This window comes from Streptomyces sp. NPDC127097 (assembly GCF_042724075.1).
Classification (GTDB): Bacteria; Actinomycetota; Actinomycetes; order Streptomycetales; family Streptomycetaceae; genus Streptomyces.
On sequence record NZ_JBHXFI010000021.1, the window covers coordinates 1 to 112747 of the forward strand.

Annotated in this window: 104 protein-coding genes, 3 tRNA genes and 1 riboswitch (1 of these 108 cut by a window edge); of the genes, 35 read left to right on the forward strand and 72 right to left on the reverse strand. The window is 71.5% G+C overall.

Annotated features, from left to right (window positions below):
* Positions 1–185: 185 nt before the first annotated feature.
* Positions 186–2141, forward strand: coding sequence for a transglycosylase domain-containing protein (locus tag ACFWJW_RS17890; RefSeq protein ID WP_387241648.1), 1956 nt, complete (start codon positions 186–188; stop codon positions 2139–2141).
* Between the two features lie 41 nt (positions 2142–2182).
* On the opposite strand, the gene def is transcribed toward ACFWJW_RS17890, so the two are convergent.
* The 6 genes from def to ACFWJW_RS17920 all read right to left on the reverse strand — a co-directional run bounded on the left by def (position 2183) and on the right by ACFWJW_RS17920 (position 8375).
* Positions 2183–2827, reverse strand: coding sequence for a peptide deformylase (gene def, locus ACFWJW_RS17895; RefSeq protein WP_387241651.1), 645 nt, complete (start codon positions 2825–2827; stop codon positions 2183–2185).
* 68 nt (positions 2828–2895) lie between these two features.
* The gene (locus ACFWJW_RS17900) at positions 2896–3882 is read right to left on the reverse strand and encodes a hypothetical protein (protein ID WP_018089486.1); all 987 of its coding nucleotides are present in this window, start codon (positions 3880–3882) and stop codon (positions 2896–2898) included.
* Positions 3883–4294: 412 nt separating this feature from the next.
* Positions 4295–5659: an HD-GYP domain-containing protein gene (locus tag ACFWJW_RS17905; RefSeq protein WP_387241654.1), complete on the reverse strand. Its 1365-nt coding sequence runs from the start codon at positions 5657–5659 to the stop codon at positions 4295–4297.
* Positions 5656–7089 carry an HD-GYP domain-containing protein gene (locus ACFWJW_RS17910; protein ID WP_387241658.1) on the reverse strand — a complete coding sequence of 478 codons (1434 nt, stop codon included), beginning with the start codon at positions 7087–7089 and terminating at the stop codon, positions 5656–5658. The genes ACFWJW_RS17905 and ACFWJW_RS17910 overlap by 4 nt, the downstream gene beginning before the upstream one ends.
* A gap of 180 nt (positions 7090–7269) precedes the next feature.
* The gene (gene rsrA / locus ACFWJW_RS17915; protein ID WP_387241661.1) at positions 7270–7683 is read right to left on the reverse strand and encodes a mycothiol system anti-sigma-R factor; all 414 of its coding nucleotides are present in this window, start codon (positions 7681–7683) and stop codon (positions 7270–7272) included.
* Entirely contained in the window at positions 7680–8375 is a 696-nt protein-coding gene (locus ACFWJW_RS17920; RefSeq protein WP_387241938.1) for a sigma-70 family RNA polymerase sigma factor, read from the reverse strand. Before ACFWJW_RS17920 ends, rsrA begins: the two co-directional genes overlap by 4 nt.
* A gap of 312 nt (positions 8376–8687) precedes the next feature.
* On the opposite strand from ACFWJW_RS17920, the gene ACFWJW_RS17925 reads away from it, so the two are divergent.
* A complete protein-coding gene (locus ACFWJW_RS17925) occupies positions 8688–9275 on the forward strand; it encodes a helix-turn-helix domain-containing protein (protein WP_387241664.1) in 588 nt (195 codons plus the stop codon).
* Positions 9276–9388: 113 nt separating this feature from the next.
* Here ACFWJW_RS17925 and ACFWJW_RS17930 read toward each other — a convergent pair whose 3' ends face one another.
* Positions 9389–10036, reverse strand: a complete 648-nt coding sequence (locus ACFWJW_RS17930; protein ID WP_387241667.1) for an alpha/beta family hydrolase — start codon at positions 10034–10036, stop codon at positions 9389–9391.
* Between the two features lie 72 nt (positions 10037–10108).
* On the reverse strand, positions 10109–10942 hold the full coding sequence (locus ACFWJW_RS17935; protein WP_387241670.1) for an SOS response-associated peptidase: 834 nt from the start codon (positions 10940–10942) through the stop codon (positions 10109–10111).
* 35 nt (positions 10943–10977) lie between these two features.
* Here ACFWJW_RS17935 and ACFWJW_RS17940 point away from each other — a divergent pair, with 35 nt between their 5' ends.
* From ACFWJW_RS17940 to ACFWJW_RS17955, 4 genes are all read left to right on the forward strand, one after another.
* Entirely contained in the window at positions 10978–11691 is a 714-nt protein-coding gene (locus tag ACFWJW_RS17940; RefSeq protein WP_387241673.1) for a M50 family metallopeptidase, read from the forward strand.
* Positions 11692–11856: 165 nt separating this feature from the next.
* A complete protein-coding gene (aroA, locus tag ACFWJW_RS17945; protein WP_387241676.1) occupies positions 11857–13218 on the forward strand; it encodes a 3-phosphoshikimate 1-carboxyvinyltransferase in 1362 nt (453 codons plus the stop codon).
* Between the two features lie 13 nt (positions 13219–13231).
* Entirely contained in the window at positions 13232–14239 is a 1008-nt protein-coding gene (rsgA, locus tag ACFWJW_RS17950; RefSeq protein ID WP_387241679.1) for a ribosome small subunit-dependent GTPase A, read from the forward strand.
* Between the two features lie 195 nt (positions 14240–14434).
* On the forward strand, positions 14435–14758 hold the full coding sequence (locus ACFWJW_RS17955) for a DMT family transporter (RefSeq protein ID WP_387241941.1): 324 nt from the start codon (positions 14435–14437) through the stop codon (positions 14756–14758).
* 156 nt (positions 14759–14914) lie between these two features.
* Here ACFWJW_RS17955 and ACFWJW_RS17960 read toward each other — a convergent pair whose 3' ends face one another.
* A complete protein-coding gene (locus tag ACFWJW_RS17960; protein WP_387241682.1) occupies positions 14915–15643 on the reverse strand; it encodes a TetR/AcrR family transcriptional regulator in 729 nt (242 codons plus the stop codon).
* Between the two features lie 176 nt (positions 15644–15819).
* On the opposite strand from ACFWJW_RS17960, the gene hisN reads away from it, so the two are divergent.
* Both hisN and ACFWJW_RS17970 read left to right on the forward strand, forming a co-directional pair.
* Positions 15820–16623 carry a histidinol-phosphatase gene (hisN, locus tag ACFWJW_RS17965; protein ID WP_387241685.1) on the forward strand — a complete coding sequence of 268 codons (804 nt, stop codon included), beginning with the start codon at positions 15820–15822 and terminating at the stop codon, positions 16621–16623.
* Positions 16624–16773: 150 nt separating this feature from the next.
* A complete protein-coding gene (locus ACFWJW_RS17970; protein ID WP_387241944.1) occupies positions 16774–17175 on the forward strand; it encodes a cyclic nucleotide-binding/CBS domain-containing protein in 402 nt (133 codons plus the stop codon).
* Between the two features lie 166 nt (positions 17176–17341).
* Here the strand turns inward: ACFWJW_RS17970 and ACFWJW_RS17975 are convergent, their stop codons facing one another.
* Positions 17342–18805 carry a catalase gene (locus ACFWJW_RS17975; protein ID WP_387241688.1) on the reverse strand — a complete coding sequence of 488 codons (1464 nt, stop codon included), beginning with the start codon at positions 18803–18805 and terminating at the stop codon, positions 17342–17344.
* A 161-nt stretch (positions 18806–18966) separates the two neighbouring features.
* Here ACFWJW_RS17975 and ACFWJW_RS17980 point away from each other — a divergent pair, with 161 nt between their 5' ends.
* Positions 18967–19386 carry a Fur family transcriptional regulator gene (locus ACFWJW_RS17980; protein WP_387241691.1) on the forward strand — a complete coding sequence of 140 codons (420 nt, stop codon included), beginning with the start codon at positions 18967–18969 and terminating at the stop codon, positions 19384–19386.
* Positions 19387–19851: 465 nt separating this feature from the next.
* Here the strand turns inward: ACFWJW_RS17980 and ACFWJW_RS17985 are convergent.
* From ACFWJW_RS17985 to ACFWJW_RS18000, 4 genes are all read right to left on the reverse strand, one after another.
* A tRNA-Met gene (locus ACFWJW_RS17985) sits at positions 19852–19925 on the reverse strand.
* A gap of 115 nt (positions 19926–20040) precedes the next feature.
* Complete coding sequence (locus ACFWJW_RS17990) at positions 20041–21891, reverse strand: sel1 repeat family protein (RefSeq protein ID WP_387241694.1); 1851 nt, start codon at positions 21889–21891, stop codon at positions 20041–20043.
* A gap of 206 nt (positions 21892–22097) precedes the next feature.
* A tRNA-Met gene (locus tag ACFWJW_RS17995) sits at positions 22098–22171 on the reverse strand.
* 109 nt (positions 22172–22280) lie between these two features.
* Entirely contained in the window at positions 22281–25166 is a 2886-nt protein-coding gene (locus ACFWJW_RS18000; protein WP_387241947.1) for a UPF0182 family protein, read from the reverse strand.
* 136 nt (positions 25167–25302) lie between these two features.
* Between ACFWJW_RS18000 and ACFWJW_RS18005 the strand changes: the two genes are divergently transcribed.
* Positions 25303–25857 carry a PPA1309 family protein gene (locus ACFWJW_RS18005; RefSeq protein WP_387241697.1) on the forward strand — a complete coding sequence of 185 codons (555 nt, stop codon included), beginning with the start codon at positions 25303–25305 and terminating at the stop codon, positions 25855–25857.
* 72 nt (positions 25858–25929) lie between these two features.
* Here the strand turns inward: ACFWJW_RS18005 and ACFWJW_RS18010 are convergent, their stop codons facing one another.
* The 4 genes from ACFWJW_RS18010 to ACFWJW_RS18025 all read right to left on the reverse strand — a co-directional run bounded on the left by ACFWJW_RS18010 (position 25930) and on the right by ACFWJW_RS18025 (position 29385).
* Complete coding sequence (locus ACFWJW_RS18010) at positions 25930–27027, reverse strand: PDZ domain-containing protein (RefSeq protein ID WP_387241700.1); 1098 nt, start codon at positions 27025–27027, stop codon at positions 25930–25932.
* Positions 27028–27153: 126 nt separating this feature from the next.
* Positions 27154–27336, reverse strand: coding sequence for a hypothetical protein (locus ACFWJW_RS18015; RefSeq protein ID WP_042148404.1), 183 nt, complete (start codon positions 27334–27336; stop codon positions 27154–27156).
* Positions 27337–27649: 313 nt separating this feature from the next.
* Positions 27650–28129, reverse strand: coding sequence for a molybdenum cofactor biosynthesis protein MoaE (locus ACFWJW_RS18020; protein WP_387241704.1), 480 nt, complete (start codon positions 28127–28129; stop codon positions 27650–27652).
* Between the two features lie 104 nt (positions 28130–28233).
* On the reverse strand, positions 28234–29385 hold the full coding sequence (locus tag ACFWJW_RS18025; protein WP_085922801.1) for an SDR family oxidoreductase: 1152 nt from the start codon (positions 29383–29385) through the stop codon (positions 28234–28236).
* Positions 29386–29577: 192 nt separating this feature from the next.
* On the opposite strand from ACFWJW_RS18025, the gene ACFWJW_RS18030 reads away from it, so the two are divergent.
* Both ACFWJW_RS18030 and ACFWJW_RS18035 read left to right on the forward strand, forming a co-directional pair.
* Positions 29578–31041 carry a zinc-dependent metalloprotease gene (locus ACFWJW_RS18030; protein ID WP_387241708.1) on the forward strand — a complete coding sequence of 488 codons (1464 nt, stop codon included), beginning with the start codon at positions 29578–29580 and terminating at the stop codon, positions 31039–31041.
* Positions 31038–31568, forward strand: a complete 531-nt coding sequence (locus tag ACFWJW_RS18035; protein ID WP_387241711.1) for an NUDIX hydrolase — start codon at positions 31038–31040, stop codon at positions 31566–31568. The genes ACFWJW_RS18030 and ACFWJW_RS18035 overlap by 4 nt, the downstream gene beginning before the upstream one ends.
* Before the next feature lie 82 nt (positions 31569–31650).
* Here ACFWJW_RS18035 and ACFWJW_RS18040 read toward each other — a convergent pair whose 3' ends face one another.
* From ACFWJW_RS18040 to ACFWJW_RS18055, 4 genes are all read right to left on the reverse strand, one after another.
* Positions 31651–32409, reverse strand: a complete 759-nt coding sequence (locus ACFWJW_RS18040; protein WP_387241714.1) for an AIM24 family protein — start codon at positions 32407–32409, stop codon at positions 31651–31653.
* Positions 32410–32429: 20 nt separating this feature from the next.
* On the reverse strand, positions 32430–33113 hold the full coding sequence (locus ACFWJW_RS18045; protein WP_327224673.1) for an AIM24 family protein: 684 nt from the start codon (positions 33111–33113) through the stop codon (positions 32430–32432).
* Between the two features lie 15 nt (positions 33114–33128).
* A complete protein-coding gene (locus ACFWJW_RS18050; RefSeq protein ID WP_387241718.1) occupies positions 33129–34835 on the reverse strand; it encodes a TerD family protein in 1707 nt (568 codons plus the stop codon).
* A gap of 115 nt (positions 34836–34950) precedes the next feature.
* Positions 34951–35577 carry a M48 family metallopeptidase gene (locus ACFWJW_RS18055; protein WP_387241721.1) on the reverse strand — a complete coding sequence of 209 codons (627 nt, stop codon included), beginning with the start codon at positions 35575–35577 and terminating at the stop codon, positions 34951–34953.
* A gap of 183 nt (positions 35578–35760) precedes the next feature.
* Here ACFWJW_RS18055 and ACFWJW_RS18060 point away from each other — a divergent pair, with 183 nt between their 5' ends.
* Both ACFWJW_RS18060 and ACFWJW_RS18065 read left to right on the forward strand, forming a co-directional pair.
* A complete protein-coding gene (locus tag ACFWJW_RS18060) occupies positions 35761–36909 on the forward strand; it encodes a ThiF family adenylyltransferase (protein ID WP_387241724.1) in 1149 nt (382 codons plus the stop codon).
* Between the two features lie 35 nt (positions 36910–36944).
* A complete protein-coding gene (locus tag ACFWJW_RS18065; RefSeq protein WP_387241726.1) occupies positions 36945–38372 on the forward strand; it encodes an ABC1 kinase family protein in 1428 nt (475 codons plus the stop codon).
* Between the two features lie 101 nt (positions 38373–38473).
* On the opposite strand, the gene ACFWJW_RS18070 is transcribed toward ACFWJW_RS18065, so the two are convergent.
* The 5 genes from ACFWJW_RS18070 to ACFWJW_RS18090 all read right to left on the reverse strand — a co-directional run bounded on the left by ACFWJW_RS18070 (position 38474) and on the right by ACFWJW_RS18090 (position 42261).
* On the reverse strand, positions 38474–38671 hold the full coding sequence (locus ACFWJW_RS18070) for a hypothetical protein (RefSeq protein WP_387241728.1): 198 nt from the start codon (positions 38669–38671) through the stop codon (positions 38474–38476).
* A gap of 103 nt (positions 38672–38774) precedes the next feature.
* Positions 38775–39092, reverse strand: a complete 318-nt coding sequence (locus ACFWJW_RS18075; RefSeq protein ID WP_387241731.1) for a hypothetical protein — start codon at positions 39090–39092, stop codon at positions 38775–38777.
* Positions 39089–39442, reverse strand: a complete 354-nt coding sequence (locus ACFWJW_RS18080; protein WP_085922793.1) for a WhiB family transcriptional regulator — start codon at positions 39440–39442, stop codon at positions 39089–39091. The genes ACFWJW_RS18075 and ACFWJW_RS18080 overlap by 4 nt, the downstream gene beginning before the upstream one ends.
* A 118-nt stretch (positions 39443–39560) precedes the next feature.
* The gene (locus ACFWJW_RS18085; RefSeq protein WP_387241735.1) at positions 39561–39887 is read right to left on the reverse strand and encodes a hypothetical protein; all 327 of its coding nucleotides are present in this window, start codon (positions 39885–39887) and stop codon (positions 39561–39563) included.
* Between the two features lie 145 nt (positions 39888–40032).
* Positions 40033–42261, reverse strand: coding sequence for an ATP-dependent DNA helicase UvrD2 (locus tag ACFWJW_RS18090; protein ID WP_387241738.1), 2229 nt, complete (start codon positions 42259–42261; stop codon positions 40033–40035).
* Between the two features lie 636 nt (positions 42262–42897).
* Here ACFWJW_RS18090 and ACFWJW_RS18095 point away from each other — a divergent pair.
* Positions 42898–43155 (forward strand): mycoredoxin, encoded by a 258-nt coding sequence (locus tag ACFWJW_RS18095; RefSeq protein ID WP_387241741.1) that lies wholly within the window; start codon positions 42898–42900, stop codon positions 43153–43155.
* 160 nt (positions 43156–43315) lie between these two features.
* On the opposite strand, the gene nudC is transcribed toward ACFWJW_RS18095, so the two are convergent.
* From nudC to ACFWJW_RS18125, 6 genes are all read right to left on the reverse strand, one after another.
* The gene (nudC, locus tag ACFWJW_RS18100) at positions 43316–44251 is read right to left on the reverse strand and encodes an NAD(+) diphosphatase (RefSeq protein ID WP_387241744.1); all 936 of its coding nucleotides are present in this window, start codon (positions 44249–44251) and stop codon (positions 43316–43318) included.
* A gap of 74 nt (positions 44252–44325) precedes the next feature.
* A complete protein-coding gene (locus tag ACFWJW_RS18105; protein WP_387241748.1) occupies positions 44326–45726 on the reverse strand; it encodes a dipeptidase in 1401 nt (466 codons plus the stop codon).
* A gap of 10 nt (positions 45727–45736) precedes the next feature.
* Positions 45737–49492, reverse strand: a complete 3756-nt coding sequence (locus ACFWJW_RS18110) for a UvrD-helicase domain-containing protein (protein ID WP_387241751.1) — start codon at positions 49490–49492, stop codon at positions 45737–45739.
* Positions 49493–50119: 627 nt separating this feature from the next.
* On the reverse strand, positions 50120–50977 hold the full coding sequence (locus tag ACFWJW_RS18115; RefSeq protein ID WP_387241754.1) for a fumarylacetoacetate hydrolase family protein: 858 nt from the start codon (positions 50975–50977) through the stop codon (positions 50120–50122).
* Positions 50978–51190: 213 nt separating this feature from the next.
* A complete protein-coding gene (locus tag ACFWJW_RS18120) occupies positions 51191–52132 on the reverse strand; it encodes a YidC/Oxa1 family membrane protein insertase (RefSeq protein WP_387241757.1) in 942 nt (313 codons plus the stop codon).
* A 99-nt stretch (positions 52133–52231) separates the two neighbouring features.
* Positions 52232–52537 (reverse strand): DUF6412 domain-containing protein, encoded by a 306-nt coding sequence (locus ACFWJW_RS18125; RefSeq protein ID WP_387241760.1) that lies wholly within the window; start codon positions 52535–52537, stop codon positions 52232–52234.
* 165 nt (positions 52538–52702) lie between these two features.
* Here ACFWJW_RS18125 and ACFWJW_RS18130 point away from each other — a divergent pair, with 165 nt between their 5' ends.
* From ACFWJW_RS18130 to ACFWJW_RS18140, 3 genes are all read left to right on the forward strand, one after another.
* Positions 52703–54601 (forward strand): AMP-dependent synthetase/ligase, encoded by a 1899-nt coding sequence (locus ACFWJW_RS18130; RefSeq protein ID WP_387241763.1) that lies wholly within the window; start codon positions 52703–52705, stop codon positions 54599–54601.
* 130 nt (positions 54602–54731) lie between these two features.
* The gene (locus ACFWJW_RS18135) at positions 54732–55379 is read left to right on the forward strand and encodes a DUF4142 domain-containing protein (RefSeq protein WP_387241766.1); all 648 of its coding nucleotides are present in this window, start codon (positions 54732–54734) and stop codon (positions 55377–55379) included.
* A 215-nt stretch (positions 55380–55594) separates the two neighbouring features.
* Positions 55595–57052, forward strand: coding sequence for a DUF1996 domain-containing protein (locus ACFWJW_RS18140; RefSeq protein WP_387241950.1), 1458 nt, complete (start codon positions 55595–55597; stop codon positions 57050–57052).
* A gap of 264 nt (positions 57053–57316) precedes the next feature.
* Here the strand turns inward: ACFWJW_RS18140 and ACFWJW_RS18145 are convergent, their stop codons facing one another.
* Positions 57317–58117, reverse strand: a complete 801-nt coding sequence (locus ACFWJW_RS18145; RefSeq protein ID WP_018091333.1) for a CdaR family transcriptional regulator — start codon at positions 58115–58117, stop codon at positions 57317–57319.
* A gap of 578 nt (positions 58118–58695) precedes the next feature.
* Between ACFWJW_RS18145 and ACFWJW_RS18150 the strand changes: the two genes are divergently transcribed.
* The 3 genes from ACFWJW_RS18150 to ACFWJW_RS18160 all read left to right on the forward strand — a co-directional run bounded on the left by ACFWJW_RS18150 (position 58696) and on the right by ACFWJW_RS18160 (position 62154).
* Positions 58696–59448, forward strand: coding sequence for a hypothetical protein (locus ACFWJW_RS18150; protein WP_387241770.1), 753 nt, complete (start codon positions 58696–58698; stop codon positions 59446–59448).
* Positions 59445–60989 carry an NADH-ubiquinone oxidoreductase-F iron-sulfur binding region domain-containing protein gene (locus ACFWJW_RS18155; RefSeq protein ID WP_387241773.1) on the forward strand — a complete coding sequence of 515 codons (1545 nt, stop codon included), beginning with the start codon at positions 59445–59447 and terminating at the stop codon, positions 60987–60989. Before ACFWJW_RS18150 ends, ACFWJW_RS18155 begins: the two co-directional genes overlap by 4 nt.
* 199 nt (positions 60990–61188) lie before the next feature.
* Positions 61189–62154 carry an SCO0930 family lipoprotein gene (locus tag ACFWJW_RS18160; protein WP_387241776.1) on the forward strand — a complete coding sequence of 322 codons (966 nt, stop codon included), beginning with the start codon at positions 61189–61191 and terminating at the stop codon, positions 62152–62154.
* Here ACFWJW_RS18160 and ACFWJW_RS18165 read toward each other — a convergent pair.
* From ACFWJW_RS18165 to ACFWJW_RS18180, 4 genes are all read right to left on the reverse strand, one after another.
* Positions 62132–63721, reverse strand: coding sequence for a sodium:solute symporter (locus ACFWJW_RS18165; RefSeq protein ID WP_387241779.1), 1590 nt, complete (start codon positions 63719–63721; stop codon positions 62132–62134). The genes ACFWJW_RS18160 and ACFWJW_RS18165 overlap by 23 nt on opposite strands.
* Positions 63718–63951, reverse strand: coding sequence for a DUF3311 domain-containing protein (locus tag ACFWJW_RS18170; protein WP_387241782.1), 234 nt, complete (start codon positions 63949–63951; stop codon positions 63718–63720). Before ACFWJW_RS18170 ends, ACFWJW_RS18165 begins: the two co-directional genes overlap by 4 nt.
* Positions 63952–63983: 32 nt before the next feature.
* The gene (locus ACFWJW_RS18175; protein WP_387241785.1) at positions 63984–64766 is read right to left on the reverse strand and encodes a class E sortase; all 783 of its coding nucleotides are present in this window, start codon (positions 64764–64766) and stop codon (positions 63984–63986) included.
* Positions 64767–64832: 66 nt separating this feature from the next.
* Positions 64833–66176, reverse strand: a complete 1344-nt coding sequence (locus tag ACFWJW_RS18180; protein WP_387241788.1) for a DUF445 domain-containing protein — start codon at positions 66174–66176, stop codon at positions 64833–64835.
* A 282-nt stretch (positions 66177–66458) separates the two neighbouring features.
* Here ACFWJW_RS18180 and ACFWJW_RS18185 point away from each other — a divergent pair, with 282 nt between their 5' ends.
* Both ACFWJW_RS18185 and ACFWJW_RS18190 read left to right on the forward strand, forming a co-directional pair.
* Positions 66459–67769: an SGNH/GDSL hydrolase family protein gene (locus ACFWJW_RS18185; protein ID WP_387241791.1), complete on the forward strand. Its 1311-nt coding sequence runs from the start codon at positions 66459–66461 to the stop codon at positions 67767–67769.
* 141 nt (positions 67770–67910) lie between these two features.
* The gene (locus ACFWJW_RS18190; RefSeq protein WP_387241794.1) at positions 67911–68894 is read left to right on the forward strand and encodes a BtrH N-terminal domain-containing protein; all 984 of its coding nucleotides are present in this window, start codon (positions 67911–67913) and stop codon (positions 68892–68894) included.
* A gap of 55 nt (positions 68895–68949) precedes the next feature.
* Here ACFWJW_RS18190 and ACFWJW_RS18195 read toward each other — a convergent pair whose 3' ends face one another.
* The 4 genes from ACFWJW_RS18195 to ACFWJW_RS18210 all read right to left on the reverse strand — a co-directional run bounded on the left by ACFWJW_RS18195 (position 68950) and on the right by ACFWJW_RS18210 (position 72366).
* Positions 68950–69630, reverse strand: a complete 681-nt coding sequence (locus tag ACFWJW_RS18195; RefSeq protein WP_387241797.1) for a DUF1707 domain-containing protein — start codon at positions 69628–69630, stop codon at positions 68950–68952.
* Between the two features lie 9 nt (positions 69631–69639).
* A complete protein-coding gene (locus ACFWJW_RS18200; protein ID WP_387241800.1) occupies positions 69640–70665 on the reverse strand; it encodes an ATP-binding cassette domain-containing protein in 1026 nt (341 codons plus the stop codon).
* 50 nt (positions 70666–70715) lie between these two features.
* Entirely contained in the window at positions 70716–71480 is a 765-nt protein-coding gene (locus ACFWJW_RS18205) for an ABC transporter permease (protein ID WP_387241953.1), read from the reverse strand.
* 88 nt (positions 71481–71568) lie between these two features.
* On the reverse strand, positions 71569–72366 hold the full coding sequence (locus ACFWJW_RS18210) for an ABC transporter permease (protein ID WP_387241956.1): 798 nt from the start codon (positions 72364–72366) through the stop codon (positions 71569–71571).
* Positions 72367–72654: 288 nt separating this feature from the next.
* Between ACFWJW_RS18210 and ACFWJW_RS18215 the strand changes: the two genes are divergently transcribed.
* Positions 72655–74853: a transglycosylase domain-containing protein gene (locus ACFWJW_RS18215; protein ID WP_387241803.1), complete on the forward strand. Its 2199-nt coding sequence runs from the start codon at positions 72655–72657 to the stop codon at positions 74851–74853.
* Between the two features lie 35 nt (positions 74854–74888).
* On the opposite strand, the gene ACFWJW_RS18220 is transcribed toward ACFWJW_RS18215, so the two are convergent.
* The 3 genes from ACFWJW_RS18220 to ACFWJW_RS18230 form a co-directional block, all read right to left on the reverse strand.
* Positions 74889–75209 carry a multidrug efflux SMR transporter gene (locus ACFWJW_RS18220; protein ID WP_128508467.1) on the reverse strand — a complete coding sequence of 107 codons (321 nt, stop codon included), beginning with the start codon at positions 75207–75209 and terminating at the stop codon, positions 74889–74891.
* Positions 75210–75240: 31 nt separating this feature from the next.
* A riboswitch (guanidine-III (ykkC-III) riboswitch) is annotated at positions 75241–75306 on the reverse strand.
* Positions 75307–75368: 62 nt separating this feature from the next.
* Positions 75369–75671, reverse strand: a complete 303-nt coding sequence (locus ACFWJW_RS18225; protein ID WP_042155576.1) for a co-chaperone GroES — start codon at positions 75669–75671, stop codon at positions 75369–75371.
* Positions 75672–75803: 132 nt separating this feature from the next.
* Positions 75804–76121, reverse strand: a complete 318-nt coding sequence (locus tag ACFWJW_RS18230) for a DUF3618 domain-containing protein (protein ID WP_387241807.1) — start codon at positions 76119–76121, stop codon at positions 75804–75806.
* 223 nt (positions 76122–76344) lie between these two features.
* On the opposite strand from ACFWJW_RS18230, the gene bcp reads away from it, so the two are divergent.
* A complete protein-coding gene (gene bcp / locus ACFWJW_RS18235; protein ID WP_387241810.1) occupies positions 76345–76812 on the forward strand; it encodes a thioredoxin-dependent thiol peroxidase in 468 nt (155 codons plus the stop codon).
* Positions 76813–76978: 166 nt separating this feature from the next.
* Here bcp and ACFWJW_RS18240 read toward each other — a convergent pair whose 3' ends face one another.
* Positions 76979–78295 (reverse strand): sensor histidine kinase, encoded by a 1317-nt coding sequence (locus ACFWJW_RS18240; RefSeq protein ID WP_387241814.1) that lies wholly within the window; start codon positions 78293–78295, stop codon positions 76979–76981.
* The gene (locus ACFWJW_RS18245; RefSeq protein WP_387241817.1) at positions 78295–78801 is read right to left on the reverse strand and encodes a hypothetical protein; all 507 of its coding nucleotides are present in this window, start codon (positions 78799–78801) and stop codon (positions 78295–78297) included. Before ACFWJW_RS18245 ends, ACFWJW_RS18240 begins: the two co-directional genes overlap by 1 nt.
* A 340-nt stretch (positions 78802–79141) precedes the next feature.
* Between ACFWJW_RS18245 and ACFWJW_RS18250 the strand changes: the two genes are divergently transcribed.
* The 4 genes from ACFWJW_RS18250 (at position 79142) to ACFWJW_RS18265 (ending at position 82295) form a co-directional block, all read left to right on the forward strand.
* Positions 79142–80680 (forward strand): MFS transporter, encoded by a 1539-nt coding sequence (locus tag ACFWJW_RS18250; protein WP_387241820.1) that lies wholly within the window; start codon positions 79142–79144, stop codon positions 80678–80680.
* A gap of 167 nt (positions 80681–80847) precedes the next feature.
* Positions 80848–81510 (forward strand): HNH endonuclease signature motif containing protein, encoded by a 663-nt coding sequence (locus ACFWJW_RS18255; protein ID WP_387241823.1) that lies wholly within the window; start codon positions 80848–80850, stop codon positions 81508–81510.
* The gene (locus ACFWJW_RS18260; protein ID WP_387241826.1) at positions 81507–82169 is read left to right on the forward strand and encodes an HNH endonuclease; all 663 of its coding nucleotides are present in this window, start codon (positions 81507–81509) and stop codon (positions 82167–82169) included. Before ACFWJW_RS18255 ends, ACFWJW_RS18260 begins: the two co-directional genes overlap by 4 nt.
* Before the next feature lie 42 nt (positions 82170–82211).
* Positions 82212–82295 (forward strand) — tRNA-Leu (locus tag ACFWJW_RS18265).
* 71 nt (positions 82296–82366) lie between these two features.
* Here the strand turns inward: ACFWJW_RS18265 and rdgB are convergent.
* The 5 genes from rdgB to ACFWJW_RS18290 form a co-directional block, all read right to left on the reverse strand.
* Positions 82367–83002, reverse strand: coding sequence for an RdgB/HAM1 family non-canonical purine NTP pyrophosphatase (gene rdgB / locus ACFWJW_RS18270; protein ID WP_387241828.1), 636 nt, complete (start codon positions 83000–83002; stop codon positions 82367–82369).
* 27 nt (positions 83003–83029) lie between these two features.
* On the reverse strand, positions 83030–83437 hold the full coding sequence (locus tag ACFWJW_RS18275; RefSeq protein ID WP_387241831.1) for a hypothetical protein: 408 nt from the start codon (positions 83435–83437) through the stop codon (positions 83030–83032).
* Between the two features lie 124 nt (positions 83438–83561).
* Complete coding sequence (locus ACFWJW_RS18280; protein ID WP_387241834.1) at positions 83562–83705, reverse strand: SCO1431 family membrane protein; 144 nt, start codon at positions 83703–83705, stop codon at positions 83562–83564.
* A 177-nt stretch (positions 83706–83882) separates the two neighbouring features.
* A complete protein-coding gene (gene rph, locus ACFWJW_RS18285) occupies positions 83883–84614 on the reverse strand; it encodes a ribonuclease PH (RefSeq protein ID WP_387241837.1) in 732 nt (243 codons plus the stop codon).
* An 87-nt stretch (positions 84615–84701) separates the two neighbouring features.
* Positions 84702–84935, reverse strand: coding sequence for a glucose PTS transporter subunit EIIB (locus ACFWJW_RS18290; protein ID WP_018091307.1), 234 nt, complete (start codon positions 84933–84935; stop codon positions 84702–84704).
* A gap of 240 nt (positions 84936–85175) precedes the next feature.
* On the opposite strand from ACFWJW_RS18290, the gene ACFWJW_RS18295 reads away from it, so the two are divergent.
* Together ACFWJW_RS18295 and ACFWJW_RS18300 are read left to right on the forward strand one after the other, a co-directional pair.
* Positions 85176–86486 (forward strand): PTS transporter subunit EIIC, encoded by a 1311-nt coding sequence (locus ACFWJW_RS18295; RefSeq protein ID WP_387241842.1) that lies wholly within the window; start codon positions 85176–85178, stop codon positions 86484–86486.
* Between the two features lie 283 nt (positions 86487–86769).
* The gene (locus tag ACFWJW_RS18300; RefSeq protein WP_387241845.1) at positions 86770–88041 is read left to right on the forward strand and encodes a PTS transporter subunit EIIC; all 1272 of its coding nucleotides are present in this window, start codon (positions 86770–86772) and stop codon (positions 88039–88041) included.
* Between the two features lie 99 nt (positions 88042–88140).
* On the opposite strand, the gene ACFWJW_RS18305 is transcribed toward ACFWJW_RS18300, so the two are convergent.
* The 8 genes from ACFWJW_RS18305 to clpS all read right to left on the reverse strand — a co-directional run bounded on the left by ACFWJW_RS18305 (position 88141) and on the right by clpS (position 94090).
* On the reverse strand, positions 88141–88893 hold the full coding sequence (locus ACFWJW_RS18305) for an MBL fold metallo-hydrolase (RefSeq protein ID WP_387241848.1): 753 nt from the start codon (positions 88891–88893) through the stop codon (positions 88141–88143).
* A gap of 345 nt (positions 88894–89238) precedes the next feature.
* Complete coding sequence (locus tag ACFWJW_RS18310) at positions 89239–90189, reverse strand: PLP-dependent cysteine synthase family protein (protein WP_387241851.1); 951 nt, start codon at positions 90187–90189, stop codon at positions 89239–89241.
* Positions 90189–90467 (reverse strand): MoaD/ThiS family protein, encoded by a 279-nt coding sequence (locus ACFWJW_RS18315; protein ID WP_387241854.1) that lies wholly within the window; start codon positions 90465–90467, stop codon positions 90189–90191. The genes ACFWJW_RS18310 and ACFWJW_RS18315 overlap by 1 nt, the downstream gene beginning before the upstream one ends.
* 132 nt (positions 90468–90599) lie before the next feature.
* On the reverse strand, positions 90600–90773 hold the full coding sequence (locus ACFWJW_RS18320) for a putative leader peptide (RefSeq protein ID WP_387241857.1): 174 nt from the start codon (positions 90771–90773) through the stop codon (positions 90600–90602).
* Between the two features lie 84 nt (positions 90774–90857).
* Complete coding sequence (locus ACFWJW_RS18325; RefSeq protein WP_387241860.1) at positions 90858–91283, reverse strand: Mov34/MPN/PAD-1 family protein; 426 nt, start codon at positions 91281–91283, stop codon at positions 90858–90860.
* A 102-nt stretch (positions 91284–91385) separates the two neighbouring features.
* Positions 91386–92825 (reverse strand): amino acid permease, encoded by a 1440-nt coding sequence (locus tag ACFWJW_RS18330; RefSeq protein WP_387241863.1) that lies wholly within the window; start codon positions 92823–92825, stop codon positions 91386–91388.
* Positions 92826–93146: 321 nt separating this feature from the next.
* On the reverse strand, positions 93147–93740 hold the full coding sequence (locus tag ACFWJW_RS18335) for a DUF2017 domain-containing protein (protein WP_387241866.1): 594 nt from the start codon (positions 93738–93740) through the stop codon (positions 93147–93149).
* The gene (gene clpS / locus ACFWJW_RS18340) at positions 93737–94090 is read right to left on the reverse strand and encodes an ATP-dependent Clp protease adapter ClpS (protein WP_018091297.1); all 354 of its coding nucleotides are present in this window, start codon (positions 94088–94090) and stop codon (positions 93737–93739) included. Before clpS ends, ACFWJW_RS18335 begins: the two co-directional genes overlap by 4 nt.
* A 384-nt stretch (positions 94091–94474) precedes the next feature.
* Between clpS and ACFWJW_RS18345 the strand changes: the two genes are divergently transcribed.
* Together ACFWJW_RS18345 and ACFWJW_RS18350 are read left to right on the forward strand one after the other, a co-directional pair.
* Positions 94475–95803 carry a nicotinate phosphoribosyltransferase gene (locus tag ACFWJW_RS18345; protein WP_387241869.1) on the forward strand — a complete coding sequence of 443 codons (1329 nt, stop codon included), beginning with the start codon at positions 94475–94477 and terminating at the stop codon, positions 95801–95803.
* Positions 95804–95974: 171 nt separating this feature from the next.
* On the forward strand, positions 95975–96571 hold the full coding sequence (locus ACFWJW_RS18350) for an isochorismatase family protein (protein ID WP_387241872.1): 597 nt from the start codon (positions 95975–95977) through the stop codon (positions 96569–96571).
* Between the two features lie 8 nt (positions 96572–96579).
* Here the strand turns inward: ACFWJW_RS18350 and ACFWJW_RS18355 are convergent, their stop codons facing one another.
* Both ACFWJW_RS18355 and ACFWJW_RS18360 read right to left on the reverse strand, forming a co-directional pair.
* On the reverse strand, positions 96580–96966 hold the full coding sequence (locus tag ACFWJW_RS18355; protein ID WP_387241875.1) for a hypothetical protein: 387 nt from the start codon (positions 96964–96966) through the stop codon (positions 96580–96582).
* A gap of 122 nt (positions 96967–97088) precedes the next feature.
* The gene (locus ACFWJW_RS18360; protein ID WP_387241878.1) at positions 97089–99479 is read right to left on the reverse strand and encodes an immune inhibitor A domain-containing protein; all 2391 of its coding nucleotides are present in this window, start codon (positions 99477–99479) and stop codon (positions 97089–97091) included.
* A gap of 409 nt (positions 99480–99888) precedes the next feature.
* Between ACFWJW_RS18360 and ACFWJW_RS18365 the strand changes: the two genes are divergently transcribed.
* Positions 99889–100218, forward strand: coding sequence for a hypothetical protein (locus ACFWJW_RS18365; protein WP_387241881.1), 330 nt, complete (start codon positions 99889–99891; stop codon positions 100216–100218).
* Here ACFWJW_RS18365 and ACFWJW_RS18370 read toward each other — a convergent pair.
* Positions 100210–101055, reverse strand: a complete 846-nt coding sequence (locus ACFWJW_RS18370) for an RDD family protein (RefSeq protein ID WP_387241884.1) — start codon at positions 101053–101055, stop codon at positions 100210–100212. The two genes, ACFWJW_RS18365 and ACFWJW_RS18370, sit on opposite strands and share 9 nt — an antisense overlap.
* Positions 101056–101146: 91 nt before the next feature.
* Positions 101147–102751, reverse strand: a complete 1605-nt coding sequence (locus ACFWJW_RS18375) for an RDD family protein (RefSeq protein WP_387241887.1) — start codon at positions 102749–102751, stop codon at positions 101147–101149.
* Positions 102752–102987: 236 nt separating this feature from the next.
* Between ACFWJW_RS18375 and ACFWJW_RS18380 the strand changes: the two genes are divergently transcribed.
* Entirely contained in the window at positions 102988–103464 is a 477-nt protein-coding gene (locus ACFWJW_RS18380; protein WP_387241890.1) for an SsgA family sporulation/cell division regulator, read from the forward strand.
* A 117-nt stretch (positions 103465–103581) separates the two neighbouring features.
* On the opposite strand, the gene ACFWJW_RS18385 is transcribed toward ACFWJW_RS18380, so the two are convergent.
* From ACFWJW_RS18385 to hppD, 8 genes are all read right to left on the reverse strand, one after another.
* Positions 103582–105027, reverse strand: coding sequence for a dihydrolipoyl dehydrogenase family protein (locus ACFWJW_RS18385; RefSeq protein WP_387241893.1), 1446 nt, complete (start codon positions 105025–105027; stop codon positions 103582–103584).
* Between the two features lie 81 nt (positions 105028–105108).
* Positions 105109–105402, reverse strand: coding sequence for a ribosomal protein L7/L12 (locus tag ACFWJW_RS18390; protein ID WP_387241896.1), 294 nt, complete (start codon positions 105400–105402; stop codon positions 105109–105111).
* Between the two features lie 9 nt (positions 105403–105411).
* A complete protein-coding gene (locus tag ACFWJW_RS18395; protein ID WP_387241899.1) occupies positions 105412–105735 on the reverse strand; it encodes a hypothetical protein in 324 nt (107 codons plus the stop codon).
* A 54-nt stretch (positions 105736–105789) separates the two neighbouring features.
* Complete coding sequence (locus tag ACFWJW_RS18400; protein WP_387241902.1) at positions 105790–106761, reverse strand: antibiotic biosynthesis monooxygenase; 972 nt, start codon at positions 106759–106761, stop codon at positions 105790–105792.
* Positions 106758–109484, reverse strand: a complete 2727-nt coding sequence (locus ACFWJW_RS18405; protein WP_387241904.1) for a molybdopterin-dependent oxidoreductase — start codon at positions 109482–109484, stop codon at positions 106758–106760. The genes ACFWJW_RS18400 and ACFWJW_RS18405 overlap by 4 nt, the downstream gene beginning before the upstream one ends.
* On the reverse strand, positions 109481–110308 hold the full coding sequence (locus tag ACFWJW_RS18410) for an FAD binding domain-containing protein (protein ID WP_387241907.1): 828 nt from the start codon (positions 110306–110308) through the stop codon (positions 109481–109483). The genes ACFWJW_RS18405 and ACFWJW_RS18410 overlap by 4 nt, the downstream gene beginning before the upstream one ends.
* Positions 110309–110632: 324 nt before the next feature.
* A complete protein-coding gene (locus ACFWJW_RS18415) occupies positions 110633–111997 on the reverse strand; it encodes an FAD-binding oxidoreductase (protein ID WP_387241910.1) in 1365 nt (454 codons plus the stop codon).
* A gap of 94 nt (positions 111998–112091) precedes the next feature.
* Positions 112092–112747, reverse strand: the 3' portion of a protein-coding gene (hppD, locus tag ACFWJW_RS18420) for a 4-hydroxyphenylpyruvate dioxygenase (RefSeq protein WP_387241913.1). It continues 499 nt past the right edge of the window; 656 of the gene's 1155 nt are visible here — the last part of the coding sequence; its start codon lies off the right edge, out of view; the stop codon is at positions 112092–112094.

Consider the following 112747-nt stretch of genomic DNA (forward strand, 5'->3'; position numbering starts at 1 on the left):
GCTCCCTGTACTACTACCAGTCCTCCCACAAGGCCGACTTCTGCAACTACTCCTCGTAGGGGCTAAGGGGCCCCCCACGGCGCGATGCCGTGGCGGGCCCCTTCGTCTTCTGCCTGGCGACACGCCGTTTGTGAGCGTTCTGTTACCTCGACAACCGGGGCCGGGGCCACCATGTCTATCCGGGTATGAAGGGAACGAAGGGGCGTCGCCGGTTCCTCGACTATCCGCGGCAGGGGCGGGAGGGCCCGCGTCGCTGGCTGCCGTCATGGCGTCAGTGGCTCGGTGCCGTCTCGCTCGGTGTGCTCGGCCTGGCCGGGCTGTTAGCCGTGGTCTACGCGAAGATCGACGTGCCTGACGAGAATGAACTGGCGGGCAAGCAGGCCACCGTCTATCACTGGTCCGACGGCAGCGAAATGGTGAGCGTGGGTGCGGTCAACCGGCAGAACATCACGCTGGACAAGGTGCCGGACTCGGTGGAGAACTCCGTGATCGCGGCGGAGAACGCCACGTTCTACAGTGATTCCGGCGTCTCCCTGAAGGGCATCGGCCGCGCCGTGGTCAGCATGGTCTCCGGCGGGGATACCCAGGGCGGCTCGACCATCACCCAGCAGTATGTGAAGAACACCTATCTCTCGCAGGACCAGACGGTCACCCGGAAGGTGCGGGAATTCATCATCGCGCTGAAGGTGAGCAACCAGAAGTCCAAGCACGACATTCTGCGCGGATATCTCAACACCAGCTGGTTCGGCCGCGATTCCTATGGGATCGAGGCCGCGGCGCATGCGTATTACGGCATTGACGCCAAGGACCTGAATCCCAGTCAGGGTGCCGTGCTGGCCGCCGTGCTGAAGGGTTCGGAGCAGTACGACCCGGGGCTGAGCAAGGCCAATCACGAGCGGGCCGTGGCACGTTGGGAGTGGATACTGGACCGGCAGGTCGACACCGGGAAGATGAGCAAGGAAGAGCGGGCGAGGTACCGCACCTTCCCGGAGCCCCGGAAACTGTCGAAGCCCACCAGCCAGGCGGGCCAGACCGGCTATCTCCTCGATGTCGCCAACAAGTTCGTCAAGGCCCGCACCGGGCTGACCAACAAGGATCTGGCGCGCGGCGGCTATCACGTTTACACCACCTTCGACAAAGAGCGCACCCACCGCCTGGAAAAGGCCGTCAACGAGGTCCGCCGGAAGGAGATCGATCCGAAGCAGCGCGAGGCCGATGCCTTTGTGCAATTCGGCGCGGCCTCCGTACGCCCCGATGACGGGGCGATCGTCGCGTTGTACGGCGGTCCGGACGCCACCAAGCACTTCAGCAACAACGCGGACACCACGGCGGTGCCGGCCGGGTCCGCCTTCAAGCCGTTCGTGCTGGCGGCCGCGCTCCAGGAGGAGGCCGACGGCGCCAAGGACAGCACGACCGCGCCGGAGGGGGGCGAGAAGACCGTGGCCCAGGGACTGGGCGGGGCCCTGATGACGGGCCAGAGCCCGCCCTTCGTCCAGGCCGGGAAGCGGATCGGGCTGGAGCGGATCCGGGATCTCGCAGTGGACGCGGGGCTGCGCGAGGAGAGCATGGCGCAGCTGGAACAGACCTTCCCGCTGGGCACCTCCGCGCCCAGCGCGATCCGGATGGCGAGCGCCTACACGACCTTCGTCAACGGCGGGCTGCACCAGGAGCCGTACGCGGTGTCCAGGATGACCCACGAGGGCAAGAAGGTGCCGGGGCTGGACCGCCCCGAGGCCGAGCAGGTGCTCGATGCCGGGGTCGCCGAGGATGTGTCGAGCGCCCTGCGGATCGTGGGCTTCCTCACCCTGAACCGGCAGGGCGGGGCGGTCGGCCAGCAGTCGGTGGCGGCCGGCCGCACGGAGCCGGGCGACCGGATGAAGTCGGCGTGGTTCATCGGCAGTCCGTCCGCCGGGAATCCGGACTTCGGTCCCGGCACCGGCGCGGAGAACGGGAAGGGCGTCCGCCCCGGCCCCGCGCCCGACGTCGCGGACGACAATGAGCCGACCACCGCCGTCACCGTGTTCCGCAACAAGGCGGGCACCCCCGCCCTGCTGCCGATGCAGGGCGTCGGCGGCGAGAAGAGTCAGCTGGGGACGACCCTCCCGCCGAAGGTCTGGCAGACCTATCAGCAGGGGTCGTGACGCGGCCGGGCGCCCGGCCGGCAGCCGGGCGCCCGCTCGTCTCAGTCGTTGGCGACGACGGGGTAGCGGGGCTCCCGCTCGGACATCTGCTTCAGCGCGTCCTTGCGGTCCCGCTTGCTGAGCCGGTCGATGTAGAGGTAGCCGTAAAGGTGATCGGTCTCGTGCTGGAGGCAGCGCGCGAAGTAGCCGGTGCCGCGGATCGCGACCGGCTCGCCCTTGGCGTTCTGGCCGCGGACCACGGCGTAGTCGGGGCGGGGCAGCTCGGCGTAGGCGCCGGGCACGGACAGGCAGCCCTCGTTGGAGTCGTCCAGGATCCGGCGCTCGGCGGGCAGCTCGTCCAGCACCGGGTTGCAGACCGCCCCGACGTGCCGGACGCCCTCGTCGTCCAGGCAGTCGTAGACGAAGACCTTCAGGTCCACACCGATCTGGTTGGCGGCCAGGCCCACGCCCTCGGCCGTGCGCTGGCTGGCGAACATGTCGTCGATCAGCTGCGCCAGCTCGTCACCGAACTCCGTGACGTCCTTGCACTCCTTGTGGAGCACCGGATTGCCGACGACCGTGATCGGTCGTGAGGTGCCGCGCTCACGGTGGGCGGCCTCCCGCTCCCCGGCGTCCGTGACGTCGTCGAGGAACTCGTCGTCCACCCGCTGGTCACCGTCTTGATCAAACACAGGCTGCTGGGCCATCTCCGCCGTACGCCTTCCTGAAAACCCTGAATAGTCGCCCTACAGCCTACGGGGGCGCGACCGGGCCCTCAGCAGACCTCTTCAAGATCGCGCCACTCGCGGGTGTCCGGGCTGTCCGCGACCCAGCCGTCCAGCAGGCCGCGGACCAGGGCGGACGGCGCCGCGATACCGCATTCGCGCTCCGGCACCCACAGCGAGCCGGAGCCCGCGGTGCGGTGGCCGAGCGGGCCGGGGTGGCCGGGCTCACTGTGGTCGTGCGGGTCGAGATGCTCGCCCTCGCCCTCGTCGCTGGGCATCCGGCTCTCCGAGCACGTACGGCACAGCAGCCGCACCGACGACGACCAGTCCTCGGCCGCGAAGCCCGCATCGGCCGCCAGCCGCTCCAGGGCGTCCCGGTCGGCCTCCGTGGCGGCCTCCAGGAGGACCACCCAGGTGGGGACCGGGGAGGGCGCCCACAGCTCGATCTCGTCGAAGACCGGGTACGAGGGGCCCGCGGCGGTGGTCCGCTCGCCGTGCGGGACGCCGTCGTGCAGCACCACCTCGCCCCAGCGCCGCCCGGAGGACGGCAGCGGGATGGACAGCACCTCGATACGGGCCGGGTCCAGCCGGCGGCCCCAGACGACCTCGGCCTCGCCCTCCGGGGAGAGCCGGACCGCGGCGCTGCCCAGGGCCATACCCAGCGGTTCGCCGGACGGGGAGCCCCCGCCGGGGACCTTGAGGCCGTACGCCTGCCAGGCGCGGCGGGCCAGCGGCCAGTCCTGGAGGGCGGTGGCGGCGATGCCGACGTTCCACCAGTCGGGCGCCCCGGTCTCGCGGTCCAGCAGCGCGACGGCGCGCAGCCCGGCGGCCCGGGCCTGTTCCCAGTCGTGCCGGAACTTGTGCAGCAGCGCCAGGTTGAACCAGGACTCGGAGAGCCACGGCTCCATGTCCGCGGCGCGGGTCAGCAGTGCTCCCGCGTCCTCGTAACGGCCGTCGCCGATCAGCGTGAAAGCGCGGTCGGTCGCCTGCCGCCACGAGGCGGAGGGCCGGTGCCGTACCTTGCCGAAGATCCTCACGATTCCCGCCTGCTGGTTGCTCTTGATGCCGCTGAGGTGGGGTCCCGAGCGGCGTCCGGGGCCTTCTGGGGGCCCACTCGACAACCTGCCACAGATTGCCGCCGGGCTCAGCCCGGTTTGCCGGTCCCCCTGCGGCTCCTTGCCCTTCGCCGACCCCCTGAACCCCCTGAGAGGGGCTCCCTTCGCATCCAACCATGCCCATCTCGGAGGGCGCTCATTACCCATGGGTTCCACGACCTGCGGGGCCCGGCGAGGGCGCGGCGGCGGGGGTGTGGCGGCTGGGGCGGATGGGGTGTCTTCAGGGGGTCGCCGGGCGTCGGCCAGGGCGGCATTTCCGGCATTGTCGGTACATAGACGTCCGGGAGAATCTCCCATCAGGGGACGATCCCGTGCCGGACACCCCTCGGCCGTCTCACCCGGCCCGGCCGCCGCACGCCAGGACCCTGGCCAGCGCCTCGACGACCCGGGGCTCGTGGTCGCGCGCGGTGGACAGCCGCAGCCGCTCCAGGGCGCGCAGCGGGCCGCCCGGCCCCGCGGACTCCCCCGACAGATCGTCGTAGGCGTTGACGGTGCGGACGATACGTGCCGTGACCGGCTGCTCGCGGTACGGGTCGGCCTGCCGCTCGACGATCACCGCGACCTCGGCGGGGACGCCGGTCTGCCGGACCACGGCGCCGCCCAGCAGCGCGATCCGGCGCTGTTCGGCGGGCGGCAGCGGCGCGGTCGCCCCGTCCGGCACCGGGTCCAGCAGCGAGAGCTGGCCGATGTCATGCATCAGCGCGGCATGTTCGAGCAGATCCAGATCCGGTTCGTTCAGGCCGAGTTCACGGCCCACGGCGCGGCTGAGCGCGGCCACCCGGCGGGCATGGCCGTGCGGGGTGTAGCCGGCGATCTCGGTGGAGCGGGCCAGCGAGGCGATGGTCTGGCGGTAGGTGGCGCGGACGGCCGCGAACCGGCGGAAGGCGAACTGGGTCAGCAGCAGCGGCAGACAGAACACCGGCAGCGCCCACAGCCCGGCGACCGCGGTGGCCAGCGAGATCACCACCCCGGTGGCGCAGACCGCCGAGCCGAGGCCGAGCAGCGCCCGCAACTCGTCGCGCAGCAGCGGCCCGTACGGCCAGCCGGTGCGGGCCCGGGCGAGCGCGGCCGCCAGGACCGCGTCGCACAGCGCGGTCAGCGCCAGCAGCGCGATCAGGAAGACCGGGTAGACCGGACCGGAGGCCACCCAGGAGCCCAGCGTCCCGGTGTTGTAGAGGGGCTGGAAGCAGGTGGCGGCGAAGCCGGTGGTCAGCACCCGGCGCGCGATCGGGTCGAGCGCCGGGCCCTCGCCGCGCGCGAGCCGCGGGACGAGGCCGACCAGACCGGCCGCCAGGACCACGGCCACGACCTGGTGGACGCCATGGGTCGTCGGCCGTCCGCCGGCCTCTCCGAGCAGGGCGTAGGCGAGGGCGCCGGCCGCGCCGAGTGGTGCGCCCGCCCGCACTCCCGGCACCCGTGCGCCCCCGGCCGCCGGGGCGGGCCCCTGCCCCACCAGCTCACCCACCGTGATCAGCACCCCGAAGGCCAGCGCGATCCCCGGCTCGGCCAGGCCGTCCCACAGTGTCCGGCCCAGCGACCAGCAGGCCAGCGCGGCGGCCGGGACGTAGACCGCGGCGATCACGGCGCCGCCGCCGCAGGTGCCCGGCGCCGCGGTGCGCGGGACGCCGGGCGCGGGGGCCGGTGCCGCCCGGTGCCCGGCCGCCCGGTCGCGCCGGGGCTCCTCCGCGGGGCCGCTCATCGCCCACCGTCCCGCCCGGCCCGTTCGGGCAACGGCACGGGCGGCACCGGTACGGGCGCCCCGCCCCCGGCGTCCCGCGGCAGGGCGTCCTCCCGCCCGGACCGCCCGGCGCCGGGCTCCGGGTCCGCCGCCGTCACCAGGTCCGGATGCCAGCCGTGGCGGTCGAGCGAGGCCACCAGCGCGCGGACCATCCGCGGATCGAACTGCGCGCCGGAGCACTTGCGCAGCTCCGCGACGGCCACCGGCACCGGCCGGGCCCGGCGGTAGGAACGGGTCGAGGTCATCGCGTCGAAGGCGTCGGCGACCGCCACCACCCGTGCCACCTCCGGGATCTGATGACCCCTCAGGCCGTAGGGGTAGCCGGTGCCGTCCAGCCGCTCGTGGTGGTGCAGGATCGCCGCCCGCGCCTCCTCCAGGAAGCCGATGCCGCGCACGATCTCGTGCCCGTACTCGGGGTGCAGCTCGATGACCCGGCGCTCCTGGGGCGTCAGCGGCCCGTCCTTGCGCAACAGCCGGGTGGGGACGCCGAGTTTGCCGACGTCGTGCAGGATGCCGGCGAACCGCAGCGCCTCCATCCGGTCCTCCGCCAGCCCCAGCTCCCGGGCGATCATCACCGAGGCGCGGCCGACCCGCTCGCTGTGCCCGCGGGTGTAGCGGTCCTTGAGGTCCACGGCCTGGACGAGGGCGCGGATGGTGGCCTGGTGGGCGGCGCGTTCCCGGTGGTACCGGTCGAAGGCCCAGCAGGAGAGGTACATCGGCAGCAGCACCAGCAGCGCCGCCGGCGGCCCGTACGAGCTGCACCACAGGACCGCCATCATCAGCCCGGCCAGACCGTGCACCAGATGCGGCCCCAGGGAGCGGGTCAGCAGCCCGCGCCAGGCGGTGCGGACGGGATGCCGCTCGGCGGCGGCCAGCACCCCGCCGTCGAGCGCGGCGAGCACCCCGCAGAAGGTGGCCGCGGCCGCCGCGGCCGGCAGCAGCACCATGGGGAACTGCGGTGCGGACAGCGGGTGGTGGCCGAGGGCCCGGAACACCTGGGCGGCCGCCCAGCAGGCCAGCGCCAGCTCGGCGGCGTGCCAGAGCCGGCGGGCGGTGGCGAAGCGCGGCTCGGCCGGTGCGAGCACCGCGCCGGGGACGGCGGCCAGCGCGGCCAGCGACGGCGGCAGCAGAAAGACCGCGGCGAGCAGGACGGGGCCGGCCCATCCGGTGGGAAAGCCGCCCGGGGCCCCGGAGTCGGGGGCGTACGGGGCCCGGCCGACCGGTGGCCGGCAGCGGCGCAGCTGTTCGCACAGCCCGTACAGAGCGGCCAGGGCGACGGCGCTGCTCCAGGGGGCGTGGGGGCCGAGGCCCGCGGCGGGGGCGGCACAGAGCGCCGCGGCCGGCGCGGCGCAGCCGATATACCCTCGTGCGGCCGCCGGAAGTCCTCGCATCGCGCCTCCTCGCCCTGCCCACCGCTCCCCCGGGCTCGTACGGAGCCGGGGCCGGGCACGCCGCATCCGCAGTGCGCTCGGGTCGGTGAGAATAGAGGGGCGAAGGCGCCGGGGAGGGCGGTTCAGCGGATCGGGCGGGACGAGCGCCCCGCCCCTCACCCCTTGGGGTGATGTGCCGCGTTATTCGGCCCGTGCGGCCCCGGTACGTGCATCGGTGGAGCCGGTCGCGTCGGCCGGACCGGTCCCCTCCTCCGCCGCGGACGCCGCGGCGTCCGCCTGCGCGCGCTGCGCCTGTTCCTTCTTGGCCTGTTCGAGCACGCTCACCTCGGGGACGGTCTCCCCGGCCCGGATGAGCTCGATCCGTCCCATGACCTTGGAGCGCAGATCGCTGGGGACGTCGTCATGGCCGCAGCAGCGCTTGACGAGCTTCTTCACGGCCTGCTCCAGGCCGTACTTCTCCAGGCACGGCGAGCACTCGTCGAGATGCACCTGGAAGTCCGCGCACTCCCCGGCGGGCATCTCCCGGTCGAGATACTCGTAGAGGTGGTCAAGGACCTCTGAGCAGTCCTTCTCGTGCGGCTCTCCGCAGCTCATGATCCCGAGCCTTTCCGGTCGTGCGCGTCCGACGTCTGCGCGGCCCGCGGGTCACCGGCCGCCGCCCCCGCCGGGACCAGCCCGCGCTCACGGGCGTAATCCTCCAGCATGCCCCGCAGTTGGCGCCGGCCGCGGTGCAGACGGGACATCACCGTGCCGATGGGTGTCCCCATGATGTCCGCGATCTCCTTGTACGCAAAGCCCTCCACGTCCGCCAGGTAGACCGCGATCCGGAATTCCTCGGGGATCGCCTGGAGTGCGGCTTTCACGTCCGAGTCGGGGAGGTGGTCGAGCGCCTGCGACTCCGCGGAACGCAGCCCGGTCGACATATGCGACTCGGCGCGCGCCAGCTGCCAGTCCTCGATCTCCTCGGCGGCACTGCGCTGCGGCTCACGCTGCTTCTTGCGGTAGGAGTTGATGAAGGTGTTGGTGAGGATGCGGTAGAGCCACGCCTTGAGGTTGGTGCCCTCCCGGAACTGGTGGAAGGACGCGTACGCCTTCGCGTACATCTCCTGCACCAGGTCCTCCGCATCGGCCGGATTGCGCGTCATGCGCAGCGCGGCGGAGTACATCTGGTCCAGGAAGGTGAGCGCGTCCCGCTCGAAGCGCGCATTGCGCTCGGCGGCGCTCTCCTGGGCCTTCTCCTCAGCCGTGCCGTCGGTCCCTGCGTCGGTACCGGTGACCGGACCCACCTCCTCCAACACCGTCCTGGATCCGGATGCGGACCCACCCGATTCGGAGAATAGACGACGATCCGGTGCTGCCGCCGCTCCAGCCAGGGCGGGCTGCGTGACCTGCATCTGCGACCACGGCAGATCGGCGGCCGGGCGGGCCGGGCAAGCGATTCCCATGCGGCGGACTCCCATTCCTCGTCGTTCACCGGACGTACTCGAGCACTACGCCTGGCACAACAGCCGTGATCGCCGCGGCATTCCCGGTCCGCTGTCGAGACTTCGGACGGACGACGGGTTGACAAATCCGCTTGCCGCTTCGGCAATAGAAGGGTGAACGATCAGGCATACGAGCGCGTACTCGCCGAGGTGGGCCCCCGGCTGCGGCGGATGCGCCAGGAGCGCGGGGTGACGCTGACCGCTCTCTCGGAGGCGACCGGCATCTCGGTGAGCACCCTGTCGCGCCTGGAGTCCGGCGGCCGCAAGGCCACCCTCGAACTGCTGCTGCCGCTGGCGCAGGCTCATCAGGTGCCGCTGGACGAGCTGGTGGGGGCGCCGGAGGTCGGTGATCCCCGGGTGCGGGTGGCCCCGATGCGGCTGGGGGACAGGACCGCGATCCCGCTGACCCGGCAGCCGGGCGCGCTTCAGGCGTTCAAGCTGATCCTGGACCCGGTCGGCGGCCCGCGTGAGCAGCGCACACACGAGGGTTACGAGTGGCTGTACGTGCTCTCCGGGCGGCTGCGGCTGCTGCTGGCCGACCGCGATGTGGAGCTGCGGGCCGGGGAGGCGGCGGAGTTCGACACCCGGCTGCCGCACTGGTTCGGCCCGGCGGGCGACGAGCCGGTGGAGCTGCTGAGCCTCTTCGGCAGACAGGGCGAGCGGATGCATGTCCGGGCCCGGCCGCGCGGACAGGAGGGGTGAACGGGGCGGGGCTCGCGGCGGGGCCGCTACCGGCCCGTCAGCCGCTCGGGGCAGGGGCCACCACCCGCCCGTGAGCCACCCGCGGCGCCTCGTCAGCCGCCCACGCCGCCCCGTCAGCCCAACACCCCGTCCAGCCAGCCCGTCACCGCGTCCGTGATCACGGCCATCGACTCGGCCTCCCCGACGCCGGCCTTCTTCGGTACCGCGAAGCCGTGGTCCCCGTGTGCCACCTCGGTGAGCTCCGTGCCCGGCGGGAACTCCTCCGGGCGGCCGAACGGATCCCGGCCGCCCTGGACGACCAGCGTCGGCACCCCGGCGCCGGTCAGCTCGTCCGCCCGGGACTTCTCCGGCCGGCCCGGCGGATGCAGCGGGAAGCTCAGCGCCACTACGGCCCGGGCCCCCAGCTCACGCGCGGTACGGCAGGCCACCCGGGCCCCGGCGCTCCGGCCGCCGGCGACCACCGGCAGCCCCGGTTTCGCCAGCGCCGGCCACAGCGCGGTCCAGCCGGTGTCCAGCGTCTTCGGCGCGGGCGCCACCTTCTTGCCCGCCACCCGCCACGGCTGCTCGACCAGCGCCACGGAGTAGCCACGGGCCGGCAGCGCGGCCGCCAGCGCCCGTAGGTCACGCGCCTCGATGCCGCCGCCGGCGCCATGGCTCAGCGCCACCACGGCCCGCGCCGGCTCCGCCGCGCGGTACCAGGTGATCCGGGCCTCGCCCGCCGGCGTCGCGACGGTCTCGGTCTCGCTCGCCCCAGTGCTCATACGCCCATCCTGCCCGCGCCGCGGCGGGAAGGGCAGCGCGGCGGGCCGGCGCGGCGGCTCGGACACGGTGGCTCAGAACAGCGTGCCGACCTCGGGTCCGTCGAGCTCGGTGACCAGCTCGGGCCCGTTCTTGCGCACGTTGCTGACCTCGGTCGGCACCGGATAGGCGCGCATCAGCCCGGCCGGCGGCGGCGTCAGCAGTCCGCGCACCTCGTCCGGGTCGGTACGGGCCGGGTCGAGCCAGGCGTCCCAGCGGTCCGGGGTCAGCACCAGCGGCATCCGGGGGTGGATCTCGGCGAGCGACTGCGGCCCGCTGCCGCCGTCCGCCCCGGCCAGCGGTGTGGTCTCGGCCTCGGTGGTGATCACGGTGCAGGTCACCCACCAGGCCAGCGGGTGGTCGCCGGGCAGCGTCCGGTCCCGCCAGAACTCGTACAGCCCGGCCATCGCCATCACGGAGCCGTCCGCGGGCGTCACGAAATACGGCTGCTTACGGGGCCGCTTCTTCTTGCCCTGCTCCTCCAGCTGCCGCTCCGCGGCGTCGGTGACCCACTCGAAATACCCGTCTCCGGGCAGCAGGCACCGACGGGTCGCGAGGGCCTGCCGGAAGGACGGCTTCTCGTGCACCGTCTCGGCCCGCGCGTTGATCATCTTCGCGGCGGCCTCGGGTGATTTCGACCACGACGGGACCAGGCCCCACTTCAGCGCCCGCAGCTGGCGCGCCGGGCCGCCGGGCGGGAAGTCCTCCGCCGCCGCGCCCTTGAGGGGCCGTTCCAGCACCGCGTGCACCGGGTCCGTCGGGGCCACGTTCCAACTCGGCGCGAGGGTCTCCGCCGGCTCCCACCGCTGAACGCCGAAGAGTCCCACCAGCTCCTCGGGGCGACGACTCGCTGCATACCTACCGCACATGCGTGCCACACTGCCATGCCACACGAAGGGGAGACATGGACACCGACCACCTCACGGACATATGGAGCCGCGTGTTCGGGACCCAGCCCGATCCCTCGCTCTGGCTGGTGATCGCCACGGCGGTGCTCGCGCTGGGCGTCGTCGTCCCGCGCACCGCCTGGCGGCTGGCGCGCAACGCCGTCACCATCGCGCACGAGGGCGGGCACGGGCTGATCGCACTGCTCACCGGCCGCCGCCTGGACGGCATCCGGCTGCACTCCGACACCTCGGGGCTGACCGTCTCGCGGGGCAAGCCGACCGGTCTGGGCATGGTGCTGACCGCCGCGGCCGGCTACATCGCGCCGTCGCTGCTCGGTCTGGCGGGTGCCGCGCTCCTCGCCGCGGGGCACATCACGGCACTGCTGTGGGGGGCCACCGCGCTGCTCCTGGCGATGCTGATCATGATCCGTAACGCCTATGGCGTGCTCACGGTCGTGCTCACCGGTGCCGCGTTCGTGCTGGTCTCCTGGCTGACGACGCCGGATGTGCAGGCGGCGTTCGCGTATGTGGTGGTGTGGTTCCTGCTGCTGGGCGGGGTGCGGCCGCCGTTCGAGCTCCAGGGGAAGCGCCGGCGGGGAGGGGCCGCGGACTCCGATCCGGACCAGCTGGCGCGGCTGACCCATGTCCCGGCGGCCGTCTGGCTCGGCCTCTTCCACGTGGTGACGCTGTGCTCGCTGATCGGCGGCGGGCGCTGGCTGCTCGGCCTCTGACGTCAACCGCCGCGCGCCGGGGGCCGGTTCCGCCGCCGCCCCGGCCGGCGGTTTCGCCGCGGACGCGGTTCCGGCACGTGAGCGCACTACACGTGCCATGTTTCACAGGGGTTGCGGCGTTTTTGATCAAGATCGGCACCCTTGCCCAGCCATTAAAGTAAGGGCATGACCGAGAGCCCCACACATCCCGCCCTGTGGCCCGCCCCCCTCGCCTCCGGGGCCGTCGATGCCACCGTCACCGTGCCCGGCTCCAAATCGGTCACCAATCGCGGCCTGGTCCTGGCCGCTCTCTCCGCCGAGCCCGGCTGGCTGCGCCGGCCGCTGCGCTCCCGTGACACGCTCCTGATGGCCGAGGCCCTGCGCACCCTGGGCGTCGGCATCGAAGAGACCGCTTCCTCCAGCTCGGACGCCGCCGGGCAGCCCGGCGGCGGGGAGGCATGGCGGGTGATCCCGGCGGGCCTGCACGGCCCGGCCACCATCGACGTCGGCAACGCCGGCACGGTCATGCGCTTCCTGCCGCCGGTCGCCGCGCTCGCCGACGGCCCGATCCGCTTCGACGGCGACCCGCGCTCCTACGAGCGGCCGCTCGGCGGCGTGATCGACGCGCTGCGCGCCCTGGGGGCCCGGATCGACGACGACAACCGCGGGGCGCTGCCCATGACGGTCTTCGGCAGCGGCGGCCTGGACGGCGGCCGGGTCGAGATCGACGCGTCCTCGTCCTCCCAGTTCGTCAGCGCGCTGCTGCTGTCCGCGCCGCGCTTCAACCAGGGCGTCGAGGTCCGGCACGTGGGCGCGGCGCTGCCCTCCATGCCGCACATCCGGATGACCGTCGACATGCTGCGCAGCGTCGGCGCGCAGGTGGACACCCCGGAGGCGGGCGGCGAGCCGAACGTCTGGCGGGTCACCCCGGGCGCGCTGCTCGGCCGCGATCTGGTCGTCGAGCCGGATCTGTCGAACGCCCAGCCGTTCCTGGCCGCGGCGCTGGTCACCGGCGGCCGGGTCACGATCCCGGACTGGCCCGAGCACACCACCCAGCCCGGTGACGCGCTGCGCGAGATCTTCACCACCATGGGCGGTTCCTGCGAGCTGACCGAGCACGGCCTGACCTTCACCGGCAGCGGCCGCATCCACGGCATCGACGTCGACCTGAGCGAGGTCGGCGAGCTGACCCCCGGCATCGCCGCGGTCGCCGCCCTGGCCGACTCCCCCTCCACGCTGCGCGGGGTGGCGCACCTCCGGCTGCACGAGACCGACCGGCTGGCCGCGCTCACCAAGGAGCTCAACGAGCTCGGCGGCGATGTCACCGAGACCGCGGACGGTCTGCACATCCGCCCGCGCCCCCTGCACGGCGGGGTCTTCCGCACCTACGAGGACCACCGGCTGGCCACCGCCGCGGCGGTCATCGGCCTGGCCGTCGACGGCGTGCGGGTGGAGAACGTCGCCACCACCGCCAAGACGCTGCCGGACTTCCCGGCGATGTGGACGGACATGCTCGACCCGGCGGCCGTGTCCGCCCGGAGAGGCTGAGGCTGACGCCGCCATGCGCCGCTACGGAAAGAACCCCGACGAGGACGACATCCGCGTCCGCCCCAACCCCAAGGGCAACCGCCCCCGCACCAACCGCCGCCCCAAGCACGAGGACGCCGGCGAGGGCCTGGTCCTGACCGTCGACCGGGGCCGGCTGACCTGCCTCATCGAGGGCCGTACGGTCACCGCGATGAAGGCCCGCGAACTGGGCCGCAAGAGCGCGGTGGTCGGCGACCGGGTCGCCGTCGTGGGTGATCTGAGCGGCGCCAAGGACACCCTCGCCAGGATCGTCCGGGTCGAGCCGCGCTCCTCGACGCTGCGCCGTACGGCCGACGATGACGACCCGTTCGAGCGGGTCGTGGTCGCCAACGCCGACCAGCTCGCGATCGTCACCGCGCTCGCCGACCCCGAGCCGCGCCCCCGGCTCATCGACCGCTGTCTGGTCGCCGCCTACGACGCGGGCCTCGACCCGCTGCTGGTGCTGACCAAGTCCGATCTGGCGTCCGCGGACACCCTGCTGGAGTCCTACGGCGCGCTCGGCGTCCCCTACGTCGTCACCAATCGCGACGAACTCGCCGACGGCAGCGCCGCCGAGCGGATCCGGGCCACCCTCGCGGGCCGGATGACGGCGTTCGTCGGGCACTCCGGCGTGGGCAAGACCACCCTGGTCAACGCCCTGGTCCCGGAGCGCCGCCGGGCCACCGGCCATGTCAACGCGGTCACCGGCCGCGGGCGGCACACCACCACCTCCGCACTGGCGCTGCCGCTGCCCGACGACTCGGGCTGGGTCATCGACACCCCCGGCGTCCGGTCCTTCGGGCTGCATCACGTCGACCCGTCCCGGGTCATCCACGCCTTCCCGGACCTGGAGCCGGGCACCGCGGAGTGCCCGCGGGCCTGTAGTCACGACGAACCGGACTGCGCGCTGGACGAGTGGGTCAGCGACGGCCACGCCGATCCGGCCCGCCTCTACTCCCTGCGCCGCCTCCTGGCCACCCGGGAGCGACGCGAGGGCGACTGATCGCCGAAGTTTGCCCCGCCGGTCCGAGGTAAAGGCATAATCACACCAAGGTCGGCGCAGTGGTCCATCACGCCCTGATCGCCCGGAAGGGGCCGTAGGGAGTGATTCTGACGCCCCGTCGTCGCTCACCTGGGACAGGCCCTGGGGTCTGCCCGCCGGACAGGCCCTGGCTGACGGAGGCAATGGGACATGGCGTTGGCGTGGCTGCTGGTCGTGGTGGCCGGGATCCTGGAGACCGGCTTCGCGGTCTGCCTCAAGCTGTCGCACGGCTTCACCCGTCTGTTCCCGACCATCGCCTTCGCGGCCTTCGCGCTCGGCAGCTTCGGTCTGCTGACGCTGGCGCTGCGCCGGCTCGACGTCGGCCCGGCGTACGCGGTGTGGACGGGTATCGGTGCGGCCGGTACGGCGATCTACGGCATGGTCTTCCTCGGCGATGTGGTCTCCACCCTGAAGATCGTCTCCATTACGTTGGTCATCACCGGGGTGGTCGGGCTTCAGCTGTCGGGGTCCGCCCACTGAGCGGGCGGCCCGTGCGTCCGTCCGCCGTCCCGGTCCTCGCCCGGCCCGGGTGTCGTCCGCCGGCCTGGTCCTCGCCCGCGCGGCGCCCGCCGGCCTGGCCCTGACCCGCGCGTCGTCCACCGGCCCGGCCCTCGCCCGCCCTCCGCTGACGCTCCGTCAGCACCGCTCCCCCGGCCGCACCTCGGCCGGCATCCGGGCGAAGGCGCCCCGTACGAGCCGGGACACCGCCTCCGCCTCCAGCTCCCGGCGCGACCGCCGGGCCGACAGGCGTCCCGCGGACGGTGCCGCCCCCGGCGTCACGGGAGCGACCACGCAGGCCAGGGTCAGCCGCGCCGCGGTCTCGCAGGCGGTGCCCAGGGCGGGCAGCGCCTCCTCGGGCCAGTCGGGCTCCAGCGCCGCGACCGCCTGGTCGCAGAAGCGGCCGACGAGTTCGGCGGGCCCCGGCAGCGGGCCGTCAGCCGAGGGCTCGGCCCGCTGGGCGGGGATGCCGGGCCGGGCGGCCCCTGGCCGCGTGACACCGGCGGCCGCGGGGGCCGGCAGCCGGTCGCTCCAGCACCCGGTCAGTACCGCCCTGACCAGGGGGTTGGCGCGCGCGGTGCGCAGCGTCCAGGCGGCCGCGGCCGCCACCCGGCCCGCCGCGTCCTGCCTGGTGCCGGCGGCCGGGGGTGCCTGGGACAGCGCCCGCGCGACCCCGGCGAGGTAGTTGTCGGTCTCCCGGCGGACGAGGGCGCGGGCCAGCCCCTCCTTGCTGCCGAACTCGTTGTAGAGCGTCTGCCGGGACACCCCGGCCGCGGCCGCGACATCGACCATCCGCACGGCCGTCCAGGCCCGTTCCGTCAGCGCCGTGTAGGCGGCGTCCAGCAAGGATTCACGCGCTGCGGGCATCCGGCACCTCCCCGGCCGCCGGCCCCGGGCAGCCGGTGTGCGCACAGAATTGACGCACCGCCAGATGGTGTCAAGAGTCGTCGCAGCGGGGGCGCACCGGCGGCGCGCGGGCCGCCACACGCCGGGCGGCGCATGGCCGTGTGGCTCCGGCGTATACCAATGGATACTGTTCGCACATGCCCGACTATCACGATGATCTTCGCCTCGGCCATGTCCTCGCGGACGCCGCGGACGCCGCCACCATGGAGCGCTTCAAGGCCCTCGACCTCAAGGTCGAGACCAAACCGGACATGACACCGGTGAGTGAGGCGGACAAGGCCGCCGAAGAGCTGATCCGCAGCCAGCTCCAGCGGGCCCGGCCACGGGACGCGGTGCTCGGCGAGGAGTTCGGCAGCGAGGGCGCGGGGCCGCGCCGCTGGATCATCGACCCGATCGACGGCACGAAGAACTACGTCCGCGGGGTCCCGGTCTGGGCCACGCTGATCGCACTGATGGAGCGCGGGGAAGGCGGTGACCGCCCGGTGGTCGGCATCGTCTCGGCACCGGCGCTCAACCGCCGCTGGTGGGCCGCCGACGGCCTGGGCGCCTTCACCGGCCGCAGCCTGACCTCCGCGACCCGGCTCAAGGTCTCCCAGGTCGGCCGCATCCAGGACGCCTCGTTCGCGTACTCGTCGCTGACCGGCTGGGAGGAGCGCGGCAAGCTGTCCAACTTCCTGGACCTGAGCCGGGACTGCTGGCGCACCCGGGGCTACGGGGACTTCTGGCCGTACATGATGATCGCCGAGGGTTCGGTGGACATCTGCGCGGAGCCGGAGCTGTCGCTGTGGGACATGGCGGCCTGCGCGGTGGTGGTGAAGGAGGCCGGCGGACAGTTCTCCGGCCTGGACGGCAAGCCGGGCCCGCACAGCGGCAACGCGGCGGCCTCGAACGGTCTGCTGCACGAGGATCTGCTGGGTTATCTCGGCGACTCCCCGCACTGACCTGCGGCGGGGCGCGCATTCGGACAACCGTCCAGCAATTGCCCCTTGTTGCATCGACGGAGGCATGTGAACATGAGAATCCCCCACTTTGTGAACTTGTGAATCTCTTCGCAAGCACATTCACCAAGGAGGTGGCTCCACTCCATGCCCATGTACGTCAAAGACGCCATGAGCACGGTGCTCCTCACCATCGGGCCCGCTCACACCCTCCGCCAGGCGGCGCAGCTGATGGCGGCCCGCCGCCTCGGCGCGGCCGTGGTCCTCGACAACGACACCTGCGGCATCGGCATCCTCACCGAGCGCGACATCCTCAATTCCCTCGGCGCGGGCGAGAACCCCGACCGGGAGACCGCCCAGACCCACACCACCCCGGACGTGGTCTTCGCCGCTCCGGAGTGGACCCTGGACGATGCCGCGGACGCCATGGTGCGCGGCGGCTTCCGCCATCTGATCGTGCTCAACGACCAGGAACCGGTCGGCGTGGTCTCCGTACGCGACATCATCCGCTGCTGGTCGACCACCACGGAACGAACCCGCCCCGTACCCGCCTGACGCCCATGCGGCTCCGCCCCCCTGGAGCCGCACACACGAAGAGGCCGAAGCCCACTGGCATCCGGCCTCTTCGCTTATTACGGCAAGCGACAATTGAGCAACCCCTACGGCGAGTTACCACCTCCGCGAGAGCGGCGGCGGTTTAGCCGCAAAGAGGGGCACCCGCTCAGCCGCGCAGGGCCTGGACCGCGGCTTCCAGCCGCTTGCCGTAGTCCGCGTCCGCCTTGCGGAAGTTCTCGATCGCCCGCTGGGCGATGTCATCGCGGGAGACCTGGGCGATGAAGCCCGCCAGGTTGTCGATCAGGCGCGCCTTCTCGTCCTCCGCCATCAGGCGGTAGAGGGTGCCGGCCTGGACGAAGTCGTCGTCCTCCGCGTGCGAGGGCGCGACATGCTCGCCGGTGGGGCCGGTCACGGCGGCCGGCTGCCACAGGGGCCGGCCGGTCTCGGCGGGGCCGCCGAAGCTGTTGGGCTCGTAGTTCTTCTGTCCGGCGTGCCGGCCGTCGTAGAGCACACCGTCCCGGCCGTGGGTGCGCGCCTCGGTGGCGTGCGGGCGATTGACCGGCAGGTGGTCGGCGTTGATGCCGACACGGTAGCGGTGCGCGTCGCCGTAGGCGAAGAGACGACCCTGGAGCATCTTGTCGGGGGACGGGCCGATGCCCGGCACGAAGTGGTGCGGGGAGAAGACCGACTGCTCGACCTCGGCGAAGATGTTCTGCGGGTTGCGGTTGAGCTCCAGCTTGCCGATCTCGATCGGCGGGTAGTCCTCGTGCGGCCAGACCTTGGTCAGGTCGAAGGGGTTGAAGCGGTAGTTGGCCGCCTCGGCCGCGGGCATGATCTGCACCTGGACGGTCCAGCTCGGGAAGTCGCCGCGCTCGATGGACTCGCGCAGATCGCGCTGGTGGCTGTCCGGGTCGAGGCCGGAGGTCTCCGCGGCCTCGGCGGTCGTGAGGTTCTTGATGCCCTGGTCGGTCTTGAAGTGGTACTTGACCCAGAAGACCTCGCCGGCCTCGTTGTTCCACTGGAAGGTGTGCGAGCCGTAGCCGTTCATGTGGCGGTAGGAGGCGGGGATGCCGCGGTCGCCGAACAGCCAGGTGACCTGGTGGGTGGCCTCGGGCGACAGACCCCAGAAGTCCCAGACGTTGTCCGCCTCCTGCGAGCCGGTGTACGGGTCGCGCTTCTGGGTGTGGATGAAGTCCGGGAACTTGATGGCGTCCTTGATGAAGAACACCGGGGTGTTGTTGCCGACGAGGTCGTAGTTGCCCTCTTCGGTGTAGAACTTCAGCGCGAAGCCGCGCGGGTCACGCACCGCGTCGGCGGAGCCGAGGTTGCCCGCGACCGTGGAGAAGCGCAGGAACGTCTCGGTCTGCTTGCCGACCTCGGAGAGGAACGCGGCGCGGGTGTACTTGGTCACGTCCGCGGTGACCGTGAAGGTGCCGTACGCACCGGCGCCGCGGGCGTGCACGATGCGCTCCGGGATGCGCTCCCGGTTGAAGTGCGCGAGCTTCTCGATCAGGAGCTGGTCCTGGATGAGGCCGGGTCCGCCGATGCCCGCCGTCTCACTGTTCTGGTTGTCCCCGACCGGGGCCCCGGACTCCGTGGTCAGCGGTCCAGTGGTGCTCTCTACCGACACGTGCGCCTCCTGAAAAGTCTTCTCCACCTGCCCTTGGCTTGCGCCGGTCACGATCCTACATTGGACAATGTCTAAGTCAAGAAGGAAGCGAGACTCGTACACGATCCGGTGATGGATCCCCCACTGCTACCCTGGGTCTATCTGACTGATAGGTGAATGGCATGAGTGACCTGCTTGAACGGCTCCGGGGACGCGGCTGGCGGCTGACCGCGCAGCGACGCGTCGTCGCCGAGGTCCTCGACGGGGACCACGTCCACTACACCGCCGACGAGGTGCACGCGCTGGCGTCGTCCCGGCTGCCCGAGATCTCCCGCGCGACGGTCTACAACACCCTGGGCGAGCTGGTGTCGCTCGGCGAGGTGCTCGAAGTGAGCACCGACGGCCGGGCCAAGCGCTACGACCCCAACGCCCACCACGACCACCAGCACCTGGTCTGCTCGCGGTGCGGCACGATCCGGGACGTCCACGTCCAGGGCGACCCGCTGTCCGCCCTGCCCGAGCCGGAGCGCTACGGCTTCCAGGTCTCCGAGGTCACCGTGACCTACCGGGGCATCTGCCCCACGTGCAGCGCCCCGTCCTGACCCCAGGGCAAACCGCCCGCCGTCCGGGCCGCACCCGATCACGTACTCCCCACCGAGCCCGCCCCCACCCGGCCGCGGGCTCCTTCGCATGCCCGGCACCGGCCGTCCCGTCTGCTTCGCCACCACACCCCCACCACGGCACATATCGCACAGCCATGCCCCGCCCACCCCTCGGTTAAATCTGACGAGCCGTCACATCACCGGGGGGCCACTCTTTTCGGCCACCGGGCACCACGCGGGGCGGACTGGAACCGGGGGTGCGTCGGCCACCCAGGAGGCCAGTAAGGGCACCGCGGGCGGACACCAGAAGGCCCGCCCCCGGGCCGCCGGGGAGGCCACAGGGGCATCACTGTCGGAGCGCCGGCCCGCCGGCTACCGCTCGCACGCCGAGGCGGCCGGCCCCGGGCTCCCCCTCCGAGCACGACGAAGGCCCGGATCCTTGAGGATCCGGGCCTTCGTCTTCAGTAGCGGGGACAGGATTTGAACCTGCGACCTCTGGGTTATGAGCCCAGCGAGCTACCGAGCTGCTCCACCCCGCGTCGTTGTGTTCCACACTGTAACCCTGGCCCGACGACCAGCGCAAATTCCTTCCGCGGGGCCCGGGACCCGGCCCTGTGGGCCCGGCCCCGGGCTTCCGGGCACCTCTGCCGCCCGCTACGCGCTGAGCTCCTCCTGGAGCGCCGTACGCAGCCGTGCCGCACGCTCCGCCACCTCCGGCGGGCCCAGCTCCACGGCGTGCGCACACCAGCTCTGCGCCTCCGCGAGCGCCCCACGCCGGGCGGCGAGCAGCGCCAGCCGGAGCGCCGCCCGGCCGTGCCCGGCCTCGGCGGCGCGCTGCCACCACAGGGCGGCCTCCGGCAGGCTGCCCTCACGGGCCAGCAGCAGCCCGAGGTTGAAGGCGCCGTTACGGCTCCCGGCCTCGGCCGCCGCGCGGTACCACTCGGCGGCCTCGACGACCTCCCCACGAGCCGCCGCGAACATACCAACTCGGACCTGGGCGCGCCGGTGACCCTGGCGCGCGGCCCGCTCGTACCACTGCACGCTCTCGTCGTCCGCCGCGCGCTCCCCGTCCGCCAGGCCCTCGCCCGCGGCCGCCGCCTGGCGGTCGAGGAGGTCGGCGAGCCGGAAGGCCGCCTCGGCGCTGCCGCCACCGGCCGCACAGCGCAGATTGCGCTCCGCGTCCTCGAGCTCACCGTCCCGCAGCTGCACGATGGCGACCTGAAGCGCCGCCTCGGTGTGCCCGGCCGCGGCCGCCCGCTCGTACCAGGTGTGCGCCGTACGCTCCGCACCCCGCCCGGCGAAGAGGATGCCGAGGTTGAACGCGGCGTCCACACTGCCCGCCTCGGCCGCCTTGGAGAACCACGGCTCGGCCCCCGCGGCGTCGCCGCGCTGGAGCAGCAGGATGGCCAGCGCGTTGGCGGCCTCGCGGTGCCCGGCGTAGGCGGCCCGGCGGTACCACTGCTCACCGCGCCCCTCCCGGCCCTGCTCGGCACAGAGCAGCCCGATGTTGTAGGCGCCGTTGACATCCCCGGCATCCAGGGCGACGCGGTACCAGCGCTCGGCGGTCTGAAGCTCACCGCGGTCGGCGTGCAGCGCCCCGAGCGCGTTGGCAGCGTTGCCATCGCCGTCCTGGGCGGCGCGCCGCCACCATTCCGCGGCGCTCTCCTCGTCCCCCGCGTCGCGCAGCAGGAAGCCCAGCGCACAGGCGGCGCGCGCCTCCCCGTCCTTGGCGGCGGACAGGTACCAGCGCCCCGCCTCCTGGACGTCACCGCGCTCCTCCAGCAGCGCGCCCAGCTGGAGCGCGGCCCGCCGGTGGCCGCGCGCGGCGGCCTGGCGGTACCACTGCTCGGCCTCCTCCTGCTGCTTCAGCTCCCCGTACGCGGGGACCGCTCGGTGGTCCGCGTCGCGCCCGTCCTCGATGAGCCGGGCCAGGCGGTACGCGGCCTCGCGGTGGCCCCGCTCGGCGGCCGTACGGAACCAGCGCTCGGCGCCGATGTCGCCGCGGTGCTCCAGGAGGTCGGCGAGGGCATAGGCGCCCAGACAGTGACCGGACTCGGCGGACTGGCGCAGCCAGTACTCGGCGGCCGGCTCGTCGCCGCGCTCGCGGTAGTGGCGCCCGAGGGCGTGTGCGGCGGCGGCGGAACCGGCCACGGCGGCGATCCGCCACCAGCCGGCCGCCTCGTCCCCGTAGCCCCGCTGGTGGAGCAGCACGCCCAGGTTGTTGGCCGCGGCGCGGTCCCCGGCGGCGGCCGCGGACCGCAGATGCGGCTCGGCGCCGTCGAGGTCACCGCGGCGCAGCAGCATCGCGCCGAGCGCGCTCATCGCGGCGGTGTCGCCCGCCTCGGCGGCCCGACGATGGCCGGACTCGGTCACGGCATCGGACGCCTCGGCGGCCTCCGCGGCCTCCATCGCGTCCATTTGCAGGTCGGATTCGCGCCCGTCGTCGGGCGCATGCACAAACCGGTCCGTCTCCAACAACCTTGCCTTGTCCCCCATAAGACCCATCGTCGCATCACCTGTAACCCGCGTACACCTGGTATACCGCAGCCAGTGAGGTCACTTCAGCGGTTTGTCGACTTCCCGACACGACGACTTGGCAAACTCAAGCACACAGCTTCCCCACATGGGCCGTACGACCCGGCCTTTCCCGGAATCGACCTGAACACATGACGAAGGCCCGGATCCTTGAGGATCCGGGCCTTCGTCTTCAGTAGCGGGGACAGGATTTGAACCTGCGACCTCTGGGTTATGAGCCCAGCGAGCTACCGAGCTGCTCCACCCCGCGTCGTTGTGCCCTCAAGGTATCACGGTGGCCGACGGCCCCCGCACCGACGCGGCCCTGTGGCCACCGGTTCGCACCGGCGGCCACAGGGCCCGGAGAGACGGCGGCCGGCTCAGCTGCCCGGCTTGCCGCCCTTCTCGGACGCCTTCGCCGCCCGGTCCAGCGCCGCCTTCAGCTTCTTCTGGGCCTCGCCGTAACCGGCCCAGTCGCCTCCGGCGCGTGCCTTCTCGCCCTCCTCGTACGCCTTCTGCGCATCGGCGAGGGCCTGCTGCACCGTCTGGTCGGACGGTGGCTGCCCGGTGTCGCCGCCGCCCGGCGGCTGCTCCGTGCCCGTACTGGGCGCCTTCTTGCCGAAGACCACGTCCAGCGCGTCCTTGAGGGAGTCCTCCAGGACGGGCTTGTTGTCGCCGTAGCTGACCAACACCTTCTTCAGAAGGGGGTAGTTGGTGTTGGCACCGCGCAGATACACCGGTTCGACATAGAGCAGTCCGCCGTCCAGGGGCACGGTCAGCAGATTGCCGTACTCGATCTCCGAGTCGCCGAACTTCTTGAGGATGTTCAGCTCATTGGCGATGACCGGATCGGAGTTGAACTTCGACTGCACCAGCTGCGGGCCGGGCACCGGCGTCTCCGACGGCAGCTTCAGCAATCTGATCTTGCCATAGTCGCCGCTGGTCGCATTGGCGTCGACGGCCATGAACGCACCGAGGTTGTCGCGCTTGTTGGGCGTGAAGGTCGTCGTCAGCGAGAACGCGCGGTTCTTCTGGTCCGGCATCTTCATGCTCAGGTAGTACGGCGGAACCGCGTTGCCCGACTTGGTCGTCGGGTCGTTCGGGATCTGCCAGCGCTCGGAGCCGGTGTAGAAGGTGCCGGGGTCCGTGACGTGGTACGTGGTCAGCAGCTGGCGCTGCACCTTGAACAGGTCCTGCGGGTAGCGCAGGTGCTCCTTGAGCGCCGGGCTTATGGCGTTCTTCTTCTCGACCGTGCCGGGGAAGGACTTCATCCAGGTCTTGAGGACCGGGTCCTTGTCGTCCCACTGGTAGAGCTTCACCGAACCGTCGTAGGCGTCCACCGTCGCCTTGACGGAGTTGCGGATGTAGTTGACCTGGTTCTGCTGGGCCACCACCGCCCGCTGGCCGTCGGTGAGCGAATCGGCCGTGCTGTCGCCGAGCGTGGTGCGCGAGGCGTACGGATAGCCGTTGCTGGTGGTGTAGGCGTCCACGATCCACTTGATCCGGCCGTCGATGACCGCCGGATAGGCGTCGCCGTCGATGGTCAGCCAGGGGGCGACGGATTCGACGCGCTCCTTGGGCGTGCGGTTGTACAGGATCCGCGAGCCGTCGCCGATCGCGCCGGAGTAGAGGATCTGCGGCTCCCCGAACGCCACCGCGTACGCGGCACGGTTGACCGGGTTCCCGAGGTTGACGCCGCTCTTGCCCTGGTAGCTGTAGCTCTTCTCGCCGCTGTCGTCGGAGTAGTCCAGTTCCTTCTGCGGACCGCCGACGATGGAGTACTGCGAGGTCTTCTCGCCGTAGTACACCCGCTGCTGGTACTTGCCGAGCTGCCCCTTGGCCGGCAGATCCGACTCCGTGTACTTCGGACCACCGCCCTCGGCGGCCTCCGTCCCCTTGGCGGCGACCGCGCCGTAGCCGTGGGTGTACTTGAAGTGGTCGTTGATCCAGTTGCGCTCGGGGATACCGGCGATGTTCAGCTCACGCAGACCGATGACGGTGTCCTGCTCGGCGCCGTCCTTGTCCTTGTAGCGGTCGACGTCCAGGGTGGAGGGGAACTGGTAGTACCCCCGCACCTGCTGCTGTTGCTGGAAGGCCGGCGAGACCACGTTCGGGTCGAGCAGCCGCATGGCGGCCGTGGTGTCGGCGTTGTCCCGCAGCCGCTGGCTGTCCGCCTTGCCGGTGGGCTGGTAGTCGCCCTTGTACGGCGTGACCTCGGAGCCCTGGATGCCGTACGCGTCCCGGGTCGCCTTGATGTTCTGCTTGATGTACGGCGCTTCCTTGGCCTGCTCGTTCGGCTGGACCTGGAACTTCTGCACGATCGCCGGATACAGCCCGCCGATGAGGACCGCCGAGAGCACCATCAGGCCGAAGCCGATCACCGGCAGCTGCCAGGTCCGCCGCCAGAGGGTGGCGAAGAACAGCACCGCGCAGATCGCCGCGATGAAGAACAGGATGGTCTTCGCCGGGAGATAGGCGTTGGCGTCGACATACCGCAGGCCCGTCCAGTTGTCGGCCGACTTCAGGCCGCTGGACTTCACCGCGAGGCCGTACCGGTCGAGCCAGTACGCGATCGCCTTGAGTGAGACGAAGATGCCCAGCAGCACCGACAGATGGCCGGTCGCCGCCGCCGTCGCCCGCGAACCGGGGCTGGTCAGCCGCAGCCCGCCGTAGAGGTAGTGCGTCAGCGCCGCGGCGACCAGACACAGCACAGCGCAGGCGAAGCCGAAGCTCAACAGGAAGCGGTACCAGGGCAGATCGAAGGCGTAGAACGCCACGTCCATCCCGAACTGCGGGTCCTTCTTGCCGAAGGGGACGCCGTTGACCCACTGGAGCCAGGTGCGCCACTCGCCGGAGGCGGAGGCACCGGCGATCAGCCCGATCACCGCCGTGATCGCGATCAGCGCCCACTTCTTGAACGGCGCGATGCTCATCCGGTAGCGGTCCAGGCTCTGCTGCTCCATGGACATCGCGCTCAGCGGCGGCCGCAGCCGGTGCGCCAGCCAGATGTTGACGCCGACGGCCGCGGCCATCACCACGCCGAAGGCGAAGAACAGACCGATCTTGGTCAGCAGGGTGGTCGTGAAGACCGAGGAGTACTTGACCGATCGATACCAGAGCCAATCCGTCCAAAACCCCGCAAACATCACGAAGAGCATGGCCAGTACGGCCAGCACACCCAATGTCATGAGCAGGGTCCGGATCCGCCGCGATGGTCGGCCGACTCTGATCCGTGGCCCTGTCGGGCCTCCGCCGCGGTCCGGCATCTGGAAAGCCAAGGTGCGCACCTCGAAGTTCGCTGTCGTGTGGAGCAGGCCCGGCGATAGTAGGACCCACCGATGCAACTTACGAAGGCTTTACTCAGTTCCCGCTTTCCGGGGTACACAAGGCACGATGTTGAGCATGACCAACCTCCCCGTTGACGGCACCCCCCTCGCCGCCGACCCCCTGACCCGCGCGGTACTCGAGATCGACGAGTACAGCGCCGGGCTCGGCTGGGATCAGCCGGCCCGACTGTTCGCCCTCGTCGACACCGCCAAGCTGCGTGCGCAGGAGCCCTCGCTCGCCGCCCAGCTCGGTATCGACGACTCCACCACCACGTCCCTGACCCCTGTGGAGCAGGACGAGATCCCGGCGGGTGTCCCGCTGGACGAGTTCCTGGCCACCATCGCCTGGCCGGATGCCGTCACCGGCTGTGCGCTGACCGTCGAGCGGCTGATGCTGCCGCCGTCCGCCGAGGACTCCGAGCCCGCGGGCATGGACGAGGCGCAGCTCGCCAAGTGGGTCGCCGAGCACCCGGACCGCCAGGAGGTCCGGATGACGGTGGCCGTGCTGCGGGACGGACGCCGGGAGTCGGCCCTGCGGCTGCGCGAGAAGGACTCCACGTCCGAGGTCCTCACCGGCTCGGCGCTCGTACCGGGCCTGGCGGAAGCGCTGGCCGCGACCTTCGAGGTCTGACCGCGGCGTTCCGGGCCCCTCCCCGGGCCGGACGGCTCGCGTCCGGCTCCCGGGGCCCGGGACGGGCCGGCCCTAGGACCGGCCTGTCGGGCCGCAGCTCGGCAGGCCGGCGCTGTCGCCCTTGCGGATCTTCTCCAGCGCCTTGACGGCGTCGCCTATGGTGCCGACCTTGACCAGGGTCAGCCCCTTCGGGGTGTCCTTGGCCGCCGCGGCGCAGTTCTCCTTGGGCGTCAGGAAGAACTCCGCGCCCTTGTCGCGCGCACCGACCGTCTTCATCGCGATGCCACCGATCGGGCCGACCTTGCCCTTGTCGTCGATGGTGCCCGTACCTGCCACGAACTTGCCGCCGGTCATGTCCCCGGGCGTGAGCTTGTCGACGATGCCGAGCGCGAACATCAGCCCGGCGCTCGGTCCCCCGACATCGGCCAGCTTGACGTCGATGGGGAACGGGAAGGTGTGATCCACATCGGCCTGGATGCCCACGATGGCGCGGCCGTCGTCCGCCTTCTGCGTGCTGATCGTGATCTGCTTCGCGCCGGTCACGGCCTTCTTGCCCTGCTTCTCCGCCGCGGCGGCTTCCTTGGCGGGGATGATCGTGAAGACGACCTTCTCGCCCGGCTTGTGGCGGGTGACGAGCTTGGCGACGTCGCCGGTCTGCTTGACCGCCGTGCCGTCCACGGCCTTGATCACATCGCCCGCGTGCAGCCGGCCCTCGGCGGGCTTGTCCTTGACGACGGAGCCGACGACGGTCTGGGCGGCGACCGGGAGGTGCAGCTGCTTGAGCGCGGCGGCCTTGGCGCTCTCCTGGGACTGGCTGAACTCCTCGGCGTTCTCCTGGTCGGCCTGCTCGGCCGTCTGCCCCTCGGGGTAGAGCGTCTTGTGCGGCACCACGGCGTTGTCGTGACCGAGCCAGCCGTACACCGCCTCGAAGAGGTTCATGCGGTAGTCGGGGCCGGTGACCCGGACGGTGGTCATGTTGAGATGACCCGTCGTCGGATAGGTCTTCCGCTGGGAGATCTGGAGCACCGGCTCGCCGTCGTGATCACCAAGGGTGTTGACCGTCGGCCCCGGAGACATCTCGGAGTACGGCACGGGGATCAGCACCCCTGCGCAGAGCAGCGCGATCAACATCAGGATCGAGGCGAGCAGCGTCGCGGTGCGGCGTGGCATGGAACGACAGTACGGGACGGGTATGACAACCGGCCCGCGGGGCCGTCCGTACGGGGCCGGGCACCCGCCCGCAGAAAAGCGCCACCCCGGAGGGTGGCGCTTGCTTCCGCGGAGAAACGGCGATAGTCAGACCGGATCCGAGGCGGGCTCGGAAACGGAATGTTCCTTTTCCATGGCATCCCGGAACCGGGCATAGCCCGCGAGTTCTGCCACGTCCCCGGTCTTGCGATTCCGCATGGTCCAACTGCTCCACACCGCGGCAATCAGCCCGGCGCCGACCGGAATCAGCAACCAGAGGAGCGCACCCATCAGCGACCTCCCAACCCCTTGTACAACCGCGATCGACGAATAAGCAGATTAACCATCTGCTGGGTCAACGCTCATGCCAGGGGGCGGGTTACGCAACCGGAACACATGGCACCGGTTCGGCCTCACGTTCGGAGCTCACCGTCCCGTGAACTCCGGGTCAACGCCCCCGCCCCGTCTCTCCTGTCGACTGCCCGGAGGACGGGGGATTACTCACCGGAAATCGGCTGCATTCCCACCCTCCGCCCGTCAGGAAGACAGCGCTACGCGCCGACCCGCCCGCCCGTCACCCGACCTCCACCCCCAGAAGACAGCGCTACGCGCCGACCCATTCTTCGGTCCCATCCGAGAACGTCTGGTGCTTCCAGATCGGTACCTCGTGCTTGAGGTCGTCGATCAGTTTGCGGCAGGCGTCGAACGCCTCGCCCCGGTGTGGGCAGGACACCGCGACGACCACGGCCAGATCGCCGATGCGCAGATCGCCCACCCGGTGGACGGCGGCCAGCGCACGGACGGGAAATTCGGCGGTCACCTTCTCGGCGATCCGGCGCATCTCCGCCTCGGCCGTCGGGTGCGCGGAGTAGCCCAGACCCTCGACGTCGGCGCCGCTGTCGTGCGAGCGGACCGTGCCGACGAACAGGGCCGTGCCGCCGGCCGCCGCGTCGCCCACGGCCGCGAACACCTCGTCCACGGAGAGCGGGGTGTCGCGGATCTCCAGGAGCCGGATCGGGTCCGCCGCGGCCCGCTCACCGGGGTGGTCGCGGCCGGGGGACGAAGGGGAGGGCGTGCCAGACATGCCCCCATCGTGCCGCAACCGGGGGCGCCGCGGGAATGGCCGTTTCCGCCCGTCGTCCGGCCCGCCGTATGGAGACTCCTCCAGCCCGGCGGGCCCGGTGCGGCTCAGATGCGGCGGCGGGCCTTACGGGCGCGCCGCACCAGGGCGGCGGTGCCCAGGAGGGCGACGGTGGCGCCGGCGGCACCCGCGGCCGTGGCATCCTTGCGGCCCAGCCGGCGGCCGGCGACGGTGTGCCGTCCGGCGACCTCTTCCAGGAGCTCGGCCAGCACCTCCTCGTTCGTCCAGTGGGGCCGCCAGCCCGCATCGTGCAGCCGGCTGCCGCTGACCACCCACGGGTGCATCGTGTACGCGAGGTCCCCGGCGGGCGACGGCGTCAGGCCGATCCGGTGCAGCCGGGCCGCGGCGCCCAGGGCCACCGAGGACGGCAGCTCCATGCGGCGGATGCCGGACAGCTCCTCGACCTCCTCCTGCTCCAGCCAGCCGTCGCAGCCCACCGCCAGCTCGCCGTCGACCTTCTCCAGCGCGGCGTACTCCAGGGCGCTGACCAGGTCCTCGACATGGCAGAACTGCCAGGCGGGGCGGGATCCGGCGACGACCAGGAGGCGGGGCGATTCGAAGTAGCGGGTCAGCGCGGTGTCGGTGCCGCCCACCAGGACGGCGGGGCGCAGCACGGTGACGTTGAGGCCGGGGTGGGCGCGGGGCGCGCGGTGCGCCAGGTGCTCGATCTCCAGCAGGTCGCCGACGCCGGTGGCGTCCGCGGTGGCGCGCAGCTCGGCGTCCTCGGCCAGTGGCACATCGTTGTCGGGCAGCGCCCCGTAGACCATGGCGGAGGTGCACAGCACCACCCGGTGGACGCCGGCGGCCGCGGCGGCGGTGAGCACGGTCTGGGTGCCGCGCACGTTGTAGGCGGTGCGCGCCGCGTCGTCGGTCTCCAGGTCGAGGTCGAGCGCCAGGTGGACGACGACGTCCGCACCGCGCAGCTTGTCGGCGATGGCGGGGTCCCGGACGTCGAGGACGTGCCAGTGTGCCTCGGCGACGTCGCCGCGCCGCTCGTCGATGGCCACCACCTCCTTGACCTCGTCGGATGCGACCAGGGCGCGGGTCAGCAGCGCCCCGACCCCGGACGCGGCTCCGGTGACGGCGACGACGGGCCGGCGCAGCGGCCGGTCCGTGGTGCCGTCTGCGCCATTGCCTGCCTTCTCGGTCTGGGCCGCAGCGTTTCGCGCTGCGCGAACGGTCGGATCTGGGGAACTCACCGGGCGTCTCCAGCGGTTGTCTTCAGTGCGAACGTGTGGTCATGCGTACGCACCAGGTGGCGTCCATCCTGCCGCAGCCACCGGGACAGCGAAGCACCGAGCCCCGAAGCGGTCCGGGTGTCTACGCTGGAGGTGATGTCGGGCAGCCGCCGTCGGCCACCTGGTCGGCGGCCCTACGAGCCGAGGAAACCCGTGAGTGACACCCCATTTGGATTCGGCCTTCCGCCGGAGGAGCCGGAGGACGGCGACAACGGCAAGAAGAAGGGCGGCCAGGGAGGTAGCCAGGGCCCCGCGGACCCCTTCGGGTTCGGCGGCGGGAGCGGCGGCGCGGACAATCCGTTCGCGGCGCTCTTCGGCGGCATGGGCGGCCCCGGTGGCGAGATGAACCCTGGAGACCTGGGAGCCGCCTTCCAGAAGCTCGGGCAGATGCTCTCTTACGAGGGCGGCCCGGTGAACTGGGACATGGCCAAGGACATCGCGCGGCAGACCGTCGCGCAGGGCGCCGAGGACGGCAGCAAGGACGCGAGCCTGTCGCCGGGTGAGCGCACCGCGGTCGAGGAGGCCGTGCGGCTGGCGGACCTGTGGCTGGACGGTGTGACATCGCTGCCGTCGGGCTCCGGCTCGGTGGTGGCCTGGAGCCGCGCCGAGTGGGTCGAGGAGACCCTCCCGGTGTGGAAGGACCTGGTCAACCCGCTCGCCGAGCGCGTCGGGGCGGCCATGGGCGATGTGCTGCCCGGGGAGATGCAGGCCATGGCGGGCCCGCTGCTCGGGATGATGCGCTCCATGGGCGGCGCGATGTTCGGCACCCAGATCGGCCAGGCGCTGGGCGTACTGGCCGGCGAGGTCGTCGGTTCGACGGACATCGGGCTGCCGCTGGGCCCGGCCGGCAAGGCCGCGCTGCTGCCGGGGAACATCACCACGTTCGGCGCGGGCCTGGGCGTCCCGGAGGAGGAAGTGCGGCTGTATCTGGCCCTGCGCGAGGCCGCCCACCAGCGGCTCTTCGCCCATGTGCCGTGGCTGCGCTCGCATCTGTTCGGTGCCGTCGAGGGCTATGCGCGCGGGATCAAGGTCGACACGACCAAGCTGGAGGACGTGGTCGGCCAGATCGATCCGCAGCATCCCGAGGAGCTCCAGAACGCCCTTCAGCAGGGCATGTTCCAGCCCGAGGACACTCCGGAGCAGAAGGCGGCGCTGGCCCGTCTGGAGACCGCGCTGGCGCTCGTCGAGGGCTGGGTGGACGCGGTGGTTCACGCCGCCGCCAAGCCGCATCTGCCGTCGGCGGACAAGCTCCGTGAGACGCTGCGGCGGCGCCGGGCGAGCGGTGGCCCCGCCGAGCAGACGTTCTCGACGCTGATCGGTCTCCAGCTGCGTCCGCGGCGGCTGCGGGACGCCTCGCGGCTGTGGGCGTCGCTGACGGACGCGCGGGGCCTGGAGGGCCGCGACGGCCTGTGGGAGCACCCGGACATGCTGCCGACGGCGGCCGATCTGGACGACCCGGACGGGTTCGTGCACCACGAGCAGCCGGATTTCTCCGAGCTCGACAAGATGCTCGGCGAGGCCGCGAGCGGCGGCAAGCCGGATCTGGGCAAGCCCGCCCGGGAGAGCGACGGCCCGGACGAGGCCCCCGGCGAGAGCAAGGGCGACGGCGACAAGTGAGTCTGCGCGAGGACGCGGCGCGGGTGCTCAAGGAGTGGCCCGCGCCGTCCCCCGACCAGGAACAGCTGCGGCTGACGTATCTGGATCATCTCGCCGCCCATCAGGACGGCATGTGGAAGCCCTGCAAGGACGGGCATCTCACGGCCAGCGCGCTGGTGATCGATCCGGCCGGCGGGCGGGTGCTGCTCACCCTGCACCGCAAGCTGAAGATGTGGCTCCAGATGGGCGGCCACTGTGAGCCCGAGGATGCCTCACTGGCCGATGCGGCGCTGCGTGAGGCGCGTGAGGAGTCCGGGATCGCGCGGGGGCTGACGCTGCTGCCCGGCGGCCCGGTGCGGCTGGACCGTCATCACACGCCCTGTGCCTGGCATTTGGACGTGCAGTATGCGGCGCTGGCGCCCGCGGACGCGGTGGCGGAGATCAGCGACGAGTCGCTGGACCTGCGGTGGTTCGGGTACGACGAGGTGCCTGCTGTCGCCGATGCGTCGGTGGTGCGCCTGGTGGAGCGCACCCGCGCGCTGCTCTAGACGGCAGCGGCCACACCGTCCGGCGCCCCGTCCCTTCCCTTGGGGCGGGCGCCGGAGGTGTGTCAGCGGCCGGCCGGCGGGCTCAGTTGGTGAAGATGTTGCCCTGGTTCTGTCCCCGGGCGCCCTGCTGGCCCATGCCGAACTGGGCGGCCACACCGGAGCCGAGCACCGCGTTCTGCGGCGGCAGCAGCTCGCTGGGCTGGACCAGTGCGTAGCCCTGGCCGAGGAAGCTCAGCTCCCAGCCCTCGCCGGTGTTGCCGCGCCGGCGGAACACTCCCGAGGAGTGCGTCTGCGCCTGCATCTGGACGCGCAGCGAAGCGGACCAGGCGACCACCGCGTCGGCGTCGGCGTTGACGTACTTGTCGGGCGTGACCTGCAACATCAGCGGCTGGCCGGAGGTCATCAGGGCGACCTGGCCCCGTCCGGAGATGTTGAGCTGGTACTTGCCGGTGCCGGAGATGCCGTACTGGCTGTCGACGGAGACGACCTCCCAGTGGAGGCCGGAGTCCAGCGCGAGGACATAGCTGCTGTCGACGGTCAGGCCGTCGTGGTCGACGTCGACGACATGGACGTACTGGGCGAGGTTGGCCAGATAGACCGTGCCCTGCCCGGAGACACGCATCAGGTCGAGGCCCTCACCGGAGTGCGCTCGGGTCCGGTGCTGGCCCGGCGTCTGGTAGTTGCCGTCGAATTCGAGCAGCCCCTGATAGGCGACCATCGTGCCCTTACGGGCGAGGACGTCCTCGTGGCCCTGGAGGGCGACGCGCAGCAGCTGGCTGTTCTGAAGGGCGTAGCGGTCCTGGGTCTGTGCCTCGGTGAAGGCGAAAAGCGGACTCTGCATGGCGTGTTCGGTCCTCCCCCTCAGCCCCGGGCCCGGAGCCGGTCGGTGCTGTCCTCGCTGGGCTGGACGACGACGAACCCCTGGCCGGAGAAGCCCAGTTGGTACGCCTCGCCGCTGCCGCGTCCGATCATCGAGGACGCCTTGAAGCTGCGCTTGCCCTTCATCTTCAGATGGGTGGACCAGGCGACGAGGGCGTCGGGGTCCACATAGGTCTCGTCCTCGCCGCGGCCGCAGTCGACGACGATGGGCGTGCCCCGGGAGGTCAGCGCGACCCAGCCGGTGCCCGAGATCTGGACGTTGAAGAGTCCCTGGCCGGCGAATTTCGCCATGCCCTTGACGCGCTGCACGCCCCACTGGAGGTGGGCGTCGAGGGCGAGGAGGTTGGTGCCGTTGACGGAGAGCGCGTCGTCGTTGAGGTTGATGCAGACGACGTCGGCGCCGTAGTCGGCGAGGTAGAGCAGGCCGTCGCCGGAGCACTTCATCAGGGGCGCGCCTTCGCCGGTGAGCCACTGGGAGGCCATCTGGCGGACGGCGGGCGGGTTCGGCTCGTACTGGACGAAGCCTTCGTAGGCGACCATCGAGCCGGTGCGTGCGAAGACGTCCTGGCCGCTCTGCATGGCGATCTTCACCATGGCGCTGCCGTGGTTCTCCATACGGGCGGCGGGCGGGGTCGGGACATAGCCCGACAGCTGCTGCTGGTTCATGACGTGCGGGCTCCCTCAGACCTCGTAGGGCTGGACGACGATGAAGTTGCCGGGCGCACCGCGGAACTGGAGGTTCACGGTCTCGCCGGAGTGGCCCGGGTAGGCGTGCCGGCGCAGGCTCACCTGGCTGGAGATGATCACCTGCGAGGCGGCGGACCAGGCCACGATGGCGTTGGCGTCGGCGAAGGTGGTCGGGGTGACCGGCAGGACGACCGGGGTGCCCTGGGTCTTGACGATGACGGTGCCGCTCCCCTGGAACTGCATGGTGAACAGGGCGCCACCGGGGATGCCGTGGCCCTCGATGCGGCGGACCTCGTGCTGAAGCGACTCGTCGAAGGCGAGGACCGCCTCGGCGGACACACAGATGGCGTCGCCCTGGAGCTCGATGGGGTGCACATGGGCGCTGTTCTCCGCGAAGAAGACCTGGCCCTGGCCGGTGCAGCGCATCAGCTGCATTTCCTGGCCGGTGGCGTTGCCGACGATCCGGCCGCGGAAGCCGGCGCCCTTGTAGCCGAAGTCGACCTTGCCCTGGTAGAGCACCATGCTGCCCTGGCGGGCGAGCACCGGCTGGCCGTCGACGCCGAGGTCGACGCGGATCAGCCTGCTGTTCTGCGGGGTCCAGCGCTGCCCCGTGGGGGCTTCCTTGTACTTGTCCAGTACGACGCCGAGGCCGGGGCCGCCGCCCTGGGGCACGGCCGGTGCCTGGCCGCCGCCGTAGGGGGCGCCCGGGGGCTGCTGTCCCGGCTGGCCGTACGGGGCGGGCCGGCCCTGCGGGGCGCCGTATCCGCCGGGCGGCGGTGCGGGCTGCCCATAGGGAGGTGCCTGCGGGGCAGGCTGGCCGGGGTAGCCGCTGGGTGCGGGCTGCGGCGGGCCGTAGGGGTCCTGACCGGGCGCCGGCCGGCCGTACGGGGCCGGCGGCTGCTGGCCGGGCACGCCGGGCGGCGGCACCGGGCCGGGCGGGGCCAGCGGCGCGGCGAGCGTGGGCGCGCTGTCGACCTGCGGCGCGGTGGCCTGCGGGGGCTGGGGTGCGGCCGGGGGTGCTTCCTGCGGCGCGCCCTGGGGCGGGCCGAAGTCGGGGGCGGGCGGCGCGGCGGGCACCCCGAAGGACGGTGCGGGGGCGGCCGGCCCGGACGGCGGGGCGAAGCCCGGCACGTCCGGTGCCGTGGCGGACGTGCCGGGCTGCGCCTCGGCCTCTTCGGCGACCTCACCGCCGAAGTTCTTCAGCAGCGCCTCGAGGCCGCCGTCGAAGCCCTGGCCGACGGCGGCGAACCGCCAGACGTCCTTGAGGTAGAAGTCGCCGAGCATGACGGCGCGTTCGGTGCTGAACTCGCTGCCGTCGAAGGAGTAGCGGGCGACCTCCTCGCCGCCGGCCACGATCCGGAGGTAGCCGGGGCCGATCTGCGAGACCTGGCCGGCGCCGTCGAGCGCGGCGGTGAAGGAGAGCTTCTGGATGTGCGGCGGGATCTTGTCGAGGGTGACCCGGAAGGACTCGCTGTCGCCGGCCTGCGCGCCGAGCAGCTGGATCGACTCCTCGGGCGACTTGGGCTGGTTGAAGAAGATGAAGTACCGGTCGTCGGAGAGCCGCTCGTCGCCGTCCAGGCCGAAGCAGCTGATGTCGAAGGACAGGCCGGCTCCGGCGATCTGCACACCGACGTACAGATCCGTTCCCGCCGTCAGATCACTGATTTTGGCCTTGTGGCCCCGCTGGAATTCCCTGGCCATACGTAACGCCCGTCCCCCGCTCCGGCTGTGAGTTCCTCTGCGCGGCCAGGCTAACCGCTGGCGCCGACAGCGGGCGATGCCGGGGCGCGACGGATCTCGTCGGGCTTGCGCGCCGTCATTCCCCGCGGGCGACGGGCAGATGGGGCAGCCGGTCGGCCGCGACCACCCCTTCGAGATAGCCGCGGGCCCGTTCCGTACGGGCGTAGGACTCCAGCAGTCGCCAAAAGCGGGGGCCGTGGCCGGGGACGAGCAGATGGGCGAGTTCGTGCAGCAGGACGTAGTCGATGACGTACTCCGGCATGCCCTGGAGGCGGTGCGAAAGGCGGATGCTGCCCTCGGCCGGGGTGCACGATCCCCAGCGGGTGTTCTGGTTGGTCACCCAGCGCACCGAGGCGGGGCGGGCCCGGCCGTCCAGATACTGGCCGGACAGCCGCTCGGCGCGCTCGGCCAGCTCGCCGTCGCCCAGCATCCGCTTGCTCTCCTGGGCGGCGAGCTTGTCCAGCATGACGGTGACCCAGCGCCGCTCCTCCGCCTCGGACATACGGGCCGGAATCAGGACCACCGTGCGGTCGCCCTCGCGGTACGCGGAGACCGTTCTGCGCCGTCGTGAACTGCGGCGCACCTCGACGGCGCTGGTGCCCGAGCCGCGGGCGACGGGGCCGGGGGCGGCACCGCGCGAGGTGTCAGCGGCGCGGCGCAGAGGGGTTTCCCCTGAACCGTGGGCGGGAGGGTCGGCGGGCACGCGCCCGACGTTACCCGCTGGCGCGGCGGGAAGTCCCGCCCCGCGGACGGTTCGCCATCGAACCACTCCATGGCGTGCACCGCTTGTACGACCATTGCCCACCGCCTGTGGATAACTTCCGCATCGATCCGCCGCAGGGCGCATGCTGAGTGCCGGACGACGAATCAACGGACGGGGGCGAAGATGAGGCATCCGATGCTCAAGCCCGCGCTGCGGCGCGGATGGCGGGACCGGGAGACGGTGCGGTTCGGGGTGGCACCGGCGCATGCGATGGTGGTCGGCCCGGTCGATACGGCGACCGGCAGTTTCCTCTCGCTGATCGACGGCACCCGCACCATGCGGCAACTGGTCGAGGAGGCCGCGTTACTGGACCTCCCGCCCGAGCATGTGCGGGGTGTCGTGGACCGGCTCGGCGCCGCCGGGCTGCTGGAATCCCCCACCGGGGGCGGCCCGGCGGCCGAGGCGGTCCGGGCGGACCACACCGCTTTCGAGCAGCTGCGGCCCGATCTGGCTTCCCTCTCGGTGCGGCATCCGGAACCGGCGGGCGGGCTGGGCCGGATAGGAGCGCGCCGGGCGGTCCGGGCCCGGGTCAAGGGGTCGGGGCGGGTCGGCGCCGCGATCGCGGCGCTGCTCTCGGCCTCGGGGATCGGCCGGGTGGAGGTGTTCGACGGCGGCACGGTCCAGCCGTGGGACGTCCTGCCCGGCGGGCTGCCGGCCGAGCGGATCGGCGAGCGGCGGCGCTCGGCCGCGCAACGGCTGGTTCAGCAGTCCTCCCCCTGGAGCCGTACCCCACGGCCGAGGGTCCCGGTCAGCGAATCGGGCGAACCCGGGCTGTCGCTGGTGGTGCTGGCCCCACGGGACGGACTCGGCGCGTACGCCCCCGACCCCGTGCTGTCCGAGCCGTTGCTCACCGCCGGAATCCCACATCTTTACGCGGGGGTGATCGAGGGCACGGGTGTGGTGGGTCCGTTGGTGCTGCCCGGCGGTTCGGCCTGTGCCCGCTGCGACGAGCTGCGTCGTACGGACGCGGAGCCGGCCTGGCCGCGGTTGCTCGCGCAGTGGCGGTCGGGGCGTGCCGCACCCGCGGTTCCGGCCTGCGATGCCGCGTTGGCAACAACGGTCGCGGGGATCGCCGCCGTCCAGGCGCTGGCGTTCCTCGATGGCGAACTGCCGCCGTGCACGGGTGCGCGGATGGAGCTCGCGGCGCCGTGTGCGAGCGTGCGCACGGTGCGGATCGAGCCGCATCCGGACTGCGGCTGTGGCGCTGCCGCTTCACCGGCTTCGGCAGGCATCTCGGATCCGCAGCCCGAACACGCCACAATGACGGAGTAACCCCGGTAGGGGGACAGTGTGAGTTGGAGGGGCGCATGTCTGATCTTCCCCGCAAGGCGGTCACCCGCACCGCCAAGCTGGCCGCGCTGCCACTGGGGTTCGCCGGCCGCGCCACCTGGGGCCTGGGCAAGCGGATCGGCGGCAGATCCGCCGAGATCGTCGGCCGTGAGCTGCAACAGCGCACCGCGGAACAGCTCTTCAAGGTGCTCGGCGAGCTGAAGGGCGGGGCGATGAAGTTCGGGCAGGCGCTGTCCGTCTTCGAGTCGGCGCTGCCCGAGGAGATCGCCGGCCCGTATCGCGCCGCGCTGACGAAACTTCAGGAAGCGGCGCCGCCGATGCCGACGAGCACGGTGCACGCGGTGCTGGCGGAGCAGCTCGGCGAGGACTGGCAGGAGCTGTTCGAGGAGTTCGAGGACAAGCCGGCCGCGGCGGCCTCGATCGGGCAGGTGCACCGGGGGGTGTGGCACGACGGCCGCGAGGTGGCCGTCAAGGTGCAGTATCCGGGGGCCGGTCAGGCGCTGCTGTCAGATCTGTCGCAACTGAGCCGGTTCGCCCGGCTGTTGGGTCCGCTGGTCCCGGGCATGGACATCAAGCCGCTGATCACCGAGCTGCGCGACCGGGTGTCGGAGGAGCTGGACTACGCCTTGGAGGCGGAGGCCCAGCGGGCCCATGCCGCGGAGTTCGCCGACGACCCGGATGTGGTGGTGCCGGCCGTGGTCCACCAGTGCGACCAGGTGCTGGTGACGGAGTGGATGGCGGGGGTGCCGCTGTCCGAGGTGATCGCGGAGGGCACCGACGAACAGCGGGACCGGGCCGGCCAGCTCCTGGCGCGCTTCCTCTTCTCCGGCCCCGCCCGTACGGGCCTGCTGCACGCCGACCCGCATCCGGGCAACTTCCGGCTGCTGGCCGGGGACTTCCCGGACGGACCGGTCGAGGAGTGGCGGCTGGGGGTGCTGGACTTCGGCACCGTCGACCGGCTCCCCGACGGGCTGCCGCCGACGATCGGCACGTCCCTGCGGATGACGCTGGACGGCGAGGCCGACGCCGTGTACCAGCTGCTGTGCGAGGAGGGCTTCGTCAAGGAGTCCATCGAGCTGGACCCGGACGCGGTGCTGGAGTATCTGCTGCCCATCATCGAACCGGCGCAGGTGGACGAGTTCACCTTCACCCGGGGCTGGATGCGCAGGCAGGCGGCCCGGGTCGGTGACCCGCGCTCGCCGGCCCACCAGTTGGGCAAGCAGCTCAACCTGCCGCCCGCGTACCTGCTGATCCACCGGGTGACCTTGAGCACGATCGGGGTGCTGTGCCAGTTGGGGGCGACGGTACGGCTGCGTGACGAACTAGAAGCCTGGATGCCCGGTTTTGTACCCGAGGAGGAACCGGCGGGCTCGGAGCTCACCGGCTTCGACACCGTCGTCGGCGCGGAGATCGGTGAGGAGGCCGTCGAAGGGTCCACCGCCTGAGCCCGCCCGCCGGGCCGCACCGGTCGCCCGCTTCGCCCACCTCGCCGACGGAGCGGGCACGGCGGCCCGGGCCCCGGCTTCAGCTTCGGCTTCGAGGGCCTTCACCACCAGGTCGAATCCAGGCGTCCCTCAATGGCCCGGAGGTTCTCCCGCGCGCAGTCGTCGCAGAAGTAGCGGCGTTCACCGTTCTCGACGGAGCAGGTCCAGGTCGGCGGGGTGCCCTCGGCCCTCGCGCCGCAGCCGGCGCACACCGTGTTCCCGTCGGCCAACTCCGCCTGTTCATGCGTCTTCCGGTCCACCGTCCGACGATATCCCCGCCAACCGCAGGAACGGGGATATCACGCACCACGGGGCCCGCCCTGTCGGACGGACCCCGTATGTGGCGGTATCAGCGCACCGCCGTTACTGCATCACGGCCATGGCCAGCGCACGGCGGGCACGCAGCGACGCGCGCTCGGCGCGCCGCTGCATACGCCGCGCGGCGGCGAGCCGATGGGCCCTGCGTTCCGATTCGGCCACCCGGAGCCGTTCGTGCATATGAGCACGAGCCAGGGCTTCTGGGATGAGTTGCATGGCGTGGTTCCTGTTCTGACGCGACTCGATCACGTCGGTGTTCACGGGGACGGGTGTGTCGGTGAAGGTGGGGTTCATCGTGAGGTCCTGCTTCTGGGGATCCCGTGTGAGGGGACGGTCGATCGTTCCTGTGCCGATGGTGTTCATGCCGCGACCGGGTTCTTGCGCGGACGGCCACGCGGCCGCTTCCGCGGCACGACAACGCCCTGGACGAAGAGCTCGCCGCCCCAGACGCCCCACGGCTCACGGCGGTCCTTGGCACCCGCGAGACATGCCTCACGGACGGGGCAGGTCTGGCACAGCGCCTTGGCGTACTCGACGTCGGCCGGGGACTCGGCGAAGAAGACCTCCGGGTCGTAGGTCCGGCACGGAACGGCAGCGCCGAGGCGGTCGATCTCGTCGTCGAGCTCGGTGAGGGGCAGCAAGGAGTTCTCCTGGGGGTCGGGCGGAGGGATCAGGTCGGTTGCTACGGACGGGGTGTGCGTCTGGAGTTGCACGGTGGTGTGTTCCTCGTCTGTTCGGCCCGGCTGGTGGCGGGCGCTTGGGCAAACAAAAGGGCCGCGGATCCCGGTGTGGGTTCCGCGGCCCTGGAAGGTGCCGACCTGATCGTGCCGATCAGGCTGGATCTCTCCAGGGTTCGTGGCCGCGGTAGGCCCACATTTCATGCTGCGTCTGGTACTGCTTCCGGGATTCGGCACCGTTGGCCGCCGCGAAGGCAAAGGCATTCACCGATGCCGCCACTACGGCTGCCGCAGGTGCCTCGGTCGGTCGCGCGGTGCGCTCACCGCGCGTCAGCACAGCGAGGGACTCGGGGCGCGCGACCTCGGTACCGGACAGGCGGCCGAAGCCGGACAGACCGGTGCCAGGGAGCGAGGAGCCGAGCGGGCAGGTGGCGACGACCGAGGGATCGGTCATTTTGTTGGTCTCGATGATGCTGATCACTGGTCTCGCCTCCTCTCGGCGTCTCGGTGGACCGGGAATCCCGTTCCAGGGTGTTCAAGTACAGCACGGATCCATCGGATCTCGGAAAGAAACCGTTGTCTCCGTTGCTTCTGAAGGCTATGGGGCGGTGCTCCGCGGGCGCAAACTATTTTTTCGACGAGTTTTCCGCGGCGCCTTCGGGCCCCTCCTCCGCGACCCCCGCGAGCTCCTCGCCGGCACAGATCGCCAGCACGTCACTGCCGTAGCGGTCGAACTTCCGCCGCCCCACTCCTGAGATGACCGCAAGCTCCGATTCGGTTCCCGGAACGGCCTCCGCGATCGCCATCAGTGTCTTGTCGGTGAAGACGCAGTACGCGGGCTGCCGGGAGCGCGCGGCCTGCTCGGCCCGCCAGTCGCACAGTCGCTCGTAGAGCGCCTCGTCCAGCTCCGAAGGGCAGTCCTCACACCGCATCAGCTTCATCTCGCCCGGGTCCGTGAGCGTCCTGTTGCAGACCCGGCAGCGGGCCGGGCTGCGGTGCTTGGTGCGCCGGGCCACCGCCGCCGGCCCGTCGCCGCGCTCGACACCCCCTGGGGCCGCGCCCGGTGTGCGGCGGCCCGCCACCGCCCCGGAGCCCGGCCGCAGGCCGCTCAGGAACCGGCTGGGGCGGCGAGAGGCCCGGCCGCCCGGCGAGCGCGCCAGCGACCAGGACAGCCCCAGATGGAGCCGGGCGCGGGTCACGCCGACGTACAGGAGGCGGCGCTCCTCCTCTATCTGCTCGTCGGTCTTGGCGTAGGTGATCGGCATCATGCCTTCGGTGAGACCGACCAGGAAGACGGCTTCCCACTCCAGGCCCTTGGCGGCGTGCAGGGACGCGAGGGTCACGCCTTCGACCGTCGGGGCGTGCTGCGCGTTGGCCCGCTCGTCCAGCTCGGCGACGAGGTCGGCGAGGGTGGCCGTGGGCCGGGCCCGGGCGAAGTCCTCGGCGAGCCGCACCAGAGCGGCCAGGGACTCCCAGCGGTCCCGCACCGCCCCGGAACCGGCCGGGGGCCGGCTGGTCCAGCCCATGTCGCTGAGCACCGCCCGTACCTCGGACGGCAGGTCCAGTGCGTCGTCGAGCAGCGCGTCGTTGCCCCCGAAGCGGGCGGCCCCCCGTAGCTTGACGCCCGCCTCGCGCACCTCCGGCCGTTCGAAGAACCGCTCGGCGCCCCGCAGCTGATACGGCACCCCGGCGTCGGCCAGCGCCTGCTCGTAGACCTCGGACTGGGCGTTGATGCGGAAGAGGACGGCGATCTCCCCGGCGGACACGCCGGAAGCGATCAGGTCGCGGATACGGCGGGCGGTGCCCTCGGCCTCGGCGGGCTCGTCGGCGTACTCCGTGTAGACGGGCTCGGGGCCCGCGTCCCGCTGCGAGATCAGCTCCAGGCGGTGCTCGGCGGCCCGCCCACGGGCCTGGGAGAGCAGGCCGTTGGCGAGGTGCACGACCTGGGGGCTGGAGCGGTAGTCGCGGACGAGCTTGACGACCGTCGCGTTCGGGTGGCGGGTGCGGAAGTTGAGGAGGTGGTCGGGAGTGGCGCCGGTGAAGCTGTAGATCGTCTGGCTGGCGTCGCCGACCACGCAGAGGTTGTCGCGGTCCCCCAGCCACAGCTCCAGCAGCCGCTGCTGGAGCGGGCTGACGTCCTGGTACTCGTCGACGACGAAGTGCTGATACTGCGTACGGACCTGCTCGGCGATGTCGTGCCGGTCCTGGAGCACACCGACCGTGAGCAGCAGCACGTCCTCGAAGTCGATGGCGCCCCGGTCGCGCTTGAGCTGTTCGTACGTACCGTAGATCTGCCCGACCTCGGCCGGGTCGCGCGGGGCCTCCCGGCCGGCCTTGGCGACCGCCGCCGGATAGTCGGCCGGAACGGTCTGGGTGACCTTGGACCACTCGATCTCCGCCGTGACATCGCGCAGCTCACTGCGGTCGAGCCGGATGCGGCAGCGGGCGGCGGCCTCGGCGACGAGCTGGATCTTGCGCTCCAGCAGCCGCGGGACCTCCCCGCCGACGGCCTTCGGCCAGAAGAACTGGAGCTGCCGCAGCGCCGCGGAGTGGAACGTCCTGGCCTGGACCCCGCCCGCACCGAGCTGCCGCAGCCGGCCCCGCATCTCGCCTGCCGCTCGGGCCGTGAACGTGACGGCGAGCACACTCGCGGGCTGGAGAATCCCGGCCCGGACCCCGTACGCGATCCGGTGGGTGATCGCGCGGGTCTTGCCCGTGCCGGCACCGGCCAGCACACACACCGGACCGTGCAGAGCCGTCGCGACCTCGCGCTGCTCGGGGTCGAGCCCGTCCAGCACCCCGTCGGCCGAGTCAGGCACCTGCGGGAAAAGAGAGGAGTCCGTTGCTGCTGTCACCCCGCCATGCTGCCAGGTCCACCGGGACGCCCGGGACAGCCGTCCACAGCCGCCGGAGCCGGTCGTACGGGTCCGGCCCGCTGTGGACAACCGACGGTGCGGGAGCGCGGCGGGTGCTTTCCTGGTCTCGGCGGTCGGAAGCGGCAGCCGGCGGAGGTGGCGGGCGAAGGCGGTGGGTGAGGCGGCTCCTGGACGAGGTGCGGGCTGGGCTGGGCTGGGCTGGGGCAGCTTGCGGGGCGACTTTGGTCGGTGGGGGTTGGGGTGGGGAGGGGCGGGGGTGGGGGTGGGGGCGCCCCCCGGGGGGATGGCCCGCGGCAATTGGCAGGGCGCCCAGTAGCCGGCGGGTGAGTAGGCCCGCGGGTGAGAAAGCCGGCGAGCGGGAAACCTGGCGGGCTCCGCCCTCCCCCGGCTGCCCCCGCCCACCGCCCGCAACAGGCCGTTCCCGAGAAGTTCCACCGGCCGTCCGTCCCCCAGACCGCCCCCGAGACCGTTCCACACGCCGTCCCCGAGACCGCTCCCGACGCCGTTTCGACCCCCGGGAATGGTCGAGAGGGGATGTGCGTTGAGTTGCTTGGCCGCGTCGGGTACGGATGCGGGTGGTATTGGATCAAGACTTAGTGAAGGAGCGCAGGACGCATGGCGGGCACTGTGACGATGTACAGCACGACCTGGTGTGGCTACTGCCGTCGGCTGAAGGGCCAGATGGACCGCGAGGGCATCGCCTACACCGAGATCAACATCGAGCACGACCCGGAGTCCGCGGCGTTCGTGGAGAAGGCGAACGGCGGCAACCAGACGGTGCCCACGGTTCGCGTCGTCCCCACCCAGGGAGACTCCGAGGTCGTCATGACCAACCCGAGCCTCGCTCAGGTGAAGCAGGCGCTCGGCGTCTGATCCGCGGTGGTCGCAGCCCTCGTCCGACGTTCTCCGGCGAGGGCCTGGCCTTGCTCCCGGCCGGTCAGTAAGACGGCCGCTGGTCGGTGAGCGGCTCTGCCACCCTCATGAAGGCACCGCATCAGGCGCGGCCGGCCCCTTCGGCCGGCCGCGCCCCCGTTCACGGCTTCGGCAGGGGCTTGCCGTACCAGAGCTCGATGAGACGGGCGGCGATGGAGATGCCGTAGGGCGGGAGGACCTCGCCGGATTCGAAGGCGGCGCGGAGGTCCTCGCGGGAGAACCAGCGGGCCTCTTCGATTTCCTCGCCGTCGACCTGGATCTCGGCGGAGGTGGCGCGGGCCATGAAGCCCAGCATCAGGCTGGAGGGGAAGGGCCAGGGCTGGCTGGCGATGTATTCGACGTCGCCGACGACGACGCCGGCCTCCTCGAAGACCTCGCGGGCCACCGACTGCTCGATGGACTCGCCCGGCTCGACGAAGCCCGCGAGGGTGGAGAAGCGGCCCTCGGGCCAGTGGACCTGGCGGCCCAGGAGTGCGCGGTCCTCCTCGTCGGTGACGAGCATGATCACGGCCGGGTCGGTGCGCGGGTAGTGCTCGGCGCCGCAGGCGGGGCAGCGGCGGATGTGGCCCGCGGCGGCGATGACGGTGCGTTCGCCGCAGCGGGAGCAGAAGCGGTGCAGCCGCTGCCAGTTTTCGAGGGCGACGGCGTGCACGAGGAGCCCGGCGTCGCGGGGGGAGAGCAGCAGGCCCGCCTCGCGCAGGCCCGCCGGGCGCGCGGACTGGTCCATCCGGCCGGGCAGCGAGTCCTTCTGGAGGGCGAAGTAGCTGACGCCGTCGTCGTCGGTGCCGAGGTAGTAGCGGTGGGCTTCGGTCAGCGGCGCCTCGAAGGACGGCGTCATGATCAGCTCGGTGCGGCCGTCAGGGGTGTCGTCGATCAGCGCCTGGCCGCCGGACACCACGAAGACGCGCGTCGTCGGGTGGCTCCAGGCCGCCGCCAGCCATGCCTCGTCGAGGCGGTGATGGGCGGAGCGGTCGATTCCGCTCGGCGCGCTGAAGGTGATCGGCCGGTCGGCGCTGTGGTCGGTCCAGGTGGTCACTGGTGTTTCCAACTCCCCCTATGGCGTGGGTGATTGCTGCGTACGGGCGCGGGTCGGTACGGCGGTGCGCGCGGTCAGGCCGTTTGCCAGGTCTCCGCCAGGTCGCCCCACAGGTGGGCGGCGGTCTCGACGCCCTTCATCAGCAGGTCGAGCTCGACCTTTTCGTTCGGTGCGTGCCAGCCGTCGGACGGGATGGAGATGCCGAGGAAGAGCACCGGGACGCCGAGGACGTCCTGGAGGTCGGCGGCCGGTCCGGAGCCGCCCTCGCGGGTGAAGCGGATCTTCTGGCCGAAGGCCCGGCCCATGGCGCGGACGACGGACTGGAGCGCGGGGTGGTCGAGCGGGGTGAGGCAGGGGCGGGTGGCGCCCCAGAAGGAGATCTCGTGCCGGATGCCGGCCGGGAGGCGCGCGGCGACCCAGTCGCGTACGGACTGCTGCACGGCGGCGGCGTTCTGGCCCGCGACCAGCCGGAAGGACAGCTTGAGCTGTGCGGTGGCGGGCACGATGGTCTTGCCGCCGGGGCCTTGGTAGCCGCCGCCGATGCCGTTGACCTCGGCGGTGGGGCGGGCCCAGATGCGTTCCAGGGTCGTGCTGCCGGCCTCGCCGAGGGTGGCGTGGGAATGCGCGGTGCGCAGCCATTCCTCCTCGTCGAAGGGGAGCTCGGCGAAGAGTTCCCGTTCCTGGTCGGTGAGTTCGATCATGCCGTCGTAGAAGCCGGGGACGGCGACCCGGCGGTCGGCGTCGTGCAGGGCGGCGGCCAGCCGGGCGGCCTCGGTGGCGGGGTTGGGGACGGCGCCGCCGAACGATCCGGAGTGGATGTCCTGGTCGGGGCCGTAGAGGTCGATCTGGCAGTCCGTCAGGCCGCGCATGCCGGTGCAGACCGTGGGGGTGTCCTTGGACCACATGCCGGTGTCGGAGACGATCACCGCGTCGCAGGCGAGGCGGTCGGCGTGCTTTTCGATCAGGGCCGGGAAGTTCGGTGAGCCGGACTCCTCCTCGCCCTCGATCAGCAGCTTGAGGTTGACGGCGGGGGCGGTGCGGCCGGTCGCGGCGAGGTGGGCGCGTACGCCCAGGGTGTGGAGGAACACCTGGCCCTTGTCGTCGGCGGCGCCGCGGGCGTAGAGCTTGCCGTCGATGGTCTCCGGGGCGAAGGGGTCGGTGTGCCAGCCGTCCTCGCGGGCGGCGGGCTGGACGTCGTGGTGGCCGTAGACGAGCACGGTCGGCGCGGACGGGTCGCCGGAGGGCCATTCGGCGAAGACCGCGGGCAGGCCGCCGGTCTCCCAGATCTCGGTGGTCGGGAAGCCGGTGTCGGTGAGCTTCGCGGCGAGCCACTCGGCGCTGCGGCGGACATCGCCGGCGCGCTCCGGGTCGGCGGACACGGAGGGGATGCGCAGCCATGCGGCGAGGTCTTCGAGGAAGGTCTCGCGGTGGAGGGTGAGATACGCGCGGACGGCGCTGTCCGGGGTTGTGCTCATACGACCGAGCCTATCGGCCTTCCGGGGGAGGCAGGTCGGCGGTCTCGCCGAGCAGGATGCGTTCGAGCCCGGCCCGGCCGGGGAGCCGGGTGGGTCTGACGACCTCGCCGCTGCGGACGTAGAGGAAGGCGGCGTCGACGGCGGACGGCTCCAGGCCGTGGCGCTCGGCCCAGGCGAGGCGGTAGATCGCCAGCTGGAGGGGGTCGGCGGTGTGGGCGCGGCCGGTTTTCCAGTCGACGATCTCGAAGCGGTCGCCGTCGGGGCCGGGCTCCTTGTAGACGGCGTCGATCCGGCCGCGGATGACCCGGCCCGCGAGGGTCAGCTGGAAGGGGGCCTCGACCCGGTAGGGGGTGCGGTGGGCGTACGGGGTACGGGCGAAGGCTTCCTTGAGGGCTTCGAGGTCGTGCTCGTCGACGATCTCGGTGTCCTCGCCCGGTTCGGCGCCCGGCAGTTCGTCGGGGCCGAGCAGGGGCAGCGTGAGTTCTTCGAAGCGGGATTCGACCCAGGCGTGGAAGCGGGTGCCGCGGCGGGCGCCGGGCTGGGGCGGGCGCGGCATGGGGCGGGCCAGTTCGCGGGCGAAGCCGTCCGGGTCCGCGGCGAGGCGGAGCAGTTGGGTGGCGCTGAGCGCGGAGGGCAGCGGGACGTCGCGGACGGTCGCGCGGGCGCGGCGCAGCTCGGCGGCGAGGGCGTCGAGATCGCGGTCCCAGGAGCCGACGGTGCGGCGCTCTTCGGGGAGGAGGGGGTGGGGGGTGTCGTCGGGGTGGGTGGTGTCGGCCGGGTGGGCCGGGTCGGTCGGGCCGGTGAGGTCGGGTTCGGTGGAGCGCTGGGCGACGATGCGGGGGCGGGGGGCGGTCTCGCTCTCGGCCTGGGCCCGGCCCTCGGCCTCGGCGGGGGTGTCGTACGCCGGTCCCGCGTGCGCCGCGGCGTCGCCAAACGGGCCGGCGTCCTCGAACGTGCCGGCGTCCTCGAACGGTCCGGCGTCCTCGAACGGTCCGGCTTCCAAGTCATCAACGTCGAAGGGACCGGCCTCGGCCGCCTCGTACGGCGGGGCGTCGGCGGAGCCGTACGGCGCGGCCTCGTCGAACGGCTCGGCCTCCGGAAGGTCGAACGGGTCCGCCTCGGGGAGCTCGTACGGGTCGCCGTCCCATGTGTCGTCCGGCGGGACCGGCGGCCAGTCGGGGTCGTGGGCGAGCCGTGCGGGTGCGGCGGGGCCGGAGACGGCCGCCCCCGGTGTCATCCTGCGTTCCAGATGGGCGCGGACCGTGGCGGCGGCGGTGCGGCGGCGGGCGGTGGCGGTGGGGTCGAGAGGCAGGGGCCATGCCTGTTCCGTGGCGGCCTCGGCGAGGGCCGGGTTCTCCGCGCCGTCCTCGGGGGCCTCGGCCCAGTGCTCGATCTCGCCGTGGCCGGCTTCGCAGTGCTCGCGCAGGGCCTCCAGGAAGGCGGACGGGCCGCGCGGCCGCTTCTGTTGGGGGCCCCACCAGTGGCCGGAGCCGAGGAGCAGGGAACGGGGGCGGGTGAAGGTGACGTAGCCGAGGCGGAGTTCCTCGGTTTCCTGGTGGTGCTTCATCGCCTCCTTGAAGGATTTCAGGCCGCGGGCGGTCCATTCCTGGACGTCGGGGAGGGTCGCCGCGTCGCCGCGCAGGGCGTGCGGGAGGACCTTGGGGCGGCTGGTCCAGGACTCGCGGGCCTGTTCGCTGGGGAATTGCTTGGCGACCAGGCCGGGGACGGCGACGACGTCCCATTCCAGGCCCTTGGACTTGTGGGCGGTGAGCACCTTGACGGTGTTGTCGCCTCCGGGGAGCGAGCTGTCGAGGCCCTTCTCGTACTGGACGGCGGTGCGCAGGAAACCGAGGAAGGCGAGGAGGGTGGCGTCGCCGTCGAGGGATTCGCCGCCCTGTTTGGCGGCGAATCCGGCCGCGATGTCGAGGAAGGTGCCGAGGGTTTCGCGGCGGCGGGCGGCGAGGGCGTGCGGGGAGGCGGACAGCTCGACTTCCAGGCCGGTGGCGGCGAGCACCCGGTGGAGCACGTCCATGAGGGGGTCGCCCAGGGAGCGGCGCAGGTCGCGGAGTTCGGTGGCGAGGTAGGCGAAGCGCACCCGGGCCTCGGCGGAGAACGGGAGGCCGTCGTCGGGTCCGTCGGCTTCCAGGAAGGTGTCGAGGGCGTCGGCGAGCGAGATGGTTTCGGCGGGGTCGACGCCTTCGACGGCCTCGGCGAGGCGCTGTCCGGGGTCGTCGGACGGGCCGCCGTGGTGGACGAGGGTGCGGGCGCGGCGTCCCAGGAGCGCGAGGTCGCGGGGGCCGATCCGCCAGCGCGGGCCGATCAGCAGGCGGACCAGGGCGGCGTTGGCCGTGGGGTCCTGGAGCACTTCGCAGACGGCGACGAGGTCGGCGATCTCGGGCAGATGCAGCAGCCCGGAGAGGCCGACGACCTCCACGGGGATGTCCCGGGCGACCAGTGCGCCCTGGATGCGGGCGAAGTCGCCGGCGGTACGGCAGAGCACGGCGATCTCCCCAGGCGGGGTGCCGGTGTGGACGAGGTGGGCGAGGGAGTCGGCGAGCCAGGTGAGCTCTTCGGCGTGGGTGGGCAGCAGGGCGCAGCGGACGAGGCCGTCGCGTGCGGCGCCGGGGGCGGGGCGCAGCGCTTCGACGCCTTCGTGCATCCGGCGGAGGGGGGCGGCGAGGCCGTTGGCGAGGTCGAGGAGGCGGCCGCCGCTGCGGCGGTTCTCGCTGAGGGCGTAGCGGCGGGCAGGGGTCCCGTCCTCGAAGGGGAAGTGTTCGGGGAAGTCGTCCAAGTTGGCCACGGAGGCGCCGCGCCAGCCGTAGATGGCCTGGCAGGGGTCGCCGACGGCGGTGACCGCATGCCCGAGGGCGGTTCCGGTGCCGGCGCCGAAGAGGCCGGAGAGCAGCAGGCGTTGGGCGACGGAGGTGTCCTGGTACTCGTCGAGCAGGACGACGCGGAATTCGTCGCGCAGGATGCGGCCGACTTCCGGGCGGGTGGTGGCGAGGGTCGCGGAGTGGGCGATCTGGTCGCCGAAGTCGAGGAGGTCGCGACGGCGCTTCTCGTTGCGGTAGGCGGTGACGAGGTCGAGGAGTTCCTGGCGGCCGCGGGCGGTTTCGGGGGCTTTGCGCAGGTCGGCGTTGGTGAGCTTGATGCCGTCGAGGGTGGCGAGGAGGTCGCTGTCGTAGGCGCGGAGCGCGGCGGGGTCCACCAGGTGTTCGGCGAGCTCGGCGTCCAGGGCGAGGAGGTCCTCCACGAGGGAGGGCAGGGAGGTGGTGAGCGCCGGGTAGGGGCCGGGGGCGGCGCGCAGGGTGCGGGCGGCGAGCTGGAAGCGGGTGGCGTCGGCGAGGAGCCGGGCGCCGGGCTCCAGGCCGATGCGCAGGCCGTGGTCCTTGAGGAGCTGGCCGGCGAAGGCGTGGTAGGTGGAGATCCGCGGCTCGCCGGGGGGCCGGCCGGGGGCGCCGTCGGCGGGCGGGAGGGCGTCGGGGTCGGTGACGCCGGCGGCGAGCAGCGCGGCCCGGACGCGTTCGGCGAGTTCGCCGGCGGCCTTGTTCGTGAAGGTCAGCCCGAGGACCTGTTCGGGGGCGACCTGGCCGGTGCCGACCAGCCACACCACGCGGGCGGCCATGACCGTGGTCTTGCCGGAACCGGCTCCGGCCACGATGACCTGCGGGGCGGGCGGGGCGGTGATGCACTCCGTCTGCTCCGGGGTGAACGGGATGCCGAGCAGCTCTTTGAGCTGCGCCGGGTCGGTGAGGCGAGCTGACACAACGAGAACGGTAACGGCCGCCACTGACAGTCCGCGGCGCCTGGGCGGCCCTCCCACGTTTTCGGCTCTCCCGCCGTGGGTGTTGCTCGCCGTTTGATGCCCGCTTGCGCGGTGCCCTCGCCGTGCGCCAAGCGCTGCGCTTTGCCTTCGGCTCACGTTTGTGGCTTGCGCGCCGTTTCGCCTGCGGCGGGCTGTGGTCCGCTGCGCGGGGCTGTCGGGGTGCGGTGACGGACCTCCGGGGTAGGGGTGTGGGACTGCTTCGCTTTACGTCCCCCACCCCTACCCCTCCGGCCCGTCCCCTCCCGTTGAGTGGGTGGGAAAGACGGTTGGTGGGGGTGCATGTTGGTGGTCAGGTGCGCCGCACTGGTCGCAGTGAAACTGCCTACGGGCGCCCGCCCCCACTCACCGTCACTCTTCCCCCAACGGGAGGGGACGGGCCGGAGGGGCCTGGTGTGTGGACGTAAAGCGAAGCAGTCCACACACCAGGCCCCAGAGGCCCGTCACCGCACCCACAGCCCCGCGCAGCGGACCCCGCCCGCCGCGTGGGGGTACCTCCCACGCCCTTCAGGCAGTGGGGGAGCAACGGCGAAAAACCACCACGGCGGGACGGGCAGCAACGTGGGAAAATTACGCGCCGCGCAGGGTCTGTCGCTGGCGCCCCAGCCCGTCGATCTCCAGCTCCACGACATCGCCGGCCCGCAGATACGGCTTGGGTTCCGGGTGGCCCATGGCGACGCCGGCCGGGGTGCCGGTGTTGATGATGTCGCCCGGGTAGAGGGTCATGAACCGGCTGACGTAGCGGACCACTTCGGCGACCGGGAAGATCTGTTCGGCGGTGGTGCCGTCCTGCTTCAGCTCGCCGTTGACCCACAGCCGCAGGCCGAGGTTCTGCGGGTCGGGCACCTCGTCGGCGGTCACCAGCCAGGGGCCCAGCGGGTTGAAGGTCTCGCAGTTCTTGCCCTTGTCCCACTGGCCGCCGCGCTCGATCTGGAAGGCGCGTTCGGAGACGTCGTGCGCCACGGCATAGCCGGCCACCGCGGCCAGCGCCTGGTCGTCGGTCTCCAGGTAGCGGGCGGTCCGGCCGATGACGACCGCCAGCTCCACCTCCCAGTCGGTCTTCACGCTGTCCCGCGGGACCAGCACGGTGTCGTCGGGGCCGACGACGGTGTCCGGGGCCTTCATGAAGAGGATCGGCTCCGCGGGGGTCGCGGCGCCCGTCTCCCGGGCGTGGTCGTGGTAGTTCAGCCCGATGCACACGATCTTGCCGATCCGGGCCACCGGCGGGCCGGTGCGCAGCCCGGCCGCGTCGAGTCGCGGCAGTTCGCCGGAGGCGGCGGCGGTGCGGATCCGCGCCAGCTTTTCCTCGTCGGCGAGGAGCGTTCCGTCGATGTCCGGCACCAGGCCCGACAGGTCCCGCAGGGTCCCGGAATCGTCGAGCAGCGCCGGGCGTTCCGTCCCCACCGTTCCGACACGCAGCAGCTTCATCGGTTCCTCTCCCGTGGTCGAAGGTCGGCCCGGAAGGGATCTCCCGGGCCGGCCGATGGGGGACGGCCATCGAGCGATTTGGCTGATCGTCCAAGAACGGGGTCCGGTCCGCAAGACCCCGTTCACGGACTGGACCGTTACCGAGAGGTTGGGACGAGGTGCCCGGAAGCCCCGTCGCCGGACCGCGGAGCCGCCTCTCCGGCAGCGGCGGGATCAGGCCCGGGAGGTGGCCTCGGAGGTGCCCCTGGCCTGCGAGTTGGCCCTGGCGCGGGCCGCCCGCTGGCGGGCCGCGCGGGTCTTGGGCGTGCGCCGGTCCGCCCGCTGCTGCGCCGGGCGGGCCCCTTCACCCGGAGCCCCGTCCGCCGCGGCGGACCCCGGCGCCACTGCCGGTGCGGCGGGAGCCGCTCCCGGGGCGGCCGCCGCGCCCGCCTCCGCCGCGCCGCGGCCACGCTCCCGGTGCAGCAGCGCCCGTTCGCACGCCGTCCAGGTCGTCGTCGTGACCATGTAGAGCCCGGCGGCCAGCGGCACCACCGCCACCGTGATCAGCGTGCCGAAGGACAGCAGCTGCATCACCTTGGCCATCGAGGCCATACCGGGCATCGCGGGGTTGCCCGCGGCCGGCTGCGGGGTCTTGGCCATCGTGGCGCGGGCCCGCCGGAAGTTCCAGGTGGCGACCGCCGCGACCAGCACGAACAGCCCGAGGTAGACCAGCCCCTGCGGCCCGAACACGCCACCGTCGGCGAGCGCCTCGGTCCAGTGGCCGCCGAGCGGGGCGCCCAGCAGCGTGTGGTCGAGGAGGTCTCCGCCGCCGGTCGAGAACAGGTGGTACATCACGAAGAAGACCGGCAGCTGCACCAGCGTCGGCAGACAGCCGGCGAGGGGCGAGGAGCCGGTCTTGGCATACAGGTCGGCCATCGCCTTCTGGAGCCGCTCGGGGTTGCCCTTGTGCTTGCGCTGGAGTTCGGCGAGCTGCGGGGCGAGTGCCGTACGGGCCTTCTCGCCGCGGGCCGCGGCACGGGCGAGGGGGTGCAGCGCGGCGCGTACCCCCAGGGTGAACAGAACGATGGCGGCGGCCATGGCCGCGGTGCCGAAGAGCGGGGCGATCGCCTGGGCGCCGTGCGCCAGCGCCTCGCCGAGGAAGCCGAACATGGACATGGGTGAGCCCTCCACGGGTCTCGTCGTGCCGGGATGTGGATTCGGCGTGACGAGCCGCGCGGACGCGGAACGAGCGGTACGGGGACCGGACCGGAGCGCCTACGCGGCCGTCGGGAGGGGACGGCCCGGTGCTCGGGGGCGCGGGCGGCCGGCCGCGTCGGGATCACGTTGTGGCAGGAAGGCGGTACGCCGCTCGCGGTCGCGGATGGCCGTACGGATCCGGCCCGGTGGTACCGGCCGCGCGCAGGCCGCGATGAGGAAGGCGCGGCACAGGAGCAGCAGCGCGGTGGTGGTCGCGGCGGCGGTCAGGGCCGTGGTCAGACCGGTCTGGGTGAGCAGGAAGCCGGCGAGGACGAAGAGCAGCGACGAGGTGTACAGGCGCCATGCGTCGACGATGCGGTACATCCGGCGCCCTCCTCAGGTTGTTCGGTCCTCAAGACTTGTCGTCTTCCGCTCAAGAGTAGCCACACCTCTGGGCAGCCGGGAGACCGGCCGGTAGCTTGCGCCCTCTCTGCCGTCGGGGGCGGCGGGAAGCAGGGGGAAATCAAGGGGGAACACCTAGGAGGTGCTGTGCGCGACATCAGCGTCCCGGCCCTGGCGGCTCCACTACGGAGCGGCGGTCTTGCCGACTCCGTCTTCGACACCGCCGCCCACCAGCCGGATTTCGCTCAGCTCGCCCGCCGTGACGACCACACACCCGGCGACTGGCAGGAGGTATCGGCGGCGGATTTCCGTGACCAGGTCATGGCCCTGGCCAGGGGGCTGCTGGCGGACGGGATACGGCCCGGCACCCGGGTCGCGCTGATGTCCCGTACGCGCTACGAGTGGACCTTGTTCAGCTATGCGCTGTGGGCGATCGGCGGGCAGCTCGTCCCGGTCTACCCGACCGCCTCGGCCGAGCAGCTGCGCTGCATCCTCACCGGGGCGAAGGTCACCGCGATCGTCGTGGAGAACGAGGCACAGGCGATGACCGTGGCGGAAGCCTGCGACGCACGGGCCATGCTGCGCCGGCTGTGGCAGCTGGACCTGGACTGCGTCCGGCGGCTGACGGAGGAGGGCACCCGGCTGACCGAGGCCGATGTGCACCGGCTGCGGCACGCGGTCAGCCCGCGGGACATCGCGGCGATCGTGTACACGTCGGGGACCACCGGCCGCCCGCGCGGCTGCGTGATCACCCACGCCAATCTCGCCGCGGGGTGCGACACCCTCTACGCGGGCTGGGGCGGGCTGCTGGCCGCGCCCGGCGAACGCCCGTCGCTGCTGGCCTTCCTGCCGTTCGCGCACATCTACGGGCTGATGGTGCAGGTGGCGTGTCTGCGCGGCGGCGTGAAGCTCGCCCATCAGCCCGATGTCACCTCGGACGAACTGCTGCCGGCGCTCGCCTCGTTCCGTCCGACGTTCCTGTTCGCGGTGCCGTACGTCTTCGAGAAGATCTGCGCCCGCGCCCGGCAGGCCGCGGAACAGGCGGGCCGGCGGCGGACGTTCGACGCGGCGATGACGGTGGCGGTGCGCTACGCGGAGGCCCTCGCGGCGGAGGCGCAGGGCACCGGGCGCGGCCCCGACCCGTTCCTGCGGGCCCGGCACGCGCTCTACGACCGGCTGGTGTACTCCCGCATCCGGGAGCTGCTGGGCGGCCGGGTGCGCACCGCGGTCTCCGGCGGCTCACCGCTGTTGCGGGAGCTGGGACTGCTCTTCGCCGGTGCCGGGATCACCGTCTACGACGGCTACGGCCTGACCGAGACCAGCGGCGCGATCACCGTACAGCCGCCCGGCCGGGTGCGCTTCGGGACGGTGGGCATGCCGCTGCCGGGCAGCGCGGTGCATCTGGCGCTGGACGGCGAGGTGTGGGTGCGCGGCGCGGTGGTCTTCGCCGGCTATCTCGACGAGGACGGCGCAGCGGACAGCGGGCTGTACGACGGCTGGCTGGCGACCGGCGACCTGGGGCACCTGGACCAGGACGGCTATCTCGTCATCACCGGCCGCAAGAAGGACATCATCATCACCAGCAACGGCAAGAGCGTGGCCCCGCAGGGGCTGGAACAGCGGCTCTGCGCCCATCCGCTGATCTCGCAGTGCGTGGTGGTCGGCGACAACCGGCCGTATGTGACCGCGCTGATCACGCTGGACCCGGAGGCCCTGGAGCACTGGCACCACCTGCGCGAGGAGCCGGGCGCCGACAGCGCGGCGCCGACGCCGGAGGAGCAGCTCCAGGCGGAGGTGCGGCGGGCGGTGGCCCGGGCGAACGCGTCGGTGTCCCGGGCCGAGTCGATCCGCGCTTTTCGGGTGCTGCCGGGCGAGTTCAGCCAGGAGGCCGGGCTGGTGACGCCGTCGCTGAAGCTGCGGCGGGCGGCGATCGTACGGCGGTACGCGGCCGAGATCGACGCCCTCTACGCCCAGGGACAGCGTGAGGAGCCCGAGACCCGCCAGGACCGGCGCAGATGGGCGGCGGCGGGGCTGTACGCGCGCTGAGAGCGCAGGGCAGGCCAACCTCTGGACGGGCCCGGCCGTTATTTGTCCAGGGGTGAGGACCCGCGACCGCGGGCCCGTCACGGCACTTAACGTCCGGTGGCATTCCAGTAGTGACGAACCGGGAGGCCGTGTGCGGTCCATCCTCAGCAATTCCGCAACATCCGGGCGGACCATCGCCACCGGACTGGTCGTGGCCGCGCTCGTGGCCACGCTCGCGGCGCTGCTGCTGCCCGTCCAGCTCTTCGGTGAGACGGCATCCGCGGCGACCAACACCGTCACCTACGACGATGACGGCGGTGGCACGGTGAACACCCGCTACGGTCCGCTGACCGCCATGGACCGGGACTTCGTGCGCAAGGTCAGACTGGCCGGCCTGTGGGAACTGCCCGCGGGCCGCCAGGCGCAGGAACGCGGGCAGACCGCGGCGGTCCGCAAGGCGGGCGCCATTCTCGTCGCCGGGCACACCGAACTGGACCGGCGGTCGATCGAGGCCGGCCGGGCGCTGGGCATCTCCCTGCCCAACCAGCCCAACACCGATCAGCAGGGCTGGCTGGCGCAGATGAACGCCGCCCAGGGCGACGAGTTCGCCCCGACGTTCGCCGAGCTGCTGCGCCGCGCCCACGGCAAGGTCTTCGGCCTGGTGGCCCTGGTCCGCGACCAGACCAAGAACTCGATGGTGCGCTCCCTGGCGAACCGCGCCAACGACGTCGTCCTGAGCCACATCACGGCGCTGGAGAAGACCGGTGGCGTCGACTTCGACACGCTGCACAGCAGCTAGGCCACGGAGCCCCGGCATGTCACGGCGGCGCGGTCGGCGGCCCGGACGGCGGCGGACTCCCCCGCCCACCGCGGGGGACGCCCCGCGCCCACCACCACCCGCGACCCGGAAGAAACGACACCCGCACCAACCGACACCCCTCACATCGGACGAAGCGAAGTGATCTCATGAGGCAACGGCAACAAGCCCATAAACGCTCGCGTTTGACGAACAGAATGCTGATCGGCGCCACCGCCCTGCTGCTGGGCGGCGGTGGCCTGGCCGCCTACGCCACCACGGCGCTGGCCGGCAACAGCACACCGGACGCGATGGCCGGCCACTCCCAGCACACCGCGAGCGCCTTCACCCTCTCCTGCCCCGATGTGGGCGAGCGGCTGCGCCAGGTGCCCCGCAGCGCCAAGCTCCCGGTCTCCAAGGGGCTGTCGGCGCTCGACAAGCAGGTGCACGACGCGTACCACAGCATGTCGGGCGACGGCACCAGCGTCCTCTCCGGGCTCAAGGAGAAGCGGCAGCGGACCATCAGGATGATGGTCACCGCGATCGCCAAGGACGCCAAACGGCCCAGCTACCTGCTCAAGATGAGCGGCTGCACCACCAAGCCCGTCACCGAGGGCGCCGGCGCGGGCGGCAACGACTCCACGAAGTCCGTGCAGGACGGCTGGTACCAGGGCCAGACCCCGCAGAACCAGACGCAGGGACAGACCCAGGGCCAGACCCAGGACCCCGGTCAGGTGCAGGGCCAGGACCCGGGCCAGGCGCAGGACGGCGGGCAGCAGCAGGGCCAGCAGGGCGGCCCGTCCCCCGACGACTTCGTCGACATCAACAACGTCCAGCCGAACGCGGACGCCCCGCCGTTCGCCGCCCCCCAGGGCGACAACGCCTCGACCGGCACCTTCGTCACCGAGTGCGGCCGCAATGAGGACGGCCACTTCAACTCCGACAACGTCATCGTGACGCCGGGCGTCAGCAACGGCGCCCACCACACCCACGACTACGTCGGCAACAAGGCCACCGACGCCTTCGCCGACGACAACAAGCTCGCCGCCTCCGACACCACCTGCGACAACGGCGACCAGTCCACCCACTACTGGCCGGTGCTGCGCAAGCTCGACGGGAACGCGGAGCAGAAGCCGGGCGCCGCGCAGGACGCCAACGTCGGCACGACGCTGACGCCGGCGACGGTGACCCTGACCTTCCGGGGCAGCCAGTCCGGCCAGGTCCGGGCGATGCCGCGCTTCCTGAAGATCATCACCGGCGACGCCAAGGCGTTCACCAACGGCACCAAGAACGCCAACGCCTCCTGGAGCTGCACCGGCTTCGAGGACCGGCAGCTGAAGGACAAGTACCCGCTGTGCCCCCAGGGCTCGCAGGTCGTGCGCACCTTCGCGTTCCAGAACTGCTGGAACGGCCGGGACATCGACAGCGGCAACCACCGCGACCACATGGCGTTCTCCGACCAGAACGGCAACTGCCCGCAAGGCTTCGAGGCGGTCCCGCAGCTCGTCCAGCGGATCACCTACGACGTCCCGCAGGGCCAGAGCTTCGCGGTGGACAGCTTCCCCGAACAGCTGCACAAACCGGTGACCGACCACGGTGACTTCATCAACGTGATGCCGGACGACCTGATGAGCAAGGCCGTCGACTGCATCAACAACGGCCAGGAATGCACCTGACGGGCCGGCGCGCCTGAGGGCTACGGGCCTGAGGGCTACGGCCCTGAGAGGCAGGCGGCCCTGAGGCAGGCGGCCCTGAGGCCCCTTGGGGGAGACGTCCCCTAAGGGGCCGATGGGCCCCCTGGATCCGACAACGCAGTGGCCCCGTCCCGGATTCCCGGGGCGGGGCCACTGTTCTGCGCCGAAGGGGCGTGGTGCCGGCGGTGCGTCGTCGGACCGGCCGGCGGTCAGCTCAAGGGGCGCGGTGGTTCATCCGTCGGTCCCTCAAAGGCCGTTGACGCGGGCCTCACGGGCCATGCCGAGGGGGCGTATGGAGGACGCGACGGCGCGGGCGCGGCGGCCGGCCCGTGCGCGGTAGCTGCGGACATGGGCCATCAGACGCCGGCTGCGCAGCGCCATCTCCAGCTCGAAGCGGGTACGCGGATCACGCAGCACCGGACCGAAGAGCTTCTCGATCTGGCGCAGGCGGTACCGGACCGTCTGCGGGTGCACATGCAGCAGCTTGGCCGCCTCGGGGGCGCCTCCGCCCTCCAGCCACGCCAGCAGCGTGACTTCGAGCCGTTCGCTCTGCCGGGGCGTCAGCTCCTCCAGCGGGCCGAGCCAGCGGGACGTCAGCGCGTCCGCCAGCGACTCGTCCTGGAGCAGCAGCAGCGCCGAGAGATGGTCGTCGACGAACGCGGGCCGCGACTCCGGGCCGACCCGGCTCGGGGCCAGCGTCAGCAGATACCGGGCCCACCGCAGCGAGGACGCCGTGTCGGTGGCCGGCACCACGTGCCCGACCGCCGCCGGGCGGCCCTTGAGCGCCGCCTCCAGGCGGGCCCGGGTCTGGGTGGCCGGGTCGGGGACGAACAGACAGGTGTAGCCCTCGACATTGCCGATGAGGGCATGCCCCAGCGCCGCGGCGAGTTGGGGCGCCTCGGCGGGGGTGGCGAGCACGACGGCCTGGAGGGTGTCGGGCACCGGCCAGCCCGCCGCGCGGGCCAGCTCGTGCAATCCCTCCTCGGGTACCTCACGTTGGCCGGCGAGCACGTCGAACAGGTCCTGGCGGGCCCGGGCCACCGGCATCGGAGTGACAACTGAGGGTACTGCCGGAGGTTTACTTTCCGACTCTTTTTGGTACCCCAGAACTGTCAGCATGGCCTGTTCAAGCGCCCAATGTGCGTCTTCTACGGGAGTATCCCCGAGAAGTGCGGACAATGCGGGAAATCCGCGTTGCAACTCCGCGACCAACTTCTCGGCGAGATCCGGGAGTTCATTTCTCACTACCCGGTTCCACTCGCCGCGGGGACGCGACCAGATGCGGTTCAGGAGATCACACATCGCTACCTCGATCCTGGCGGGGATGCGGCTGGTACAGGGGATTGGCGCCCCCCCGTGCGCCTGAGTCGGCATCATCCGGAGTCCCCCCGCGCGACCGCGATGCCAGTGCAGGAATTTGTCACAGCGCGATAAACCTTACGAAAGCCTGAACACGTTCGGAGATGCTTTTGCACATCCGGATTACGGCCCTGCGTATCCGCCCGGTCACAGAATGTTTAGTGTTACCGGGGGTCACCCGAACAAAAGCCCCGGGCAAATACCGCCCCCGGGAGATTTCATAGAAATTCGCATCCCGCACCCGTGCCCCGACACCGGGAGGTCCGATGTCCGCACCGCGTTTGCAGAGCCGCCGCGCCGCACACCGTGCCCGGCCCTCGCCTTCAGTGCCCCGCCCCCGGCGCCCTCCGAGCGAACCCGGCCCGCCGGACCGGCGGGCCCCTGGAGGCGGTTTCGCCGGAACCGCCGTACTCCGTCCGGCGCTTCCGGCCGCACTGCTGCTCTTCCTCGCCGTCACGCTGCACTCCGGCGCGGCGGACACCCTGATGCGCTTCCTGGACTTCGGCGCCGGAGTCCTCGCGCTGGTCTCGCTGTCGGTCACCGTGCTGTGGGGCCTGGCCGCCACCGACCGCATGGTGCTGCACTCCGGGCACCGGCTGCTCGCCCAGGCCGTGCACCGCGGCACCGCGGTCGCCGGACTCGGCTTCCTCGGCCTGCACATCTGGGTGAAGATCGCCGAGGGGCACACCGGCGCCACGGCCGCCGCGGTGCCCTTCACCGACGGCGCCCGGCCCGGCCTCATCGGCCTCGGCACCCTCGCCGCCTACACGTTCATCGCCGTCGCGGTGACCGGCGCGGTACGCGGCGCCTTCACCGGCCTGTCCGGCGCCCGCTGGTGGCGGGCGCTGCACATGTGCGCCTACCTCGCCTGGGGCCTGGCCCTGGTGCACGGCCTCAAGTCCGGGCGCGCGGCGGCCGGCTGGGCCGTCGCCGGATATGCCATCTGCCTCACGGCGGTGGCCGTACGACTCGCCCTGCGGCTGCGCGACGCACGCAGGAACACAGGAGAACTCCCATGACCGCCCCCGCCCCCACCCAACTGCTGCCGGCCCTCGCCGAGGCGGAGCCCGTACCGACGCTGGCGTCCTTCGGGCCGCCGCGGCTGCTGGCCGGCCTCGACGAGATACCCCGCATGGACCGGGTGGCCCACCTGTCCCGGCACGGCAGTCTCCCCCAGCTCACCCCTCAGGAGCTGGTGGCGCTGGCCGAGGACATCGATCTGCGCGGCCGCGGCGGCGCGGGCTTCCCCTTCGCCCGCAAGCTGACCGCGGTCATCGACGGGATGAAGCGGGCCGACGGCAAGGGCGCGGTGGTCGTCAACGGCAGCGAGGGCGAGCCCAGTTGCCTCAAGGACACCGCGCTGCTGCTGCACGCCCCGCATCTGGTGCTCGACGGCGCGCTGCTGGCCGCCGACGCGCTCGGCGCACAGGAGGTCGCCCTGGGGGTGACCCGTACGGACGTGCTGAGCTCGGTGCAGCGGGCCATCGACGAACGCGGCCCGGTCCGGCCGACGTTACGGGTCACCCTGCTCACCGAGCGGTTCGTCACCGGCGAGGGCTCGGCCATGACGAACGGGCTGGGCGGCGGCCCCGGGCTGCCCTCCGGCCGCAAGATCCGCTCCAGCGAGCGCGGACTGAACGGTGTGCCGACCCTGCTGTCGAACACCGAGACCTACGCCCAGCTCGCGGTGGCCGCCCGCCTCGGCGCGCTCGGCTACCGCACCGCGGGCCTGCCCACCGAGCCCGGCACGCTGCTGCTGACGGTCGCCGGCAGCCGGGTGGTCGAGGTCCCCTACGGCGTCTCGCTGGCCCGGGTCCTGGCGCTGTGCGGGATGGACCAGGGGCAGGGCGTGCTGATCGGCGGCTACCACGGCACCTTCGTGTCCCCGGCCGACGCACTGACCGCGAACCTGTCGAAGGAGTCGCTGGCCGAGTACAACGCGGTGCTCGGCGCCGGGGCGGTGCTGCCGATCCCGTACGACACCTGTCCGGCGGGCGAGACGGTCCGTGTCGCCCAGTGGATGGCCGCCGAGTCGGCCGGCCAGTGCGGCCCCTGCGTGCTGGGCCTGCCCGCGCTCGCCGACCAGCTCGACCGCGCCGTACGGGGCGGCGGGGAGGCCGCCCTGGAGGCCGTACAGACCCGGATGCGGGCCGTGGAGAAGCGCGGCGCGTGCAGCCATCCTGACGGCACCTCACGCTTCGTCGCCTCGGCCCTGCGGTCCTTCCCCGAGGAGTTCGAGCGGCATGCGAAGGGCTTCGGCTGCGGCCGCCCGGTGACCGGTGCCCTGCCGGTCACCGGGAACCCGCCGCTGGCGGTCACCGCCCCCGCGCCCGCCCCGGCGCGGCCGGCCGCGCCGCCGCAGGAACGGCTGCTGATCGACTGGACGCTGTGCCGCGGCCACGGCCTGTGCGCCGATGTCGTGCCCGGCGTCGTGAAACTCGGCGCGGACGGCTATCCGCAGTCCGCCAGCATGCCGCTGCCGGCCCGGATGCGGCGCCGCGCCCAGCTCGCGGTGCGCCGCTGCCCCGCGCTGGCGATGCGGGTACAGGGCGGCAACTGACGTACGGGGCAGGGCTTTTGCGCCCGGAGAAAATTCTTCGGCGCCGTTGAACGCCCGGCCCCCCGGAGCGCGTATTCCCCGGGCGACGGCACCCCGCCGTCGCCCGGCCCGGACCCGACCGGATCGGAACGGGCGACCGGACGGCAACGCGGTCACCACCTCAGCAACGACGGAACCACCCACCGGCAGAGGAGACATCATGATCAATCGACGTCGTGCGGCGCTCGCGGCCGCGGCGGTCGCCACCCTGGCGCTGACCACCGCCTGCGGCAGCAGCGGCACCCAGAGCGCCCCCGGCACCACCAGCGCGGACAACGTCCAGCCCGCCGGCCAGGGCACCAGCGACTACGGCTACGGCTCCTCGGGCGGCGGCTCGGGCTCCGGCGGCCAGGCGGGCGGCGCCGACGCCGCCGGCAAGGCCCCCAAGGCCGCCGCCGCCGGGAAGCTGAAACTGAGCCAGGACGCCAAGATCGGCACGATCGTGACCGACGCCAAGGGCATGACCCTCTACCGCTTCGACAAGGACACCCCCGACCCCGCCAAGTCCAACTGCAACGGGTCCTGCGCCACCACCTGGCCGCCGGTCCCCGCCGACGGCGCCAACGCCCCGTCCGGCATCGACAAGAGCAAGCTGGGCTCGGTCACCCGCGCCGACGGCGTCAAGCAGCTCACCATCGCCGGCTGGCCCGCCTACCGCTACATCAAGGACACCCAGGCCGGTGACACCAAGGGCCAGGGCGTCGGCGGCACCTGGAACGCGCTGGCCCCCGACGGCAAGAAGGCCGGCGCCCAGGAGCCCGCGGACGTCTCGGTGTTCAACCACCCCGACCTCGGCGGCATCCTCGTCGACGGCAAGGGCCGCACCCTCTACCGCTTCAACAAGGACAGCGCCTGGCCGATGAAGTTCGGCTGCAACGACGCCTGCCTGGACACCTGGAAGCCCGCCAAGCCCGCCGACCGCTCCAAGCTCAACGGCATCGCCCCCAAGCTCATCTCCACCGTCACCCGCCCCGACGGCACCCGCCAGCTGGCCGTCGACTGCTGGCCCGTCTACTGGTTCACCGGCGACGAGCAGCCCGGTGACATCAACGGCCAGGGCAAGATGGGCCTGTGGTTCGCGGTCTCCAAGGAGGGCAAGAAGATCACGACGACACCGGAGGGCTGAGCCGCCCGTCCCCCGACGGCACACCCTCCCGCGGGAACTCGTCGTCCAGCGCCAGCACCTCGGCGTCCGGCCTCTCGTCCGCGGCGCGCGGCCCCAGCCAGGTGACCGCGAGCGCCACCGCCACATTCACGGCGAGCCCGACGATCCCCGCGTTCATCCCCCACACCGGGTCGTGTCCCCCGAAGACCAGGACACAGACCAGCGTGAAGCCCGCCACCAGGCCGCTCACCGCGGCGTGCAGCGTCAGCCGCCGCCACACCAGCCCCAGCAGCAGCATCGGCACGAGCTGCGCCATGCCCTCGTACGAAATCAGGGACAGCCGGACGAGGGTGTCGGGGGCGGTGTAGGTCAGCAGCAGCGCCAGGGCCCCGGCCACCACCACGACCAGCTGCGACCACAGCTTCTGCCGTCCGCCCGCCGACCCTCCCCCGCCGTCCCCGGAAGCCGCCCCGGCCGCCCCCTTGTTGAGACGGGGGATCGCGCCCAGCACGCTCCTCCCCCACATCGTGCCGATGACCAGCATGAACACGGCCATCGGCACGATGGAGGAGAGAGCGGCGGCCACCCCGACCAGCCCCACGGCCCAGGCCGGAAGGGAGTCCACCACCATCCTGAACAGCGCGAGATTGGAGTCCGCACCGCTCAGACCGGGCACCACGAACAGCGCCGCCATCCCCAGCAGCATCGGCACGAACAACAGCACGTTGTAGAACGGGAGGTACAGCGCGTTGCGGCGCAGCGCCTCGGCGTTGCGGGCACCGAGATAGCCGGCCACCGTCGTCGGAAAGATCACCACGGTCAGGGAGTTGACGAGGGTGGTGGTGACGAACCAGACCTGGCCCAGTCCCCCCGAGTCGTGCCCGGGGAAGGTCAGCCACTGCGGCTTCTCGGCCACGAGCCGGTCCAGGAACGGCCCGTAGCCGTCGAAGTAGTGCAGCGGCACATAGACCGCGAGGAAACCGAGGGTGCCGATGACGAGGACGTCCTTGAGCACCGAGACCCAGGCGCTGCCGCGCAGCCCGCTGATCACCACGAAGCCGGTGGTGACCGCGAAGCCGAGGAAATAGGCCCAGTCGATGCTGATGGCGCCGTAGGAAATGGTGGAGACGACCACGCCCATGCCGGTGATCTGGAGCTGTATGTACGGCAGCAGACAGACCGTGGCGAGCAGGGCGACCGCGGCCCCGAGCCAGGGCGCGCGGTAGCGGTGCGCGATCATGTCGGTGATCCCGACCAGGCCGTGCCGGCGGGCGTAGGCCCACAGCATCGGCCCGACGACGTACCCCAGCGCATAGCCGCAGGACATGTAGGCGAGCACATAGAGCACCGGGGCACCGGAGTTGTAGCCCCAGCCGGCCGCGCCGAGGTAGCTGAAGCTCGTATAGCTCTCGCCGGCCATCAGCACCCAGATGAACACCGTGCCCAGACTCCGGCCACCCACCGACCACTCCGACAGCCCTGCCGGCCGCCCCTTCTCGGTGCCCTTGCGCCGCACCGCGAGCAGGCCGAGGACGACGGTGAGCACCATGAAGGCGCCGAAGACGGTGGTCGAGACGGCGGCGTTCATATCCGCCCCCGCGCGCGGTCGCCGCGCCGGGCCAGCCACACCGCGAGCGGGGTGGCCAGCGTGGCCAGCAGCATCCAGAAGAACAGGAACGGCAGCCCGAGCACGGTCGGCGTCACCCGGTTCACCAGCGGCAGCGCCACCAGGAACAGCGCATACGGCAACAGCAGCCACAGCAGCGCGGGACGCCTTCTCGAACCCGGGGACCGGCCGCCGGGGGTCTGGTTTCGCATGAGGCGAGAGCCTAGGCGACCGGCCCCCGCCGTCACCTGGGCCGTGTCGACCGCAACTCGGCCCAGACCACCAGCCGGTAGGCGGACGTGTACTCCGGCGTGCAGGTCGTCAGCGTCAGATAGGCACCCGGCGCGGTGAAGCGGTAGCCGGGGTGCACGCTGCTGTACGGGACCGGGGCGAGGACCGTGCCGTCGCCGGGCGTGGTGCGCGGCAGGGTGCGCCGCACGGCATAGGTGTAGCGGGCCTCGGCGGTGTCGACGAGGACGGTGTCGCCCGGCCGCAGCCGGTCGAGCCGGCGGAACGGCTCGCCGTGGGTGTTGCGGTGCCCGGCCAGCGCGGCGTTGCCGGCCCGGCCGGGCCGCGCGCTGTGCGGATAGTGGCCGACATAGCCCCGGTTGAGGACCGCGGCCTTGCCGACGCCCTGGGCGATGGGGGCGGTGAGCCCGATCCGGGGGATGCGCAGCACGGCGTACGCCAGCTCCTCCGGCGGTGCCGGTGTGCGGCTCCCGGCGCGGCCGGGCGGACCGGCCGGCGGGGCGCTCTGCGCGGCCCGCGCGCCGGTGCGGCCGTCCTCCGGCGCCGGGTCCGGGCCGGGTGCCGGCGGCCGGGCGTCCCACTGCCGCTCCAGCCGGCCCACCGTGTCCCGCGCCGCGTGCTGCGCCTGACGGTTGGTCCACCACAGCTGGTGCACGACGAGCAGCAGCAGGACGGCGCCGAGCGTCACCGCCAGCTCCGCGCCCGTCCACAGCGCCCGCACGGCACCGGAGCGACGGGGGCGCCGCCCCTGCACGACTACCGGTATCCGCTCCCGCACGCGGGCACCGTAAGCCCTGCGGGCGCAGGTCTCCAGAGCCGCGCACGGCCCGGCGGGCGGCGGGGGTCAGCCGCCGAAGGCGTGCGAGACGGCGTAGATGCACAGTCCGGCCAGCGCGCCGACGACGGTGCCGTTGATGCGGATGAACTGGAGGTCCCGGCCGATGTGCGCCTCGATCTTCCGGGAGGTGTGCTCGGCGTCCCAGCCCGCGATGGTGTCCGTGATCAGGGAGGTGATCTCGCTCTGATAGGTCGTCACCACGTAGACGGCCGCGCCCTCCAGCCAGCCGTCCACCTTGTCCTGGAGCCGCTCCTCCTCGGCCAGCCGCCGGCCCAGGGACAGCAGCGCGGCCCGGACCCGCAGCCGCAGTTCGCTGCGCTCGTCCTCGGCGGCGGCGACGATCATCGCGCGGACCGAGCCCCAGGCCGAGGCGATCAGGTCCTGCACCTCGCTGCGCCCCAGCACCTCGGACTTGAGCCGCTCGACCTTGGCCCGGGTCTGCGGGTCGGACTTCAGATCGTCCGCGAAGTCCCGCAGGAAACGGTCGATCGCCCCGCGCGCCGGGTGCTCGGGCATGTCCCGCATCTCGGTGACGAAGCGCAGCAGCTCCTTGTAGACCCGGTCGCCCACCTTGCGGTCGACGAACCGCGGGGTCCATCCCGGTGCGCCGCCGGAGACTGCGGTCATCACGGAGTCGGCGTGCAGGACCAGCCAGTCGTGGGCGCGGGCGACGACCAGATCCACCACCCGGCGGTGGCCGCCCTCCGCGACGACCTTGTCCAGCAGGGTGCCGACACCGGGCGCGATCTCCTGGGCGTGCGCCCGGCGGGTGATCGCCTCACCGACCACCGCCTGTACATCGGAGTCGCGCAGCACGGTCAGCGCGCCGCGCAGCGCGGTGGACACCTCCTCGGTGACCCGGTCGGCGTTGCGGGGCTCGGCGAGCCAGCCGCCGAGCCGCCGGCCGATGCCGACCGAGCGCAGCCGGCGGCGGACGACGTCGGCGGAGAGGAAGTTCTCCCCGACGAAATCCCCCAGACTCTGACCCAGTTGGTCCTTTTTGGTGGGAATGATCGCGGTGTGCGGAATGGGCAGCCCCATCGGCCGCTTGAACAGTGCGGTGACCGCGAACCAGTCGGCCAGCGCGCCGACCATCCCGGCCTCCGCGGCCGCCGCGACAAACCCGGTCCAGCCGCCCGCCCCGGCTGATCCGGCCCATTTCGCCAGCACATAGACCACGGCGACGGCCAGCAGCAGGCCGGTGGCCAGGGTCTTCATCCGGCGCACCGCGCGCCGGCGCTCCTCGTCGGCGACACCGAGGACGAACCCGCCGGCCGGCCCGGGGGACGCCGCGCCCGCCACCGGCGCCCGCCCCGTATCGGGTGCCGTGTCCGCTTCTGTCCGTTCCATCCGCTCCACCGCTCCCACCGTGCCCCCCACCGTCCCTACGGCCTATCCTGCTCCGCACGCCGGCCACCGTTCCGGCCGTAGTCCCACTGTGACCTACTCCTGGAACGAACCACGAGTTCCCCGCGTCCATGCCGTGGAGGCATCGAACGGGGCGCCGGGCGGCGCCCCCGAGGTCCGTGGGATCATGAAGGACCGATCGGACCGCAACGGTGCCGCTGATCATCCGCTGCCCTTGCCCGCCCGGAGCGTGCTGCTCCGCTTTACCCAGGAGACCCCTCCCGCATGAAGAAAAGTGTGGGTTACTCCCTGCTCGCCGGTCTGGCAGCAGTGGTGGTACTGATCTCGACCGCGATATTCGTCGGCTTCGGCGGCGAGGACGGCGGTCCGGGCACCTCCTCACACAAGCCACGTGACCCCGCGGCCCCCGCGGTCTCCGGACAGTGGGTCGGCACCTGGTCGGCGGCCGCGGCGGCCGCCGAGCCCGGCACCCTGAACGGCTACGCGGGCATGTCGATACGCAATGTCGTGCACACCAGCGTCGGCGGCTCCGGCGTCCGCATCCAGCTCTCCAACCTCTACGGCACCCGGCCGCTGGTGGTCAGCCACGCCTCGCTGGCGCTGGCCGCGGCCCCCAGCAACCCCACCGCCGCGAGCGGCACCATGCGGCGGCTGTCGTTCGGCGGGAAGCCCGCGGTGACCATCCCGGCGGGCGGCGCGGTCACCAGCGACCCGGCCCGGCTGAAGGTGCCCGGCGACGCGGACCTGCTGGTCACCACGTACTCGCCGTCGCCCTCGGGCCCCGCCACCTACCACCCGTACGCCCGGCAGACCTCCTACCTGGCGCGCGGCGACCGCGCCGAGGACGCCACCGGCGCCGCCTACACCGAGCAGAGCCCGTACTGGCGGTATCTGACGGGCGTGGACGTGTGGAGCACCCAGGCCCGCGGCTCGGTCGTCGCCATCGGCGACTCGATCACCGACGGCATCACCTCCACGGCCGGCGCCAACCACCGCTGGACGGACTTCCTCGCCGCCCGGCTGCGCACCGAGCCCGGCGCGCCCCGCTACGGCGTCCTCAACCAGGGCATCAGCGGCAACCGGCTGCTGGTCAACGGCTCCCGGTTCTCGCCCAACAACGGGCCCAGTGTGCTGTCCCGCCTGGAGCGCGATGCGCTGTCCCGTACGGGCGTGAAGGCGGTGATCGTCGAGATCGGGCTGAACGACCTGTTCAAGACCCCGCGCCAGCTCGACCCGGAGAAGATCGTCGGCGGGATGCGGCAGATCGTCCGGGAGGCGCACGCCCGCGGGCTGCGCGTCACCGGCAGCACCCTGACGCCGTTCGGGGGACACCGCGGTTACTCCACCCAGCTGAATTCGGTCCGCGAACAGGTCAACCGGATCATCCGCTCCGGCGGCGTCTACGACGAGGTCGTGGACTTCGACAAGGCGCTGCGGGACCCGGCGTCGCCGGGGCGGCTGCGCCCCGAGTACGACTCCGGTGACCACCTCCACCCGAGCGACGAGGGCTTCCGGGCGATGGCCTACGCCGTGAACCTCCCGCACCTCAGGCAGGCGGCCCCCGCCGCGCTGTAACCCCAACGGAGCAGACGGCCGCCCCGAATTCGGCCCGCGCGGGCGGCGGGGCGGCGGGCCCGGTGCGATCCGCCGGGGAGGCGGTGGTCCGGCACACCCCTCCGCGGCGGCGTCGTCCGGTGCGGGAGGAGACTGAGCGGCATGGCCATGGTGAAGAACATCGATGCCCGCGGGATGCAGCACTGCGAGACGACGACGCTGGGCGTGCTGCTGCGGCATGAGGGACTCGACCTGTCCGAGCCCATGCTGTTCGGGCTCGGCTCCGGGCTGTCCTTCATCTACTGGGACAGCAAAAGCATGGGCTTTCCCTTCCTGGGAGGCCGGGTCAAGCCGTTCGAGCTCACCAGGAACCTGGCCGCGGTACTCGGGCTGGAGCTGCTGGTCGCGGAGACCACGTCCCCGCGCAAGGCGTGGCAGAACGTGGCGGCACCCCTCGACGCCGGCCGACCGGTCGGCCTTCAGCTCGACAGCTACCACCTGGACTACTTCAGCACCAAGGTGCACTTCGGTGGGCACGTCGTGGCCATGTACGGCTACGACGAGCAGGACGCCTACCTGGTGGACACCGCCCCGCAGGGCGGAGCCGTCTCGACCGGCCTCGCCGCCCTGGCCAGGGCCCGAGCGGAGCGCGGCCCGATGACCGCCAGGCACCGGTCCTTCACCCTCACCGCGCCCGGCAACCTGACGTCACCTCAGGACCGGATCATCCCCGCGATCAAGACCTGCGCCGACGCCTTCCTGAACCCGCCGATCGCGAACCTGGGCCACCGGGGCATCGAGAAGACCGCTAGGCAGGTGCCGAAGTGGCTGGAGCGCAGCGGCAGTCCGCGGGAGGACCTGCCACGGGCCGCCGTCCTCATGGAGCGGGCCGGCACCGGCGGCGCCCTGTTCCGCAATCTCTACCGGGACTTCCTCGCCGAGTGCGCCCAGCTGACCGACAGCGGCCACCTGCGCACCGGCCACCGCCTCTATAGCGAGGCCGCCGCCCTCTGGACACAGGTGGCCGCACTCCTCACGGCGGCAGGCGAGTCCGGCGACGCAGAGAACCTCACGCGGGCCGCCGCCCTCCTCCACGAGCTCGCGCGCGTCGAACGCGAGGCGATGCAGGCGCTGAGCATGCTCTAGGGCAATACCTCCAGGGGCCTGTCCGAGACGGTCACAAGGGTCCGCCGGCCACGCCCTAGTCCAGCTCCCTGCGCCCGTCCTCCTTGAGGCGGCGCCGCTCCTCCTTCAGCCGGCGGCGCTCGGCCTTGGGCAGCTTGCGCTCGACGCTGACGCCGCCCATCAGTGCCAGGCCCTTGACGACGACCCGGGGCGCGCCCGGCTCGGCCGGTGCGCCGTCCTCCCGCGCGTCGAAACCGCCCATGATGCCGAGCCCGCGGACGTCGACATCCAGGCCCGGCGGCACCACGATCTGCACCCCGCCCATGAGCGCCCAGCAGGTGATCACGATCTCCGGGCCGGCGAAGTTCGCCTCGCGCAGGTCGATCTCCCCGCCGCCCATGATGCCGACGGCCGTGAAGCGGCGCCCGATCGTCCACCGGCCCTTGCGCTGGAAACCGCCCAGGATGCCGACGCCCGCCGCGGAACCGTCCGTGCCGCTCACGATCCGCTCCGACCACCGCGCCGGCGCACCGCTCTCCTTGCGCAGCGACAGCGGCGCCGGGGCCGCCGCGGCCACCGGGAGGTCGGCGGTGAGCGGCTCCAACTCCCCGTAGGTGCGCGCCCGGTAGGCCGCGTCCAGCCGCTCGTCGAACTCCTCCATCGCCAGCCGCCCCTCCGCCACGGCGTCCCGCAGGATCTCGGCGACCCGCTCACGGTCGGTGTCGGAAGCGCGCAATTCCGGGAGGTCTTCAGTCATACGGACACATTAGAGGGCGCCGCCCGCATTGCCGCCGTCCTCCGCGACATCCCACCGCGTGCCCCCGCCCGCGTACAGCTCCGCGATCAGGGTCTCGATGTCCGGCTCCCGCACCGACAGATCCACCAGCGGATAGCGTGCGGCGACCGCCGCGACCAGCGGCGCCGCGCTCCGCGACGCCGGGAACGCCAGCCACTGCCGGGGCCCGTCCACCCGGACCGTACGGGTGCCCGGCACGCCCTCGATCGGCGGCAGCTCCCGCGCCAGGTCCACCACCAGCGTCCGCTCGCCGCCGCCGGCCGCCCGCAGCCCGTCGAGCCCGCCGTCGTACACCAGACGACCGTGGTCGATGACCATCACCCGGCGGCACAACTGCTCGATGTCGGTCAGGTCATGGGTGGTCAGCAGGACCGTGGTGCCCCGCTCGGCGTTCACCTCGCGCAGGAACTCCCGCACCTTCGCCTTGCTGACCACATCGAGGCCGATGGTCGGCTCGTCCAGATACAGCACCTCGGGGTCGTGCAGCAGCGCCGCCGCGATATCGCCGCGCATCCGCTGACCCAGCGACAGCTGCCGTACGGGCACGGTCAGCAGCGGGCCCAGGTCCAGCAGTTCGACACAGCGCTCCAGGTTGGCGCGGTAGGTGCGGTCCGGGACCCGGTACATCCGCCGCACCAGCTCGTAGGAGTCCTTGAGCGGCAGGTCCCACCACAGCGTGGTGCGCTGCCCGAAGACCACCCCGATCCGGCGGGCGAGCCGGGTCCGCTCCCGCGCCGGGTCGATGCCGGCGATCCGCAGCCGGCCGCCGCTGGGGACGAGGATGCCGGTCAGCATCTTGATGGTGGTGGACTTCCCGGCGCCGTTCGGCCCGATGTAGCCGACCATCTCGCCGCGCGGCACCCGGAAGGAGATCCCGTCCACGGCCCGGACCTCCTGCCGCACCCGCCGCAGCCGGCCCGCCCTGCGCCGCACCGAGAAGACCTTCTCGACGCCCTCGGCCTCGATCAGCTGCTCCGCGTCGGCCGTACCGCTCATCCCACCCACTCCTTCGTCGTCCCGTTCGCGGCCCGCCCCGTGCGGCGCCCTCAGCTGCCGGTGCTCCGGTATCCCCGCAACCCCAGCCGCCACGCCAGCCCGGCCCCCGCACACATCAGCCCCGCCACCACCGGCCCCAGGAAGTCCACCCAGCCCGGCAGCCCCAGCGGGTCGGGCCGGCCCAGCAGCCGCAGCGCGGGCAGCCAGTTCACGAAGGCCAGCGGGACGAGGTAGGTGACCCCGCGCACCAGCTCCTTGGCGAACACCGTCGGCGGGTACTGGAGCAGCGCGTTGCCGCCGTAGGTGAAGGAGTGCTGCACCTGGGCCGCGTCCTGCGCCCAGAACTGGAAGGCCGCCCCGGCGGTGAAGACCGCCGCGAAGATGGCCGTGCCGCACACCGCCATCAGCGGCACCATCAGCACCCGCCCCACCGTCCAGTCCACCTCGACACGGGGCAGCGCCCAGCCGAGCACCAGCAGCGCCTGGGTGATCCGGCCCACCCGGCGCAGCGCGAAGCGGTCCGCCGCGATCTGCGCGAAGACCGGTACGGGGCGCAGCAGCAGGGTGTCGAGGGTGCCGTCCCTGATCCGCAGGCCCAGCCCCTCGATGCTGCCCAGCAGCAGGTCCGCCAGGCCCAGCGCCATCCCTGACGTCCCGTACAGGAAGGCCACTTCGGGCAACGAGAAGCCGCCGAGGGCCTCGATCTGCGAGAACATCAGCATGATCGCCACGAAGTCCAGCCCGTTGGCGGCGAAGCTGCCGACCGCCATCATCACGAACGAGGTCCGGTAGGCGAGGGTGGAGCGCACCCACATCCGGACGATCAGCCCGTACGCGGCCAGTCCCCACGCCGCCTCCGCCGCCCGCCCGCGCCCGCCCCGGCCCGGCGCCGCCGTCCGCCCGCTAGCCACCGTGCACCACCACCTTGCGGGTCGCCGCCGACTGCACCAGCCGGCCCAGCGCCAGCAGCGCCCCCGCCCACCCCGCCTGGAACACCAGCCCCCGCACCAGCCCGTCGCCGCTGCGGACCCCCATCAGCACATCGGCCGGCACCTGAAGGATCGCCGCCCACGGCAGCAGCTGGACGGCCTCCCCGAACCCGCCGGGGAAGACCCGCAGCGGCAGCACCATCCCCGTGAAGAACAGGCAGGCCAGCCCGCTGATCAGGGCCAGCCCCGAACCGTCGAGCAGCCAGAACGACGCCAGCGCGACGAGGTACCGCAGCGCGAAACTCACCAGCACCCCGAACAGCACCGACAGCAGAAAACAGCCCCAGGTCAGCGCATCGCCGGGCAGCGCCAGTGGGAAGGCCAGGGCGCCCACCGCCATCGGCGCCGCCCCGCGGCCGAGCAGCTGGAGCCCGGCCCGCCCCAGATCAGCGGCCAGCCACCACAGCTGGAGATCCGCCGGCCGGTAGAGGTCCACCGCGATATCGCCGGTACGGATCCGCTCCTGGAGCTCGTCCAGCCCCCCGCTGCCCATCAGCGCGGCGGTGGCCAGCAGCGCCTGCGCGGTCCAGACGAAGGTCAGCGCCTGCGCCTGGCCGTAGCCGCCCAGATGCGGCCGTTCGTCCCACAGCGCGATGTACGTGTAGGCGACGATGAAGCCGAAGACGGTGTTGGTGAACACCCCCGCCACGGTGGCGATCCGATAGGTGGCGTACCGCCGGAAGCTGCCGGCCGCCACCGCCGCGTACACCACGCCGCGTTCCCCCCAGCCCCGTTCTCGTCGGACGCGCAAAGCACCGGAGCCTAAGTCGCGGGCGCGGCGGGCACCATCGAATTATCACCGCTTCGGGTGAGCCGTGGGCGCCATTCAGCCGGTCAGGTGGCGGTCCGCGGTGCGCGCCACCTCCGCTGACCGGTGCGCATGATGCGAGAGTTTCCCCGTGTGCGGCAGTTGCTCTCCCGGCGTACCGCGCGCACCCCCCGACACGACACCGTCCGTCGCAGTACAACCTCCGGCGGCGGCCGAGGAGTCCATACCGACATGAGCGGACAACGCACGGGCTGGCGCCGTGTCATCCCCACCTGGCGCACGGTGCTGGGCACCGGGCTGCTGTTCCTGCTGCTCGTCGTCGGCGGGATGATCGCCGGCTATCTGCTCGTCGGCATCCCGCCGGCGAACAGCGCCGCCAAGGCCCAGAGCAACATCTACCTCTACTCCGACGGCTCCGAGCTGGCCCACGACGGTGAGGTCAACCGGCAGAACGTCACCCTCAGCCAGATCCCCAAAACCGTCCAGCAGGCCGTACTCGCCGCCGAGGACCGCGACTTCTACTCCGAGTCGGCGGTCGACCCCGCCGCGATGGTCCGGGCCGCCTGGAACACCCTGACCGGCAAGGGCAAGCAGTCCGGCTCCACCATCACCCAGCAGTACGTGAAGAACTACTACCTCGGCCAGGAACAGACCCTCACCCGCAAGGCCAAGGAGTTCTTCATCGCCATCAAGCTGGACCGCGAGGTGAGCAAGGACAACATCCTGGAGGGCTACCTCAACTCCAGCTACTACGGCCGCAACGCCTACGGCATCCAGGCCGCCGCCCGGTCCTACTACGGCCGCGACGCGGAGCAGCTGACCACCGCCCAGGGCGCCTATCTCGCGTCCCTCCTCAACGCCCCCAGCGCCTACGACCTGACCGCCCACCCCGAGAACCGGCCGCGGGTGCTGGCGCGTTGGCACTACGTCCTGGACGGCATGGTCAAGAAGAAGTGGCTCACCCGCGCCGAGCGGGCCGCGCTGGAGTTCCCCGCGACGCGGCGCGCCAAAGCCTCCCCCGGGCTCTCGGGGCAGCGCGGCTACCTCGTCGAAGCGGTCAAGAACTACCTCTCCGACCACCACATCCTCGACGAGGACACCCTGCGCGGCGGCGGCTACCGCATCACCACCACCATCGGCAAGAAGCGCCAGAACGCCTTCGTCAAGGCGGTCAACACCCGGGTGATGGACCGGCTCGACGACTCCCGGAAGGCCGACCGCTACGTCCGGGCCGGCGGCGCCTCCATCGACCCCGCGAGCGGCCGGGTGGTGGCCCTCTACGGCGGTATCGACTACGCCAAGCAGTACGTCAACGGCGCCACCCGCCGGGACTACCAGGTCGGCTCCACCTTCAAGCCGATCGTCTTCGCCTCCGCGGTGGCGCACGGCTCCACCACCCAGGACGGCACCCGGATCACCCCGAACACCGTCTACGACGGCACCAACAAGCGGATGACGGTCAGTCACGGCCGCCCCACCGGCTTCGCCCCCGCCAACGAGGACGACCGCTCCTACGGCCCGATCACCGTCACCGAGGCCACCGACAAATCCGTCAACGCCGTCTACGCCCAGATGGGTATCGACGTCGGCCCCGCCAAGGTCAAGGCCACCGCCGTCGAGCTGGGCATCCCCGCCCGCACCCCCAGCCTCGCCTCCTCCCAGGGCGCCGTCTCGCTCGGCACCGCCACCCCCAGCGTCCTGGACATGACCCAGGTCTACGCCACCTTCGCCCACCACGGCAGCCACCGGCCGTACACCCTGGTCGACAAGGTCACCAAGGGCGAGGAGGAGATCGAACTGCCCGAGCGGGAGGAGACCAGGGCCGTCCCCCGGTCGGCCGCCGACACCACCACCGCGATCCTGCGCGGCGTCGTCGACGGCGGCACCGGCACCGCCGCCCAGGGCGCCGGGCGGCCCGCGGCCGGCAAGACCGGTACCGCCGAGGAGGACAAGGCGGCCTGGTTCGCCGGCTACACCCCCGAACTCGCCACCGTCGTCGCGGTGCTGGGCCAGAACCCGGAGACCGCCGCACAGGAGCCCCTGTACGGCGCGGGCGGGCTGTCCCGGGTCAACGGCGGCGACTACCCCGCCCAGATCTGGGCCGACTACACCGCGGCCGCGCTGGAAGGCCGCCCGGTCCGCGACTTCGACCTCCAGTTGGAGGCGGGCGCGGAGCCGTCCTCGCCCGAGCCGTCCGGCAGCGACTCGCCGTCGCCCAGCGCCTCGGGCAGCCCGTCCACCGAGCCGACGGACGCGCCCACCGGCACCGTCCCGCCCACCGGCGGCCCCACCCGGCCGACCGTCACACCCCCCACCCCGACCGCCCCCACCGAGCCCGGGCCGACCACACCCCCCACCGATGACTTCCCCACGGTCCAGCCCCAGAGCGATGTCCTGGAGCGGCAGATGGGGTGGGGGTGGAGCGGCTAGGGCACCCGGGGAGCGCGCTGCGTGGCGGCCGGGTGTCAGTGCCCCGACGTCGCCTTGAGTCCGACCACCGCGACCAGCAGCAGACAGATGAAGAAGATCCGGGCCGCGGTGGCCGGCTCGCCGAGCACCAGCATGCCGACCACCGCCGCCCCGGCCGCGCCGATGCCGACCCACACGCCGTAGGCGGTGCCGATCGGCAGGGTCCGGGCCGCGTACGAGAGCAGCAGCATGCTGGCGACGATGCCCGCGCCGGTGAACACACTGGGCCACAGCCGGGTGAAGCCGTCGGTGAATTTCATCCCGACCGACCAGCCGACCTCCAGCAGACCGGCGACCATGAGCAGAATCCAGGCCATGACGGCACCTCCGCGAAAGAGCTTCAACAGGGGTGCGTCGTCTTGTCCTGACCCGGTACGGCGCGTCTCGTCGGGTGACTCCCGAGGCTAGCAAAGGGCAGCGGAACGGGCGGTGACCCCGGTCACCGCCCGCGAGAACCCCTGGCCGGGGCGGACCCGCTACAGATACAGCCCGGTCGAGTCCTCCGCGCCCTCCAGCCGCTCCGCGGCCACCGCGTGCAGATCGCGCTCCCGCATGAGCACATACGCGACCCCGCGCACCTCGACCTCGGCCCGGTCCTCCGGGTCGTACAGCACCCGGTCCCCGACCTCCACGGTCCGCACGTTCTGCCCGACCGCGACCACCTCGGCCCAGGCCAGGCGGCGGCCGACCGCCGCGGTCGCGGGGATGACGATGCCCCCGGTCGAGCGGCGCTCGCCCTCGGGGATGTCCGTCCGGACCAGCACACGGTCGTGCAGCATCCGGATCGGCAGCTTGTCGTGGGTGTCCTTGGTGTTATTCGGGCTCACGGCATGACCGTACCTGCCCGGCGCCGCCCGGCGCGCACCGCGGGCCGCCCCGCGCCCGGCCGCGGCGGCCCATCGGCCCGGCCGCTAGCAACGCCGCCTGGCCCGCAGCGTCAGCAGGCCCACCACGGCGACGCCGATCACCGCCACCGGAATGATCCGCTCCAGCCGCGGCACCCCGTCCTCCGACACCAGCTGCGCCCGCACATCCGTCACCGCGCGGTTGGCGGCCACATAGGCCCGCCCCGCCGTACGGTCCATGGCGGCCGCCGCCCTGGCCTTCGCATCATCCATGATCGTCTTCGGGTGCAGCCGCACACCGATCTCGTCGAGCGTGACGGCGAGCTCCTGCCGCCTGCGGACGATGTCCGCCTCGATCTGCGCCGGGGTCCTGGCCTCCGCCACCGCGCTGCCTCCGTCGTCTCGCGCCGATGCGTACGGGTCCGGACTCTAGGTCCCGTACGGAACCGGCCACACCACTGACTGCCGATTCGTCATGGACAGTCTGTCAGCTCGGCCCCCCACACGCCCCACAGCACCCCCGTTTCGCAGCGCCGGGACGCCCCCGGCACCGCTCCGCGCCCCGGCTGGCTAATGTCGGGGCGTACGGACCCACCGAAGGAGAATCATGAGCGAGCGACTTCAGCCCGGCGACACGGCACCCGCCTTCACCCTGCCCGACGCGGACGGCAAGCAGGTCTCGCTCGCCGACCACAAGGGCCGCAAGGTCATCGTCTACTTCTACCCCGCCGCCCTGACCCCCGGCTGCACCAAGCAGGCGTGCGACTTCACCGACAACCTCGACTTCCTCGCCGGCCACGGCTACGACGTCATCGGCATCTCCCCCGACAAGCCGGAGAAGCTCGCCAAGTTCCGCGACAAGGAAGAGCTCAAGGTCACCCTCCTCGGCGACCCCGACAAGTCGGTCCTGGAGTCCTACGGCGCCTTCGGCGAGAAGAAGCTCTACGGCAAGACCGTCACCGGCGTCATCCGCTCCACCGTCATCCTCGACGAGGACGGCAAGGTCGAGCGCGCCCTCTACAACGTCAAGGCCACCGGCCACGTCGCGAAGATCATCAAGGACCTGGGGCTGTAGCCACCACCGCGGACGAGACCGCGGCCGGGAACATCACCTGCCGCCACCGCGTTACGGCCCCGAGGGGGCCCGCCCGTCCCCTACGGGGCCGCCCTTAGGGACACGCACCCTCGGAAGCCGGTGCCACCACCTGGTCCGGCAGTTCCAGCACGGCCGGCACCCCGCGTCAGGGTGGCCCGGGGCAGGAGCCGTTGTCGGTTTCGGCGAGTGGAATACCCATTCCCGGCACCGTCGCCGTATGGTCCGGCAATTCCAGCACGGCTTCGGCGCCGCCGTCCGCGGCGGCGCCGAAGTCCAGCCGGGCGCCCAGCACCTCCGCCTGGCCGGCCGCGATCGTCAGCCCCAGACCGTGCCCGGTCCCCCGCTCCGGCGCGGCCGTACGGAACCGCCGCGGCCCCTCGGCACACAACTCCGCCGGATACCCCGGACCGTGATCGCGCACCACGATCCGCGCACCCGCCACCACCACCTCGATCGGCGGCTTGCCGTGCTTGGCCGCGTTCGCCAGCAGATTCACCAGCACCCGCTCCACGCGGCGCCGGTCCGTCTCCACGATCCGCGGCTCCCCCTCCACCGTCACCGACACCTCGTCGGCCTCGTCGACCCCGCGCTGCCGCGCCGCCCTCGTCACGATCCCGCGCACCAGTGACGGCAGCTCACAGGCGTCCACATCCGCCCGCTCCACCCCCGCGTCCAGCCGGGACACCTCCAGCAGATCCTCCACCAGCCGCCGCATCGCCTGCGCCCGGTCCCGCACCAGCTCCACCGCCCGCGGCTGCGGCAGCAGTTCCGCGGCCGCCACCAGCCCGGCCACCGGCGTCCGCAGCTCATGCGCCACATCCGCGGTGAACTCCCGCTCCGCCTGCGCCTGGGCCGCCAGCGACGTCGCCATGTGATGCACGCTGCGGCCCAACTCGGCCACCTCGTCCCGGCCGTTGCTCGCCAGCGCGTCCGCGTCCGGCGGCGCACCCGCCGCGATCCGCCGCGCCGCCGCCGCACTCAGCCGCAGCCGCCGCGACAGCCGCTGCGCCACGAACCACGACACCCCCGCCATCAGCGTGACCGTGCCGCACCCCGCGATCAGCAGCGCCCGGTCCAGCGCCAGCTGCGCCGGATCGTCATCGGGATAGGCCGCCGACACCGACAGCGACCGCGTCGGCCTGCTGCCGTCGCGGCCGCCGACCCCGGTCGCCGCCCACACCCGCGGATCCTCACCACCGCTGACATACGTCCCCGACTGGTTCCGGAACACCGCCTCCCGCAACGGCGACGGCAGGGCCACGGCGTCCAGCTGCGCCCCCAGCGCCAGCGTGCCGTCCCGCTCGAAGATCTGAAGTGCCGAACTCAGCCGGTCGTCCTGGTAGGCCCGCGCCGACCGCTCCCGCTCCGCATCCGCTATGTGGTGCACGGCGAACCCGAGCACCACCACGGCCAGCGCGGTCATACAGGAAATGGCCAGCGCGATCCGGCCTCGAATGCCCATCACGCGAGGGTGTACATCTCCGTCGTGTCACCGAGCGGTGTGGACCCCTCGTACGTCACCTCCAGGCCGGTGAAGGCCAGTTCCCCGCCGACCCGCTCCGGGTCCCGCAGACGGAAGGTGGCCGGGAACCCGGCCTCCGTGCCCGTCCCGGCATCCGACCTCTCCACCTGCACCACACCCACCCCCAGAGCCTCCCGCGCACCGTAGTACTTCCACGCGATCGCGGTGGCCACCATCTCCGCATCCTCGCAGGTCAGCGTGATCACATGCGGCTTGGTCACCGGCCTGCCGCGCCCGCAGTCCCGGACCCCCGGCAGCCCCCCGGACGACGTGCCGCGGTCCTTCACGCCCTGCACCGCCGACGTCTTCGGCGCGGCGTCCACCGCCGACGCACGGCCCGGCGCCTGCCCCAGCCACACCCCGCCGGCCGCCAGCGCCGTCACCACGACAAAGGCCGTCAGCACGGTACGCCCCCGAACCCGGCGGGCCCCTTCGCGGTCCGTCATCACGCTCTCCTCCCGGGGACGACGCCCCGTACCCCCCACAGCAAACACGAATGCCGCGCCCTGCGCCGCCACTCTTCCGTCCCCGCCACACAGGCTGATTGCCTCAACGCTGCGGTGGGCACTCGGCTGTGTACCAGTCCTGTAACAAGGCCCGTCGCCCCTCTGGCGCCGCCCCGCCGCCGCCCGGTCACCGCCCCGCCCCGGTTCTCCGGACGGCCCAGCCGCGCGTGACGTACCTCAATTCGTCCGGCCAGAGTGGTTTGATTCGCGCTCCACTGCGCAGGCGCACCTGTCGTATCCCACCGCGCACCCCGCGCTGACCGACCGAGAGGACCGCCTCGTGCCGACCGGCAGCACCGAAGCCGACCCCGCTCCCGACCAGGACCGGGAGGCGCTCAAGCGCCACCGGGTGCTCTTCCGTGCCGTCGCGCGGCGCAAGAACCCCAAACTGCGGCGCACCGACATCACCGTCACCGACGAGCGCGTCGTCAAGCGCGCCGTGAAGGCCGCCGCGCTCGGTAACGCCATGGAGTGGTTCGACTTCGGGATCTACAGCTATCTCGCGGTCACCATCGGCAAGGTCTTCTTCCCCGGCGGCAGCGACACCACCAGCCTGCTGTCGTCCTTCGCGACCTTCGCCGTGGCCTTCCTCGTACGCCCCCTCGGCGGCGCCTACTTCGGCCCGCTCGGCGACCGCATCGGCCGCAAGAAGGTCCTCGCCCTCACCATGATCATGATGGCGCTGGGCACCCTCTGCATCGGCCTGATCCCGTCCTACGCCACCATCGGCTTCTGGTCGCCCGTCCTGCTCATCCTCTTCCGCCTGGTGCAGGGCTTCTCCACCGGCGGTGAGTACGGCGGCGCCTCCACCTTCATCGCCGAGTACGCCCCCGACAAGAAGCGCGGCTTCTTCGGCAGCTTCCTGGAGATGGGCACCCTCATCGGCTACACCGGCGCCGCCGGCATCGTGCTGCTGCTCAACACCACCCTCGGCGACGAGGCCATGCTCGACTGGGGCTGGCGCCTGCCGTTCCTGATCGCCGGCCCGCTCGGCCTGGTGGGTCTCTACCTCCGGGTCCGGCTCGACGAGACCCCCGCCTTCCAGAAGTTCGAGGCCGCCCAGACCCACGGCGGCGGCAACTCGGCCGTCGAGACCGAGGCCGAGTTCTCCCACCTCTCGGAGAACGCCCCCAAGAAGAAGATCAGCGAGATCTTCTCCCAGCAGTGGCCCACCCTCATCCTCTGCATCGCCCTGGTCGGCGCGTACAACATCACCGACTACATGCTGCTGTCGTACATGCCGACCTACCTGACGGACACCCTCCACTACGAGGAGTCCCACGGTCTGCTGATCCTCCTCGGCACCATGGCCGTCCTGATGTGCCTGATCAGCACCGTCGGCAAGCTGAACGACCACTACGGCCGCAAGCCGCTGCTGATGACCGGCATGGTCGGCTTCTTCGTCCTCGCGATCCCGGCCTTCCTCCTCGTCAAGCAGGGCAGCATCCCCGCGGTCTGCGCCGGCATGGCCCTCCTCGGCCTCTCCCTGGTCTGCCTCCTGGGCACCATGTCCGCCGCCCTCCCCGCCCTCTTCCCCACCAACGTCCGCTACGGCTCCCTCTCCATCGGCTACAACCTGGCGGTCTCCCTCTTCGGCGGCACCACCCCCCTGGTGATCACCGCCCTCATGGACGTCTTCGACAAGAACGTGATGGTCCCCGCCTACTACACGATGGGCGCCGCCCTCGTCGGCGTCATCGCCGTCGCCTGCATGAAGGAAACCGCCCAACAGCCCCTCGAAGGCTCCCCGCCCTCCGTGGCCACCAAGGAAGAAGCCGTCGAACTCATCGAGGCCCAGACCGCGGAACCGCGCTTCTGAGCCGCGCCACCTGGCACTTGGGGCCCCGGGGGACCTCCCCCGGGGCCCTTTCCGTCTCTTTCCGTCTCTTTCCGTCTCGCCGCCACCCGCCGTAACCGGCCCCGCATTCGATCGTTGTTCTGTTCGAGGGGCGCACGGGGGCCCGATGCGCGGAACGAGGGGGAATCATGCCGGTCAGTCCGTACACCCGGGAGCGGCTCGTAGAGGCGGCTTCGTCTTCGCGGACGCTCTCGGAGGCATTACTCAAACTCGGGGTGGATCCGAAGGGGACATCGCGGCGGTACCTCCGTGACCGAATGAGGTCGATGGGCGTGGACACTTCGCACTTCGAGCGTGAAGGGACGCGCTGGACCAGGGAGTTCCTCAAGGATGCGGTGGCGCTGTCGACGAACATGTGCGAGGTCTTACGACGGCTCGGTCTCGACCCCGTAGGCGGTCAGCACACCCACATCAGCCGACGCATCCAGAACCTGGGGATCGATACTTCGCACTTTTCTCCGGTCGGCCGGAGGAAATCCAAGGCTCGACGGCGGTGCAGTCCCGAGGAACTGCTCGTGTACGCAGAAAACCCCGGTCGACGAATGCCGAGCCACCGGCTCAAAGCTGCCATGCTCGCGCTCGGGGCGGACGAGCGTTGCGCCGTCTGCCGTACCGGCCCCGTCTGGCGCGATCGCCCGCTGCCGCTGGAGGTCGATCACATCGACGGAAACTGGCGTAACAACTGTCGGGAGAATCTGCGGTTGCTGTGCCCCAATTGCCACTCGGCCACGGATACCTACCGGGGGCGCAACAAAGGCAGCTGCCCCCGGGACACCGGAGCGCCGCAATGAGCGACAGCATCCGCTACACCCGGGCGCTGTTGACCGAGGCCGCAAGACGTTGCACGAACATCGACGAAGTCATCGCGTTCTGCGGCGGCCGCTCCTACCATCAGCTGCGGCGACATCTGTTCAGGCGCTTCGAGCACTTCGGAATCGATGTATCGCACTTCAAGCCCGTCGCACGGCGCGCCACTCATCTTCGCCGCCCCGGCAGGGACGACCTCCAAAAAGCCGTCAGCGCCGCTTCCTCCATCGCCGCTGCCCTGCGGAATCTGGAGAGGCCCGATAACTCGCGCAGTCGCGCGCTGTTCCATCGGTGGGTATCCGACCACGGCATCGACACGAGTCACTTCCTGGGACAGGCACATATGCGCGGGAAGCCGGGGACCACGCCGGTCAAGGAGCCTGAGGAGGTACTCGTGAAGCACTGCGGGAAGCGCCGGACAAGAACCGTGATGCTACGGCGAGCCCTGCGGCAGGTCGGCGTGCCGGAGGTATGCGCCGAGTGCGGGGCAGGCCCCGCATGGCATGGCAAGCCGATGACTCTGGAGATCGACCACATCAACGGCGACTGGCGCGACGACCGTCAGGAGAATGTGCGGTTTCTCTGTCCCAACTGCCATGCGGTCACCGACACTTGGTGCCGGGGCGGCCGACGGAAGCGATAGCTCTCAACATTCGCTCACCAACCAGTACTATGGCCGTGGCAAGCGGCCGTGATGGAATTGGCAGTCATGCTGGCTTTAGGTGCCAGTGGGGTAACACCCGTGAGGGTTCGAGTCCCTCCGGCCGCACACCTTGGATTCGAAGGCCCGGCCCCGCCGAAGCGCGGGGCCGGGCCTTCGCCATACATGTACGGGCCGCCTCAGCCCAGCAACTCCCGCACCACCGGTGCCAACGCCCGGAAAGCCTGGCCGCGGTGGCTGATGGCGTTTTTTTCGGCGGGGGTGAGTTCGGCGCAGGTACGGGTGTCGCCGAGGGGCTGGAGGATGGGGTCGTAGCCGAAGCCGCCGGTGCCGGTGGGGGTGTGGCGGAGGGTGCCGTCGAGGGTGCCCTCGACGACGCGTTCGGTGCCGTCGGGGAGGGCGAGGGCGGCGGCGCAGGCGAAGTGGGCGCCGCGGTGCTCGTCGGCGATGTCGCCGAGCTGGGCCAGGAGCAGGGTGAGGTTGGCCCGGTCGTCGCCGTGGGTTCCGGCCCAGCGGGCGGAGAAGATGCCGGGCGCGCCGCCGAGGACGTCGACGCAGAGGCCGGAGTCGTCGGCGACGGCGGGGTGGCCGGTGGCCCGGGCGAGGGCGTGGGCCTTCAGAAGGGCGTTCTCGGCGAAGGTGACGCCGGTTTCCTTGACGTCGGGGACGTCCGGGTAGGCGTCGGCGCCGACGAGTTCGATGTCGAGGTCGGCCGCCTCCAGGATCGCGCGGAGCTCGCTGACCTTGCCGGCGTTACGGGTGGCGAGGATGAGGCGGCGGGGGTGTGCGGAGGGTCCGCCGGTGTGAGTCTGCATGGGACCCGATTATCCCGGCTGTCCGGGCTATCCCGGGGTGCAGATCTTGGTCATCTGGCCGGTGCCGTCGACGATCGGCTGGATGTCGGGGGCCTTGTTGTTGTCGAGGTCCTTGCGGGCGGCCTTGATGCCGTCGTTCGTCTTGTCGATGGCCTTGGAGAGGTCGGGGTCACTCGCCTCCTTGCTGAGCTTGCGCAGGTTGGCGTCGATGTCGTCGAGGGCCTGCTGGGTCTTCCGCGGGTCGCTGACGGCGGTGTCCGCGGCCTGCTGGAGCTTGTCGACGGCGTTGACGACGGAGGAGGCGGTGTTGGCGCAGTCCATGGCCTTCTGGACCGCTCCGCAGGCGGAGAGCAGCGGTATCGCGAGGGTGGCGGCCGCCAGCGCGGCGACTGCGGTGGTGGCGCGGCGGCGCTGCGGGAGCGTGCGGGGGGCCATGGCGCGGGTTTCCTTCCCTTGGCAATGTGCGGGCAAAGGAAGAAACGCGGGGCGGGGTTGTTTTGGTTGCGCGGCGGCGCGAGATCCGTCAGCGCCCCGCCCCCGCCGGACGGACGGCCGTCCGTCAGAGGAGGCCGGTGCGGGTGAGCAGGATGGCGAGGACGACGACGAGGGTCCAGCCGAGGGCGTACTCCAGGAGCCGGGAGTCGTCCTGGGGCCCGCCGGTGCGGGCGCGGGTGCGGGGCGCGGTGGCAGCGGTGGTGGACATGGCTCCACAGTGCGGGTGCCGTGGTGGGTTTTCCAGAGCGGGAGGGCCCGTGAGAAAAGGGTCACAGGGGGCTCCTGGGGCGCGGGGAGGCCCCTGTGCCGCGTGGCCTCGCGCGGTGCAGACAGCGGCCCGCGCTCCGAGTCCCGGAGCGCGGGCCGTGTGCACCGCGGCGGATGCTCAGAGCGTGCGGGCCAGTGCCGCTCGCTGGGCGCCGTCGAGTTCGGCGCAGCCGGCGACGGCGAGGTCGAGGAGGGCGTTGAGTTCGTCGCGGGCGAAGGGCTCGGCCTCGGCGGTGCCCTGGACCTCGACGAAGCGGCCGTCGCCGGTGCAGACGACGTTCATGTCGGTCTCGGCGCGGACGTCCTCCTCGTAGCAGAGGTCGAGGAGGGGGGTGCCGTCGACGATGCCGACGCTGACGGCGGAGACGGTGCCGGTGAGGGGCTTGCGGCCGTGGCGGATGAGCTTCTTGCCCTGGGCCCAGGCGATGGCGTCGGCGAGGGCGACGTAGGCGCCGGTGATGGCGGCGGTGCGGGTGCCGCCGTCGGCCTGGAGGACGTCGCAGTCCAGGACGATGGTGTTCTCGCCGAGGGCCTTGTAGTCGATGACGGCGCGCAGGGAGCGGCCGATGAGGCGGCTGATCTCGTGGGTGCGGCCGCCGATCTTGCCGCGTACGGATTCCCGGTCGCCGCGGGTGTTGGTGGAGCGGGGCAGCATCGAGTATTCGGCGGTGACCCAGCCCTCGCCGGTGCCCTTGCGCCAGCGCGGGACGCCTTCGGTGACGGAGGCGGTGCAGAAGACTTTGGTGTCGCCGAAGGAGATGAGGACGGAGCCTTCGGCGTGCTTGCTCCAGCCGCGTTCGATGGTGACCGGGCGGAGCTGTTCGGGGGTGCGGCCGTCGATGCGAGACATGGCGTAGACCCTATCGGGAACGGCGAGGGCCCCACTCCGGGGCGGTGGTTTCCGGGGCGGGGCCTTCGGGAGTGAGCGGGGGTCAGCTCACATCATGTCTTCGATCTCGGCGGCGATGGGGTCCGCGTCGGTGCCGATGACGACCTGGATCGCGGTGCCCATCTTGACGACGCCATGGGCGCCGGCGGCCTTGAGGGCGGCCTCGTCGACGAGGGAGGAGTCCACGACCTCGGTGCGGAGGCGGGTGATGCAGCCCTCGACCTCTTCGATGTTGTCGAGTCCGCCGAGCCCGGCGACGATCTTCTCAGCCTTGCTGGCCATGTCCACTCCTGCTTGTCTCGGCCGCCGGCGATGCCGCCGTGCGGTTTTCACACCGTAACGCACGTTCAGCCCAACTATGTGGGCGTTTGTCCGCTGTCTGACGAAGGATGGCGATCACCGGAGTGCGCGCCGGACAGCCGGAAGTCCGGCGGCGGCGCACCCCCCGAAAGTGGTCTACACCACCAGTATGCGGCAAGCACCGGGCCGGCTCTCGACGGGCCGGCCGCCGGGAGGACAGGGATGAGTGCGAACGCAGCGGCGGCGCCGAGGAGGAACTGGGCGTCGAACCTCTTCCAGGGCCTACAGAAGATGGGGCGCAGTCTCCAGCTGCCGATTGCCGTCCTGCCCGCCGCGGGGATTCTCAACCGCCTTGGCCAGCCGGATGTGTTCGGCGCGGACGGGCTGGGCTGGGACGCGGTCGGCAAGGTGTTCGCGGCCGCCGGCGGTGCGCTGCTGGATTCCGGGCTCGGTCTGCCGCTGCTGTTCTGTATCGGTGTGGCGATCGGGATGGCCAAGAAGTCCGACGGGTCGACGGCGCTGGCGGCGGTGACCGGTTTCCTCGTCTACTTCTCGGTGCTGCACGCGTTTCCGCAGGGCTGCTCCGCGGGCCAGGTGTACACCCAGGCAGGCCTGTGGAGCGGGGTCTGCGTGGACAGGACCAACACGGTGACCCAGGCCGCCTTCCAGAACCCGGGGGTCTTCGGCGGCATCGTCATGGGCTTTCTGTCCGCCTGGCTCTGGCAGCGCTTCCACCGGGTGAAGCTGGTCGACTGGCTGGGGTTCTTCAACGGCCGCCGGCTGGTCCCGATCATCATGGCCTTCGTCGGCCTGGTCTTCGCGGTGCTGTGCCTGTTCGTCTGGCAGCCGATCGGCAATGCGCTGACGAGCTTCAGCGAGTGGCTGACGGGACTGGGCGCGTGGGGCTCCGGAATCTTCGGCGTCGCCAACCGCGCCCTGCTGGTGATCGGCCTGCACCAGTTCCTGAACACCTTCGTCTGGTTCCAGTTCGGCAGTTTCACCAAGCCGGACGGCACGGTCGTCCACGGTGACATCAACCGGTTCCTGGCGGGCGACCCGGACGCGGGGCAGTTCACCACCGGGTTCTTCCCGATCATGATGTTCGCGCTGCCGGCCGCGGCGCTGGCGATCGCGCACTGCGCCAAGCCGCATCGCCGCAAGGAGATCGCGGGCATGATGCTGTCGGTCGGCCTGACGTCGTTCGTGACGGGCGTGACCGAGCCGATCGAGTACTCCTTCCTGTTCGTGGCGCCGCTGCTGTACGTGCTGCACGCGCTGCTGACGGGTGTGTCGATGGGGGTGAGCTGGGCGCTGGGCGTCCACGACAGCTTCAGCTTCTCTGCGGGACTGATCGACTACGTCATCAACTGGGGCCTGGCCACCAAACCCTGGCTGATCATTCCCATCGGCCTGTGTTTCGCGGTGGTCTACTACGCCCTCTTCCGCTTCCTGATCACCAAATTCAATCTGTCGACGCCCGGCCGCGAGCCGGATGAGGTGGGGGACGCGATGGAGCGGGAGAACGTGAAGTAGCGCCACCGGATCGCCGCCGGATCACTGCCGGAACGCCGCCGGAAGTGGCCGTACATGGGCCGCCGACCGGCCCGGCGCGCTGCGCCCGCCGGCCCCTGGGTCCCGTGCCCCGGGGGCCGGTTGCCATGTGGTCCACACCACTTGGAAGAATGAATTCCTTTGGATTCCTTTATGTCGGGACTACGTGCTAAGAATGGTCTAAACCACTAGTGGTGTAGACCAAGGTGTAGACCAAGCGCGGGCCGTCCCCCCTTTGAGCGCCCGCCTCACCAGGAGGAATCCGATGAGTTCGGCCACCGCTACGGCGGCTCCCGACAAGCAGGGTCGCGGCTCCCGCGCCATGGCAGTGGCCCAACGGATCGGCCGCAGTCTGATGCTGCCGATCGCCACGCTTCCCGCGGCGGCGCTGATGGTGCGGCTCGGCCAGCCGGACATGCTCGGCCGGGAGTCGCTGCCCGCCTTCCTGAACAAGATCGCCGAGTTCATGGCGGCCGGTGGCGGCGCGCTGCTCGACAACATGCCGCTGCTCTTCGCCGTGGGCATCGCGATCGGCTTCGCCAAGAAGTCCGACGGCTCCACCGGTCTGGCCGCGGTCGTCGGCTACCTGGTCTTCAAGCAGGTGCTGGGCACCTTCAAGGACGCCAACCTGCCCACGGTCCAGGAGGTCGTGGACGGCAAGATAGCCGACGTCGCCCCGCCGGTGGACGCCGGTGTGCTGGGCGGCGTCGTGATGGGTCTCGTGGTCGCGCTGCTCTACCAGCGCTACAGCCGCAAGAAGCTGCCCGACTGGCTCGGCTTCTTCGGCGGGCGCCGTCTGGTGCCCATCCTCTCCGCCTTCGCGGGTCTCGTCATCGGCATCGTCTTCGGCTACATCTGGCCGGTGCTCGGGTCCGGGCTGCACAGCTTCGGTGCCTGGCTCGTCGGCTCGGGCGCGGTGGGCGCCGGCATCTTCGGTGTCGCCAACCGTGCGCTGATCCCGGTCGGCATGCACCACCTGCTCAACTCCTTCCCGTGGTTCCAGGCCGGTGACTACGAGGGCAAGCACGGCGACATCGCCCGCTTCCTGGCCCACGACCCCTCGGCCGGACAGTTCATGACCGGCTTCTTCCCGATCATGATGTTCGCCCTGCCGGCCGCCTGCCTGGCGATCGTGCACTGTGCCCGGCCCGAGCGCCGCAAGGTCGTCGGCGGCATGATGTTCTCCATCGCGCTGACCGCCTTCATCACCGGCGTCACCGAGCCGATCGAGTTCACCTTCATGTTCATCGCCCCGGTGCTGTACGCCATCCACGCGGTGCTGACCGGTGTCTCCATGGCGCTCACCTGGGCGCTGGGCATGAAGGACGGCTTCGGCTTCTCGGCCGGCGCGATCGACTTCGTCCTGAACCTCGGGATCGCCACCAAGCCGTGGCTGCTCGCCCTCACGGGGCTGGCCTTCGCGGCGCTTTACTACACCGTGTTCCGGTTCGCGATCGTCAAGTTCAACCTGCCGACCCCGGGCCGCGAGCCCGAGGAGGAGATCGCCGCGGAGGACAAGGCCCAGTACAAGGGCTGAGCCACCACCGCCCGGCGGCGGGCGAGGACACGGCGAAGGCCCCCGGAATCCCTGCGATTCCGGGGGCCTTCGCCATGGCGGGACGCGCCTGCCGTGCGCTCAGATTTCGTAGACCGCGCCCGCCTTGGCGGCCTCGACCGGGCCGTCGTAGACCTTCTGGGCGTCGCGGATGCTGATGTCCGGGTCGGTCCACGGCGGGATGTGCGTCAGCACCAGCCGCCCGACGCCGGCCCGCCGGGCGCTCTCGCCGGCCTCCCGGCCGTTGAGGTGCAGATCCGGGATGTCTTCCTTGCCGTACGTGAAGGACGCCTCGCACAGGAAGAAGTCGGCGCCCTCGGCGAGCGACTCCATTGCCGCGCAGGGGCCGGTGTCGCCGGAGTACGTCAGGGTGCGGCCGCCGTGCTCGATGCGGAAGCCGAACGCCTCGACCGGGTGGCTGACGTGTGCCGTACGGATCGTGAACGGGCCGATGGTGAAGGTGCCGGGGGTCAGCGTGCGGAACTCGAAGACCTCGCTCATCGCGCCCTCGTGCGGCACATCGGCGTGTGCGACGGTCAGCCGCTGCTCGGTGCCGGCCGGCCCGTAGACCGGCATCGGCGCACAACGCCCGCCGTCCGGGCGGTAATAGCGGACGACGAAATAGCCGCACAAATCGATGCAGTGGTCCGCATGCAGATGCGACAGCAGCACGGCATCCAGGTCATAGAGGCCGGTGTGGCGCTGCAACTCGCCCAGGGCGCCATTGCCCATGTCGAGGAGCAGCCTGAAGCCGTCGGCCTCCAGGAGGTAGCTCGAGCAGGCCGATTCCATGGAAGGGAACGACCCCGAGCATCCGACGACAGTGAGCTTCATACGGGCGTGAACCTCCGTGGGCGGGGGCGGCGGTCAGGGGCCTCCCCCTGCTCGAACCCAGTTGAGCGCTCGGGGAAGGTCCGGGCGGGTGTCCCGGCGGGCCCTGCCGGGGTGGTGCCGGATCCTTGGCGGTCTGTGCGGTGCCCACGAGCGTAAGCCGCAAAAGGTCCTGTGGCGCCTCCAGCGGGGCGAGCTGTGGGCGGAATCACCAGTCTGGGCTGTCGCCCCGCACGCCCGTACGCCCGTACGCACCGGCCGGTGCCGCCGCGGCGGAATGCCGGCCCGCCGCCGTCCGCGGAGTGCCCCCGGTCCTCACCCGGGGGCATCCCGGAATTCCGCCCCGTGCTAGGCCCAGAGCTGGCCCTGGAGGGTGGCAATGGCCGCCTCGGTCGATTCGGCGGTGTAGACGCCGGTGGAGAGGTACTTCCAGCCGCCGTCGGCGACCACGAAGACGATGTCGGCTGGCTCCCCCGCCTTGACCGCCTTCTTGGCGACGCCGATCGCGGCGTGCAGTGCCGCGCCGGTGGAGATGCCCGCGAAGATGCCTTCCTCGGCGAGGAGTTCACGGGTACGGCGGACCGCGTCCTCGGAGCCGACCGAGAAGCGGGTGGTGAGCACGGACTCGTCGTAGAGCTCGGGGATGAAGCCCTCGTCGAGGTTGCGCAGACCGTAGACGACATCGTCGTAGCGCGGTTCGGCGGCGACGATCTGGACGCCGGGGACCTGCTCGCGCAGATAGCGGCCGACGCCCATGAGCGTGCCGGTGGTGCCCAGGCCGGCCACGAAGTGGGTGACGGAGGGGAGGTCGGCGAGGATCTCCGGGCCGGTGGTGGCGTAGTGCGCACCGGCGTTGTCGGGGTTGCCGTACTGGTAGAGCATCACCCAGTCGGGGTGCTCGGCGGACAGCTCCTTGGCGACCCTGACGGCGGTGTTGGAGCCGCCGGCCGCGGGCGAGGAGATGATCTCGGCACCCCACATGGCGAGCAGCTCGCGCCGCTCGGAGGAGGTGTTCTCCGGCATGACGCACACGATGCGGTAGCCCTTGAGCTTGGCCGCCATGGCGAGCGAGATGCCGGTGTTGCCGCTGGTCGGTTCGAGGATGGTGCAGCCGGGGGTGAGCCGGCCGTCCTTCTCGGCCTGTTCGATCATGTGCAGCGCGGGCCGGTCCTTGACCGAGCCCGTGGGGTTGCGGTCCTCCAGCTTCGCCCAGATGCGGACGTCGTCGGAGGGGGAGAGGCGCGGGAGGCGGACGAGAGGGGTGTTCCCGACCGCCGCCAGCGGAGAGTCGTAACGCATCAGCGCATGCCGCCGGCCACAGCCGGGAGGATCGTGACGCTGTCGCCGTCGGCCAGCTTGGTGGAGATGCCCTCCAGGAAGCGGACGTCCTCGTCGTTGAGGTAGACGTTCACGAAGCGGCGCAGCTGCTCGCCGTCGACCAGGCGCTCGCGGATACCGGTGTGCCGGCTCTCCAGGTCGGTGAAGAGGTCGGCGAGGGTGTCTCCGCTGCCCTCGACGGCCTTCTGGCCGTCGGTGTAGGTGCGCAGGATGGTCGGGATTCGGACCTCGATGGCCATGGGAGTGCTCCTGTGGGAGTGCGGTGGCGGATGCGGTGCGTCCCGGGTGCACGGCGGTCGGCAGGCCGGGAGGGCGTCGGGTGACGCGGGAGGTGCGGGGGTCGCGCGGGACGTGCGCCCGTACGGGCCGGGTCAGGCGCCGGCGCAGCGCGGACAGATGGCGCTGGAGAGGCGGCACAGATCCACGTGCAGCCGTGCGGTTCCGCAGCCGAACGCGCCGAGCAGCGCGGATGCGGAGCGACGCGTGGCGAGCGGAGCGTGCAGCAGCATGCCCGTCCTCTTCTCGCTCACGTCGTGGTCAACCATGCGGTCATCGTATCGATTCCCGGTCCGGGTATTGGAACCTCGTCCCATGATGCGGACGATTGGTGTACGCCAGGTGGGACGCGGTCAGGAGTAGTCCGCCACGACCTCGACCTCTTCCTCCGTGACCTCGCCGTTCACGATCCTGAAGGAGCGGAACTGGAAGGGTCCGGCGTCATCGGTGTCGGCGGTGGAAACCAGGACATAGTGGGCGCCGGGCTCGTTCGCGTACGAGATATCGGTACGCGAGGGGTATGCCTCGGTGGCGGTGTGCGAGTGGTAGATGATCACCGGCTCCTCGTCCCGGTCATCCAGCTCGCGGTAGAGCTTGAGCAGGTCGGCGGAGTCGAACTCATAGAAGGTGGGCGAGCGGGCGGCGTTCAGCATCGGGATGAACCGCTCGGGCCGGCCGCTGCCCGCCGGGCCCGCGACCATGCCACAGGCTTCGTCGGGGTGGTCCTGGCGGGAGTGCTCGACGATCTGGTCGTAGAGGGCCTTGGTGAGGGTCAGCATGGCGCCAAGAATAGCCAGCGGGCCCGTATGTACCGAAGAGTGGTACATACGGGCCCGCATGCTGGACAGCCGGGCGGATTCGCCGGCGTCCGGGGTGCCGCCTCAGCTCTTGGCGTCCGCGCCGGCCGCCAGGAGCGCCGCGTCCCGCCGCTTGATGCAGAGGTAGCCGACGCCCAGGATGAGCGCCCACACGGGAGCCGCGTAGAGGGAGATCCGGGCGTCCTTGTCGACGCCCATCATCACGATCACCATGCCGATGAAGGCCAGCGCGAAGATCGAGGTGAAGGGGCTGCCGGGAGCCTTGAACTCGGACTGCGGCAGCTCGCCGCGGTTCGCCTTGGCGCGGTAGCGCAGCTGCGAGGCCAGGATGACGATCCACGCCCACATACCGGAGATGGTGGCGAAGGAGACGACGTAGTTGAACGCCTCACCGGGCCACTGGTAGTTGATGTAGACGCCGAACAGCATCATCGCGACCGAGATGCCGGTACCCCAGGTGGGCAGGCCGTTCTTGCTGAGCCTGGTGAAGAACTTCGGGCCCTGGCCGTTGAGCGCGAGGTCGCGCAGCATCCGGCCGGTGGAGTACATGCCCGAGTTCGCCGAGGACAGCGCGGCGGTCAGCACCACGAAGTTGACGATGCCCGCACCGGCCGGCAGCCCGATCTGCTGGAAGGCGGCGACGAACGGGCTGACGCCCGGCTTGAAGGCCGTCCAGCTGACGACGGACAGGATGATGATCAGCGCGCCGATGTAGAAGAGGCCGATCCGCCACGGCACGGTGTTGATCGCCTTGGGCAGGACCTTCTTCGGGTCGGTCGCCTCGCCCGCGGTGACGCCGACGAGTTCGACGGCGAGGAAGGCGAACATCACGATCTGGAGCGTCATCAGCGTGCCGCCGATGCCCTTGGGGAAGAAGCCGCCGTCGGACCACAGGAGCGTGAAGGAGGCGGTGTCACCGGCGTCGGAGAAGCCGAGGGTGATCACGCCGAGGCCGATCAGGATCATGCCGATGATCGCGGTGACCTTGACCATCGAGAACCAGAATTCCAGCTCACCGAAGATCTTCACGGAGATCAGGTTGATACCGAAGAGCGCACACGTGAAGACGAGTGCCGAGGCCCATTGCGGTATGTCCTTGTTCCAGTACTGCACATACGTGGCGGCGGCGGTCACTTCGGTGATGCCGGTGACGACCCAGAAGAGCCAGTACGTCCAGCCGGTCACGAAGCCGATGAACGGGCCGAGGAATTCGCGTCCGTACTCCGAGAAGGAGCCGGAGACGGGCCGGTACATGAGCAGTTCGCCCAGGGCCCGCATGATGAAGAAGATGACGAGGCCGACGATGGCGTAGGCGAGGACGATGCTCGGCCCGGCCATCGAGATCGCCTTGCCGGCCCCGAGGAACAGGCCGGTACCGATGGCGCCGCCAATGGCGATCATCTGGATCTGACGGTTTCCCAGCCCCCGCTGGTAGCCCTCCTCGGGCTCCTGCCCAGGTGCCTCATTACCGTCGTGCTGCTTGTCGACCTGCACAGAGGTCATCAGTGGTGCGCCTTTCTCCATTCCGACCCGGTCTGTCCGGATCGGGTCCCGATCCCCCCGGATGGAGTTCCTGCACGCCGACGGTCGGCCGGCTCAGCGCTCCCGCGGCGACAGGGGTGGCGTCGCTCACGGCAGGTCGTGAACATTTAACACGGGCCATCGAAGATCGACTACAGATGGCGCGAACCGAACCACCGGGAAAACAGGACAAGTTGCGCAAACAGCAGCAAGGCGCACGGGGCCAGTGACGCGATCGTTATCCGGATTTGAGCATCCGCTGAGCGAACACTCGGCGAATTCCCGGGGTGGTACGCCCGAATTTCAGCCCATCAGTGACTCGACGAGCGTCTCCTGAAGACCGCCGAGCCAGAGATACGCCATCACCATCGGCTTGCGGGGGTCGCTGTCCGGCAGCCGCAGCAGCTCGCCGCCGTCCTCCTCATCGGTGACTTCAAGCCGCGTCCCGATGGCCAGCCTGAGGTCATTGAGGGCCCCCAGCCACTGCCGGCACTCGGCGGGCTTCAGCCGCAGCTCCGCGCTGCCGCCCTCGGGCGCCAGGGTGTCCAGCGCACGGATCAGCGCGAGGGCGTCCTCCCGCTTGCGGGAGCGCAGATCGTTCTCGGTGTAGCGGCGGAATTCGGCGGAGGCGGCGCGGACGTCGTCATCGGGGACGAGGTCGGGCCCGCCGTAGGCATCGGGGAAGAAGCGGGCCAGGACCGGGTCGGCGGGCGGCTCGCTGGGGCCGTCGTTGAAGACCGACGCCAGCAGATCGTCGCTCTCGCTCTCCCCGGCCTCCTCGCCCGGACCGATCAGCTCCATCAGCTGGACCGCGAGGCTGCGCAGGATGGAGATCTCGACCTCGTCGAGCGGGACGGCGGCGCCGCCGTCGGGCAGCGGCTCGAAGTGCCCGCTCATCGACGGTCCTGCTGAAGGGTCGCCCACAGGCCGTAGCCGTGCATCGCCTGCACGTCGCGCTCCATTTCCTCGCGGCTGCCGCTGGAGACCACCGCGCGGCCCTTGTGATGGACGTCGAGCATCAACTGGTGCGCCTTGTCCTTGGAGTAGCCGAAGTACGACTGGAAGACGTACGAGACATAGCTCATGAGATTGACCGGGTCGTTGTGGACGATCGTGACCCACGGGACGTCGGGTTCGGGGACCTCGAAGGGAGCCTCGCTCGACTCGGGACGTTCGATCTCGACCGGGACACTGAGCGTGCAGCGATGCGGCCGGAGCGTGGTCGTGGGTGACGGGTGGGCGCTCACAGGCCCCATGCTGCCACCCGGGGGCGGAGGACGCACAAATGCCCCTCGCGCGGGCCGCGTCGACTAGGGGGTGCCTTTCGGATCAGGGCGGATCAGGGAGCGGGGTCTGGTGCGTGCGATCGCAAGGCGGAGGAGGGAGTCGACGCGGAGCGGTTGGGGTCTCCCCTGCTCGAGCGAAGCCGAGAGCTTGGGGAAGAGTGACGACAACGCGGCATGGGGGTCCCCCCGCGCCGTTCAGGCGTGGGGGAGTGCGTGCCAGACCCCGCGAGCCCGCCCTGGTCCGAAAGACACCCCCTGAGCGGCACGGGGCCGTCCCGGGCGGTCTTTTGTGCCTCTCGGAGCACTATCGTCAGAGTGACGAGTATCAGGGGTAGCATCGTCCCCATGAACACAGCAGACCTGGGGCTGCCGGTGGCCGTGCCGTCGACTGCGCTCTTCACCGACCAGTACGAACTCACCATGCTTCAGGCCGCGTTGCGGTCCGGCACCGCGGACCGGCGCTCGGTCTTCGAGGTCTTCACCCGGCGGCTGCCCGAGGGCCGCCGCTACGGCGTGGTGGGCGGCACCGGCCGGGTGCTGGACGCGGTGGAGAACTTCCACTTCGACGAGACCATCCTCGGCTTCCTGCGCGAGCGCGGCATCCTCGACGAGCCGACCCTGGAGTGGCTGGCCGGCTTCCGCTTCCGCGGCGATATCTGGGGCTACCCGGAGGGCGAGGTCTACTTCCCCGGCTCCCCGGTCATGCGGGTCGAGGGCACCTTCGCCGAGGCGGTGCTCCTGGAGACGGTGATCCTCTCGATCCTCAACCACGACTCCGCGGTGGCCGCGGCGGCCTCCCGGATGGCGGTGGCGGCCGGCGACCGCCCGCTGATGGAGATGGGCGCCCGCCGCACCCATGAGCTGGCGGCGGTGGCCGCGTCCCGCGCGGCTTACGTCGGCGGCTTCCACACCACCTCCGACCTGGCCGCCGGCTTCCGCTACCACATCCCCACCGTCGGTACCAGCGCGCACGCCTTCACCCTGCTGCACGACACCGAGCGGGACGCCTTCACCGCACAGGTCGACACCCTCGGCAGCGGGACCACCCTGCTCGTGGACACCTTCGACGTCACCGAGGCGGTGCGCACCGCCGTGGAGGTGGCCGGCCCGGAACTCGGTGCCGTACGGATCGACTCCGGCGATCTGCTGCTGATCGCCCACCGGGTGCGCCAGCAGCTGGACGAGCTGGGCGCCACCAGGACCAGGATCGTGGTCACCAGCGATCTGGACGAGTACGCCATCGCCTCGCTGGCCGCCGCACCGGTGGACGCGTACGGCGTCGGCACCCAGCTGGTGACCGGCAGCGGGCACCCGACCTGCTCGATGGTCTACAAGCTGGTCGCCCGCGCCGACAGCGAGGAGCCCGGCGCGCCGCTGCGGCCGGTCGCGAAGAAGTCGATGGGCGCCAAGACCTCGCTCGGCGGCCGCAAGTGGGCCGCGCGCCGGCTGGACGCGGACGGCGTCGCCGAGGCCGAGGTCATCGGCACCGGGCCGGTCCCCGCCGAGCTGGCCGACCGGCAGCTGCTGGTGCCGCTGGTGAACGCCGGCAAGGTGGTGGCCCGCGAGCCGCTGGACGCCGCCCGCGACCGGCACATCGCCGCCCGGGCCGCGCTGCCGCTGTCGGCGACCCAGCTCTCCCGCGGCGAGCCGGTGCTGGCCACCGAGTACGTCTGACCGGGCGCCGCCGGCGGGGCGCGGGGTGCCGGGCGGCGGCCGCCGTACGCCGCGCCCGGCGCCCGCCGTCCCACCGGACTCCGCCCCACTCCCGCAATCCCCGTCCAGTGACTACCCTCGGTCACACCACCCTCGCGCCCCTCCCCGATTCCCAGCCGGAAGGCACGCACCATGCACCGGGCATTGATCGTCGTCGATGTACAGAACGACTTCTGCGAGGGCGGCAGCCTCGCGGTGGCGGGAGGTGCGGATGTCGCGGCGGCCATCACCGATCTGGTGGGCCAGACGGCGGGCAGCTGCTACCGCTATGTCGTGGCCTCCCGGGACTACCACATCGACCCCGGTGACCACTTCTCCACCACCCCGGACTACGAGCACTCCTGGCCGGTGCACTGTGTGGCCGGCACGGAGGGCAGCGGGTTCCACCCCAATTTCGCCCCGGCGCTCGCCTCCGGCGCCATCGACGCGGTCTTCGACAAGGGCGCCCACACCTCCGCGTACAGCGGCTTCGAGGGCGTGGACGAGAACGGGACCCCGCTGGCGGACTGGCTCCGCGCGCACTCCGTCACCGAGGTCGATGTGGTCGGTATCGCCACCGACCACTGTGTCCGCGCCACCGCCCTGGACGCGCTCCGCGCCGGGCTGCGCACCCATGTCCTGCTGGATCTGACCGCCGGGGTGGCCGCGCACAGCACCGAGCGGGCGCTGGCGGAGCTGCGCGCGGCGGGCGCCGAGCTGACCGGCGAACCGGTCCTCATCGACGCCTGAGGGGCCCCTCAGGCGGCCGGACGTTCGCTCCCCTCGACCGGCTCGGTCTCCGCCGAGGGGCGGGCCGGCTGGGGCCGCAGCAGCGCCCGTATGGGATGCCAGGACTCGGTGTCGTCCTCCGGGGCCTCGCGCCAGACCAGGCCGTCGGGATGGTGCAGCACGGCCGTGATCTCGTCGGGCGTGGGCGGCTCGGTGTTGCCGCGCAGGTAGACGGACCGCAGACCGAGGTTGCGCAGCCTGGTCAGGGCGCGCTGGCGGTTCACGGCGTGGACCAGGACCCGTACCCGGCAACCGCAGTCGTAGAGGCCGGCCCGTGCGCCGTGCGGCGGTCTGGGCAGCGAGAGGGCGACCACCACGCTTCCGCCGGGAAGCCTGATGAAACCACCACCGGACATCTTCATATCTCCCCCGTGAGACTTCGCGTCAACAAGGAACTGTAGAACGCATCTAAACGCTAATCGGCCGCCGCCCGCTAGTGGGCGACGACCGAACAGCATCTGACCTGCGGTTTTACCTTTTACTTACCGGCAGAGCCGACCCGCAGCGTCACCGTGGAGCCGTCCCGGGCCTCCTTGGTGATCTTGATCCGGGTGTTGGTGTCAGAAACGATCACACCACCGGTCGGGTTCGCCTTGTCGTAGTAGACGCCGTGCCGGTCGTCGAAGAGCGTCACGCCCTTCTTCGAGGTGATCTTCACCGGCTTGCCGTCCCGGTGCAGCGTGAGGGCGTCGGTCGGGAAGCGGGTGAAGGTCGAGTCGTAGGACTGGAAGCGGTTGCGCATCAGCTTGCCGTCCGCCCAGTGCTCGGCCTTGGGGTGCGCGTCGACCGGCAGGATCTGCCCGTGGCCCGGGTGCTGGCCGACGTTGTTGTCCGCCTGCGAGGTGTCCCACAGCCAGATCAGCACACCGTTCTGGTACGGGAAGTGCTCCACCCAGCCCGGCTTGGCGGTGGTCCAGCCGAAGTTGTACGGGCCGACCTTGAGGGTCTTGTCGTACGACACGTACTGCCGGTTCTCGGCGATGTAGTACTGCGGGTAGTCCTTGGTGAAGGACGCGCCGAGGCGCGAGAAGCCCTTGGCGGTCCAGCCGTTGTCGTCGCCCTCGGCGTTGTCGCTGAACAGCGGCTTGCCGTCGGCGACCACGCTGACGGTGTCGGCCGCGAAGCCCTTCTGGGCCGCGCCGCCGTCGGTCTGGTAGCGGAAGCGCAGGTCGATCTTCTTGCCCGCGTAGGCGTCCAGCGGGTAGACGAGGTCCTGGTAGGCGGCGACGGTGCCGGTCAGGGCGGGCTTGTCGCTGCCGTCGCGCGGGATGGCCTTGCCGGCCGCGGTGCCGTCCAGGGCCGTCCAGTTGCTGCCACCGTCGGTGGAGACCTCGGCGTAGAGGTAGTCGTAGTCCTTCTCGATGTCCCACCAGCCCTTGAGCGTCAGCGACGCCTTGGCCTTACCGGTGAGGTCCACCGGCCGGGACAGGGTGTTCTTGAGGTTGTCGCCCATGTTGCTCCACCACTGCTTGGAGCCTTCCGCGGGCTGCACGATGTCGGTCTTGACCGACTTGGCCGGCAGCTCGACGACCACCGCCTGCTTGTTCTTGGTGTTGTACTCGGCGACGCCCAGCTTGTGGGTGGACTTCTTCGCGGCCTTCGCCTTGCCGTAGTTGAGCCAGCCCAGCTGGAGCTTGTCCCAGGCGCTCATGTCACCGGGCAGGTCACCGATGGAGTCCTTGCCGGTGCCGAGCCAGGAGCCGCCCGACATCAGCGACCAGAAGTCCACCGAGGACTCGCCGGTGCCGGAGGTGTCGTACTCGTCCGGCAGGCCCAGGTCGTGACCGTACTCGTGGGCGAAGACGCCGAGTCCGCCGTTCTCCGGCTGCATCGTGTAGTCGCCGACCCAGATGCCGGTGTCGCCGATCTGGGTGCCGCCCGCCTTGTTCGCGCCGGGGCCGGTCTTGCCGGCGTCGGTGCCGTACGCGTACCAGCGGTGCGCCCAGATGGCGTTGGTCTTCTGGACACCGCCGCCCGCGGACTCGTCCTCACCGGCGTGCACGATCTGGAAGTGGTCGATGTACCCGTCGGGCTCGTTGAAGTTGCCGTCGCCGTCGTGGTCGTAGCGGTCCCACTGGTCGTACTTGGCCAGATCGGCCTTGATCTGCGCGTCGGTGCGGCCGGCCGCCTTCTGGTCCTTGGCCCACTGGTTGACGCCGTCGCGGATCAGGTCCCAGGCGCTGGAGCAGTTGGTCTGGCCGCAGTAGTTGGACCCGTAACGGGCCTCGTTCCAGTCGACCTTGACCCAGTCGGAGACCTCGCCCTGGACGGAGTAGCGGCCCGAGGACTGCTTCTCGTAGTACTTGGCCAGGGACTGCTTCTTCTTGTCGTGCGAGAAGTAGAGGTCCTGGAAGTGCTTCCGGTTGAAGTCCTTCTGCCAGGCCGTGCTGTTGTCCTTCGCACGGTCCGGCTGGGCTATCTGGTTGTGCGCCGGGCCGGGGTCGCCGCCGTACTTCTTCACCGGGGGCTTGGGGCCGTCGCCGTCCGGGTCGAACATCGTGGTGTCGTCGACCTTGTCGCCGAAGTCCACGAGGACGGTGAAGATCTTGTCGGTCTTCTGCCGGGCCAGCTCGACGTACTTGCTCTTGCCGAGCTTGACGACCTTGGAGCCGTTCCGCTCGGTCGCCTTGGCGTCGCCGGAGATGACCTGCTGGAGCGCTTCCTTGCGCTGGGCCGCCTGCCGGGCCGTGAACGGGCCCTTCAGGTCGTGGTCCACGGCCCGCTCGGGAGCCGGGTCATGACGCTTGGCGACCGGCGACGGTCCCTGCGCGTCGGCCGTCGCCACCCCCGAAGAAAAAGCGGCCGCCCCGATCGCGGCGATTGCCGTGGCCAGGGCGGCCGATCTGAACACCCTTCTGCTGTCTCTCACTTGGCGCTGTCCTCCCCATCGAACCGGTCACTGTTCGAGGGCATTCGACCGGAAGTACGATGAAAAAGACAGATCTTGACTTGGGCACGTCAGCGAAGTACGTTACTCGGTCCGCGAGTTGCGGCTATCGGACATCGCGCGGCGGCATGCCGCCGCGCGCGCAATCGCCGGGCAGGGGCCCGGTGTAGGCCCGGCGTATATGCCCGCCGGGCATGCGCCCCCGCCCCCAGCAGCCATGACGGCGGGCCGCCCGGAAAGTCACCACGGCGTTGTGCGCCCCCTGTGCCCCGAACCGTGGGTTAGGTCACGCTTACCCGGCGTTCCGCTCGGGCATTGAGGACCGTAGGCTCCTTTGCCGGCGCGCCCTGACCGACACCCCCCTGCCGACCCTTCCGAGGACGGATCCGCCATGCCTCGTCCGACCGCCGCACAGCTCGCCTACGGTTCGGCCACCGTCTTTTTCTCCACCCTCGCGATGCTGCTGCTCTCCCAGACGGAGACCGGCATCGGGGTCGCGGTCATCGCCATCGCCGGGCTCGGGCTCGGGCTGCTGGTCGCCATGACGGTGCCGATGCCCGGGGTGTCGCGGGTGGTCCGCCGGCATGTCGTACGGAACGGGTCGCCCGCCCCGTCGCCGGCCGTTCGCACGCCGGCCGAGCGCCCCCGGTCCGCCGCCTGGAGCGGCCTGGCCCGGTCGGCCGGTGCCGGTGAGGCCCGGATCGGCGAGCACTCACGCTGAGCCGGTGGCCGGCCCCGTCTCCGTGGACACCACCACGGTCTTCGCCGCCTTGTCGTGCAGACACTGCTGATATGGCTTGTCCCAGGTGCACCACAGCACGTTGATCAGCCAGAAGATGAAGCCGCAGCACGGGATGATCTCCGGCAGCGAATAGACCGCGGCCCGCACCCAGCCGGGCTGGCCGTGCGGGATCGACCCGTCCGCGAGCATCGCCACCCGGATCTTCATCGCCATTTTGCCGACGGTCTGGCCGCGGCTGCTGAGCATCAGGCCCTCGTAGATCAGATACGCCAGCAAGGTCACGCCGGAGACCGTGGACTGCCGGCCGGCCATGTCCCCGTCGGTGGTGAAGAAGTCCACCCCGCCGACGATCGCGGTCATGATCAGCCAGACCGGCACCCCGACGATGATCGCGTCGATGATGCGCGCCACGAGCCGGCGGCCGCGGTTCGCCAGCGGCGGCATCCCGGCCAGCGGATCGGCCACGCCGTACTGCCCGCCGTAGGGATCCCCGGCATACGGGCCACCGCCGTACGGGCCGCCCGCGTACGGGCCGCCGGCACCGGGCGGCGGGGTGCCCCCGGGCGGCGGAGTGCCACCGGGCGGCGGGCTGCCCCAGGACGGCGGGGTGCCCTCCGGGGGTGGTGGCGCACCGCCTTCACCGCCCGTACCGCCGCCGCCCGAACCGCCGCCGTGCGGCGCGTTGTTGCGGGGCGAGCCGTTCTCCCGGGGCGCGCCGTTGCGGGGGGCCTCGCCCGCCGGGGGCTCCTGCGGCTTCTGGAACGGATCGTTCTCCGGCGGCTCACCGGGGCCGGGCCGGGGCTGGTCGGTGCTCATGGCCCGAGTCGACGCCATCTCGCGGCCCGCCGCATCCGGCGAGGTCCGTTCGGGGGAACGGCGGCCGCGGCGGCCCGCCCCGCGCCGGCGGTCAGCCGGACGCGACGAAGGTCCGGGCCAGCTTGTCGTGCCAGCACTGGCGCCACGGCCGGTCGAACAGGCACCAGACGACGTTCAGTACGCCGATGGCGAGGACGCCGAGCACGCTGTAGAGGAACCAGCGCTTGAGGGCGGCGCCGAGGGTCGGGGTGTCGTGGCTCTCGATGTCGAGGACCCGTACGCCGCACAGCTTCTTGCCCAGGGTGCGGCCCCACTTGAGGGTCGGCAGCGCCTCGTAGAGCGCACCGCCGATCAGCAGGACGGCCAGGATGGTGGCGAAGACCGGCATCGTGGTGCCGTCGACCAGATAGACCGTCACCTGGCGGCCGGACTGCTTGGCCGCCTCGACCTTGGCGTCCAGGTGGTCGGTGACCGTGCTCCACATGGGGACGGCGACCGCGGCGGTGAGCGCGCCCAGCACCAGCGTGTCGATCAGCCGGGCCGCGAACCGGCGGCCGAGACCGGCCGGGTGGCCCTGCGCGGCCTGCGCCATGGCGGCGAAGGGGTCGGCGGCGGCCGGCGGCTTCCAGGGGATGACCCCGTCGGCGTCGGCGCCCTGCGGACCGGGCGGCGCCGCCGCGGCACCGCCCTGCGGCGGCACACCGGCGGCGGGTGCGGCGGCCTGCCGTCCGGGCTGCTGCTGCACCGGGGCCTGCGGGGCGGGGTTCTGCGGGGCGGGATTCTGCGGGGCGGGACGCTGCGGTGCGGGGCTCTGCTGGGCCGGGCTCTGCGGCGCGGGGCTCTGCTGGGCCGGCGTCTGCGGGGCCGGGCTCTGCTGGGCCGGCGTCTGCGGGGCCGGGCTCTGCGGGGCGGGACGGCTCTGCGGGCGGTCGCCGCCGGCCGGCAGCGACTGCGGGGCGGCGTCATCGGGCGCGACGGACGGGGTCCGGCCGCCGCCCGCGACGCGGATCGCCATCGTCTCGTTGCCCTTGGCGGGCTTGCCGCCCTCGGGCCGTACGGCGCGGATCGCGGTGGTGCCCTGGTCGCCGGAGTTGCCGCGGCGGGCGGCCGGGTTCACGGCGCGGATGGCGACCGTCCCGTCGGACGGGACCCCCGGGCCGGGCGAGGGGGCGCCGGGCACCTCGCCGGCCGTGGCGTCCGCCCCCTGTCCCTCACGCTGCGGCGGCACCGCGCCCCAAGAGGCCGCGCCGGACGGCGTACCGGCGGGGGCCTGGTCCGGTGAGCCCCAGGAGACCCGGCGGTCGGGCTCCCCTCCGAAACCGGCCTGCCGGGAGGCGTCGGCCTGCCAGGCGGCGGCCGATTCGGGGCTGGTGCCGTGCAGCCGGGCCGGGTCGTCCCAGCTCGCGGGGGCGATCTCACCGCTCCGGCGGACGGCGGGCACCGCGGAGCCGCCGGCCGCCTCCTCCTCGTCGAAGAAGACCGGGCCGGTCTCCTCGACGGCGGGTGCGGGGGAGGGCGACGGGGCCGCACCGGGCGGCGGGGCGGGCATCGCCTCGCCCTCGGCGGGGGCGGGCCGGCTGGTGCCCGGCACCCACGCGGCACCGTTCCAGTACCGGATGTAGCCGGGGATGGACGGGTCCGGGTAGAAGCCTGGCGTGGGGCTGCCGCCGGCGGATCCTGAGGTAGGGGCGCTCATATCCGAAGTCCCGTATCTGTACTCGGCCTGGTGGGTGTGGGGTGCAGTCTGCCGCAACGCGGCGTCCACATCTATCAGACCCCGGGTTCCCACGGGGCCGGTGCCCGCCGACGACCACCTGGAAGAGGCGCGGGAAAAAAGTTGTACGAAGTCGTGTAAGAGTCCGGCGCCCGGCGGCTCTCTCTCCGTGCGGGACCGGTCTCGGGGCCCGCAGGGAGCGAAGAGAGGCGGACCCCATGCACACCGTGGTGGAAAGAGAGCTGGAGCTGGGCCTGGTCCTGTCGCCGGAGCACAGCATTCCGGTGGCGGCCCGGCTGAGGTACCGGACGGATGACCCGTACGCCGCCCATGTCACCTTTCACATCGGTTCGGACTCCCCCGTCAGCTGGACGTTCGCCCGCGAACTGCTGATCGAGGGCGTCTTCCGGCCGTGCGGTGACGGCGATGTGCGGGTGTGGCCGGCGAAGCCGGCCGGCCGCAGTCTGGTCTGCATAGCGCTGGACTCGCCGGACGGGCAGGCCCTGCTGGAGGCGCCGGCCGCGGCGGTCTCGGCGTGGCTGGAGCGCACTCTGCGGGTGGTCCCGCCGGGGTCCGAGCGGCGGCATCTGGGCCTCGACAAAGGGCTGAGCGCGCTGTTCGCGATGGCGTCCGGGGACGAGTTGCGGCCGGGCGGCCCCTGGCCCACGGACGAGTCCCCGGACCCCGCGGCGTAAGGGGTGGTGGACGAACGGGCCGCCGGGGAACGGGGGTTGACGAGGCGGCAGCCGGGCCGGGGGGTGCCGCGGCGCCGGGCGCGGGTGGCGCCCGGTGCCGTACGGCCCGGCGGTGCCTCAGCCCCGGTATGCCTCCAGCAGCCGCAGCCACGCCTCGCTGATCGTGGGGTAGGAGGGCACCGCGTGCCACAGCCGCTCGATGGGGACCTCACCGGCCACCGCGATCGTCGCGGAGTGCAGCAGCTCTCCGACGCCGAAGCCGACGAAGGTGGCGCCGAGCAGCACCTCGCGGTCCAGGTCGACGACCATCCGGGCCCGGCCGCGGTAGCCGTCCGCGTACAGGGACGCCCCGGCCACGGCCGACAGGTCCTGGTCGACCACCCGGGTGCGGTATCCGGCCTTCTCGGCCGCGGCGGCGGTCAGGCCCACCGAGGCGGCCTCCGGGTCGCTGAAGACGACCTGCGGGACGGCGCGGGTGTCCGCGGTGGCGGCGTGCGCGCCCCAGAGGTCGGACTCCAGGATCGGGACACCCCGGGCGCGCGCGGCGATCGCGGCCCCGGCGATCCGGGCCTGGTACTTGCCCTGGTGGGTGAGGAGGGCGCGGTGGTTGACGTCGCCGACGCCGTAGAGCCAGCCGCCGGTCACCCCCTTCACCCGCAGGCTGTCGTCGACGTCCAGCCAGGAGCCGTGCGGCAGTCCGACCGTGTCCAGGCCGATGTCCTCGGTGCGCGGGGCCCGGCCGGTGGCGATCAGGAGCTCATCGGCGACGATCTCGTCCCCGGAGTCCAGCAGGACGGTGACCGGGCCGCCCGGGGCTTCCCGGCGTACCTCGCGCACCTCGACACCGGTCCGCAGGAAGACCCCGGCCTCGGCGAGCGACTCCGCGACGAGGTGGCCGGCGAACGGCTCCATCCGGGGCAGCAGCCCGTCACCGCGGACCAGCAGCGTCACGGAGGCACCCAGGGCCCGCCAGGCGGTGGCCATCTCGACGCCGACCACACCGCCGCCGACCACCACCAGCCGGCCCGGCACGCTCTTGGCGCTGGTGGCGTCGCGGCTGGTCCAGGGCCTGGCCTCGGCGAGCCCGGGGATGGGGGGCAGCACCGCGCGGCTGCCGGTGCACACCGCGACCGCGTGCCGGGCGGTGAGCACCCGGCCGCCGTCGACGACCACTCTGCGCGGCCCGGCCAGCCGCCCCTGGCCGCGCACCAGGTCGATACCGGCCGAGTCCAGCCAGCGGACCTGCCCGTCGTCCTTCCAGTGGGAGGTGATGGCGTCGCGATGGGCGAGGACGGCGGGCGCGTCCAGGGGGCCGTCCACGGCGTCCTTGAGGCCGGGCACCCGGCGGCCCTCGGAGCGGGTGGTGACCGGGCGCAGCAGGGCCTTGCTGGGCATACACGCCCAGTAGGAGCATTCGCCGCCGACCAGTTCGCTCTCCACGATCACCGCGCTCAGCCCGGCGGCATGCGCCCGGTCGGCGACGTTCTCACCGGTCGGCCCGGCTCCCAGCACAATGACGTCATACGCCTCATCAGCGGCTTTGGTGGCTTCGGTCGCTGCCATCGGCTCTCGCTTCCTGCGTGGGCATGAGGTGGCCCGCTGGGGCCCGGCGGTCCTTCTGGCCATCCTCAGCCCAACGGGCCGTCAGCGCATCCGGCGTTCGACGGCTTCCTTGGCCTCGGCGAGTCCGGAGCCGGTGACTTCGCGGTGCACCTTGATCGCCTGGATCTTCTTGCCCTGCGACAGCAGCTGGTCGATCTCGGCCATCCGGGCGGGCTGCGGCTCCTCCAGGCCGGCGTGCGCCAGCAGCAGGTCCACCTTGCTTTCCAGCCGGTGGAGCCGGCGCTCCAGCGTCCTGGCGCGGCGGTCGGTGGCCGAGATCAACATGACGGCGGCGAGCGCGAGAAGGGCGATGACTACGGGGAGAACGGAATCCATGGCGACAGCCTATGAGGCGGCGGCACGTGCCATGAACACGGCAGTCGCGGCCGGGCCGTGCACGGTGCCGCGGACGGCCGGTGCGCCGTCCGTGAGGATCTCGCACTCGGCATAGGCGTCCGGCCCGTCGAGGGTGAGGGTGAGCATCGGCATGGCGCCCACCCCGCGCGCGTCGGTCACCACGAACCACGGCAACTCCGGCCGGGTCACCTGCTCTTCGCGGCCGGAGTCCCCGGGCGCCTGGACGGCGTAGGTGATGTCGTCGACGCCCTGGCCGGTCACCCGGAAGGTGACCATGCCCTCGCCGGGTCTGTGCGGATCGTTGATCGTCATGGGGGCAGTCAACCGCCCTTCCCCCTGCCGTGTACATCCGGGTCGCGGTCCAGGTCAGGGCAGATGCCAGATCTTGGTGGTGATGAGGAAGAAGACCGCGGCCCAGAACACCATCACCCCGGCGACGAGGCCCAGTCCGACGAGGTTCGTCCTTGCCCGCGGTGCGTCCGGGCGGGGCCGCAGCCACCGCCTGAGCAACGGGTTCACATAGAAGGGCATGGTCACGAAGCTCATGATGAAGCTCGACAGCAGGTTGCCGATGAGCAGGTTCAGCCAGAGCGGCAGGTGCGCCGGTGACAGGGCGAGCGTCAGCAGCACCACGGTCGGGTAGAGGCCGACCCAGACCGCGACGGAGGTCTTGGTCTCCGAGGGCGGCGGTGCTTCCCTGCCGTTCTCCTCGAAGGCGAACCAGCTGCCGAACGAGTTGTCGATCGTGCGCATACGGAAGTCGTGGAACTTCTCGCCCTCCGCGAGGACTTCCTTCCGCCTGCCCGAGGTCAGCCAGGCGTCGAGGTGCTCGGCGCTGTCGAAGCGGTACAGCGTGGTCCATTCGTCCTGAAGGCCCTCGACCGGACGGAACAGCTCGGTGCCGCGGAAGCCCTCGAAGCTGCTCTCCTCCTCGTCCATCCGGCGCTGCCAGGCGAGAAAGGCGTCGACATGGTCCGGGTGGACGCGGTGCGTGACGACGACGGTCACCAGCGGGTCCGGTGGGTGGGTGCCGCCGCTGACGACCTGCTGGGTCGCCGGGCCATCGAGGTATTTCCGGCCGCGGTCGAGAAAGCGCTGCCGGGTGGCGCTGTTGATCCACGCCTGCAGGTGGGCGATCGAGTCGAACCGGTAGACGACCACCCAGTCGGGTTGCAGGGAGGTCGGCCGGGAGATCTCGGCGCCGAGGAAACCCGCGTAACCGGCGGCCGCGGCATTGAGCTCCTCCTGCCACGCCTCGAATTCCCGCTCCAGTCCGGCGCGGACCTTCTGACCGATGATGACCGTCGCCTCGGCGCCCGCCGGCTTTTCGGCGGTCATGTGCTCAGCCCCGTCGTCACCGGCCGGCTTTCGCTCAGCTGTTGGTAAATCCGTTCCGGTGTCAGGGGCAGGGCGCGGCAGCGGACGCCCGTGGCGTCGTGGAGCGCGTTCGCCAGCGCCGGGGCCACCGGATTGATACAGCATTCCGCGATCCCCTTCGACCGCAGGGGCCCGACGGAATCCGAGGAGTCCACCAGCAGCACCTCCGTGCGGGGAATGTCGGCGTAGGTGGGGATGCGGTAATTGCGGAAGTTCGGGTTGACCATGACGCCGTGCGCGTCGACATGGTGGTTCTCGGTCAGGGCGAAGCCGATTCCCTGGGCGACTCCGCCTTCCACCTGGCCCCGGACCTGCGCGGGGTTGATGATGACGGCGGCATCGGTCGCCTGGACGCTGTAAAGGATGCGGATCTCGCCCGTCACCGGATGGACGGCGATACGGAACCCCTGCGCATTGGAGGTGACGCTGCGGGGTGAGCCATACGCCTTACGGGCGGCGGAGAAACGGATGCCGCGCGCCCGGGCGGTGGCGACGAGTTCCGCCAGCGGCACCCGCCGGTCACCGCAGACGACACCGTCGTCATCCATCGAGCACATCACGACATGGACGCCGGTGTGGGCGGCGGCGAATTCCAGGATGCGGTCGCGGACGGCATTGGCCGCGCGGAGCACCGCATTGCCCGCCACGAAGAGGCCGGCACTCGCGAAGGCACCGGTGTCGAATCCCGTGCGGTCGGTGTCGGACTGCACCAGGCGAATCCGCGACGGCGTCGTGCCCAGCTGGTGGGCCGCGATCTGGACATGCGCGGTCGAGGTGCCCTCACCGAATTCGACGGTGCCGACGGCGAGTTCGTACACGAGGTCGTCGCCCAGCGTCACCCAGGCTTCCGAAAGGTGTTCGGTCGGCGGTGCGGTCTCGTGCAGGGAGCTCGCGACGCCGGCCCCGACCAGCCACCCGGGGCCGGGGGACGGCTCCCCGGCGTTCCGCGCCATGGCCTCCCCCACCAGGTCGAGGCAGGTGGCGAGTCCGTCCTCGGTGAACAGCACGTCGTCGGGGCCCTCGTCCATGGAAATCAGCGGATCGCCCGGCCGCACGATATTGCGGCGGCGCAGTTCGAGCGGATCCATGTGCAGGGCGAGGGCGAGTTCGTCCATCGCGCATTCCACGGCGAACGCCGGCTGGGTCATCCCGTAACCGCGCAGGGCCCCGCTCGGCACCGTGTTGGTATAGACGGAGAACGCGTCGTACTTCTTGTTGGGGCAGCGGTAGATCATGACGGCGGCGCCGCCCGCGTACAGCGTTTCGCCGGCGTGGTTTCCGTAAGCGCCGGTGTTCGAGACATTGCGGACCTGGAGCGCCGTGAGCCTTCCGCTCGCCGTCGCGCCGAGTTTGACCGTCAGCGTCATGGGGTGCCGTGGCGAGGCGGTGGTGAATTCCTCTTCCCGGGTGTATTCGAAGCAGACCGGCCGCCCGGTGTCGAGTGTGGCGAGCGCGGCCAGATCCTCCGAGATCACTTCCTGTTTGCCGCCGAATCCGCCGCCGACGCGGGCGCAGAACACCCGGAGCCGGTCGGGGCGCAGCGCGAACAGATGGGCCAGTTTGACCTTGGCGATCGACGGTGACTGCGAACTGGTGCGGACGTTCAGCCGGCCGTCCTCCATCCAGGCGATCGAGCCATGGGTCTCCAGATGCGCGTGCTGCACCCGCGGGGAGAAGTACGTGCCCTCGTGAATCACGTCCGCCTCGGCGAATCCCGCGTCGATATCGCCGATCTGTGAATGGATCTCGACCAGGGTGTTGTGGACGGGGTCCAGGACGAACGGATCGACCGCCTCGTGCAGTTGGGGCGCCCCGTCGGCCATGGCCTCTTCGGCGTCGAACACCGCCGGCAGCACCTCGTACTCCACCTCGACCCGGCGGCAGCCCTCCTCCGCCGCCCCGACGGTGTCGGCCAGGACCGCGACGACGCGCTGGCCGACGAAGCGGACGGTGCGGTCGAGGAGGCAGGTGTCGTCCGGATCCACCAGATGGTCGGTGTGGATGGCCGTGGTGAAGCGTCTGCGCGGCACGTCTTCCCAGGTGTAGACCCGGTGCACGCCGGGGACCGCGAGTGCGGCGGTCTTGTTGATCGAGACGATCCGGGCGTGCGCGTGGGGCGAGTGCAGCACCTTGAGGTGCAGCATGCCGTCGAGGTGGGTGTCCATCGTGAAGGCGGCCCGGCCGGTGACCACCTCCTCGGCCGCGGGCGCGCTGACGCTCGTGCCGACGGCCTTTCCCGGCGCGGCCTTCGCCACGCCGACGACGCCCTTCACGGCGTCCTCGATCCCCCGGTAGCCGGTGCAGCGGCAGAGGTTGCCCTTCAACGCCCGTGGCAGGTCCGCCTTCTGGGCCTCGGTGAACGTGGCCGATGTCATGATCATTCCCGCGGTGCAGAAACCGCACTGGAATCCCGGGGCGTCGCGGAACTGCCGCTGCACCGGATGCAGATCGCCGGGTGCGCCGAGCCCTTCGATCGTCGTCACCTCACGGCCCTCCGCGCGGAAGGCGGGGGTGATGCAGCTGTGTACGGGAGCGCCGTCCAGCCATACCGTGCAGGCACCGCAATCGCCCGCGTCGCACCCCTTTTTGACGCCGAAGTGGCCCAGTGCGCGGAGAAAGGTGCGCAGGCACTGACCGGGGTCCGGTTCCCCGTCGAAGCTCTTGCCGTTCACGCGGTAGGTCATCCCGGGCTCCCCGCCATGAGTTCGCGACGGATTTCCTCGGCGAAATGCCGGGTCAGATGCCGGCGGTGACCGGGCGTCCCGTTGGGATCGTCGAACCAGATATCGGCGGGGAGGTCATCGATGCGCTGCCGCAGCGTCCGGTCATCGGGCAGGGCCTCGAAACCGATGCGTACCGGGCGGGTCGTCCCGGCGGTGACGGTGAGCAGCAGATCGCTCGTGCCCGGCGTCTGCGTACCGATGAGGAAGACCGTCGAACGGCCGAGGCGGGTCAGCGAGAAGCGGCGGTGCGCGGTGCGTTTCCGCAGGGCGTGCGCGGGAATGTCGATGCGCCGCAGGATTTCCCCGGGCGCCAGAATGTTCTCGTTGTTGCCGGTCACGAAGGAGAGGGCATCGACGGTGCGGGCGGTCCCGTCGGCGGCCCAGAGTTCGTACCGCGCCTCCAGTGCGACCGTCAGCGTGATCATGGGGCCGGCCGGCAGGGACATACAGATATTGCCGCCGACGGTGGCCGCGCTCCAGACCTTGAACGAGGACAGGAACGCCTCACAGCTCTTGGGGAAAAGCGGGGCCGCGATCCACTCCGCCGGCAGCTGACAGGCGTACAGATCGCGGATGGTGCAGGTCGCGCCGATGCCGAGGCCCGCCGCGCTCGGGACGAGGGGGTCCCAGCGCAACGCCGTCAGATCGATCAGGCGGCGCAGTTCTGGCTGCTCCACGGAGTACAGCCAGGTGCCGCCGGCGAGCCAGGCATCACCCGGGTGCCAGTCCGCGCCCGGCCGGGCGGCCGGGCGGCGGACGACTTCGGTGACGGTGTGGAGGTCCATGGGAATTGCTCTCCCTCACGACGAAAATCGTGCGCGCGGGCACCATCGAGCGGCGGAATCCCGGTACTGGCCGCTGCGGTCGGACTTCTCATGAATGGACCGTCGGGCGCGGTAATTCTCGTTCAGGATAGGCAGAAGGGTCCGCCCCCGCCACGTCAGGAACTCGGCGGGACCGCACGCTCTCTGCGCGTGCTGACGACGACGGGTAAAATACGCGGCCGCGCGGAAAGGAATGGCGCCGGGCCGGCTTCAGAAAGGCCCGTGCACGGTCAGGAATACCCGGGCGCCGGAGAAGACCGAGCGCTTCGGCACATCCCGTGGACCTCAGAAAAGCTTGCCCGGGTTGAGAATTCCCAGCGGGTCGAAGACATCCTTGATGCCGCGCTGCAATTCCAGCCCCACCGGCCCCAGTTCGCGCGCCAGCCACTCCTTCTTCAGGACTCCGACCCCGTGCTCACCGGTGATGGTGCCGCCCAGCTGGAGGCCGAGCGCCATGATGTCGTCGAAGGAGGCGCGGGCCCGGCGGGACTCGTCCGGGTCGGCGGCGTCGAAGCAGACCGTGGGGTGGGTGTTGCCGTCCCCCGCGTGCGCGCAGACGCCGATGGTCAGGCCGTACTTCTCGGCGATGGCGGCGGTGCCGTCGAGCATCTCGGCGAGCCGGGAGCGCGGGACGCACACATCGTCGATCATCGTGGCGGATTTGACCTTCTCCAGCGCGGTCAGCGTCAGCCGGCGGGCCTGGAGCAGCAGATCGGACTCGGCGGCGGTCTCGGCGGGCACGACCTCGGTGGCGCCGGCCGCGGTGCACAGCGCGCCGACGGCGGCGAGGTCGGCGGCCGGCTCGGGGGTGTCGAAGGCGGCCAGCAGCAGCGCCTCGGTGCTGTCGGGGAGGCCCATCTGCGCCATGGCGTTGACCGCGCGGATGCTCGTCCGGTCCATCAGCTCCAGCAGTGCGGGGGCGTGGCCGCGGGCCATGATCTCGCAGACGGCTTCGCAGGCCGCCGCGGTGGAGGGGAACTCGGCGGCCAGCGCGAGCTGCCCGGGCGGCTCCGGCTTGAGCGCGAGGACGGCGCGGACGACGATGCCCAGGCTGCCCTCGGAGCCGACGAACAGCCGGGTGAGGTCGTAGCCCGCGACGCCCTTGGCGGTGCGCCGGCCGGTGGTCAGCAGCCGCCCGTCGGCGAGGACCACGTCCAGGCCGAGGACGTACTCGGCGGTGACGCCGTATTTGACGCAGCACAGGCCGCCGGACGCGGTGCCGATGTTCCCGCCGATCGAGCACTCCTCCCAACTGGAGGGATCCGGCGGGTAGTAGAGGCCGTGCTCGTTCACCGCGCGGGACAGCACGGCGTTGACGACACCCGGTTCGACCACCGCGATCCGGTCGACGGGATTGATCTCGATGATCCGGTCCATCTTGACCAGCGAGAGCACCAGGCAGCCGTCGGAGGCGTTGGCGGCGCCCGACAGCCCCGTACGCGCGCCCTGCGGGACGACCGGGACCCGCAGCTCGGTGGCCGTCCGCATGATGTGCTGGACCTGCTCGACGGTGCGCGGCAGCACGACCACGGCGGGCGTCCCGGCCTCGCAGAAGCTCGCCATGTCGTTGGCGTAGGAGCCGGTGATGTCGGGGTCGGTGAGGATCGCTTCATCCGGGAGCCCGGCGCGCAGACGTGCGATGAGGTCCATACCCTCAGCCTCGCATCCGCGGGCCGCACACGGAAGATCGTGTACGGCCCACGGCTCCGGTCAGCCGGCGCGCAGCCGCCGGGGGCAGGCGCGGTCAGAGATTGCCGCGCCGCTCCTGCTCCCGCTCGATCGCCTCGAAGAGGGCCTTGAAGTTGCCCTTGCCGAAGCCCATGGAGCCGTGCCGCTCGATCATCTCGAAGAACACGGTCGGCCGGTCCTGGACCGGCTTGGTGAAGATCTGGAGCAGATAGCCGTCCTCGTCCCGGTCGACCAGGATCTTCAGCTCGCGGAGCGTCTCCACCGGCACCCGGGTCTCACCGGCCCACTCGCCGAGGGTGTCGTAGTAGGAGTCGGGGGTGTCCAGGAACTCCACCCCGGAGGCCCGCATCGCCCGGACGCTGGCGACGATGTCGTTGGTGGCCAGCGCGATGTGCTGGACGCCGGGGCCGCCGAAGAACTCCAGGTACTCGTCGATCTGCGACTTCTTCTTCGCGATCGCGGGCTCGTTGATCGGGAACTTCACCTTGAGCGTGCCGTCGGCGACGACCTTCGACATCAGCGCGCTGTATTCGGTGGCGATGTCGTCGCCCACGAACTCCTTCATGTTGGTGAAGCCCATGACCTTGTTGTAGAAGGCCACCCACTCGTTCATCTTGCCGAGTTCGACGTTGCCGACGCAGTGGTCGATGGCCTGGAAGCGCCGCGGGCCGGTCTCCACCAGCGGCTCGACGGCCGTGAAACCGGGCAGGT

Coding starts and splice junctions, on each gene's coding strand:
- ACFWJW_RS18105 (WP_387241748.1), bottom strand. CDS start 45,726: ATGAGCACAACCCCGGACAGCGCCGTCCGCGCGTATCTCACCCTCCAC.
- ACFWJW_RS17980 (WP_387241691.1), top strand. CDS start 18,967: ATGAGTGACCTGCTTGAACGGCTCCGGGGACGCGGCTGGCGGCTGACC.
- aroA (WP_387241676.1), top strand. CDS start 11,857: ATGACCGAGAGCCCCACACATCCCGCCCTGTGGCCCGCCCCCCTCGCC.
- ACFWJW_RS18190 (WP_387241794.1), top strand. CDS start 67,911: ATGGCCATGGTGAAGAACATCGATGCCCGCGGGATGCAGCACTGCGAG.
- ACFWJW_RS18165 (WP_387241779.1), bottom strand. CDS start 63,721: ATGAACGCCGCCGTCTCGACCACCGTCTTCGGCGCCTTCATGGTGCTC.
- ACFWJW_RS17940 (WP_387241673.1), top strand. CDS start 10,978: ATGGACACCGACCACCTCACGGACATATGGAGCCGCGTGTTCGGGACC.
- ACFWJW_RS18240 (WP_387241814.1), bottom strand. CDS start 78,295: ATGGGCATTCGAGGCCGGATCGCGCTGGCCATTTCCTGTATGACCGCG.
- ACFWJW_RS18370 (WP_387241884.1), bottom strand. CDS start 101,055: ATGAGCACCGACCAGCCCCGGCCCGGCCCCGGTGAGCCGCCGGAGAAC.
- ACFWJW_RS17930 (WP_387241667.1), bottom strand. CDS start 10,036: ATGAGCACTGGGGCGAGCGAGACCGAGACCGTCGCGACGCCGGCGGGC.
- ACFWJW_RS18325 (WP_387241860.1), bottom strand. CDS start 91,283: ATGCTGACCCTCACCAAGGCCCTCTACGACCAGATCGTCGAGCACTCC.
- ACFWJW_RS18260 (WP_387241826.1), top strand. CDS start 81,507: ATGAGCGACAGCATCCGCTACACCCGGGCGCTGTTGACCGAGGCCGCA.
- ACFWJW_RS18015 (WP_042148404.1), bottom strand. CDS start 27,336: ATGGGTGCGCTCCTCTGGTTGCTGATTCCGGTCGGCGCCGGGCTGATT.
- ACFWJW_RS18180 (WP_387241788.1), bottom strand. CDS start 66,176: ATGGAACGGACAGAAGCGGACACGGCACCCGATACGGGGCGGGCGCCG.
- ACFWJW_RS17960 (WP_387241682.1), bottom strand. CDS start 15,643: ATGCCCGCAGCGCGTGAATCCTTGCTGGACGCCGCCTACACGGCGCTG.
- ACFWJW_RS18385 (WP_387241893.1), bottom strand. CDS start 105,027: ATGGCAGCGACCGAAGCCACCAAAGCCGCTGATGAGGCGTATGACGTC.
- ACFWJW_RS18125 (WP_387241760.1), bottom strand. CDS start 52,537: ATGTACCGCATCGTCGACGCATGGCGCCTGTACACCTCGTCGCTGCTC.
- hisN (WP_387241685.1), top strand. CDS start 15,820: ATGCCCGACTATCACGATGATCTTCGCCTCGGCCATGTCCTCGCGGAC.
- ACFWJW_RS17935 (WP_387241670.1), bottom strand. CDS start 10,942: ATGTGCGGTAGGTATGCAGCGAGTCGTCGCCCCGAGGAGCTGGTGGGA.
- ACFWJW_RS18345 (WP_387241869.1), top strand. CDS start 94,475: ATGAACACAGCAGACCTGGGGCTGCCGGTGGCCGTGCCGTCGACTGCG.
- ACFWJW_RS18315 (WP_387241854.1), bottom strand. CDS start 90,467: ATGGCCATCGAGGTCCGAATCCCGACCATCCTGCGCACCTACACCGAC.
- rph (WP_387241837.1), bottom strand. CDS start 84,614: ATGTCTCGCATCGACGGCCGCACCCCCGAACAGCTCCGCCCGGTCACC.
- ACFWJW_RS18120 (WP_387241757.1), bottom strand. CDS start 52,132: ATGTCCATGTTCGGCTTCCTCGGCGAGGCGCTGGCGCACGGCGCCCAG.
- ACFWJW_RS18380 (WP_387241890.1), top strand. CDS start 102,988: ATGCACACCGTGGTGGAAAGAGAGCTGGAGCTGGGCCTGGTCCTGTCG.
- ACFWJW_RS18295 (WP_387241842.1), top strand. CDS start 85,176: ATGAGTGCGAACGCAGCGGCGGCGCCGAGGAGGAACTGGGCGTCGAAC.
- ACFWJW_RS18390 (WP_387241896.1), bottom strand. CDS start 105,402: ATGGATTCCGTTCTCCCCGTAGTCATCGCCCTTCTCGCGCTCGCCGCC.
- ACFWJW_RS18200 (WP_387241800.1), bottom strand. CDS start 70,665: ATGAGCGGTACGGCCGACGCGGAGCAGCTGATCGAGGCCGAGGGCGTC.
- ACFWJW_RS18395 (WP_387241899.1), bottom strand. CDS start 105,735: ATGACGATCAACGATCCGCACAGACCCGGCGAGGGCATGGTCACCTTC.
- ACFWJW_RS18350 (WP_387241872.1), top strand. CDS start 95,975: ATGCACCGGGCATTGATCGTCGTCGATGTACAGAACGACTTCTGCGAG.
- ACFWJW_RS18040 (WP_387241714.1), bottom strand. CDS start 32,409: ATGCAGAGTCCGCTTTTCGCCTTCACCGAGGCACAGACCCAGGACCGC.
- ACFWJW_RS17990 (WP_387241694.1), bottom strand. CDS start 21,891: ATGGGTCTTATGGGGGACAAGGCAAGGTTGTTGGAGACGGACCGGTTT.
- def (WP_387241651.1), bottom strand. CDS start 2,827: ATGGCCCAGCAGCCTGTGTTTGATCAAGACGGTGACCAGCGGGTGGAC.
- ACFWJW_RS18145 (WP_018091333.1), bottom strand. CDS start 58,117: ATGCCGGTGGCCCGGGCCCGCCAGGACCTGTTCGACGTGCTCGCCGGC.
- ACFWJW_RS18355 (WP_387241875.1), bottom strand. CDS start 96,966: ATGTCCGGTGGTGGTTTCATCAGGCTTCCCGGCGGAAGCGTGGTGGTC.
- ACFWJW_RS18280 (WP_387241834.1), bottom strand. CDS start 83,705: ATGTCCACCACCGCTGCCACCGCGCCCCGCACCCGCGCCCGCACCGGC.
- ACFWJW_RS18335 (WP_387241866.1), bottom strand. CDS start 93,740: ATGAGCGGGCACTTCGAGCCGCTGCCCGACGGCGGCGCCGCCGTCCCG.
- ACFWJW_RS18005 (WP_387241697.1), top strand. CDS start 25,303: ATGACCAACCTCCCCGTTGACGGCACCCCCCTCGCCGCCGACCCCCTG.
- ACFWJW_RS18160 (WP_387241776.1), top strand. CDS start 61,189: ATGATCAATCGACGTCGTGCGGCGCTCGCGGCCGCGGCGGTCGCCACC.
- ACFWJW_RS18195 (WP_387241797.1), bottom strand. CDS start 69,630: ATGACTGAAGACCTCCCGGAATTGCGCGCTTCCGACACCGACCGTGAG.
- ACFWJW_RS18045 (WP_327224673.1), bottom strand. CDS start 33,113: ATGAACCAGCAGCAGCTGTCGGGCTATGTCCCGACCCCGCCCGCCGCC.
- ACFWJW_RS18290 (WP_018091307.1), bottom strand. CDS start 84,935: ATGGCCAGCAAGGCTGAGAAGATCGTCGCCGGGCTCGGCGGACTCGAC.
- ACFWJW_RS17970 (WP_387241944.1), top strand. CDS start 16,774: ATGTACGTCAAAGACGCCATGAGCACGGTGCTCCTCACCATCGGGCCC.
- ACFWJW_RS18415 (WP_387241910.1), bottom strand. CDS start 111,997: ATGGACCTCATCGCACGTCTGCGCGCCGGGCTCCCGGATGAAGCGATC.
- ACFWJW_RS18405 (WP_387241904.1), bottom strand. CDS start 109,484: ATGACCTACCGCGTGAACGGCAAGAGCTTCGACGGGGAACCGGACCCC.
- ACFWJW_RS18330 (WP_387241863.1), bottom strand. CDS start 92,825: ATGACCTCTGTGCAGGTCGACAAGCAGCACGACGGTAATGAGGCACCT.
- ACFWJW_RS18075 (WP_387241731.1), bottom strand. CDS start 39,092: ATGAACACCATCGGCACAGGAACGATCGACCGTCCCCTCACACGGGAT.
- ACFWJW_RS18150 (WP_387241770.1), top strand. CDS start 58,696: ATGTCCGCACCGCGTTTGCAGAGCCGCCGCGCCGCACACCGTGCCCGG.
- ACFWJW_RS18255 (WP_387241823.1), top strand. CDS start 80,848: ATGCCGGTCAGTCCGTACACCCGGGAGCGGCTCGTAGAGGCGGCTTCG.
- ACFWJW_RS18140 (WP_387241950.1), top strand. CDS start 55,595: ATGCTGATCGGCGCCACCGCCCTGCTGCTGGGCGGCGGTGGCCTGGCC.
- ACFWJW_RS17890 (WP_387241648.1), top strand. CDS start 186: ATGAAGGGAACGAAGGGGCGTCGCCGGTTCCTCGACTATCCGCGGCAG.
- ACFWJW_RS18215 (WP_387241803.1), top strand. CDS start 72,655: ATGAGCGGACAACGCACGGGCTGGCGCCGTGTCATCCCCACCTGGCGC.
- ACFWJW_RS18060 (WP_387241724.1), top strand. CDS start 35,761: ATGAGGCATCCGATGCTCAAGCCCGCGCTGCGGCGCGGATGGCGGGAC.
- ACFWJW_RS18020 (WP_387241704.1), bottom strand. CDS start 28,129: ATGTCTGGCACGCCCTCCCCTTCGTCCCCCGGCCGCGACCACCCCGGT.
- ACFWJW_RS18410 (WP_387241907.1), bottom strand. CDS start 110,308: ATGGACCTCCACACCGTCACCGAAGTCGTCCGCCGCCCGGCCGCCCGG.
- rsgA (WP_387241679.1), top strand. CDS start 13,232: ATGCGCCGCTACGGAAAGAACCCCGACGAGGACGACATCCGCGTCCGC.
- ACFWJW_RS18305 (WP_387241848.1), bottom strand. CDS start 88,893: ATGAAGCTCACTGTCGTCGGATGCTCGGGGTCGTTCCCTTCCATGGAA.
- ACFWJW_RS18115 (WP_387241754.1), bottom strand. CDS start 50,977: ATGAAGCTGCTGCGTGTCGGAACGGTGGGGACGGAACGCCCGGCGCTG.
- ACFWJW_RS18400 (WP_387241902.1), bottom strand. CDS start 106,761: ATGACCGCCGAAAAGCCGGCGGGCGCCGAGGCGACGGTCATCATCGGT.
- ACFWJW_RS18155 (WP_387241773.1), top strand. CDS start 59,445: ATGACCGCCCCCGCCCCCACCCAACTGCTGCCGGCCCTCGCCGAGGCG.
- ACFWJW_RS18245 (WP_387241817.1), bottom strand. CDS start 78,801: ATGACGGACCGCGAAGGGGCCCGCCGGGTTCGGGGGCGTACCGTGCTG.
- ACFWJW_RS18300 (WP_387241845.1), top strand. CDS start 86,770: ATGAGTTCGGCCACCGCTACGGCGGCTCCCGACAAGCAGGGTCGCGGC.
- ACFWJW_RS18220 (WP_128508467.1), bottom strand. CDS start 75,209: ATGGCCTGGATTCTGCTCATGGTCGCCGGTCTGCTGGAGGTCGGCTGG.
- ACFWJW_RS18320 (WP_387241857.1), bottom strand. CDS start 90,773: ATGGTTGACCACGACGTGAGCGAGAAGAGGACGGGCATGCTGCTGCAC.
- ACFWJW_RS18050 (WP_387241718.1), bottom strand. CDS start 34,835: ATGGCCAGGGAATTCCAGCGGGGCCACAAGGCCAAAATCAGTGATCTG.
- bcp (WP_387241810.1), top strand. CDS start 76,345: ATGAGCGAGCGACTTCAGCCCGGCGACACGGCACCCGCCTTCACCCTG.
- ACFWJW_RS17905 (WP_387241654.1), bottom strand. CDS start 5,659: ATGAGCGGCCCCGCGGAGGAGCCCCGGCGCGACCGGGCGGCCGGGCAC.
- ACFWJW_RS18375 (WP_387241887.1), bottom strand. CDS start 102,751: ATGAGCGCCCCTACCTCAGGATCCGCCGGCGGCAGCCCCACGCCAGGC.
- ACFWJW_RS18365 (WP_387241881.1), top strand. CDS start 99,889: ATGCCTCGTCCGACCGCCGCACAGCTCGCCTACGGTTCGGCCACCGTC.
- rdgB (WP_387241828.1), bottom strand. CDS start 83,002: ATGCAGACTCACACCGGCGGACCCTCCGCACACCCCCGCCGCCTCATC.
- ACFWJW_RS18095 (WP_387241741.1), top strand. CDS start 42,898: ATGGCGGGCACTGTGACGATGTACAGCACGACCTGGTGTGGCTACTGC.
- ACFWJW_RS18205 (WP_387241953.1), bottom strand. CDS start 71,480: ATGTGGGTGCGCTCCACCCTCGCCTACCGGACCTCGTTCGTGATGATG.
- ACFWJW_RS18225 (WP_042155576.1), bottom strand. CDS start 75,671: ATGCTGCACGACCGTGTGCTGGTCCGGACGGACATCCCCGAGGGCGAG.
- ACFWJW_RS18010 (WP_387241700.1), bottom strand. CDS start 27,027: ATGCCACGCCGCACCGCGACGCTGCTCGCCTCGATCCTGATGTTGATC.
- ACFWJW_RS18170 (WP_387241782.1), bottom strand. CDS start 63,951: ATGCGAAACCAGACCCCCGGCGGCCGGTCCCCGGGTTCGAGAAGGCGT.
- ACFWJW_RS18065 (WP_387241726.1), top strand. CDS start 36,945: ATGTCTGATCTTCCCCGCAAGGCGGTCACCCGCACCGCCAAGCTGGCC.
- ACFWJW_RS18185 (WP_387241791.1), top strand. CDS start 66,459: ATGAAGAAAAGTGTGGGTTACTCCCTGCTCGCCGGTCTGGCAGCAGTG.
- rsrA (WP_387241661.1), bottom strand. CDS start 7,683: ATGAGCTGCGGAGAGCCGCACGAGAAGGACTGCTCAGAGGTCCTTGAC.
- ACFWJW_RS18275 (WP_387241831.1), bottom strand. CDS start 83,437: ATGGCCCCCCGCACGCTCCCGCAGCGCCGCCGCGCCACCACCGCAGTC.
- ACFWJW_RS18000 (WP_387241947.1), bottom strand. CDS start 25,166: ATGCCGGACCGCGGCGGAGGCCCGACAGGGCCACGGATCAGAGTCGGC.
- ACFWJW_RS17910 (WP_387241658.1), bottom strand. CDS start 7,089: ATGCGAGGACTTCCGGCGGCCGCACGAGGGTATATCGGCTGCGCCGCG.
- ACFWJW_RS18310 (WP_387241851.1), bottom strand. CDS start 90,189: ATGCGTTACGACTCTCCGCTGGCGGCGGTCGGGAACACCCCTCTCGTC.